110 protein-coding genes, 1 tRNA gene, 1 other RNA gene, 1 pseudogene and 2 riboswitches (2 of these 115 only partly in view) are annotated in these 115,343 nt (G+C 42.2%); of the genes and pseudogenes, 20 read left to right on the top strand and 93 right to left on the bottom strand.

Annotation, left to right across the window (positions count from 1 at the left end; genetic code table 11):
- Positions 1 to 60, bottom strand: the start of a protein-coding gene (locus IQ19_RS05650; RefSeq protein WP_144540849.1) for a DUF4352 domain-containing protein. It extends 576 nt beyond the left edge of the window; 60 of the gene's 636 nt are visible here — the first part of the coding sequence; its start codon is at positions 58 to 60; the stop codon falls past the left edge of the window.
- A 64-nt stretch (positions 61 to 124) separates the two neighbouring features.
- Positions 125 to 1,501 (bottom strand): alkaline phosphatase, encoded by a 1,377-nt coding sequence (locus IQ19_RS05645; protein ID WP_144540846.1) that lies wholly within the window; start codon positions 1,499 to 1,501, stop codon positions 125 to 127.
- 184 nt (positions 1,502 to 1,685) lie between these two features.
- Between IQ19_RS05645 and IQ19_RS05640 the strand changes: the two genes are divergently transcribed.
- Complete coding sequence (locus tag IQ19_RS05640) at positions 1,686 to 2,225, top strand: flavodoxin family protein (RefSeq protein ID WP_144540843.1); 540 nt, start codon at positions 1,686 to 1,688, stop codon at positions 2,223 to 2,225.
- Between the two features lie 98 nt (positions 2,226 to 2,323).
- Entirely contained in the window at positions 2,324 to 3,259 is a 936-nt protein-coding gene (locus tag IQ19_RS05635; protein ID WP_144540840.1) for an NADP-dependent oxidoreductase, read from the top strand.
- A 13-nt stretch (positions 3,260 to 3,272) separates the two neighbouring features.
- On the opposite strand, the gene IQ19_RS05630 is transcribed toward IQ19_RS05635, so the two are convergent.
- From IQ19_RS05630 to secG, 6 genes are all read right to left on the bottom strand, one after another.
- Entirely contained in the window at positions 3,273 to 3,710 is a 438-nt protein-coding gene (locus tag IQ19_RS05630) for a hypothetical protein (protein ID WP_144540837.1), read from the bottom strand.
- Between the two features lie 263 nt (positions 3,711 to 3,973).
- Positions 3,974 to 4,333, bottom strand: a transfer-messenger RNA (tmRNA) gene (gene ssrA, locus IQ19_RS05625).
- 215 nt (positions 4,334 to 4,548) lie between these two features.
- Positions 4,549 to 5,016: an SsrA-binding protein SmpB gene (gene smpB / locus IQ19_RS05620; protein ID WP_144540833.1), complete on the bottom strand. Its 468-nt coding sequence runs from the start codon at positions 5,014 to 5,016 to the stop codon at positions 4,549 to 4,551.
- 189 nt (positions 5,017 to 5,205) lie between these two features.
- Positions 5,206 to 7,530 (bottom strand): ribonuclease R, encoded by a 2,325-nt coding sequence (gene rnr, locus IQ19_RS05615; RefSeq protein ID WP_144540831.1) that lies wholly within the window; start codon positions 7,528 to 7,530, stop codon positions 5,206 to 5,208.
- A 37-nt stretch (positions 7,531 to 7,567) separates the two neighbouring features.
- Entirely contained in the window at positions 7,568 to 8,314 is a 747-nt protein-coding gene (locus IQ19_RS05610) for an alpha/beta hydrolase (protein WP_144540828.1), read from the bottom strand.
- Between the two features lie 405 nt (positions 8,315 to 8,719).
- Positions 8,720 to 8,953 (bottom strand): preprotein translocase subunit SecG, encoded by a 234-nt coding sequence (gene secG / locus IQ19_RS05605; RefSeq protein WP_144540825.1) that lies wholly within the window; start codon positions 8,951 to 8,953, stop codon positions 8,720 to 8,722.
- 154 nt (positions 8,954 to 9,107) lie between these two features.
- On the opposite strand from secG, the gene IQ19_RS05600 reads away from it, so the two are divergent.
- Positions 9,108 to 10,097: a nuclease-related domain-containing protein gene (locus tag IQ19_RS05600; RefSeq protein ID WP_158638742.1), complete on the top strand. Its 990-nt coding sequence runs from the start codon at positions 9,108 to 9,110 to the stop codon at positions 10,095 to 10,097.
- A gap of 164 nt (positions 10,098 to 10,261) precedes the next feature.
- On the opposite strand, the gene eno is transcribed toward IQ19_RS05600, so the two are convergent.
- The 9 genes from eno to IQ19_RS05555 all read right to left on the bottom strand — a co-directional run bounded on the left by eno (position 10,262) and on the right by IQ19_RS05555 (position 20,014).
- Complete coding sequence (eno, locus tag IQ19_RS05595) at positions 10,262 to 11,557, bottom strand: phosphopyruvate hydratase (protein ID WP_144540819.1); 1,296 nt, start codon at positions 11,555 to 11,557, stop codon at positions 10,262 to 10,264.
- A 65-nt stretch (positions 11,558 to 11,622) separates the two neighbouring features.
- Positions 11,623 to 13,158, bottom strand: coding sequence for a 2,3-bisphosphoglycerate-independent phosphoglycerate mutase (gene gpmI, locus IQ19_RS05590; RefSeq protein ID WP_144540816.1), 1,536 nt, complete (start codon positions 13,156 to 13,158; stop codon positions 11,623 to 11,625).
- Entirely contained in the window at positions 13,151 to 13,912 is a 762-nt protein-coding gene (tpiA, locus tag IQ19_RS05585; protein ID WP_144540813.1) for a triose-phosphate isomerase, read from the bottom strand. The genes gpmI and tpiA overlap by 8 nt, the downstream gene beginning before the upstream one ends.
- Before the next feature lie 78 nt (positions 13,913 to 13,990).
- Positions 13,991 to 15,175 (bottom strand): phosphoglycerate kinase, encoded by a 1,185-nt coding sequence (locus IQ19_RS05580; protein ID WP_144540810.1) that lies wholly within the window; start codon positions 15,173 to 15,175, stop codon positions 13,991 to 13,993.
- 519 nt (positions 15,176 to 15,694) lie between these two features.
- On the bottom strand, positions 15,695 to 16,702 hold the full coding sequence (gene gap, locus IQ19_RS05575) for a type I glyceraldehyde-3-phosphate dehydrogenase (RefSeq protein WP_144540807.1): 1,008 nt from the start codon (positions 16,700 to 16,702) through the stop codon (positions 15,695 to 15,697).
- Between the two features lie 46 nt (positions 16,703 to 16,748).
- Positions 16,749 to 17,771, bottom strand: coding sequence for a sugar-binding transcriptional regulator (locus tag IQ19_RS05570; protein WP_144540804.1), 1,023 nt, complete (start codon positions 17,769 to 17,771; stop codon positions 16,749 to 16,751).
- Between the two features lie 135 nt (positions 17,772 to 17,906).
- A complete protein-coding gene (locus IQ19_RS05565) occupies positions 17,907 to 18,155 on the bottom strand; it encodes a glutaredoxin family protein (RefSeq protein WP_144540800.1) in 249 nt (82 codons plus the stop codon).
- Positions 18,156 to 18,172: 17 nt separating this feature from the next.
- The gene (gene rpoN / locus IQ19_RS05560; RefSeq protein WP_144540798.1) at positions 18,173 to 19,504 is read right to left on the bottom strand and encodes an RNA polymerase factor sigma-54; all 1,332 of its coding nucleotides are present in this window, start codon (positions 19,502 to 19,504) and stop codon (positions 18,173 to 18,175) included.
- Between the two features lie 438 nt (positions 19,505 to 19,942).
- Positions 19,943 to 20,014, bottom strand: a tRNA-Arg gene (locus IQ19_RS05555).
- A 531-nt stretch (positions 20,015 to 20,545) separates the two neighbouring features.
- Between IQ19_RS05555 and clpP the strand changes: the two genes are divergently transcribed.
- Positions 20,546 to 21,151: an ATP-dependent Clp endopeptidase proteolytic subunit ClpP gene (clpP, locus tag IQ19_RS05550; protein WP_110064622.1), complete on the top strand. Its 606-nt coding sequence runs from the start codon at positions 20,546 to 20,548 to the stop codon at positions 21,149 to 21,151.
- Positions 21,152 to 21,190: 39 nt separating this feature from the next.
- Here clpP and IQ19_RS05545 read toward each other — a convergent pair whose 3' ends face one another.
- The 22 genes from IQ19_RS05545 to hprK all read right to left on the bottom strand — a co-directional run bounded on the left by IQ19_RS05545 (position 21,191) and on the right by hprK (position 41,133).
- Positions 21,191 to 21,448 (bottom strand): HPr family phosphocarrier protein, encoded by a 258-nt coding sequence (locus IQ19_RS05545; RefSeq protein ID WP_144540796.1) that lies wholly within the window; start codon positions 21,446 to 21,448, stop codon positions 21,191 to 21,193.
- A 27-nt stretch (positions 21,449 to 21,475) separates the two neighbouring features.
- Positions 21,476 to 22,426 carry a DNA-binding protein WhiA gene (gene whiA / locus IQ19_RS05540; RefSeq protein ID WP_144540793.1) on the bottom strand — a complete coding sequence of 317 codons (951 nt, stop codon included), beginning with the start codon at positions 22,424 to 22,426 and terminating at the stop codon, positions 21,476 to 21,478.
- Between the two features lie 114 nt (positions 22,427 to 22,540).
- Complete coding sequence (locus IQ19_RS05535; RefSeq protein ID WP_144540790.1) at positions 22,541 to 23,518, bottom strand: gluconeogenesis factor YvcK family protein; 978 nt, start codon at positions 23,516 to 23,518, stop codon at positions 22,541 to 22,543.
- Positions 23,515 to 24,408 carry an RNase adapter RapZ gene (gene rapZ / locus IQ19_RS05530; RefSeq protein ID WP_144540787.1) on the bottom strand — a complete coding sequence of 298 codons (894 nt, stop codon included), beginning with the start codon at positions 24,406 to 24,408 and terminating at the stop codon, positions 23,515 to 23,517. Before rapZ ends, IQ19_RS05535 begins: the two co-directional genes overlap by 4 nt.
- Before the next feature lie 26 nt (positions 24,409 to 24,434).
- Entirely contained in the window at positions 24,435 to 24,893 is a 459-nt protein-coding gene (locus IQ19_RS05525; protein ID WP_026582041.1) for an NUDIX hydrolase, read from the bottom strand.
- 884 nt (positions 24,894 to 25,777) lie between these two features.
- Positions 25,778 to 26,728, bottom strand: coding sequence for a thioredoxin-disulfide reductase (gene trxB, locus IQ19_RS05520; RefSeq protein ID WP_144540784.1), 951 nt, complete (start codon positions 26,726 to 26,728; stop codon positions 25,778 to 25,780).
- Positions 26,729 to 26,870: 142 nt separating this feature from the next.
- Positions 26,871 to 28,370: a tetratricopeptide repeat protein gene (locus tag IQ19_RS05515; RefSeq protein ID WP_144540781.1), complete on the bottom strand. Its 1,500-nt coding sequence runs from the start codon at positions 28,368 to 28,370 to the stop codon at positions 26,871 to 26,873.
- Positions 28,371 to 28,517: 147 nt separating this feature from the next.
- A complete protein-coding gene (locus tag IQ19_RS05510; protein WP_144540778.1) occupies positions 28,518 to 28,958 on the bottom strand; it encodes a hypothetical protein in 441 nt (146 codons plus the stop codon).
- Positions 28,959 to 29,081: 123 nt separating this feature from the next.
- Entirely contained in the window at positions 29,082 to 29,522 is a 441-nt protein-coding gene (locus tag IQ19_RS05505) for a nuclease-related domain-containing protein (protein ID WP_144540775.1), read from the bottom strand.
- Between the two features lie 227 nt (positions 29,523 to 29,749).
- On the bottom strand, positions 29,750 to 30,406 hold the full coding sequence (gene hisIE, locus IQ19_RS05500; protein ID WP_144540772.1) for a bifunctional phosphoribosyl-AMP cyclohydrolase/phosphoribosyl-ATP diphosphatase HisIE: 657 nt from the start codon (positions 30,404 to 30,406) through the stop codon (positions 29,750 to 29,752).
- Positions 30,403 to 31,161, bottom strand: a complete 759-nt coding sequence (gene hisF, locus IQ19_RS05495) for an imidazole glycerol phosphate synthase subunit HisF (protein ID WP_144540769.1) — start codon at positions 31,159 to 31,161, stop codon at positions 30,403 to 30,405. Before hisF ends, hisIE begins: the two co-directional genes overlap by 4 nt.
- Positions 31,162 to 31,893, bottom strand: coding sequence for a 1-(5-phosphoribosyl)-5-[(5-phosphoribosylamino)methylideneamino]imidazole-4-carboxamide isomerase (gene hisA / locus IQ19_RS05490; protein WP_144540766.1), 732 nt, complete (start codon positions 31,891 to 31,893; stop codon positions 31,162 to 31,164).
- Positions 31,890 to 32,528: an imidazole glycerol phosphate synthase subunit HisH gene (hisH, locus tag IQ19_RS05485; protein WP_144540763.1), complete on the bottom strand. Its 639-nt coding sequence runs from the start codon at positions 32,526 to 32,528 to the stop codon at positions 31,890 to 31,892. The genes hisA and hisH overlap by 4 nt, the downstream gene beginning before the upstream one ends.
- Positions 32,529 to 33,116 (bottom strand): imidazoleglycerol-phosphate dehydratase HisB, encoded by a 588-nt coding sequence (gene hisB / locus IQ19_RS05480; RefSeq protein WP_110064608.1) that lies wholly within the window; start codon positions 33,114 to 33,116, stop codon positions 32,529 to 32,531.
- Positions 33,117 to 33,131: 15 nt separating this feature from the next.
- Positions 33,132 to 34,403: a histidinol dehydrogenase gene (gene hisD / locus IQ19_RS05475; protein WP_144540760.1), complete on the bottom strand. Its 1,272-nt coding sequence runs from the start codon at positions 34,401 to 34,403 to the stop codon at positions 33,132 to 33,134.
- Positions 34,404 to 34,418: 15 nt separating this feature from the next.
- Positions 34,419 to 35,063, bottom strand: coding sequence for an ATP phosphoribosyltransferase (hisG, locus tag IQ19_RS05470; protein WP_144540757.1), 645 nt, complete (start codon positions 35,061 to 35,063; stop codon positions 34,419 to 34,421).
- Positions 35,060 to 36,244 (bottom strand): ATP phosphoribosyltransferase regulatory subunit, encoded by a 1,185-nt coding sequence (locus IQ19_RS05465; RefSeq protein WP_144540754.1) that lies wholly within the window; start codon positions 36,242 to 36,244, stop codon positions 35,060 to 35,062. Before IQ19_RS05465 ends, hisG begins: the two co-directional genes overlap by 4 nt.
- Positions 36,245 to 36,833: 589 nt before the next feature.
- Positions 36,834 to 37,385, bottom strand: coding sequence for an acyltransferase (locus IQ19_RS05460; protein WP_144540751.1), 552 nt, complete (start codon positions 37,383 to 37,385; stop codon positions 36,834 to 36,836).
- Complete coding sequence (gene ppaX / locus IQ19_RS05455; protein WP_144540748.1) at positions 37,382 to 38,029, bottom strand: pyrophosphatase PpaX; 648 nt, start codon at positions 38,027 to 38,029, stop codon at positions 37,382 to 37,384. Before ppaX ends, IQ19_RS05460 begins: the two co-directional genes overlap by 4 nt.
- Entirely contained in the window at positions 38,019 to 38,966 is a 948-nt protein-coding gene (locus IQ19_RS05450) for a nucleoside recognition domain-containing protein (RefSeq protein WP_144540745.1), read from the bottom strand. The genes ppaX and IQ19_RS05450 overlap by 11 nt, the downstream gene beginning before the upstream one ends.
- 27 nt (positions 38,967 to 38,993) lie before the next feature.
- Positions 38,994 to 39,809 (bottom strand): prolipoprotein diacylglyceryl transferase, encoded by an 816-nt coding sequence (lgt, locus tag IQ19_RS05445; protein ID WP_144540742.1) that lies wholly within the window; start codon positions 39,807 to 39,809, stop codon positions 38,994 to 38,996.
- A gap of 388 nt (positions 39,810 to 40,197) precedes the next feature.
- The gene (gene hprK, locus IQ19_RS05440) at positions 40,198 to 41,133 is read right to left on the bottom strand and encodes an HPr(Ser) kinase/phosphatase (protein ID WP_144540739.1); all 936 of its coding nucleotides are present in this window, start codon (positions 41,131 to 41,133) and stop codon (positions 40,198 to 40,200) included.
- A 563-nt stretch (positions 41,134 to 41,696) separates the two neighbouring features.
- Here hprK and IQ19_RS05435 point away from each other — a divergent pair.
- The 7 genes from IQ19_RS05435 to IQ19_RS05395 all read left to right on the top strand — a co-directional run bounded on the left by IQ19_RS05435 (position 41,697) and on the right by IQ19_RS05395 (position 49,530).
- A complete protein-coding gene (locus IQ19_RS05435; RefSeq protein ID WP_144540736.1) occupies positions 41,697 to 43,076 on the top strand; it encodes a PTS transporter subunit EIIC in 1,380 nt (459 codons plus the stop codon).
- A 338-nt stretch (positions 43,077 to 43,414) separates the two neighbouring features.
- Entirely contained in the window at positions 43,415 to 44,485 is a 1,071-nt protein-coding gene (locus tag IQ19_RS05425) for a DUF871 domain-containing protein (RefSeq protein ID WP_144541156.1), read from the top strand.
- Positions 44,485 to 45,390: an N-acetylmuramic acid 6-phosphate etherase gene (gene murQ, locus IQ19_RS05420; protein WP_144541154.1), complete on the top strand. Its 906-nt coding sequence runs from the start codon at positions 44,485 to 44,487 to the stop codon at positions 45,388 to 45,390. Before IQ19_RS05425 ends, murQ begins: the two co-directional genes overlap by 1 nt.
- 295 nt (positions 45,391 to 45,685) lie before the next feature.
- Positions 45,686 to 46,876 (top strand): N-acetylglucosamine-6-phosphate deacetylase, encoded by a 1,191-nt coding sequence (nagA, locus tag IQ19_RS05415; RefSeq protein ID WP_144540730.1) that lies wholly within the window; start codon positions 45,686 to 45,688, stop codon positions 46,874 to 46,876.
- On the top strand, positions 46,873 to 47,607 hold the full coding sequence (gene nagB / locus IQ19_RS05410) for a glucosamine-6-phosphate deaminase (protein WP_144540727.1): 735 nt from the start codon (positions 46,873 to 46,875) through the stop codon (positions 47,605 to 47,607). The genes nagA and nagB overlap by 4 nt, the downstream gene beginning before the upstream one ends.
- 402 nt (positions 47,608 to 48,009) lie before the next feature.
- Complete coding sequence (locus IQ19_RS05400; RefSeq protein ID WP_144540724.1) at positions 48,010 to 48,741, top strand: GntR family transcriptional regulator; 732 nt, start codon at positions 48,010 to 48,012, stop codon at positions 48,739 to 48,741.
- Between the two features lie 120 nt (positions 48,742 to 48,861).
- On the top strand, positions 48,862 to 49,530 hold the full coding sequence (locus tag IQ19_RS05395; RefSeq protein WP_144540721.1) for an N-acetylmuramoyl-L-alanine amidase: 669 nt from the start codon (positions 48,862 to 48,864) through the stop codon (positions 49,528 to 49,530).
- A gap of 339 nt (positions 49,531 to 49,869) precedes the next feature.
- On the opposite strand, the gene IQ19_RS05390 is transcribed toward IQ19_RS05395, so the two are convergent.
- From IQ19_RS05390 to IQ19_RS05305, 18 genes are all read right to left on the bottom strand, one after another.
- Positions 49,870 to 50,229, bottom strand: coding sequence for a phage holin family protein (locus tag IQ19_RS05390; RefSeq protein WP_144540718.1), 360 nt, complete (start codon positions 50,227 to 50,229; stop codon positions 49,870 to 49,872).
- 3 nt (positions 50,230 to 50,232) lie between these two features.
- Positions 50,233 to 50,424 carry a PspC domain-containing protein gene (locus IQ19_RS05385; protein ID WP_144540716.1) on the bottom strand — a complete coding sequence of 64 codons (192 nt, stop codon included), beginning with the start codon at positions 50,422 to 50,424 and terminating at the stop codon, positions 50,233 to 50,235.
- 49 nt (positions 50,425 to 50,473) lie between these two features.
- Positions 50,474 to 51,583, bottom strand: a complete 1,110-nt coding sequence (locus IQ19_RS05380; protein WP_144540712.1) for a DUF4097 family beta strand repeat-containing protein — start codon at positions 51,581 to 51,583, stop codon at positions 50,474 to 50,476.
- A gap of 27 nt (positions 51,584 to 51,610) precedes the next feature.
- Positions 51,611 to 51,925 carry a magnetosome magnetite crystal formation protein family gene (locus IQ19_RS05375; RefSeq protein ID WP_144540709.1) on the bottom strand — a complete coding sequence of 105 codons (315 nt, stop codon included), beginning with the start codon at positions 51,923 to 51,925 and terminating at the stop codon, positions 51,611 to 51,613.
- A 233-nt stretch (positions 51,926 to 52,158) separates the two neighbouring features.
- The gene (locus tag IQ19_RS05370; protein WP_110064589.1) at positions 52,159 to 52,503 is read right to left on the bottom strand and encodes a hypothetical protein; all 345 of its coding nucleotides are present in this window, start codon (positions 52,501 to 52,503) and stop codon (positions 52,159 to 52,161) included.
- A 128-nt stretch (positions 52,504 to 52,631) separates the two neighbouring features.
- The gene (locus tag IQ19_RS05365; protein ID WP_144540706.1) at positions 52,632 to 53,348 is read right to left on the bottom strand and encodes a DUF459 domain-containing protein; all 717 of its coding nucleotides are present in this window, start codon (positions 53,346 to 53,348) and stop codon (positions 52,632 to 52,634) included.
- A gap of 599 nt (positions 53,349 to 53,947) precedes the next feature.
- The gene (gene uvrA, locus IQ19_RS05360; RefSeq protein WP_144540703.1) at positions 53,948 to 56,824 is read right to left on the bottom strand and encodes an excinuclease ABC subunit UvrA; all 2,877 of its coding nucleotides are present in this window, start codon (positions 56,822 to 56,824) and stop codon (positions 53,948 to 53,950) included.
- Between the two features lie 7 nt (positions 56,825 to 56,831).
- Positions 56,832 to 58,811, bottom strand: a complete 1,980-nt coding sequence (uvrB, locus tag IQ19_RS05355) for an excinuclease ABC subunit UvrB (protein ID WP_144540699.1) — start codon at positions 58,809 to 58,811, stop codon at positions 56,832 to 56,834.
- Between the two features lie 770 nt (positions 58,812 to 59,581).
- Positions 59,582 to 60,946, bottom strand: coding sequence for an aspartate aminotransferase family protein (locus IQ19_RS05350; protein ID WP_144540696.1), 1,365 nt, complete (start codon positions 60,944 to 60,946; stop codon positions 59,582 to 59,584).
- A gap of 83 nt (positions 60,947 to 61,029) precedes the next feature.
- Complete coding sequence (locus IQ19_RS05345) at positions 61,030 to 61,569, bottom strand: chromate transporter (RefSeq protein WP_144540693.1); 540 nt, start codon at positions 61,567 to 61,569, stop codon at positions 61,030 to 61,032.
- Positions 61,566 to 62,222 carry a chromate transporter gene (locus tag IQ19_RS05340; RefSeq protein WP_277875278.1) on the bottom strand — a complete coding sequence of 219 codons (657 nt, stop codon included), beginning with the start codon at positions 62,220 to 62,222 and terminating at the stop codon, positions 61,566 to 61,568. The genes IQ19_RS05345 and IQ19_RS05340 overlap by 4 nt, the downstream gene beginning before the upstream one ends.
- Before the next feature lie 282 nt (positions 62,223 to 62,504).
- Entirely contained in the window at positions 62,505 to 64,115 is a 1,611-nt protein-coding gene (locus IQ19_RS05335) for a gamma-glutamyltransferase family protein (RefSeq protein WP_144540690.1), read from the bottom strand.
- A gap of 208 nt (positions 64,116 to 64,323) precedes the next feature.
- The gene (locus tag IQ19_RS05330; RefSeq protein WP_144540687.1) at positions 64,324 to 65,859 is read right to left on the bottom strand and encodes a tripartite tricarboxylate transporter permease; all 1,536 of its coding nucleotides are present in this window, start codon (positions 65,857 to 65,859) and stop codon (positions 64,324 to 64,326) included.
- A 19-nt stretch (positions 65,860 to 65,878) separates the two neighbouring features.
- On the bottom strand, positions 65,879 to 66,343 hold the full coding sequence (locus IQ19_RS05325; protein WP_144540684.1) for a tripartite tricarboxylate transporter TctB family protein: 465 nt from the start codon (positions 66,341 to 66,343) through the stop codon (positions 65,879 to 65,881).
- Positions 66,344 to 66,477: 134 nt separating this feature from the next.
- On the bottom strand, positions 66,478 to 67,503 hold the full coding sequence (locus tag IQ19_RS05320) for a Bug family tripartite tricarboxylate transporter substrate binding protein (RefSeq protein ID WP_199749380.1): 1,026 nt from the start codon (positions 67,501 to 67,503) through the stop codon (positions 66,478 to 66,480).
- A gap of 474 nt (positions 67,504 to 67,977) precedes the next feature.
- A complete protein-coding gene (locus IQ19_RS05315) occupies positions 67,978 to 69,162 on the bottom strand; it encodes a SulP family inorganic anion transporter (protein ID WP_277875289.1) in 1,185 nt (394 codons plus the stop codon).
- A gap of 695 nt (positions 69,163 to 69,857) precedes the next feature.
- Positions 69,858 to 70,307, bottom strand: coding sequence for an Lrp/AsnC family transcriptional regulator (locus tag IQ19_RS05310; protein WP_144540678.1), 450 nt, complete (start codon positions 70,305 to 70,307; stop codon positions 69,858 to 69,860).
- Between the two features lie 235 nt (positions 70,308 to 70,542).
- Positions 70,543 to 70,776, bottom strand: a complete 234-nt coding sequence (locus IQ19_RS05305; protein ID WP_144540675.1) for a CsbA family protein — start codon at positions 70,774 to 70,776, stop codon at positions 70,543 to 70,545.
- Positions 70,777 to 70,962: 186 nt separating this feature from the next.
- Here IQ19_RS05305 and IQ19_RS05300 point away from each other — a divergent pair, with 186 nt between their 5' ends.
- On the top strand, positions 70,963 to 71,238 hold the full coding sequence (locus tag IQ19_RS05300) for an alpha/beta-type small acid-soluble spore protein (protein WP_144540672.1): 276 nt from the start codon (positions 70,963 to 70,965) through the stop codon (positions 71,236 to 71,238).
- Positions 71,239 to 71,311: 73 nt separating this feature from the next.
- Here IQ19_RS05300 and IQ19_RS05295 read toward each other — a convergent pair whose 3' ends face one another.
- From IQ19_RS05295 to IQ19_RS05275, 5 genes are all read right to left on the bottom strand, one after another.
- The gene (locus IQ19_RS05295; protein WP_144540669.1) at positions 71,312 to 72,529 is read right to left on the bottom strand and encodes a M20 family metallopeptidase; all 1,218 of its coding nucleotides are present in this window, start codon (positions 72,527 to 72,529) and stop codon (positions 71,312 to 71,314) included.
- Positions 72,530 to 72,574: 45 nt separating this feature from the next.
- Entirely contained in the window at positions 72,575 to 73,405 is an 831-nt protein-coding gene (locus IQ19_RS05290; RefSeq protein WP_144540666.1) for a MetQ/NlpA family ABC transporter substrate-binding protein, read from the bottom strand.
- A gap of 20 nt (positions 73,406 to 73,425) precedes the next feature.
- Positions 73,426 to 74,076: a methionine ABC transporter permease gene (locus IQ19_RS05285; protein ID WP_144540663.1), complete on the bottom strand. Its 651-nt coding sequence runs from the start codon at positions 74,074 to 74,076 to the stop codon at positions 73,426 to 73,428.
- Positions 74,066 to 75,097: a methionine ABC transporter ATP-binding protein gene (locus tag IQ19_RS05280; RefSeq protein ID WP_144540660.1), complete on the bottom strand. Its 1,032-nt coding sequence runs from the start codon at positions 75,095 to 75,097 to the stop codon at positions 74,066 to 74,068. Before IQ19_RS05280 ends, IQ19_RS05285 begins: the two co-directional genes overlap by 11 nt.
- Positions 75,098 to 75,215: 118 nt before the next feature.
- A riboswitch (SAM riboswitch) is annotated at positions 75,216 to 75,316 on the bottom strand.
- A 112-nt stretch (positions 75,317 to 75,428) separates the two neighbouring features.
- A riboswitch (SAM riboswitch) is annotated at positions 75,429 to 75,527 on the bottom strand.
- 64 nt (positions 75,528 to 75,591) lie between these two features.
- Entirely contained in the window at positions 75,592 to 76,503 is a 912-nt protein-coding gene (locus tag IQ19_RS05275; protein WP_144540657.1) for a DMT family transporter, read from the bottom strand.
- A 133-nt stretch (positions 76,504 to 76,636) separates the two neighbouring features.
- On the opposite strand from IQ19_RS05275, the gene pdxR reads away from it, so the two are divergent.
- Positions 76,637 to 78,061: a MocR-like pyridoxine biosynthesis transcription factor PdxR gene (gene pdxR / locus IQ19_RS05270; RefSeq protein ID WP_144540654.1), complete on the top strand. Its 1,425-nt coding sequence runs from the start codon at positions 76,637 to 76,639 to the stop codon at positions 78,059 to 78,061.
- Between the two features lie 133 nt (positions 78,062 to 78,194).
- Complete coding sequence (locus IQ19_RS05265; RefSeq protein WP_144540651.1) at positions 78,195 to 79,610, top strand: PAS domain-containing sensor histidine kinase; 1,416 nt, start codon at positions 78,195 to 78,197, stop codon at positions 79,608 to 79,610.
- Positions 79,611 to 79,720: 110 nt separating this feature from the next.
- Here IQ19_RS05265 and IQ19_RS05260 read toward each other — a convergent pair whose 3' ends face one another.
- From IQ19_RS05260 to IQ19_RS05200, 13 genes are all read right to left on the bottom strand, one after another.
- On the bottom strand, positions 79,721 to 80,476 hold the full coding sequence (locus IQ19_RS05260) for an NRDE family protein (protein ID WP_144540648.1): 756 nt from the start codon (positions 80,474 to 80,476) through the stop codon (positions 79,721 to 79,723).
- Positions 80,477 to 81,060: 584 nt separating this feature from the next.
- On the bottom strand, positions 81,061 to 82,161 hold the full coding sequence (locus tag IQ19_RS05255) for an AI-2E family transporter (protein WP_144540645.1): 1,101 nt from the start codon (positions 82,159 to 82,161) through the stop codon (positions 81,061 to 81,063).
- Between the two features lie 171 nt (positions 82,162 to 82,332).
- Complete coding sequence (locus IQ19_RS05250) at positions 82,333 to 82,875, bottom strand: general stress protein (protein WP_144540642.1); 543 nt, start codon at positions 82,873 to 82,875, stop codon at positions 82,333 to 82,335.
- Positions 82,876 to 83,365: 490 nt separating this feature from the next.
- Positions 83,366 to 83,989 carry a trimeric intracellular cation channel family protein gene (locus IQ19_RS05245; protein ID WP_144540639.1) on the bottom strand — a complete coding sequence of 208 codons (624 nt, stop codon included), beginning with the start codon at positions 83,987 to 83,989 and terminating at the stop codon, positions 83,366 to 83,368.
- A gap of 117 nt (positions 83,990 to 84,106) precedes the next feature.
- Complete coding sequence (locus IQ19_RS05240) at positions 84,107 to 85,294, bottom strand: amidohydrolase (protein WP_144540636.1); 1,188 nt, start codon at positions 85,292 to 85,294, stop codon at positions 84,107 to 84,109.
- A gap of 69 nt (positions 85,295 to 85,363) precedes the next feature.
- Positions 85,364 to 86,788, bottom strand: coding sequence for an MFS transporter (locus IQ19_RS05235; protein ID WP_144540633.1), 1,425 nt, complete (start codon positions 86,786 to 86,788; stop codon positions 85,364 to 85,366).
- A gap of 437 nt (positions 86,789 to 87,225) precedes the next feature.
- Positions 87,226 to 89,565, bottom strand: a complete 2,340-nt coding sequence (locus IQ19_RS05230) for an AraC family transcriptional regulator (protein ID WP_144540630.1) — start codon at positions 89,563 to 89,565, stop codon at positions 87,226 to 87,228.
- A gap of 469 nt (positions 89,566 to 90,034) precedes the next feature.
- On the bottom strand, positions 90,035 to 90,484 hold the full coding sequence (locus IQ19_RS05225) for an SgcJ/EcaC family oxidoreductase (protein ID WP_144540627.1): 450 nt from the start codon (positions 90,482 to 90,484) through the stop codon (positions 90,035 to 90,037).
- Positions 90,485 to 90,776: 292 nt separating this feature from the next.
- A complete protein-coding gene (locus tag IQ19_RS05220; RefSeq protein ID WP_144540624.1) occupies positions 90,777 to 91,082 on the bottom strand; it encodes a luciferase domain-containing protein in 306 nt (101 codons plus the stop codon).
- A 75-nt stretch (positions 91,083 to 91,157) separates the two neighbouring features.
- Complete coding sequence (locus IQ19_RS05215) at positions 91,158 to 91,772, bottom strand: FMN-dependent NADH-azoreductase (protein ID WP_144540621.1); 615 nt, start codon at positions 91,770 to 91,772, stop codon at positions 91,158 to 91,160.
- 50 nt (positions 91,773 to 91,822) lie between these two features.
- Positions 91,823 to 93,199, bottom strand: a complete 1,377-nt coding sequence (locus IQ19_RS05210) for an MFS transporter (protein ID WP_144540618.1) — start codon at positions 93,197 to 93,199, stop codon at positions 91,823 to 91,825.
- Positions 93,200 to 93,284: 85 nt separating this feature from the next.
- The gene (locus IQ19_RS05205; protein WP_144540614.1) at positions 93,285 to 93,875 is read right to left on the bottom strand and encodes a TetR/AcrR family transcriptional regulator; all 591 of its coding nucleotides are present in this window, start codon (positions 93,873 to 93,875) and stop codon (positions 93,285 to 93,287) included.
- Between the two features lie 378 nt (positions 93,876 to 94,253).
- Positions 94,254 to 94,622 (bottom strand): VOC family protein, encoded by a 369-nt coding sequence (locus tag IQ19_RS05200; protein ID WP_144540611.1) that lies wholly within the window; start codon positions 94,620 to 94,622, stop codon positions 94,254 to 94,256.
- On the opposite strand from IQ19_RS05200, the gene IQ19_RS05195 reads away from it, so the two are divergent.
- The 3 genes from IQ19_RS05195 (at position 94,591) to IQ19_RS05185 (ending at position 96,325) form a co-directional block, all read left to right on the top strand.
- Positions 94,591 to 94,998: a S8 family serine peptidase gene (locus IQ19_RS05195; RefSeq protein WP_242020904.1), complete on the top strand. Its 408-nt coding sequence runs from the start codon at positions 94,591 to 94,593 to the stop codon at positions 94,996 to 94,998. The genes IQ19_RS05200 and IQ19_RS05195 overlap by 32 nt on opposite strands.
- A 61-nt stretch (positions 94,999 to 95,059) precedes the next feature.
- Positions 95,060 to 95,491, top strand: a complete 432-nt coding sequence (locus tag IQ19_RS05190) for a hypothetical protein (RefSeq protein ID WP_144540605.1) — start codon at positions 95,060 to 95,062, stop codon at positions 95,489 to 95,491.
- A gap of 93 nt (positions 95,492 to 95,584) precedes the next feature.
- Complete coding sequence (locus IQ19_RS05185) at positions 95,585 to 96,325, top strand: DUF6094 domain-containing protein (RefSeq protein ID WP_144540602.1); 741 nt, start codon at positions 95,585 to 95,587, stop codon at positions 96,323 to 96,325.
- Positions 96,326 to 96,395: 70 nt separating this feature from the next.
- Here IQ19_RS05185 and IQ19_RS05180 read toward each other — a convergent pair whose 3' ends face one another.
- The 5 genes and pseudogenes from IQ19_RS05180 to IQ19_RS05165 all read right to left on the bottom strand — a co-directional run bounded on the left by IQ19_RS05180 (position 96,396) and on the right by IQ19_RS05165 (position 99,315).
- Positions 96,396 to 96,638 carry a hypothetical protein gene (locus IQ19_RS05180; protein ID WP_144540598.1) on the bottom strand — a complete coding sequence of 81 codons (243 nt, stop codon included), beginning with the start codon at positions 96,636 to 96,638 and terminating at the stop codon, positions 96,396 to 96,398.
- Positions 96,639 to 96,703: 65 nt separating this feature from the next.
- Positions 96,704 to 96,979 (bottom strand): WapI family immunity protein, encoded by a 276-nt coding sequence (locus tag IQ19_RS29265; protein ID WP_422386969.1) that lies wholly within the window; start codon positions 96,977 to 96,979, stop codon positions 96,704 to 96,706.
- Between the two features lie 493 nt (positions 96,980 to 97,472).
- A pseudogene (locus IQ19_RS05175) lies at positions 97,473 to 97,781 on the bottom strand (YnfA family protein).
- A 246-nt stretch (positions 97,782 to 98,027) separates the two neighbouring features.
- Positions 98,028 to 98,441, bottom strand: a complete 414-nt coding sequence (locus IQ19_RS05170) for a nuclear transport factor 2 family protein (RefSeq protein WP_144540595.1) — start codon at positions 98,439 to 98,441, stop codon at positions 98,028 to 98,030.
- A 331-nt stretch (positions 98,442 to 98,772) separates the two neighbouring features.
- Positions 98,773 to 99,315 carry an NADPH-dependent FMN reductase gene (locus IQ19_RS05165; RefSeq protein ID WP_242020903.1) on the bottom strand — a complete coding sequence of 181 codons (543 nt, stop codon included), beginning with the start codon at positions 99,313 to 99,315 and terminating at the stop codon, positions 98,773 to 98,775.
- A gap of 497 nt (positions 99,316 to 99,812) precedes the next feature.
- Between IQ19_RS05165 and IQ19_RS28020 the strand changes: the two genes are divergently transcribed.
- Complete coding sequence (locus IQ19_RS28020) at positions 99,813 to 99,962, top strand: hypothetical protein (protein WP_199749379.1); 150 nt, start codon at positions 99,813 to 99,815, stop codon at positions 99,960 to 99,962.
- Between the two features lie 755 nt (positions 99,963 to 100,717).
- Here IQ19_RS28020 and IQ19_RS05155 read toward each other — a convergent pair.
- Both IQ19_RS05155 and IQ19_RS05150 read right to left on the bottom strand, forming a co-directional pair.
- Entirely contained in the window at positions 100,718 to 101,911 is a 1,194-nt protein-coding gene (locus IQ19_RS05155; protein WP_144540587.1) for a PDZ domain-containing protein, read from the bottom strand.
- Between the two features lie 236 nt (positions 101,912 to 102,147).
- Positions 102,148 to 103,599, bottom strand: coding sequence for a S41 family peptidase (locus IQ19_RS05150; RefSeq protein WP_144540584.1), 1,452 nt, complete (start codon positions 103,597 to 103,599; stop codon positions 102,148 to 102,150).
- A 433-nt stretch (positions 103,600 to 104,032) separates the two neighbouring features.
- Between IQ19_RS05150 and IQ19_RS05145 the strand changes: the two genes are divergently transcribed.
- Positions 104,033 to 104,317: a manganese catalase family protein gene (locus tag IQ19_RS05145; RefSeq protein ID WP_144540581.1), complete on the top strand. Its 285-nt coding sequence runs from the start codon at positions 104,033 to 104,035 to the stop codon at positions 104,315 to 104,317.
- Positions 104,318 to 104,413: 96 nt separating this feature from the next.
- On the opposite strand, the gene IQ19_RS05140 is transcribed toward IQ19_RS05145, so the two are convergent.
- From IQ19_RS05140 to IQ19_RS05120, 5 genes are all read right to left on the bottom strand, one after another.
- Complete coding sequence (locus tag IQ19_RS05140) at positions 104,414 to 105,742, bottom strand: murein hydrolase activator EnvC family protein (protein ID WP_144540578.1); 1,329 nt, start codon at positions 105,740 to 105,742, stop codon at positions 104,414 to 104,416.
- A 157-nt stretch (positions 105,743 to 105,899) separates the two neighbouring features.
- The gene (gene ftsX / locus IQ19_RS05135) at positions 105,900 to 106,793 is read right to left on the bottom strand and encodes a permease-like cell division protein FtsX (protein ID WP_144540574.1); all 894 of its coding nucleotides are present in this window, start codon (positions 106,791 to 106,793) and stop codon (positions 105,900 to 105,902) included.
- Complete coding sequence (ftsE, locus tag IQ19_RS05130; protein ID WP_144540571.1) at positions 106,783 to 107,469, bottom strand: cell division ATP-binding protein FtsE; 687 nt, start codon at positions 107,467 to 107,469, stop codon at positions 106,783 to 106,785. Before ftsE ends, ftsX begins: the two co-directional genes overlap by 11 nt.
- A gap of 435 nt (positions 107,470 to 107,904) precedes the next feature.
- Positions 107,905 to 108,255 carry a cytochrome c551 gene (cccB, locus tag IQ19_RS05125; RefSeq protein WP_144540568.1) on the bottom strand — a complete coding sequence of 117 codons (351 nt, stop codon included), beginning with the start codon at positions 108,253 to 108,255 and terminating at the stop codon, positions 107,905 to 107,907.
- Positions 108,256 to 108,307: 52 nt separating this feature from the next.
- Complete coding sequence (locus IQ19_RS05120) at positions 108,308 to 109,174, bottom strand: YitT family protein (RefSeq protein ID WP_144540564.1); 867 nt, start codon at positions 109,172 to 109,174, stop codon at positions 108,308 to 108,310.
- Positions 109,175 to 109,518: 344 nt separating this feature from the next.
- Here IQ19_RS05120 and IQ19_RS05115 point away from each other — a divergent pair, with 344 nt between their 5' ends.
- Complete coding sequence (locus IQ19_RS05115; protein ID WP_144540561.1) at positions 109,519 to 110,016, top strand: hypothetical protein; 498 nt, start codon at positions 109,519 to 109,521, stop codon at positions 110,014 to 110,016.
- 618 nt (positions 110,017 to 110,634) lie between these two features.
- Here the strand turns inward: IQ19_RS05115 and larE are convergent.
- The 6 genes from larE to IQ19_RS05085 form a co-directional block, all read right to left on the bottom strand.
- Positions 110,635 to 111,462, bottom strand: a complete 828-nt coding sequence (gene larE / locus IQ19_RS05110) for an ATP-dependent sacrificial sulfur transferase LarE (protein WP_144540557.1) — start codon at positions 111,460 to 111,462, stop codon at positions 110,635 to 110,637.
- Positions 111,463 to 111,509: 47 nt separating this feature from the next.
- Positions 111,510 to 112,139 (bottom strand): bifunctional 4-hydroxy-2-oxoglutarate aldolase/2-dehydro-3-deoxy-phosphogluconate aldolase, encoded by a 630-nt coding sequence (locus IQ19_RS05105; protein ID WP_144540554.1) that lies wholly within the window; start codon positions 112,137 to 112,139, stop codon positions 111,510 to 111,512.
- 15 nt (positions 112,140 to 112,154) lie between these two features.
- Complete coding sequence (locus IQ19_RS05100; protein WP_144540552.1) at positions 112,155 to 113,111, bottom strand: sugar kinase; 957 nt, start codon at positions 113,109 to 113,111, stop codon at positions 112,155 to 112,157.
- Positions 113,112 to 113,137: 26 nt separating this feature from the next.
- Positions 113,138 to 114,001 carry a fumarylacetoacetate hydrolase family protein gene (locus IQ19_RS05095; protein WP_144540549.1) on the bottom strand — a complete coding sequence of 288 codons (864 nt, stop codon included), beginning with the start codon at positions 113,999 to 114,001 and terminating at the stop codon, positions 113,138 to 113,140.
- 18 nt (positions 114,002 to 114,019) lie between these two features.
- Positions 114,020 to 114,979, bottom strand: coding sequence for a C-terminal binding protein (locus IQ19_RS05090; RefSeq protein WP_144540544.1), 960 nt, complete (start codon positions 114,977 to 114,979; stop codon positions 114,020 to 114,022).
- Between the two features lie 69 nt (positions 114,980 to 115,048).
- Positions 115,049 to 115,343: the 3' end of a U32 family peptidase gene (locus IQ19_RS05085; RefSeq protein WP_144540541.1), read on the bottom strand. The gene runs 653 nt beyond the window's last position; only the last 295 of its 948 coding nucleotides appear in the window; its start codon lies beyond the right edge, outside the window; the stop codon is at positions 115,049 to 115,051.

Genomic DNA, 115,343 nt, shown 5'->3' with positions numbered 1-115,343 from the left:
GCTTGAGCAGCCCAATAGAACGATAGATAAAAGAGCAATCATTGTTATTAGTTTTTTCATGATGATCCCCCTTCATTAGTTGTAAAGTTCCCGCTGCTCTACGAAAGCAGCGGGAGAATAAAAATTATTTATCTTCAACCTTTACATCGGTCTTCAATAATTCAAAAATTAATTTGGCCTGGTCAGTATTTTCGATTTGTCCTGCAAAGCGTTCACTTGAAGGGCCAAATGCGTAAACAGGTACGTCTTCACCAGTATGGCCGCCTGTTGTCCAGCCAGTATGGGAGCGCTTGTTGAAGATTTCTTCAATGGCATTATCAATATCCGTTGCTTTTTTTGTTTCGGCTGCTTTTTTAACAGATTGGATCTCTTCTGATGTTAATTCAAGATCGATATATTGCTTCAGTGTATCCTCAACACTTGCACCACCGGCAATTTCTTGTGCCATAAAATCAGGTGTACGCTTAGCCGCTTTAATCGGCTCACCGAACCAATTGTAGATGCCGTCAGAACCGATGGAGTAGCCGCCGGTTGAGTGGTCAGCAGTTGCGACAACAAGGGTATGCTTGTCCTTTTTCGCAAAGTCGATTGCTGCTTTGAATGCTTTTTCAAAGTCTTCCATTTCGCTCATTGCTCCAACGATGTCATTATCGTGTCCAGCCCAGTCTACCTGGCTGCCTTCTACCATTAGGAAGAAACCGTCTTGATCCTTGTTCAAACGCTCGATTGCAGATGCAGTCATTTCTTCAAGTGAAGGAATGTCTTCTGTGCGGTCAATCATCTTTGGCAGGCCGCGCTCCGCAAATAAGCCAAGAACCTGTTCATTGTTATCCGCTAATAACTGCTCGCGGTCTGTTACATAGCTGAATCCATCTTTTTTAAACTCTTCTGTAAGGTTTCTGTCATTGCGGACAAATAAATCGGTTCCGCCGCCAAGAAGAACGTCTACCTTATGGTCGCCATTGATCAGTTCATCATAGTAATCATCAGCAATGGCATTCATATTCTTGCGGCTTTCGTCATGTGCGCCGAATGAAGCGGGAGTCGCATGTGTAATTTCAGAAGTGGCAACAAGGCCTGTCGCTTTTCCTTGTTCCTTCGCCGCTTCCAAAACGGTTTTTACTTCAGAGCCATCATTGTCTACTGCAATTGCATTGTTATAAGTTTTAATCCCTGCAGACATCGCTGTTGCTGCTGATGCTGAGTCTGTTACATTTTGTTCCGGGTCCTCCGGGTAAGTCATTTGCTGGCCGACCAGATACTTATCCAGCTCCGTACGCTCCACAAATTTTGTACTAGGGTCGTCTTTCAAATAGCGGTATGCAGACGTATAAGATACGCCCATTCCATCACCGATAAGGAAAATAACATTCTTGATCTCTCTATGATCTGCCTTCCCTTGTGCTTCTGTTTGCTGAACTGTTCCGATCAGCCCGCCAAACGCTACGGCAGAAGCAGCCAGAACAGGAAGTGCTTTTTTTGTTAATTTCTTAAATGTCATTCTATTAACCTCCTGTTTTTCAACTTACAAATTAAAGTATAGGGAGGGAGTGTTAATGGAATATTAATAGAGTGTAAAAATCATATAACCCCTATGTAAAGATCCGGATCTTTTTTTTTGCTTTCATAAAATATTTTGTGTAAAATCCATAAACAAACTTTAGTTTTTAAGGAGAGAATTCTAAATGAAAGTATTGGCTCTGCTCGGCAGTACACGTGAAAACGGCAACTCGGAATATTTAGCGAAAAAGATTACAGAAAATACGGATCATACGCTTGTAAAACTGGCAGACATGCATATCGAACCCATCGTAGATAAGAGGCATGCCAAGGAAGGCTTTTCACCAGTTGATGATGATTATGAGGAGTTAATACAGCACATGTTGACACATGATGTTTTTGTGTTTGCCACGCCTTTATATTGGTATGGCATGAGCGGCCCGATGAAGGATTTTTTTGATCGATGGTCCCAGTATTTAAGGGATGAGCGATTTAATCTGAAAGAAGAACTGGCAAAGAAGAAAGCATATGTGGTGATCACTGGAGGAAGCAGTGCCAAAGTGAAAGGATTGCCGCTTGTCCAGCAATTTCAGTACATATTTGATTTTGTCGGGATGGAATATGCGGACTATATCATAGGAAGCGGAGTAAAGCCGGGAGAGGTAAAGGAAGACACTCTCGCTTTAGCAAAAGCAGAACAATGGAATAAGTTATTTTTAAAATAAAGCAAATCTCTGCCTCCCTTCTCACAGATAGCAAAGCTGATTATCGGGTACCTTAATGCGGTAAAGGATTCAGTACAACGGACAAGGGAGGAGATAAAATGAAAGCCATTATTATTGAACAATATGGCACTGCAGAGGAGTTAAAAGAGCGTAAAGTGCCGATGCCTGAAATGAAGGATAATCAGGTGCTGGTTGAAATGCATGCCACTTCGATCAACCCGATTGATTGGAAGCTTCGGGCTGGATATTTAAAAAACATGCTTCCATTCGAATTCCCGATTATTTTGGGATGGGATGCCGCGGGGGTTATAACCGAGGTTGGGGATAAGGTGACTTCTTTTAAAAAGGGTGACCGTGTTTTTGCCCGCCCTGATACGACTGCTCACGGTACATACGCGGAATATGTTGCTGTGGATGAAAAACTTCTGGCGAAGATGCCTGAGAATGCAAGCTTTGAAGAAGCGGCTTCCATTCCCCTTGCAGGCCTGACAGCATGGCAATGCCTTGTTGATTTTTCCGAGATCAAATCGGGGGATAAAGTCCTTATCCATGCAGGTGCGGGCGGAGTTGGCAGCCTTGCCATTCAAATAGCCAAAAGCTTTGGTGCTCATGTTGCTTCAACTGCCAGCGGAAAAAATAAAGAATTCCTGAAGTCGCTTGGCGTTGACCATTTTATTAATTATCGTGAGGAAGATTTTGAACAGGTACTGGATCATTATGATATCGTTGTTGATACAATGGGCGGAGAGATTCAAAAGAAAAGTATGAATGTGTTGAAAAAAGGCGGAAAGCTTGTTTCCATTGTCTCTCCTCCTGATGAAAATCTCGCTAAGGATAAGGATATCAAAGCAGGCTTCCTCTGGCTTGAGCCAAACGGCAAACAGCTTTCCCAGCTTGGCGAAATGATCGAGAAGGGGAAATTAAAGCCGCTAGTCGGCCATACCTTTCCTTTTACCGAACAAGGATTAAAGGAAGCACATGAGCTAAGTGAATCGCATCATGCAAAAGGGAAAATCGCTATTAAAATTAAATAAAACCAAGGGCCGTCTAGCGTGACGGTCCCTTTTTTATGAAAAATAACGTCAAAATCCATCCATATAACAGATGGCCGAGCAGCCAGAAGGAAAGAGCCGAAACAGAAGTTAATTCAGGGGTGCGATCTGATAAGACGGTTGTTGGGTAAAGCAGGACGCCTATTAAGAAGGAGATGAAAATCGTCCGGAATATAATTTGCTTTTGTGTCCATTGATATTTTTTTATGATAGAAAAAAGGGCGGCCGCTACGATGACAGAGATGATTAAATGGAGTAAAAACTCCAGAGGCTCTGGGAAGCTAAACTCCTTCAGAAGTGGGATATAATCAACATTCAGCAATAAAACATAGACTTTTACTTCCGTAATTACTTCTATAATTTTAAGGAATAAGCCTAGAAAAATACCGGACATACCGCCTGCGATGATTCCTTTGGCTAATTTTTCACCCATGTTTGTTCGTCCCTCCACAAAGAAGACCTTGATAAAGATCAATTTTATAATTCCATTTAATTTGATGAAAGGGTTGGATATGATTTTAGACTTCAAATCATTATTAGACCGCTTTTTATGTAGTTTTTTTAGCGCCTGGCGGCTGCAGATCAAATAAGGCTGGGTCTTCTAAAGAATATAAAAAAGGCGTGACATCTAAAGAAGGTGTCACACCTTAGTAAATGAATTATGTTTTGAAAAGTAAAAACCACCAAATATGTATTTGGTGGAGACGGAGGGAGTCGAACCCTCGTCCAGAAATATCGGCACTTAAGCTTCTACGAGTGTAGTCGATATATTCGCGTTTCGCTGGTCCTTATGCCTATCGACGGGCGTCCGGCCAGCTAGCCTGGTTGTTCTCTTCCTTCATCCTCAGACGGTGGAATCCGGCGTAGCCCACTAAGAGTGAGTCCGCTACCCTACCACATGGGCGATGGAGGGGCGAACCGCTAAAGGCCTATTAGGCAGCTAAAGCGAAGTTGTTTTGTTGTTTGCCAGTTATAGGCTTTGACGTTTTAACGAGGCCGATCCCCTCGACTCGCAACCTAAGCTCGAACTATCCCTGTCGAATCCGTAGCGTCCCCATGATAGAAATGCGTAAGGCGCCCGTTTATCGGCTTATGACCTCGAGCCGATGGTGCCTGGAGCTGGACAGCTTACGATAGGTCTGCGCCGAATCTCATTCTGCACGCTGACGTTCGGAAAAGCTCGAAATAGATGAGCTAAAGATTGTGTCACTTGCTGTGACAATTACTATTATAACACATTGAGCTTGTTTTTCAATTGTAAGGTTCTGGATTTACATTTTCTGCCTTTCACGAAAAGCACGCTCCACTTCACGCTTGGCTTCTTTTTTCTTCAGATCCTCTCGTTTGTCATATTTCTTTTTACCCTTTGCAAGGCCTAATAAAACTTTTGCATAGCCGTTTTTCAGATACATTTTTAATGGTACAAGCGAATAGCCAATTTCTTTTGAATCGCCGATCAGCTTGTTGATTTCTTTTCTGTGAAGAAGCAGCTTTCTTGTCCGGAGCGGATCATGGTTATAGCGGTTCCCCTGCTCATATGGGCTGACATGCATGCCGAATAGATAGATTTCGTTGTTTTGAATCCTTGCATATGAATCCTTTAGGTTAACCTTGCCGGCGCGGATTGATTTAATCTCTGTTCCCTGGAGAACAATGCCCGCTTCGTAAGTTTCTTCTATTGAGTAGTCATGATATGCTTTTTTATTTTGCGCAACCAGTTTGCCAGTACCTTTTGGCATGATGAATCCCCCTTTGCTCCTCTTTCCTGTCTGAAATAGTTATCTTTATATTAAAATTGTCGGCAGGAAAAATGCAGCATCCGCTCATTAACGGTCCCTCTATTATAGCAAATTTCCCGGATCCTCTCAATGATGAACCCTGCCGGGATGGGAAAGGAGAGCCCTTTAAAAAGGCCCTCCATTTTCGCTTTACCGCTTCTTTTTCTTCCTCTTTGCTTTTGGTGCATTTTCGTAATGCTTTTTCTCTTTTTTCTTTCTAGGTCCGCCTGAACTGTTTCCTCTGCCCTGGTCAGACTTTCCTTTGCGCGGCTTTTTCTCGGTGCTGCCTGTTTTGAAGACCTTCGGCGCATCTCTTGGTTCCCTTCTGCGGGTTCCCTTCATGCCGACGATTTCAAAATCGATGGAGCGTTCATCTTTGTTAACATTGACCACACGGACAGTGATCTCGTCTCCAATCCGGAATACATTGCCTGTGCGCTCGCCAATCATGGCCATCTGCCGCTCGTCATAGCGGTAATAGTCATCTGTCATGTAGCTGACATGGATCAGACCTTCAATTGTATTTGGAAGCTCGACGAACATTCCAAAGTTCGTTACGGAGCTGATAATACCGTCGTATTCCTGGCCAATTTTATCAGCCATATATTCCGCTTTCTTCAGCTCATCCGTTTCACGCTCAGCTTCAACCGCACGCCGCTCCATATTGGATGAATGCTCTGCAATATCCGGAAGTGAAGCGTTCCATTTTTCCCTGGTCGCCTGATCCAGCTTTCCTTCAATTAAATACGTGCGGATTAAACGATGGACAATTAAATCCGGATAACGGCGAATTGGCGATGTGAAGTGTGTGTAAAACTCTGTTGATAGCCCGAAGTGTCCCAGGCTCTCTTCATAATATTTGGCCTGCTGCATGGAACGCAGCATAACCGTTGATATTACCATTTCTTCTGGCTTGCCCTGGACTTCTTCAATGATTTCCTGAAGGGCGCGCGGATGAACAGAATTGGCTGTTCCCTTTACGATATAGCCGAAGTTTGTGATAAACTCGAAAAATCTTCTTAGCTTATCTTCTTTCGGATCTTCATGGATCCGGTAAATGAACGGTACGTCCATCCAGTGGAAATGCTCAGCAACCGCTTCATTCGCCGCCAGCATGAACTCTTCAATAAGGCGTTCTGCAATCGAGCGTTCACGCAGTGCGACATCTGTCGGATTTCCTTCTTCATCCACAATCACTTTTGCTTCTTTGAAGTCAAAATCAATAGCTCCGCGGTTCATTCTCTTTTTACGTAAAATCAGAGAAAGCTCCTTCATCAGCTGGAACATTGGCACAAGAGATTCGTACCTGTTGATAAGTTCTTCATCTTCGTCTTCCAGAATCTTATTAACATCTGAATAAGTCATTCGCTCAGTTGTTTTAATTACACTCTGGAAAATTTCATGTTTCACAACTTCCCCGTCCGATGTAATTTCCATCTCACATGAAAGAGTGAGGCGATCCACTTTCGGGTTCAAGGAGCAAATGCCATTAGAAAGGCGATGAGGAATCATCGGGATAACCCGATCTACTAAATAAACACTCGTTGCCCTATCTACTGCTTCCCGGTCAATCGGCGAATCCTCGCGTACATAATACGTAACATCGGCAATATGGACGCCAAGCTTGTAATTTCCGTTATCAAGCTTTTTAACCATAACGGCATCGTCAAGGTCTTTCGCATCGGCACCGTCAATAGTTACAATGACTTCATTTCTTAAGTCACGGCGGTTTTCAAGCTCACTGGGATCAATCGTATCCGGCGTCTCTTCGGCCTGCTTAAGCACTTCTTCCGGAAACTCAAGCGGAAGGCCATGCTTGTGGATAACAGACAGAATATCCACACCTGGGTCATTTTTATGCCCAAGGATGTCGATAACTTCTCCTTCTGCACTTTTGCGCCCTTCCGGATAAGTGGTCAATTTTACAACGACCTTATGCCCTTCCACAGCACCCTTTGATGCTGCTTTCGGGATAAAAATGTCGCTGGCAAACTTTTTATCATCTGGAATGACAAAGCCAAAATGCTTGCTTTCCGTATACGTTCCGACAATTTGTGTAACACCGCGCTCCAGGATACGGACAATTGTACCTTCTCTTCGCTGCCCTGAGCTTTCTGATGTAACCCGAGCAAGAACTGTATCGCCGTTCAGCGCATTATTTGTTTCATTCGGCGGGATAAAAATATCATCCATCCCCGGCTCTTCCGGGATCACAAAGGCGAATCCCTTTGCATGTCCAGAAAGCCTGCCGCGGATGAGATTCATTTTTTCCGGCAAGCCGTAGCGGTTGCTTCGGGTTCTAACCACAAGCCCTTTCTCTTCCATTACAACAAGCGCTTTGACGAAATCCTTGAATCCGGTTGAATCCTCGATTCCGAATGCAGCTTCTAGCTCCTGCACCGTCAAAGGCTTATAAGCCTCATCCTTCATATAATGGAGCAGCTTGTCGATCAGCTGTTGAATATTATTTTCCATTTCATCATCCCTCCTTAAGGAGATTTTGTCTTTTCTTTTATTCTTCCCAATCCAGCTTTTCTAAAAACTGATAAACATCTTCTTCGAGCTGATTACGTTCTTTATCCAGCGTAATGACATGGCCGGACTCCTCATACCACTTCAGCTGTTTTAAATCATTTTCGACTTCATTAAAAATGATATTGGCGCTGTCCGTGTTGATCATATGGTCATGACGCGCCTGAACGACAAACGTCGGCGAATAGATCATATCCACATGATTGCGTACATCCGCTATCAGTTCCTGGAGGGCTTTCAGCGTTTTCATTGGCGTTTTTTCAAATTCCGCCATTTCCTGTTCAATCTGCTCAGATGACTTTCCTTCCAGTCTTTTATATTCTCTTGCGTAGCTCAGAATTCCTTTATACATGACCTCTTCGCTCTTTATGTACATAGGTGCGCACATCGGAATGATACCCTTTATAGGTACAGTGTAACCCAATTTAAGGGAAAATACGCCGCCAAGGGAAAGACCTGCAACTGCAATCTCCTTATGCCCCTTGTTTTTTAAAAACTCATACCCTTCCATGACGTCCTTCCACCAATCTTCCGGCCCTGTGTGGACAAGCTCCTCCGGTGGAACGCCATGGCCTTTAAATAGCGGCGCATGGCAGGTATAGCCCTTTGTTTCAAGGAACCTTCCCATCATTCTCACATCCGCAGTATTACCTGTAAAACCGTGCAGCAGCAGGACTGCCCTTTTTCCATTTCCAAACGTAAACGGCTTTGGCGCTACAATCTTCATATTTCAAACTCCTTTTACCTATATAATTCCTATAATTTTCATAATCAAACGTTTGATTGAAACTGCATTCCTTATTTTTAGCAAACAAAGAAGCAACATGCTAATAAAAAGCTTTATATGTAAAATAAAACTGGTTTTGCCTGATCCGGACACCACATTCTTATAAAAATGGCTGTGTTAAACGCTCAATGTTGATTTTTAGCACCCTGTTGATTGGAGCGGAAGGTGCGAGACTCCTGCGGGAGAAGCGTGTCAGCGGGAGACCCCGCAGACGCGAATGCGTCGAAGAGGCTCCCGGACCGCCCGCGGTTCGCTGAGTGCCTGGAGCGGAAATCAACAGGCAAGTTTAACAGAGCCATAAAAATAAAAAGCCTGACCTTTTGAAAGGCCAGGCGCTGAGTTCATCTATACTGCGAAAAAAGATACCAAAACCGTAAGGATAAAGAACAAAACAGATAGAATAATCGTAGCACGGTGTAGAATCAAATCAAGACCGCGTGCTTTTTGTTTTCCAAAAAGCTGTTCAGCTCCCCCGGAAATCGCACCGGAAAGACCTGCACTTTTACCAGACTGAAGGAGTACAACTACGATAAGTGCAATCGAAACAATCACTAAAAGAGTAATCAATAATGTATGCATGAAGCCACCTCCTGAAAACGTACACTCACATTATTCTTAATTTATCACATTTTGGTAGTATAAACAATAAGATTTTGGCAGGCCTGTTTTGATAGAAGGACTTTTATAGTAATGAAGAGAAATTAGAAAAGAATACATGAAAGGATTGATGCATGTGACATTAAATAAGCGTACATCTCCTGATTTTATCCAAAGCCTACAAGCGCTGCTGAGAAGGCTGCCAGGCAACCATCCAAAAAGGGCATTAATTGAGAAGGATTTGGCAAAACGAAAGGCTGGTTACCGTGGAGAAGAAGCCGTGGAATATTTTATAAAAAGTTTAACTGAGTTCACTGTTATTCATGATATTCGACTTTACAGCGGAACGGAATTCTTTCAAATTGATACGTTGCTCCTCTCTCCCAGCTTTATCCTCATTCTCGAAATTAAAAATATTTCGGGCACCATTTTTTTTGACCCTACCTTTAATCAGCTTATCCAAACCAAGCAGGATAATGAAAAAGGATTCCTAGATCCACTCATACAAGCCAGAAGGCAGCAAAAGGAACTTACTAAATGGCTCATTGATTTAAAGGTAAATATACCGATTGAGTATTTGGTCGTCATTAGTAATCCTTCTACCGTAATAAAAACTTCATCTTATCATAAAAATGCATTAGATAGAGTGCTTCACGCCAGTCATATACTTAAAAGGATAGATAAACTGAAAGTGAAATATCCCGAAGAGAAATTAACAGCTAAAGAAATTAGGAAAGTAAGCAAGACTATTGTAAAAAAACATAACCCGGCTAATTACAGTGTTTTAAAATACTATGATCTGCAAGAGAAAGACATTATTACTGGCATCCAATGTCACTCATGCAGCAAATTTACTGTGGAAAGGGTACGCGGCACCTGGAAATGCGCCGCATGCAATACTGTTGATAAAGAAGCACATATAAAAACCCTCCAAGATTACTTCTATTTGATTGATTCTTCTATTACCAATCACCAATTCCGGAGTTTCACCTACTTATCTTCCTCCAATATTGCAAAAAAGCTGCTGACAGGGATGAAACTTCCCTATTCAGGTTCATTTAAGAACCGAACCTATCATTTATCTAGAGAGTTATTCGAAAAATTTAATTTTACCGGCCGAAAATGAGCATTTACCGGCCAATTCTTCCTATTTACCGGCCAAAATCAGTAAAATACCGGCCAAACTGGCCCATTTACCGGCCAACTATTAATTTTGGATGCTGCGCACCAGCAATATTATCTGTTAAAAAAGCAGCCGCCCCATCCGGGACAGCTGCTCACCAAGCAAGATTACTTGCTCAAGTTATAGAAAGATTTTAACCCATCGTATACAGCTAATTCGCCAAGCTCGTCTTCAATGCGAAGAAGCTGGTTGTATTTAGCGATACGGTCTGTACGGGACATGGAACCAGTTTTGATCTGGCCAGCGTTTGTTGCAACGGCGATGTCAGCGATTGTAGCGTCTTCAGTTTCACCAGAACGGTGAGATACAACTGCTGTGTAGCCAGCGCGCTTCGCCATTTCGATTGCTTCAAAGGTTTCAGTTAATGTACCGATTTGATTTACTTTGATTAAAATTGAGTTGCCTACGCCCTGCTCGATCCCTTGAGCAAGCTTCTTCGTGTTTGTAACGAATAGGTCGTCACCAACCAGCTGAACTTTGCCGCCGATGCGCTCAGTTAATAGCTTGTGGCCTTCCCAGTCGTTTTCGTCAAGACCATCTTCAATTGAGATGATTGGGAACTCGTTAACAAGCTCTTCATAGAAGTTAACCATATCTTCAGAAGTTAACCCTGTACGTCCTTCACCTGCAAGATCGTATTTACCAGTTTCTTTGTTGTAGAACTCAGAAGAAGCAACGTCCATTGCAAGGTAGATGTCTTTACCAGCTTCGTAGCCAGCGTTAGAGATCGCTTCGATGATTACTTCTAGTGCTTCACGGTTTGAACCAAGGTTTGGAGCGAATCCGCCTTCGTCACCTACAGCTGTGTTCAAGCCTTTTCCAGATAATACTTTTTTCAAGGAATGGAATACTTCAGCACCCATGCGGATCGCTTCTTTGAATGTAGGAGCTCCAACAGGCATGATCATGAATTCCTGGAAGTCTACGTTATTATCAGCGTGAGATCCGCCGTTGATGATGTTCATCATTGGTGTTGGAAGCTGCTTCGCGTTGAAGCCTCCAAGGTAACGGTATAAAGGAAGTCCTACAGACTCAGCAGCTGCATGTGCACAAGCCATAGACACGCCAAGGATTGCGTTTGCACCTAGCTTGCCTTTGTTTTCAGTTCCGTCTAATTCGATCATTGTGCGGTCGATGCCAACCTGGTCTGTTACATCCAAGCCGATAACAGCATCTGCAATTAGGTTGTTCACGTTGTCTACCGCTTTTTGCACACCTTTTCCAAGGTAACGGGACTTGTCGCCGTCACGAAGTTCTACCGCTTCATATTCACCAGTAGAAGCTCCAGATGGAACCATTGCGCGGCCGAAAAAGCCTGATTCTGTTAAAACTTCAACTTCAACTGTTGGGTTACCGCGGGAATCTAATACTTCACGAGCATAAACATGTTGGATAAATGGCATATCAATTCTCTCCTTTTATATAAAAAAATGGTTTTCGACAAGATTCGGGTGGTACCTGGTACCGATTATTTTTTCAATAGAGTTGTTCCAGTCATTTCAACCGGCTTTTCTAGACCGAGCAGGTCGAGCACGGTTGGGGCGAGGTCTCCAAGGATTCCGTCTGTGCGGAGTTCTGCGCCGTCTTGTGTGACGATGACTGGTACTGGGTTTGTGGTATGGGCGGTCATTGGGCTGCCTTCCAAAGTAACAACTTCGTCGGCATTTCCGTGGTCGGCTGTAATAATAGCCTTTCCGCCTTTTTCAATAAGCAAGTCGACAATTTTGCCTAAGCACTCGTCAACTGTTTCTACCGCTTTGATGGTTGGCTCAAGCATACCTGAGTGGCCGACCATGTCCGGGTTGGCAAAGTTAAGGATGATCGCATCGAATTTGTCTGCTTCTATTTCCTTCAGCAACGCGTCCGTTACTTCATAAGCACTCATTTCAGGCTTAAGGTCATAGGTAGCTACCTTCGGTGAATCGATCAGAACCCGCTCTTCACCAGGGAATTTCTCTTCACGTCCGCCGCTCATAAAAAACGTAACATGAGGATACTTTTCTGTTTCCGCAATGCGGAGCTGAGTTTTATTATTTTGCGCTAAAACCTCACCTAAAGTGTTATCCAGGTTTGTCGGTTTAAACGCGACATATCCATCTACCGTTTCACTGAAATGGGTTAAGCACACAAAGAATAAATTCTCAGGATGCCCTGGCCCTCTATCAAATGAACGGAAGTCTTTATTAGTAAATGTATTCGAAATCTGAATGGCCCGGTCCGGACGGAAGTTATAGAAAATAACCGCGTCATTGTTTTTAATCGTTGCAACCGGTGCGCCATCTTCTTTTGTTATGACAGATGGAATCACGAACTCATCAAAGATTCCATTTTTATAGTTATCTTCAACTAAATCCAAAGGATCGCTGTATGAAGGACCATTGCCATAAACCATGGAACGGTATGACTTCTCAACACGCTCCCAGCGCTTGTCGCGGTCCATGGAGTAATACCGGCCGGAAATCGTCGCAAATTCACCGACTCCGTATTCCTTCATTTTTTCCTGTGCTTCTTTAATGAAGCCTTGAGCTGTTTTCGGTCCAACGTCACGTCCATCCAAAAAGCCATGGACATAGACATTCTTTACACCTTCTTCAGCTGCCAAACGAAGCAACGCATATAAGTGCTGAATATGGCTATGAACGCCCCCATCTGATAGAAGTCCCATCAAATGAAGATCTGTACCATTTTTTTTCGCATGGTCAATCGCAGAAAGGAAGGTTTCGTTTTTCTCAAACTGTCCTTCGCGGATCGCCACGTTCACTCTTGTTAAGCTTTGATAAACAATCCGGCCTGCGCCGATGTTTAGGTGGCCTACTTCAGAGTTTCCCATTTGCCCTTCTGGAAGCCCTACCGCTTCGCCGCTCGCTGTTAGGGTTGCATTCGGGTAGGTATTCCAAAAACGTTCGAAGTTTGGCTTCTTTGCCTGGGCAACGGCATTACCCATCCGCTCGCCCCGCAATGCGAAACCGTCTAAGATGATTAATGCAACTGGAGATTTACTCATTCTTGCCTGCCTCCAATAATTGAAGGAAATCTTTAGGCTCAAGGCTTGCTCCGCCTACAAGAGCGCCATCAATATCAGGCTGGCCCATATATTCTTTGATGTTGGCAGGCTTTACGCTGCCGCCGTACTGAATGCGGACCGCATCTGCAGCATCCTGTGAAAATTGCTTCGCAACAACAGAGCGGATATGGGAACATACTTCATTGGCATCTTCAGATGTAGAAGATTTGCCAGTTCCGATAGCCCAGATTGGCTCATAAGCGATCACAGTTTGCTTCACCTGGTCTTCCGTTAAGCCATTAAGTGCTTTTTCAACCTGAGAGCCAACAAGCTCCTTTGTTTCGCCGTTTTCACGCTGTTCAAGCGATTCGCCGACACATACGATTGGAGTTAAGTTATATTTGAAAGCAGCCAACGTCTTTTTGTTTACTGCCTCATCTGTTTCATTGAACATTTCACGGCGCTCCGAATGGCCGAGAATGACATATTTAACGCCAAGGTCTTCAAGTGCTACCGGGCTGATTTCACCTGTAAAAGCACCGCTTTCCTCGAAGTGCATGTTTTGCGCGCCGATTTCGACATCATAATCCTTCGCGCTTTCAACCAGGCGCTCCAAGAATAGTGCAGGTGCACATACGACTGTATCAACCTGCTCTTTCCCCGGTACTAAGCCATTGATTTCTTCAAGAAAGACTTTCGCTTCCGGAAGTGTTTTATGCATTTTCCAGTTTCCTGCGATAATTGGTTTACGCATGTTGCACATCCTTTCCTGCTTTTATTATTGTGAATTACCGGGGCTGAAGACAATCATCTTCGCCCTCTGCAATAAAAATTATTTATCGTTTAAAGCTACGACACCAGGAAGAGCTTTCCCTTCCATGAACTCAAGAGAAGCGCCGCCGCCTGTAGAGATATGGCTCATCCGGTCAGCAAGGTGGAATTTTTCAACCGCTGCTGCAGAGTCGCCGCCGCCGATGACTGAATATGTATCGTTTGCTTCTGCTAAAGCCTCAGCCACAGCTCTTGTTCCGTTCGCGAATTTCTTCAATTCGAATACACCCATTGGCCCGTTCCAGATAACCAGCTTGGAATTCTGGATAACATCGCTGTAAATTTCAGCTGTTTTCGGTCCAATATCAAGTGCTTCCCAATCAGCCGGAATCTCTTCAATTGCAACTGTCTTAATATTGGCTTCCTCAGAAAAATCGTCTGCAACAATCGCATCTACAGGCATGTAAAAGTTCACGCCTTTTTCTTCTGCTTTTTGCATAAATGTTTTGGCTAAGTCGATTTTATCTTCCTCCAATAGTGATTTTCCGATTTCATGGCCTTTTGCTTTTACAAATGTATAAGCCAGTCCGCCGCCAATGATCAGGTTGTCTACCTTTTCAAGAAGGTTTTCGATTACGCCGATCTTATCTTTAACCTTTGCACCGCCGATAATGGCTGTAAATGGACGCTCCGGATTTGAAAGAGCTTTGCCAAGTACATCAAGCTCTTTTTCCATTAATAGTCCTGATACAGCAGGCAGATGGTGTGCAATTCCTTCAGTGGAAGCATGGGCACGATGTGCAGCTCCGAATGCATCGTTCACATAAACGTCTGCCAATTCGGCAAAAGCCTTGGCTAGTTCAGAATCATTTTTCTCTTCACCAGGATAGAAACGCACGTTTTCAAGAAGGAGGACATCTCCTTCACCCAGCGTTTCAATCATCGCTTTTACAGAATCGCCGTAAGCTTCATCCGCTTTTTTCACATCTTTGCCAAGAAGCTCGGACAAACGCTTGGCCACAGGTGTTAAACGCAGCTCTTCAACAACTGAACCTTTTGGACGTCCCAAATGGCTCGCTAAAATAACTTTAGCGCCCTGTTTAGTCAAATACTCAATCGTTGGAATAGCAGCTCGGATACGAGTTTCGTCTGTTACCTGGCCATCCTTCATCGGTACGTTGAAATCAACGCGGCAAAAAACCCGTTTACCTTTTAACTCCACATCTTTTACGCTTTTTTTGTTCATAGCAAAAGGACCTCCTTACTAGAAAAGCGGAAGCGCCTTGCCCAAGAGGTACGCAGACTAAAAGCGCCACGTCTGTGGCAACGTCTGCATGAACCGCATCCCTGCGGTCCTCAAGCATAAGACGAGCGCTTCTGAAGGCGTTCTTTGCCTTCAGAAGCGATTGCTCGAAAAGTGAGGCGACTGTTTAGGGACGACAAGCATAAGACGATTTCCGCAGGAAGGTGCTTTATCCTTCTGGAGGAAATCGGCTTATGCTCTCGAGTCCCTAGGAGCCGCAACTAGCCAAGCTTATGACTCGAGCCCCTAGGCGCTGGAGCTTGACACCATCCTAGTCAATTTTTTTTACTTTTTGCTTTAAAACAAAAGGGAGAGGGAATGTTTCCCTGCTCCCCTTTTACCCATATCCATTATAGACGTTCGCGATTTTAATATCCAACAAGATGAGCATTTTATTGAAAGAAAAATTTATCTTGTGAACTCTTCGCAAAAGGAATCTTTTTGGTAAAGAAATTTTATAAATTAAAGTCCTTTTTGAGCGATATAGTCAACGAGGTCAACTACACGGTTTGAGTAACCAGTTTCGTTGTCATACCAAGAGATAACTTTTACCATGTTGCCTTCCATAACCATTGTAGAAAGAGCATCAATTGTAGAAGATGCAGGGTTTCCGTTGTAGTCGCCAGATACTAATGGCTCTTCGCTGTATGCAAGGATGCCTTTTAGGTCGCCTTCAGCAGCTGCTTTAAGAGCGCTGTTTACTTCTTCAACAGTTACGTCTTTATCAAGCTCAGCAACAAGGTCAACAAGAGAAACATTTGGAGTTGGAACGCGCATAGCTCCACCGTTCAATTTGCCTTTTAGTTCAGGCAATACTAGAGATACTGCTTTTGCAGCTCCAGTAGTTGTTGGGATGATGTTTTCTGCTGCTGCACGTGCACGGCGGTAGTCTTTGTGCGGCAAATCAAGGATTTGCTGGTCATTTGTGTATGAGTGAACAGTTGTCATCATACCGCGCTTGATTCCAAAGTTGTCGTTCAATACTTTGGCAAATGGAGCCAAGCAGTTTGTCGTACAAGAAGCGTTAGAAATTACATGGTGGTTTGCAGCATCATATTTCTCATGGTTAACACCCATAACAACTGTGATATCTTCGTCAGATGCAGGAGCTGAGATGATAACTTTTTTCGCACCAGCTTCAAGGTGTTTCGCAGCGTCAGCACGCTTTGTGAAACGGCCAGTAGATTCTACTACTACTTCTACGCCAAGATCTCCCCAGCCTAATTGAGCAGGATCCCGCTCAGCAATAACCTTTACCTTTTGACCGCCAACAACTAGGTAGTCACCGTCAACCTTAACTTCTTCTTCTAATTTACCATGTACAGAATCATACTTTAAAAGGTGTGCAAGCATGTTTGCATCTGTAAGATCGTTTACTGCTACAACCTCTACATTAGGGTTTTTAAGAGCTGCACGGAATACAACACGCCCGATTCTTCCAAATCCGTTAATACCAACTTTAACTGCCATTATTATTTCCTCCTTAAAAAGGTAGATTTTATATTTGAAAAGGGGATTACCCTTTTAACAACTGTTTTGCGGCACCTTCGTCTGTTACTAAAATGGTTGAAGATGGTGCACGTTTCATGTAGGCTGTAATGGCTTTTGCCTTTGAGGAGCCGCCAGCCACAGCAATGACATGTTTAATATGGGATAAGTCATCCAGCTGAAGGCCGATCGTTTGAACCTTATGTACAACCTCGCCGCCTTCGTTAAAGTAATAGCCAAATGCTTCGCCTACTGCTTCAGCCTGTTTAATTTTTTCAAAATCTTTATCACTGGTTTTACGGCGTTCCGCCATTGTTATAGCGTCTCCGATCCCATGTAAAACCATGCTTGCAGATTTAATTTGGGTGATGACTTCCTTGATGTTTGGTTCTTTGATAATGCTTTCGTACATTTCCTTGCTCACTTGGTCCGGAACATAAAGGACCTTGTGGCTGGAATCTGTATGATCTGCCATTTTTGCACATATGGTATTTGCCTGATTCTTTACATCTTCGCCAATTCCGCCTCTGGCAGGGACAAATAGCCAATCCCGGTCGGCAAGGTCTGGAGTCAGCATTTCTGCGACGGCAGCCATTGTGGAACCGCCAGTAACTGCGATGATATTTTTTCCTTGAAGCCTGGATTTCATACACAAAGCGGTCGCTCTTCCAAGCTCCTGCTTTACCCATGGAGACTCATCGCTGTCGCCAGAAACAATGATTGCCTGGCGGATGCCAAGTTTTCTTGATAAATCTTGTTCCATTATGGCTATACCCGATATCTCCCTCATTATTCCCTCGAGGCCTTCAAGCAATTCTTTCCCATCGGAAGTAAGGCTCATGCCTGTACTGGATATGCGAATCAGATTCTGATCTTTCAAAAATTCAACTTCGCTTCTCAGCACTCTTTCCGTCAAGCCCAGGCTTACCGCCAGGCTTCTTCTTCCAACCGGCTCCATCATTCCTATGTAGTGAAGGATGTGGTACCGCTTTTGCATAACCGCAAGCAGATCAGGCAATAATCTTTTTTGAATATCAATTAGTGAGTACATCGGATGGCTCCTTCATCATACGTGGTCATTTTTCGTCCCGCATAGACATATTATGTCCCACTTACCGTAAAAAAAATCACCCTTGCTTCAAAATCAATAATAGCAGGAGTGATTGGTGAATTCAACTGATAAAACTCAGTTTTTTTCTGTAAGCGCTTCACTTATGGTAATTGTGTCAATATGCCCAAATTGCACTTCTTCCCCATTCATTTCAACGACTGGAATCATCAAGCCGTATTTTTCTGTCAGTTCATCGCTCTCATCAATATCCCGTTCAATTAAAGTAAAATGGTGTTCTTTCTTTAATTCTACTAGTACATCCTTTGCTTTATCGCATAGCGGGCATCTGCTTCGCGTATATAGCACGATCTCTGGCTGGTTCAAAGTGATAATCTCCTTTATCAATCATACCTTTTCCGTTTTGATGAAGATGGGATGCCGAGCTGGTCACGATATTTCGCGATCGTCCTTCTGCTGACAACCATTCCTTCCTTTTCTTTCAGAAGCTTTACCAGTTCCTGATCGGATAAAGGCTTTTGCTTATTTTCCCCTTCAATCATTTTACTAATAATCGTCTTCACTTGCTGTGATGATGTATTTTCATCGGAAGTCGTTTTAATCGTGCTTGAGAAGAACGATCTGAGCTCATACGTTCCGTATGCTGTTTGCGCATATTTTTCCCGGACTGCACGGCTTACGGTCGATTCATGGATATCAAGCTCATCCGAAATCTCCTTCATCGTCATCGGTTTCAAATATGCCGGCCCCTTTATAAAAAAGTCCTGCTGTTTTTCAACGATTTTCAGGGTAACATTGGTGAGCGTCTCTTTTCTTTGTTCTATGCTCCTCACGATCCAATGATAATCCTGCTGCTTCTCCTGGAGGAAGCGGCTTACATTTCGATCTCCAGCAGCAGAAAAACGTTTGTAATAATCGTTATTAAAACTGATCTTCGGAAGGGCTTCGTCAAAAACGCTGACTGAAAAAGATTCACCATCCCATTTTATTATTACGTCTGGCGTAATATATGCGGACTTTTCATTTTGAAAGGATGATGCCGGCCTTGGGTTCATGGTCTGGACTAGATCGAAAACCTCCTGGATTTCCTTCAGCTCCACGCCCAGCTGCTTCGCGATCTCCTTCCACTTCTTTTCCGCAAAAAGGGTGAAATATTCATCCATAATAGCTTCTGCCAGCTCGTTTCTTTCTGGCATTCTTTTTAGCTGTAACGAAAGACATTCCTGCAGGTTTCTGGCCCCTACACCGGCAGGATCCAGTTCCTGTACCATTTCCAGCATACGTTCGGCTTCCTCTGCCGATATTCTGAACGATGAAGCAACGGCGTTAAGCTCCGCCCGGAAGTAACCGTTTTCATCAAGGCTTTCAATAAGGCGTTCGATTACCTTTTTTTCGGCAGCGGTTAGCTTGAAGTGCAGCTGTGACTTTAAGTGCTCATCCAGCAGCATCGTTTTTCCGCAGCCAATTTGCTCAATCCAGTTTATTTTATCTTTTTCAACCTTTTTTCTCGTCGGTTTCACACGGTCATAACGGGGATCCATCGATTGGACGTGACCTGATTCTACTTTTAAAAGGGGATTTTCAAGTGCTTTATTTTCGAGGAAAGATGAGAGCTCCTGCGTGCTGTATTGCAAAAGGGCAATCGCCTGCGTTAGCTCCTGTGTCATTGCTAATTTCATTGTCTGCTGCTGCCATAACCCAGCTTTCAAATTCATCGTACATTCCCCCTGTCCCCATTTTACAATATTCGCGGTAAATGTTGTATGGAAATATCTTTCCACCAAGGCAAAAAAAACGTGCTGGCACATGCTCCGCTCAATCATTCTGAATACTTCACCATATGCATGCCGGAGGGAAAAATATTCTTTTTTTCGGATAAAATGCAGATTTTTAGCGATTTTTTTAATTTCTTTATTGAAGATGGCTAATTTGCAGCGTTGGCTGATAGTTATCCAATCTTTTGGGTGAAAACAGGGATAAATATGCGGATAAGATTTTTATGTGCGGATAGGAATTTTTTCAAATTCAGTTGGATCCGATTTTTGTCGAGTGGGATGGTTCCAATTTATATACTGATAGAGTCAGTTTTCAGGTAACGACATTTTCCCTAAAATAAAAACCCCCTGTCCATATCAGACAAGGAGTTTTGGCAGCGCCCTCGGCAGGAATCGAACCCACATCTCAAGAACCGGAATCTTACGTGCTATCCGTTGCACCACGAGGGCAGATATTTTAATAGCGGGCTGACTAAGCGCTCAGCCGTTACGATAACTAATTATATGATATGTTCCTTAACTTTGCAAGCATACTTTTTGTTTAAAAATTGGAACAATGGGTATCATGGAATGGGATAGGACAATAAGAAAAGCGCTAGTGCCTTGGTCACGAAGGTACGCAGACTAAGAGTGCCACGTCCTGTGGCAACGTCTGCATGACCCACATCCTGTGGGCCTCAAGCATAAGACGATCCTCCCGGGAAGGTGTTCTTTACCTTTCTGGGCGGAGCGGCTTGTGACCTCGAGGGGGTAGGCGCTGGAGCTGGACAGTTCTCGGAGTTCAGTAATTTAACTTTCTGATCTTTCAAAGAAAATGATGTCGAACGAATTAGCCCGGCTTCCTATGCGATTTGTTTGACCTTAATTGACCATCAGTGTATCATGGTAGTACATACAGAAGTATTAAATTTTTCTTCACTTGGAAGAACATGCTTGTTCACATTGTATGTTGAACCCTTATTTTAAAGGAGGAATTGGAAAATGAACTTAATCCCTACAGTTATTGAACAAACAAACCGCGGGGAGCGCGCTTATGATATTTACTCCCGCCTTTTAAAAGACCGCATTATTATGCTGGGAAGCGCGATCGATGACAATGTGGCGAACTCCATTGTAGCCCAGTTGTTATTCCTTGAAGCTGAAAACCCAGAGAAAGACATTTCCATTTACATTAATAGCCCTGGCGGAAGCATCACAGCTGGTATGGCTATTTATGATACTATGCAATTCATCAAGCCAAAGGTACAGACAATCTGTATCGGTATGGCTGCATCTATGGGTGCTTTCTTGCTTGCAGCAGGTGAAAAAGGCAAGCGTTTCGCCCTTCCGAACAGTGAAGTCATGATTCACCAGCCACTTGGCGGTGCGCAGGGACAGGCGACAGAAATCGAAATCGCTGCAAAACGCATTCTTTTTCTTCGCGAAAAGCTGAACACCATTCTTTCAGAGCGTACAGGACAGCCGCTTGAAGTCATCGCAAGAGACACTGACCGCGACAACTTCATGACAGCTGAAAGAGCGCTGGAATACGGCCTGGTTGACCAGATTATTACCCGCAACTCTTTAGAAGATAAAAAAGATAAGTAAGATAAAAAAACAACTCGCATCTTCCCGATGCGAGTTGTTTTAGTTTTCCTTCTGAATGTATTTTGCCAGCTCTTCGATCGCTTCGGCTTCGTCATTTCCTTCTGCTCTTAAGGTAACCACAGACCCGGAGCTGACAGCGAGGCTCATAAGTCCCATGATGCTTTTCGCATTTACCTTTTTGCCGTCCTTTTCAAGGAAGATATCGGATGAGAACCGATTTGCCTCCTGAACGAATAATGCTGCCGGACGTGCCTGCAATCCTGTTTTAAGCTTAACTTCAACCTGTTTTTCCGCCATGTTTATCTCCTCCCTGCTGACTCCTTGTTAATGATGTGAAATGGTTTCTCCTGCTCGGAGTTTATCAGCTATTTCATCTATTTTTCTTAATCGGTGATTGATGCCCGATTTGCTAATATTTCCGCCTGAGACCATTTCCCCAAGCTCTTTCAATGTGACATCCTGATAAGCCACCCTCAATTCGGCGATCTCCCTTAGCTTGTCAGGCAGAATCTGCAGCCCGACTGTTTGGTCGATGAACCGGATGTTTTCAACCTGGCGGAGCGCTGCACCGATGGTTTTGTTTAAGTTCGCTGTTTCACAATTTACTAGACGGTTAACCGAATTACGCATATCCCGGACAATCCGGATATCCTCAAAGCGAAGCAGTGCAGAGTGAGCACCGATAATGTTCAGGAATTCGGTTATTTTTTCAGCTTCCTTCAGATACGTGATAAATCCTTTTTTCCGTTCGAGCGTTTTGCTGTTCAGCCCGAACGTATTCATTAATTCGCAGAGAGCATCATTATGCTCCTTATAAAGCGAAGCAATTTCAAGATGATAGGATGAGGTCTCTGGATTGTTAACAGATCCCCCGGCAAGGAATGCGCCGCGCAGATAAGAACGCTTACAACATTTCTTTTTAATAAGCTCATTGGAAATATCGTGTGTAAAAACGAATCCCTCGCTTAAAATTTTCAGGTCATCAAGAATCATGCTTGCCTCTTCATTCAATCTGACAATATAAACATTGTTCTTTTTCAATCTCATTTTCTTGCGGACAAGCAGCTCAACCTGAACTTGATAGTTCTTTTTAATTAATGTATAAATCCTTCTTGCAATTGCCGCATTTTCCGTCTGAATATCCACGATCAATTTCCTATTGGAAAAAGAGAGTGATCCATTCATCCTGATGAGCGCGGATAATTCCGCTTTTCCACAGCAATCTTTTATTTCCAGGTTCGTCAATTCCTTTTTCGTTTCCGAAGCGAAAGACATCCCTTCACCCCCTATCTGCAAAGATAAAAATGTTCTTTAGAAATAGTATTCTATCCTGGGCAAACGTATGCACAGTTTATATATCACCTGCATTAGCCCTTGCACACATATATATTACGCGTTAAAGCGCTTATTGGTTTCATCTAAAAGCAAATTATAAAGCATTTGGGCAACTTCTTTTGTATCATGCCTGATGATTCCATTTTCATGGCTGACAATCTCGCCGTGCATAATTTCAAGGCCCAATTCAGTAAGCGCAGCCGTGTCATAAACAACAGGTTTAGACATTTCTTCGCTGTACCGTTCCTGAATATGCGGAGGAATCTCCTCATTATTCACGAGAATCGTATTGATAAAAGCGCAGCTCATATGGTCATATAATGCTTTAACATGGTCACTGGCTGTATAGTCAAGAGTTTCCCCTGCTTGTGTCATTAAATTACAAATATATACCTTTTTCGCTTTCGAATGGCAAACCTCGCTGCCGAGCTTAGGCACAAGCAGGTTTGGAAGAATGCTTGTGTATAAGCTGCCAGGCCCGATAATAATCATATCAGCCTGTCTGATCGCCTGCAGTGTTTCAGGCAAGGCTCTAATATTTTTCGGCGTTAAAAACACCCGTTTAATTTTTTTCCCGGAGTACGGGATTTTCGATTCACCTGAAACGATTGTCCGATCTTCCATTTCTGCATGCAGCACAACACTTTGATTGGCAGCCGGCAGAACCTTTCCCCGCACATTTAAAACCTTGCTCATTTCCTGAATGGCATGGACAAAGTTCCCAGTAATCGAAGTCATCGCTGCAAGGATCAGGTTACCGAGCGAATGGCCTGATAACTCATTGGACGTTGCAAAGCGATGCTGAAACATTTCCTCGATCAGCGGCTCCACATCCGAAAGAGCTGCCAGCACATTCCGGATATCCCCCGGCGGCGGGATATGAAGGTCATTTCTTAATCTTCCTGAGCTGCCGCCATCATCGGCTACTGTTACTATCGCAGTAATATCAACAGGATGCTTTTTCAATCCTCTCAATAGAACGGGCAATCCTGTTCCGCCCCCGATGATGACAATTCTTGGCTGTCTGTTCATTTGGCGTTTTCCTTTCTCCTCTCGATGTCACGATGAGTGATTGCCGTATGGTAGTCCTTCTTAAAATGATTGGCAATGTATTCTGCCAGTGCGACCGAACGGTGCTGGCCCCCGGTACAGCCAATCGCCACAACAAGCTGGGCCTTTCCTTCCCTTTTATAATGAGGGAGCATGAAGCTCAGCAGCTCTGTAACCTTCTCGAGGAATTTACTTGTTTCCGTCCATTTCAGCACATAGCTGGAAACCTCTTCGTCCAAACCGGTTTTTGGCCTCATATGTTCGATATAATGAGGATTCGGCAGGAAACGCACATCAAATACAAGATCAGCGTCAATCGGTATTCCATGCTTAAAGCCAAATGACATCACATTGACAGTAAAGATCGTCTTTCTATTTAATGAAAATTCCGTAAGAATTTTTTCACGCAATTCTCTCGGCTTCATTTGGGAAGTGTTATAAATAAGCTGGGCCCTTCCTTTTAATTCCTCCAGCAGCTCCCGCTCAAGCTTAATGCCTTCAAGGGGCAAACCGGATGGAGCAAGGGGATGTGATCGTCTTGTTTCTTTATATCTTCTTACCAATGTCGAATCATCCGCGTCCAGGAAAAGAATTTGCGGAGTAACCCATGAGGTCTCCGATAACTCATCCAAAGCCTTAAACAAATGATCGAAAAATTCGCGCCCCCGCAAATCCATCACCAAGGCTACCTTATTCATCTTATTCCCTGATTCCTTCATCAGTTCAAGAAACTTCGGCAGCAGTGTCGGCGGCAAATTATCGACACAGAAGAAGCCCAGATCTTCGAAACTTTGAATGGCTACCGTCTTTCCGGCCCCTGACATTCCCGTAATAATGACCATTTGAGTATCATTCACAGCACCCGTACTCATTCTATTTCCCCCTGTTATGACAAAATTCAGCTAGGATCCAGCCTGTAACTGATCAATTCAAAGTCTGGCGTATAGGTAAACGTTCCATAAATCATGCCCTGGCCGTGAATCATATATTCCAATATATGAGAATCACCGGCAGCCATCGGCAAATTCTTTATCTCCGAAAACGGATGCCAGCGAAGCTTGCCTTCCTCAGACTCATCCACATTTAAACCATCGGAGGCTGTAGCCAGGAACGTAAACATCATCCATTCCTGTACGACCTTATCGCCATCCTTCATGATAAAAGTAAAAATCCCTTTAATATTGGGATTGCGCAGATAGATGCCTGTCTCTTCCCTGAACTCACGGATGCACGAGTCCCTTACTGATTCGCCCGGCTCCATTTTTCCGCCCGGCGCCACCCACCAGCCTCGTCTGGGCTTTTGCAAAAGCAATACTTGATCATCTTTTAATAACACACAGTTCGTGACTCGCTGCAACACTATTCACCTCTATTTAATCCGAATCATTCCGTTAACTGCTTTTGCACGGAATCGCTTTATGTAAAAGCTGGCTAACGCTTTTCTTTATTCCTTTCATTATACTATTTTTGTCTTACAGCCACAATGAATACAGATTTCCAAAAAAACTTAACCGGATAATTTATAAGTGCTTTAAACGGGGGTGTGGTTTTTAGAATAGGCTGTGTTAAGCTCAATAGTGTTTTTAGCACCCAGCTGATTGGAGCGGAAGGCGCAAACTCCTCGAAAATGCATTCGCATTCCCTTCGTGTGGTGTTTTTTCGGTGAAGCCTATTCAAAGTCCTGCGGGAGACACCACAGGCTTAATGCTTGAGGAGCGTCGGACCGCCCGCGACAGCTTGAGTGCCTGGAGCGGAAAATCAACAGGCCTAACAAAGCCTTAAAATAAAAGGCTGTTTTCGCAAACTTTGTTGTTTTTAACAAGTAGTGGTGAGTGGTTGATTTCCACTTCAGGATGCTCAGCGAACCGCAGGGCGGGCGGTGAGCCTCCTCGGCGCACAGCACGTCCCACTCCTCCCGCTGGAGTCTCGCACCTTACGCTACAATCAACCAACCTTATTTATCAATGTTTTTATTCACAAATCTATTTAAAAACAACAATCTTTTAGAAAAGAGCCAAATAAAAAAAAGAGCACAGGCCAAGTGCCTGTGCTTTACAAAGGATTATATCTTTAAAGGGGGTCAATTTCTATTCCTATATTACCCGATAATTATTTCACCCAGGTTACAGGAGAATTAAAACAACATGACTTTTTGTTAATCTTTGCAACTAGTGGCTAAATTTCCTAATAAAAAAACTGCATGCAGTCCTTTTGGACTATATGCAGCTTTATAGATTATTTTTAGCTTTTAGCCTTTAAGCTTTCCATTAGTTCCTCAACGTAGTGCTGGGCACTTTGCGCAGCGATACTTCCATCGCCAGTTGCCGTTACGATTTGGCGCAGGGATTTTTCACGGATGTCGCCGGCAGCAAAAATGCCTTCCACTTTCGTTTCCATACGCTCATTTGTTTCAATATAGCCATCGCCGTTTGTAATGCCAAGGCTTGCAAACGGCTTGGATAAAGGAACCATTCCGATATAAATGAAAATACCGTCTGCCTTGAATTCGCTTTCTTCGCCTGTTTCAGTAGACACTAGTGTTACGCTGCCCACTTTGCCATCCTTGTCGTTGACTTCTTTAACAGTTGTATTCCAGATGAAGTCAATTTTTTCATTATCAAATGCACGCTGCTGCAGGATAGCCTGTGCACGAAGCTCGTCACGTCTGTGAACGATTGTCACCTTTGAGGCGAAACGTGTTAAATAAACGCCTTCCTCAACAGCAGAGTCCCCGCCGCCGACTACGACAAGCTCTTTGCCTTTAAAGAAAGCTCCATCACAGACCGCACAATAAGACACACCGCGTCCGCCTAGCTCTTTTTCACCAGGAATGCCAAGCTTTTTGTACTCGGCACCAGTTGAAATAATCACGGAACGGGCTTTGTATTGCTTGGACCCGGCAATAATTGTTTTATACTCTTCGCCGTCAATCACTTCTTTAATATCGCCATAAGCGTATTCAGCGCCAAACTTTTTCGCATGGTCAAACATTTTTGTAGATAAATCCGGCCCTAAAATATGGCCAAAGCCAGGATAGTTTTCAACTTCTTCTGTGTTCGCCATTTGTCCGCCTGGAACACCGCGCTCAAGCATTAATGTAGAAAGATTTGCACGGGATGTATAGACAGCAGCTGTCATTCCGGCCGGGCCTGCACCAGCGATAATGACATCATAAATTTTTTCTTCACTCACAACGATTCACTCCTTCAGTAATCAGCTCTCCTGTAATATCCGTAAAGGTTTTTATATAAAAAGTCCTTTATTACGCATACTATAGTATGACCTTCTTACTGCTATCCTATAAAATCCAAGAGCGTTTCGTCCAAAAATCTGCTCACTGAAGGCGGTCGTTCACAGATTTCACATATTTGCCCATCGTCGAAGCAGAAATACCATATCTGCCAGCAATTTTGGATTGTGAAACCTTTTCGTTTCGCAATTTATGCCACACATATTCAATCGCTGCAGCCCATGCTTTTTTGTTCTTTATACTCTGCTGGTTGTTTGTCATTTCCACAAAGATGGTAAACCACATTAAATATAAGCCAGCTTCCACTGTACCGATTGGATGATAGTTTTCGTATAGAAGCTCGGCTGTTTCATGTGCAGCCTGCACCCCGCTCGGTGTTTCCTGCTCTGTTTTAACAAATAAGAGATAATCCTTTTCCATTTGTGTAAACTTGCTATTCTGGACAATTGCGTCTGATGCCAAAACGTCATTTTTTCTGCTGGAAACCGAAGTTAGGAAAAGTCCGAATAACCGCTCCTCGATATAATCGCTTTCCAGCTTTTTTAGAATGGAAGAATAGTAATCTTCAAAACCGCTATTCGTCACTTTTTCATCATTCCAAGGTTCAAAGCCCACCTTCTCCGGATTGATTTCAATTGCTTTCTTCCATGCAGTTTTCGCCAGTTCTTCCCTGCCGGTAAAAAAAGCAGAGTAAGACAGCCAGTAATAGAATGGACCGTCCCCTTCAAAACCTTTCTTCTGAAGCTTGCGCAGCCATGAAAAAGCAGCTTCGTACTCGCCTGTTAAAGCAAAAGTCGCACCAAGCTTAAACTGATGTTCAATCGAAAGCGGCTTTATTTTTTTCAGTGCCTCTTTTAACAAACGCACCTGCCTGAAATCCCGCTCGTAAAAGGCGAAAACAAGTTTATTGCAAAGAGCATGAAGATTGCCCGGGTTTTCCTCAAGAACCTTCTCGAGAATATCGGAGGCCTTTTGGACTTCTCCCAGGTAAAAATACGCCAATGCCAGGTTGTTATATGCGGACCAATACTCCGGATATTCATTGATAACCAAATTCAGGATTTCAACCGCTTTTGGAAAATGCCCGGACTCAAGCAATTCCCGTGCGTGCTCCTGCTTCGTAATTAAATCATCCTGCTCATACAGGTCCTCATCCAAATCCTCCGCCTCAAGCGTCAGCAAATCCAATAGATCCTCTGTATCTTCCGTAAACTCTCCGTCCCGATCCAAATCAAGATACGTATTCGCATGCTGATAAGCATCCTTAAAAAGACCCAAATGAGCATAATTGTTTGCAAGGAAATAATGGCACTCCACCATATCCTCATCAAGCTCCTCCAGAATCATATGAAGCAAACGATTAGATTCCTGATGCTCGCCCATCTCAGAATGGACAATCGCCAGCTGGCAAACAATCATCGGTTCACCCGGCTCAAGCTGCATTGCGCGCATTAAGTATTTCTTCGCTTTATGAAAATCCCTGCGATGGTACGCCTTAATTCCTTTGGAAAAATAGTACTCACCTGTCGGGATAAATGACAGTAACTTTCCTTTTTGGTGTCTAGCTTTAGAGTCTTTGCTCATGAAATCCTCCATTAATGTTAGTAACTAAAGTAGTATATCATATGAACGAGCCTGCGGAGAAGGGATGAAATGACAATAGTATTTCCAGCTGGATTTTTTTATTGGAAATCTTAGCGCTGTTATGTTTTAAAGGGTTATTGCATCAGTTTAATACAGCTGGATATCCAATTCGGCAAAGTCCTGATAGCTGGGCGGGGGAAGATAGCGGCGGCCTTTGCCTGTGCCGGTTTGCGGGAGATTGAGGGATTCTAATATTCTCCTGGATATGTGAGGAGATGGGAGATGAAGAAACTCGCGAAATTGTTTATTGAAAACAGGAACACCATTATTTAATAAAAAAAGGTCCGCAACAGTTTTAAAATGTGCATTAGAACTTAATAGTCTGCATGCTTCACATAGCCAGCTGCCATCCCGTCTTTCCATAGGCTTTGCAATACAAACCGGACATAGAACGCCTGTTAAAATTTCGTCCATTGATATTTTATAAAATTTTAATATATCAATGGACTCAGGGGTGTGTTCTTTTAAAATACTTTTAGAAACCTTCTTTAGCGTCTTGATATCAAGCTGTTTTTCTTTGTAGGACATACTTACTTTATCAATTTTGCTTATTAGATATTGGGAATGAATAATTTTTTGGTTAATTTGAGAATTTCCTGGAGAGGTTCGGAGGATAGTAGATGGTTTGCTAATAACAATGAAGAATTCAACCTAGAGATTAAATCCTCGTTTTGATAGCCACTTTTTAAGTTCTTCCGCTTGTAGATTAGCCTGCTCAATGGGATGAGGATAACCTCTTTCTTCGCCATTTAAAGTGGTTTGAATCATTTGATTAAACTGAGGATCAAAAAATAATGTACCTGAAAAGTTTTTCACTTCTAAAATAAGGGCGAATTTCGCAGAAAGTATTAAAGTGTCAATTTGAAAGAAATACTTCCCGTTCGTGAGGCGAATCCCATGAAAAATCATATATTCATTTTCCGAGAGTTTGCTTAAATGAAAATCCAAAGCTGCTTCCCCTCGATAACCAGCCCACCGTCTTGCTAGATCTTCCTCAATTTTAGCTCGCACCTTATGATTTTTAGGCATCCTTCTTAAAAGTGCGTCATTCTTTTGAATCCTAATTGGAATTGTACGTTTTTTAATTATCAAAAGCACCACTCCCTAGTCATTTTAAGAAAATATTCGATTAATTCATACTACCCTCCTGCTTTTAATAAAGAGAATTTTACTTACCTAGCACGTTTTGAGTTTTTCCTAGCATGTTTTTTATTTTATCTAACACGTTTAAAGGTTTATCTAGCATGTTTCAAAATTTATCTAACATCTCACACAATTAAAGGCAACTCGACCAATGTATTATAAAAAACCGCCCTCCCTTATTCGGAGGCCGGTTCAGATTTCTTATCGTGCCGTTTATTTAATACTCTTAATACCTCATTAAAAGGCAGGTCCTGTTCGCGCAAGAGTACCATTAAGTGATAGATCAAGTCGGCTGATTCCCATTTTAGTTCTTCCTTATCGCGGTTTTTCGCCGCGATGATGACTTCTGCTGATTCTTCGCCGACTTTTTTCAGGATTTTATCGACGCCTTTTTCAAAGAGGTAAGTCGTATAAGCTCCTTCAGGACGGGTCTTTTCGCGTTCTTCGATAACTTTTTCAAGTGTATAAAGGATTTCATAAGCAGCCAGGTCCGCAGCAAATCCGCCAGCTGCTTTCCCGTACACTCTTTCCTCAAAGCAGCTTTCTGTTCCTTTATGGCAGGCTGGCCCTGCTGGTTCGACCAGTACCACAATGGCGTCCTGGTCGCAATCAAGCTTCATTTCAATGATTCTCTGGGTGTTTCCGCTTGTTGCCCCTTTGTGCCAAAGCTCATTGCGGGAACGGCTGAAGAACCAGGTTTCGCCTGTTTCCACTGATTTTAAAAGAGATTCCCGATTCATATAAGCCAATGTTAAAACTTCTTTTGTATTCGCATTTTGCACAACGGCAGGGATTAGTCCCTTTTCATCAAACTTCACACTTTCGATCTTCATCGGACAACCACCCCTTTTTCCTTCATGTACGCTTTCACTTCTTCAACAGACGTTTCTTTATAGTGAAAAATCGATGCTGCCAGCGCGGCATCTGCTTTTCCGTCGATAAATGCTTCCGCAAAATGATCGGCATTGCCGGCACCGCCGGATGCGATAACCGGAACCGAAACAGCTTCACTGACTGCTTTCGTAAGCTTAATATCGAAGCCTTTTTTCTCGCCGTCTGAATCCATGCTTGTCAGCAAAATTTCTCCGGCTCCCCGTTCTGCAGCTTCCCGTGCCCAGGCAATGACTTCAAGTTCAGTTGGCGTCCGTCCGCCATGTGTGTAAACACGCCACGAGCCTAGCTCTTCATCATATTTCGCGTCAATGGCAACGACGATGCACTGGGATCCGAAGAAGTTCGCACCTTCTGTGATCAAATCGGGATTGTTTACAGCTGCTGTATTTAACGAAACCTTGTCCGCTCCTGCACGCAAGATCCGCTTCATATCTTCCAAGGCGTTGATTCCGCCGCCAACTGTAAACGGAATCGCCAGTTCCGAGGCAACGGCCTTGACAACCTCAACCATCGTCTTCCGTCCTTCATGAGAAGCGGAAATATCGAGGAATACAAGCTCGTCAGCACCCTGCTCATCGTAAAAGCGGGCAAGTTCAACCGGATCACCGGCATCGCGAAGCTGAACAAACTGAATTCCTTTTACAACACGGCCGTCTTTAACATCCAGGCAAGGAACAATTCTTTTTGTCAGCATTTATTCCTTCACCTCTTTCAGGGCTTCCGCTACTGTAAAGCGTCCTTCGTAAATGGCCTTTCCAACGATTGCACCAACAACACCTTCAGAAGCGAACTCTCTTAATTGAGCTAGATCGGCAAGCTGACTGACACCACCGGAAGCGATGACGTTTTTGCCTGTTTCTTTTGAGAGGAGGCGAACCGCTTCAACGTTTGGTCCGGATAGCATCCCATCTGTTGCGATATCGGTAAAAATAAAGGTTTCAGCACCTGCATCGGCAAATCTTTTTCCCAGATCAACTGCCTTTACTTCAGAGGTTTCGAGCCACCCATGTGTTGCAACATAGCCATTTTTCGCATCAAGCCCGACAGCAATGGCCTTTCCGTACTTCCTGATCATTTCGATTGCAAACTCAGGGTTGGAAACAGCGATGCTTCCGATAATCACACGGGTAACACCATTTTCAAGATAGTGCAGGATGTCCTGTTCGGTACGGACTCCGCCGCCGATTTGGACAGAAATGCCAAGCTTTCGAGCTGCCTGGATCACATACTCATCGTTTACTCGTTTGCCGTCCTTTGCGCCGTCAAGGTCTACCATATGAATCCACTCCGCACCTTCATCGGCAAACTTTCTTGCCATATCAAAAGGGGAGTCACCGTAAACCGTTTCCTTGTCATAGTCCCCCTGCAGCAGCCGGACGCATTTGCCGCCTCTCATATCGATTGCCGGATAAATGGCAAAACTCATTTCACAGACATCCTTTCTTCAACAAGCTCGGTAAAATTGCGCAGCAGCGACATACCGAGCCAACTGCTTTTTTCAGGGTGGAATTGCATTCCGAAAACATTTCCTCTTCCGACAACTGCCGGTACTTCTACATCATACAAGCTTCTGCTGATGACAACTTCTTTATCATCTGTATCCACAAAATAGGAGTGGACGAAATAAACATAATCTTCTTCAAGCCCTTTTAAAATTGGAGAGCTATGTAAGAAGTCAAGGCGATTCCAGCCCATATGAGGAACCTTATACGTTTCGCCTTCTGCTGTTACTCCAGGAAATTTTCTTACATGTCCAGGCAAGAGCTGCAAACCTTCTGTCAGCCCATTTTCTTCGCTATCCTCAAACAAAAGCTGCATCCCGAGGCAAATACCCAGCAGCGGCTTTCCTGTTTCTGCATACTCTTTTACCAGATCAGCAAGGCCTGTAGAATTTAAGATAGACATTGCATCTTTAAAGGAGCCGACTCCCGGCAAAATCAATCCATCGGCCTTCATCAGCTCATCTTTATTTTCAGATAAAAAATAAGGCACTTCCAAGCGTTCGAGCGCTTTGCTGACGCTAAAAAGATTCCCCATTCCATAATCAATGATGCCGATCATTTACAACATCCCTTTCGTTGATGGAACTCCCTTAATCCGCGGGTCAATAGTCGTCGCTTCATCAAGAGCACGAGCGAGCGCTTTAAAAATCGCTTCAATAATGTGGTGTGTATTTTGTCCGTAGTGGACGATCACATGCAGGTTCATTCTTGCTTCAAGTGCAAGCTTCCAGAGGAATTCATGCACAAGCTCCGTATCAAACGTGCCTACTTTTTGGCTTGGAAACTCTGCGCGCATTTCCAAATGCGGACGGTTGCTAAGGTCAACCACAACTTGAGCTAATGCTTCGTCCATTGGAACAAAAGCGTTCCCATAGCGCTTGATGCCTTTTTTATCACCTAAAGCATCCTTTAGCACTTGTCCCAGGCAAATGCCGATGTCTTCTGTCGTATGGTGGTCATCCACATCTGTGTCGCCATTGGCAACGATGTTCAAATCAAATTGACCGTGCTTGGCGAACAGGTCAAGCATATGCGTCATAAATGGCACGCCTGTTTCCAGGTCACTTTTGCCTTCCCCATCTATGTTTAAGGAAAGTGAGATATTTGTTTCATTTGTTTTACGGGAAATTTCTGCAGTTCTGGCCATGATTATTCCTCCAGCTTATTTTCTTAGTCTTGTTTCAATGGACCGGGCATGGGCTTCAAGCCCTTCTAGACGCGCAAATGCCGCAATTTTTTCGCCATTGCTTTTTAAAGCTTTTTCACTATATAAAAGAATACTTGATTTCTTTTGAAAATCCTCCACGTTTAGCGGACTTGAAAAACGTGCGGTTCCGTTGGTTGGCAGGACGTGATTCGGGCCTGCAAAATAATCGCCGACCGGTTCAGGGCTGAATCTTCCAAGGAAAATCGCACCTGCGTGCCGGATCTGTCCGAGAAGCTCCATCGGATTCTCTGTCAAAATTTCAAGGTGTTCCGGAGCGAGATTGTTAACCGTTTCAATTGCCTCATCCATGCTTTCAGTCACATAGATGGCGCCATAATTCTCAATAGACTGAGCGGCAATTTCCCGGCGCGGCAGCAAAGCAAGCTGGCGTTTAACTTCTGCTGAAACTGCTTCTGCCAAAGTTGCCGATGGTGTAACGAGCACAGTGCTTGCCATCGGGTCATGTTCGGCCTGTGATAAAAGATCTGCCGCCACCTCATCTGGCTGTGCCGTTTCATCTGCAAGAATAGCAATTTCGCTTGGACCTGCGATCATATCAATATCCACATCACCAAAAACTTCACGCTTGGCAAGTGCTACAAAAATATTTCCTGGGCCAGTGATTTTATCGACTGGAGCAACCGTTTCAGTTCCATACGCAAGGGCAGCAATCGCCTGGGCGCCGCCGACTTTATAAATTTCTTCCGCTCCTGCGATGTGCGCTGCTGCCAGAACCGCCGGAGGCAGCTTGCCGGTCTTTTTATCAGGAGGCGAAGTAATCACAATCCGTTTGACGCCCGCCACCTTTGCCGGAATCACATTCATGAGGACGGATGACGGATATGCCGCCGTTCCGCCTGGCACATACAACCCAACCGAATCAAGCGGTGTAATCTTTTGTCCTAGGACTGTGCCATTTTCCTCGGTTGTCATCCAGGATGGGCGCAGCTGTTTTTCATGGAAGGACTTAATGTTATCAGCAGCTTCCTTAATGATCTCGAGGATTTCTTCATCTACCTGGCCGTAGGCTTCTTCGATCTCAGCCTGTGTCACGGCGAAATCATCAAGGGATATGCCATCGAATTTCTCCGTATATTCGATTAACGCCTGGTCTCCATTTTGGCGGACAGTTTCAATGACCCCTTTTACAATTGCCCGCTGTTCTTCCGTTCCATTATCAACAGACCGTTTTATCGAAACCTGGTCATTTAATTTTAAAATTTTCATAGGGCTCTACATCCTTTAAGAACGAATTTCTTCTCCTGAAATAACTTCTGTCAGCCGTCCGACAAGCTCGCTGATTCGTTCGTCCTTCATGCGGTAGCTGACAGGATTTACAATAAGCCTTGAGGTAATGCCTACGATTGTTTCGTATTCAACAAGTCCGTTCTCTTTTAAAGTACGGCCTGTTGATACAATATCTACGATCCGATCTGCAAGCCCGATCATTGGAGCCAGCTCAATGGAGCCGTTCAGCTTAATGATTTCAACTTGCTCTCCCTGCTCGCGGAAATAGGCTGCTGCAATATGCGGATATTTCGTCGCGATTTTAGGAGCAACATCGTTAAGCTTTGTGTTTGGCAGGCCAGCAACCGCAAGATAGCAGGCACTGATTTTTAAATCAAGCAGTTCGTAAACATCACGTTCTTCTTCAAGCATAACGTCCTTCCCGGCAATTCCGAGGTCGGCAACGCCGTGCTCTACATAAGTTGGAACATCCATCGGTTTTGCAAGAATAAACCTGAATTTCTCTTCCGGCACATCGATAATCAGCTTACGCGAATCATCAAATTCAGGAGGCAATTGAAAGCCTGCCTGTCGCAGCAATTCTGCAGCTTCTTCAAAAATACGGCCCTTCGGCATCGCAATTGTTAAAACATCACTCATTTTACGCTCTCCTTTCCAGCTTTTCCGACTAAAAAGGTAATATCCTCAAACTGGTTCGTGCAGGCATCCAAATCCTTCACACCGCTGATATCCTGGAGGACGACATTCTTTCCGGAGGAGCGCTGTTCCTTCGCAAGCTGGAACGCTTCTTTGCGACGCTCCGGGCTATATAAAATGCAATACACAGGTTCAGCTGCTTTATTATCTTCAAGCGCTTCAAGAAGACGGTCCAGCCTGATCGCAAATCCGGTAGCTCCTGTGTCTTTCCCGAATTTTTGCAGCAGAAGGTCATATCGCCCGCCGTTTCCAATTGGGAAACCGACGTTTCCGGCATAGACTTCAAAAAGAATACCCGTGTAATAGCTCATATGGCTGACAAGCGTTATATCAAATTTGACTGTATCCTCCTGGCCGTAATCAAGCATGATTCCCCATAGCTGCTGCAGCTCGGCAAGCGCCTTTTTGCCTGTACCGTTTTCGAGGAGGCTGTAAGCCATCTCAATAACCTCTTCTCCGCCCCTTAATTTAAGGAAGTCAAGAAGCCTTTGTTTATCAATTGATGAAAGGGCCAGGCCCTTTACATGTTCCCTATACCCTACATAATTCTTTTCATATAAAAATCTAGTTAAGTTTTCGACTCTTTCTTCTGTTCCTAGAATCTGCTGGAAGAATTCCCGCACAAAACCGATATGGCCGACAGAAAGCTGGAAGTTCTGGAGTCCTGTTTCTTTTAAGGAAGAAATCATCAGTGCCATTCCTTCTCCATCTGCACTAATTGTACCGTCGCCAATACATTCAACGCCGATCTGTTCAAATTCGGCCGGGCGTCCGCCCTCTCGCTGCTGGGCGCGGTAAACATTCGCGGAATAGGCCAGCCTGATGGGCAGCTCATCTTTTAACAAACGTGAAGCCGCAACTCGTGCGATTGGCGCCGTCATGTCCGGGCGCAGGACAAGTGTATGGCCCTGCTGGTCAAGAAGCTTGAACAGCTGCTGATCAAGAATCGCAGACGCCGCTCCCACTGTTTCGTAGTATTCAAGCGCAGGTGTTTCAATGAATTGGTAGCCCCAGCGCCTCATTTCTTCTTGAATGGATGACCTGACTGCAGCTTTTCTTTCATACAAATCAGGCAATGTATCTCTCATGCCCAATGGCTTTTCAAACATAAATAACTGGCTCAAAATGATTCACCTCTATGACTAAAAAATTCCGAATCCTTTAGTTCGCTAATATGGTAGCAAATTGAAGTTATATGTAGTTTAACGTGGTTCTTTTGTGACGTCAACCAATAGACTGAAGAAAAATAGGGTCCGGCATAAAAAAGGCCCCTTTTTAGTTTGAAAAAGGAGCTTTTGCTTTAGTTTGTGCTTTTATATGGGAGGTTATTTGAGCCGATAGAGTTTTTTTGCGGTTTGAATATGCAGCTTGATGCTGGGATCATATTCGCTGATTGGTCCTGCTGGTTTATTAAGTATGTTTGGCGACTTGTCTAGCGAGTTTTCGGTTTTTACCAAACTTACCTAGCATCTTTATAAATTCATTTAATTTAGCTGGCAATTTGAGGCTTCTGAAGACCGATATGCGGCACTTTTTAAATATATGAACCGATTGGGCGAATTTACGTGCAACTTTTAAAATATATGAACCACTTTCCGTGTTTTTTGCGTCACTTTTCGAATTTATGTGCCACTCCTTGATCTGATGCGGTTTTGGATCTCCCCGCCAGCGTCCTGATCACAGCTTTTCCGTATAGAAAAAAAACCCGCCAGCCTAAGCCAGCGGAGCCTTCTCCTCATTAACCCCATATATCGGATCGTCCGCCCAGCGTGCGGCGAGTTCTTCCTTTGTGTAGATAATCCGCATCGGGTTGCCGCCAACGAAGACTCCTGCGGGTACATCCTTGTGGACGAGCGTTCCCGCGGATACGATGGCTCCGTCACCAATCGTGACACCCGGCAAAATCGTCGAATTGGCGCCGATCATGACTTCGCTGCCAATTTCGATTCGGCCGAGACGGTACTCTTTGATCAGGTACTCATGTGCCAGAATCGTTGTGTTATAGCCGATGACCGTGTTGCGGCCGACACTGATTTTTTCCGGAAACATGACATCCAGCATGACCATGAGCGCGAATGACGTTTGGTCCCCGACCTTCATGCGCAGGAATGTCCGGTAAAGCCAATTCTTCATGCCCAGGAATGGCGTATAGCGCGCCAGCTGGATTACGACGAAGTTTTTGACGACCTTCCAGAATGGAACGGTTTTATACACATGCCAGAGAGAATTGCCGCCCTCGACGGGGTAACGTTCCGTTTTTCTCATTGCTCTTCTGCCTCAAGGATATCAAGCAGGTCAGCCATGTTGTCGAGCATATAATCAGGTTCAAAGCGGGCCAGAAACTCGTGGCCTTTTGCTGTCCAGGCAACCCCAGCCGTTTTCGTGCCGGCGTTTTTTCCGCCTTCAATGTCATGGGAGTTATCGCCGACCATGATTGCTTCTTCCGGCTTTGCATCCAATAAATTCAATGCTTTTAAAATGGGCTCCGGATCCGGCTTCGGCTTTTCAACATGATCAAGCGTGACAACCACATCAAAAAATTGATCAAGATTTGTCAGCTTTAAGCCCTTTTCTACTACATTGGAAACCTTGGTTGTTACGATGCCCAGCTTGTAGCCGGATTCTTTTAAAGCACGTACTGTTTCGAATACGCCTTCAAACTCCTTCACAAGGACATCGTGATTTTTAATATTGTACTCCCGGTAAACAGCGATCATTTCTTCCACTTTCTCCGGGTTGATCGATTCGAATGTCTCATGAAGAGTGGGCCCCATAAACGGGAGGACATCCTCACGCTGATAGCGTTCCGGGTAATACTGCCCCAGCGTATGCAAAAATGAAGAAATAATTAATTCATTTGTATCGATTAATGTTCCGTCTAAATCAAATAAAATAGTGTTAATACTCATATGTTGCTTCCTTTCTTTTTGCCAGATCAGCACGGTTCCAAATCATTGCGACCACCAATGTCAGCACAATTGCTACCCCCAGGCGGATGAGCAGGAGCGGCAGGATTGGAATCCCCAGAGGAATAAAGATCAGCGTATCCTCCACAACAGCGTGGCAGGCCACGAGGAAAACAAATGCGATCGTTACATCTTTTTTGCTGACACCATCCTCCTGAACAGCCTGGATCATGACGCCCGCCCCGTAGGCGAGACCAATCAGCAATCCAGCCGCCAAAGTGGTTGACGTATTTTCTTTCATACCCAGCGCCCTTGTGACAGGCGCCATCCATTTTGAAAAAACAGCGAGCCATTGTTTGTCTTTTAAAATTTGAATCGCCACCATAAGCGGTATAACAATTATGGCAAGCTGGAAAATTCCCAGCAGTGCTGTTTGCAGTGCATCCATTATGATGGGAAAGAATCCGGATACCTGCTCTTCTTTTGCGGGGATAAATCCGTACTTAGCCGTTTCCGAACCGCCATGCCACACAAGATTAATGACAATAGCACTTAAGAACGCAAGGCCAAATCTTACGGCGAGAATAACCCACAGCTTGACGCCGACTTTAAGGGCAACACCTGACTCAATCAGCATATTATGCGAAAAAGACAGCATCACTGCGATAATAAAAACTTCTTTTACCGTGAGATCAAGTGTTAAAATCGCCCCGATCCCGGCATACAAATTCAAAAAGTTCCCCAAAACAAGCGGTATGGCTGCATCCCCTGACAGCCCAATCAGATTCATAAGAGGCGTGATCAGCTTTATAACCCATGGAAGCACTGGCGTATGCTGCAGCATCGCCACAATCAGCGTAACCGGAAAAATGACTTTTCCAAGCGTCCATGTTGTCTTTAAGCCGACCATCAGCCCCCGTTTCGATGATTCAACCAGCATCTCTTTTCTCCCTTGTTCGTTATATTTTTATGCTTTATCTAAATAGCGGGCGTCTGCCAAACCTGTTTTTCTTCTATAGAAAATGAGGGCAAGCGCTCCGATAATAAGAGCAATTGAAATCGTCTGCGCGATTCTAAATGTGTCGGTAAGCATCAAGCTGTCTGTCCGCAATCCTTCTACGAAGAAACGGCCGATGGAATACCAGATCACATACGTGAGGAAAAGCTCCCCGCGGCGCAAATTGGCTCTTCTTAATAATATAAGGATGATAAACCCAATTATATTCCAAATCGATTCATATAAAAACGTCGGATGATAATAAGCACCGTTAATGTACATTTGGTTAATAATGAATTCAGGCAGGTACATATTTTCCAAAAAGGCGCGGCTGACCTCCCCGCCGTGTGCTTCCTGATTCATAAAATTGCCCCAGCGTCCGATTGCCTGCCCTAAAATAATGCTTGGCGCCGCAACATCAGCAAGCTGCCAGAAGGAAATCTTCTTTTTCTTGGCAAAAATATACGCGGTGATGACCGCCCCTATCAAGGCCCCATGTATCGCAATTCCGCCATTCCATATTTTTATAATCTCCCCAGGGTTCTGTGAGTAAAAGTCCCATTGAAATATAACATAATAAATCCGAGCTGAAATAATGGCAATGGGAATGGCCCAAAGCATTAAATCCGCAAAAATATCCTTGGGGAGTCCCCTTCTCTCCCCTTCCCTCATTGCAATAATGAGAGCCAACGCAATGCCGATACCGATAATAAGGCCATACCAATGGACTTGGATCGGTCCAAGGGAAATGGCGATCGGATCAAGCGGCTGTATATTGTTTTCCATAATCACTTCTCCTTCTCTAGAAAAGCGCAAGGCGACCGTTTATCGGCGACAAGCCGGCATGAAGGTTGTTCTTTAACCTTTGTGACGGATTGGCTTATGACCTCGAGCCGATGGCGCCTGGAGCTAGACAGTTATCTAAGTTCAAAAATTTAAATTCTATTATTGCAAGAAAAGCGCAAGCGCCTTCGGAACAAGCAAAATCCCTTGTTCCTGCGAAGATTCCCCAACGAAGCTTTCCTTGGTGGTCACCCCCGTCCCCTCGAGGGGGTAGGCGCTGGAGCTAGACAGTTATCCAAGTTTTGGTCCCTCTATTTATTAAGCCGAAGCCCCTGTCAGAATGCCGTTTTATCAGACTTCAATCAAACGTTTGATTGAAATAAAAGCAAACTTAACGATCCTCATGGTCACCGTCTTCAATAACATCAGACAAGCGGTTGGTAAACTGTTCGGCTGCATTCATGCCCATTCGTTTTAAGCGGAAGTTCATGGCCGCAACCTCAATGATAACAGCAAGGTTACGCCCTGGGCGGACCGGAATCGTCAGCTTCGTGATTTCCGTGTCAATGATTTTCATTTTTTCTTCATCAAGTCCAAGACGGTCGTACTGTTTTTTCGGATCCCATAGCTCCAGATTCATGACGATGGAGATTTTTTTATAGCTGCGGACTGCACCTGCTCCAAATAAGGTCATGACATTGATGATGCCAAGCCCGCGGATTTCAAGCAAATGCTCGATTAGTTCAGGCGAGTTTCCGACAAGATAATCTTCATCCTCCTGCCTGATTTCCACGCAATCATCTGCTACGAGACGATGTCCCCGCTTCACGAGCTCAAGCGCGGTTTCACTTTTACCAACACCGCTTTTACCGGTAATCAGCACCCCTACTCCATATATATCGACTAGAACGCCATGGACTGCAGTTGTTGGTGCAAGCTTGCTTTCAAGAAAATTGGTCAGCAAACTGGAAAAACGGGTTGTTTTTTGCTTGGAGCGAAGAAGCGGGACAGATTCGCGCTCAGCCGCTTCAATCAATTCTTCTGGAATATCAAGGCCCCTTGTAATAATAATGCCCGGCGTAATATCCGTACATAAACGTTCCAGGCGGCTTTCCCGGTCTGTATCGTTTAATTTTTCCGCAAAGGTTAGCTCCGTTTTCCCCAGCAGCTGAACCCTTTCTCCCGGGTAGTAATCAAAATAGCCCGCCATCTCAATGCCCGGCCGTGAAATATCACTCGTCGTAATCGGACGGTCAATGCCTTCCTCCCCGGCAATCAGCTCAAGACCAAATTTTTCTATTATATCTTTTGTGCGAACTTTTACCAAAATAAGCTCCTCCTTTATGCTGGCACTCCTCAGATGAAATTGTTTTATGTCCTATAATAAGTTCTTTATCGCAGATTAACGGACAGTAAAATTCTCTTTTTTTAAATAGCAGAGAATATATCATATCCTTTTCCGTGAATTAACTGTCCGTAAAGGCCCGGAATAGAACTCAGGCTAAAACCGCGACGTCCTGTCGCAACGCCTGAGTGACCCGCATCATGCGGGCCTCTACTAACCGTCAGCCAAAAACAGGCTGACGGAAGTTTCACTTTATTTTAGCACTTTTTAACGCAGAACCAAATTTCTGATAGCGAATTTTACAAAAGTTTAAGGATGTTATGGGCCCTTTTGCTTAATCGGCAACGGAATGGACAATTTTTCACATGGGACAGCGTATAGTTATGGTAAGATCGGCAAGAAATCTTTAACAATATAAAAATATGAATAAATGGTATAGACAACTATACTGTTAGTTGGTAATATTAGTATGTAAGCGAATTCATTTACTTTTTATCTATTTCTTGCACTTGTTTCCTATTTTTTAAAAGAGGGGGAAAAAGCTCATGCGTAAAGAAGAACGTTTGGCGAAAGAGATTACGGATCAGTTGGGCGGTACCGGCAATATCGCGGAACTGGCGTCCTGCATGACCCGGCTTCGTGTAAAACCGGTTGATGCAAGCAAGGTCAGCCTCGAAGGCATCAAGGATATTGACGGAGTTATGGGCGTTGTTGAAGCAGAAACACTGCAAATCATTCTTGGGCCTGGAATTGTCACTAAGGTAGCTGACGAGGTTTCAAAAATGACGGGGATGAATGTTGCGTCTGTGGATGATGACGAAGAAATTGACACTTCATTGGAAGGACTGGCTGCACGCACAAAAGCTGGACTCAATGAGAAAAATGCCACTCCATTCAAATTATTTTTAAGAAAAATTGCCAGTATCTTCATTCCGCTGATTCCGGCGATTGTTGCATCCGGTTTGGTCGCGGGGATTACAAACGTAGTAATCCGCTCCGGCGCTGATCCGGAATCAACTTTAGTTCAGATGCTTAGCTTAATTGGCTGGGGATTATTCAGTTACCTGGGTGTGTTCGTGGGTATTAACACAGCGAAGGAATTTGGCGGATCTCCTGCTCTTGGTGGTGCGGCCGGTATCCTGTTAATCAACCCGGGCCTTGCGAATATTACTCTTTTCGGTGAAGCACTTGTTCCTGGGCGAGGCGGATTAATTGGCGTCATGCTGGCAGCTGCTCTAATCGCCTTTTTAGAAAAAAGAATTCGGAAAGTGGTTCCATCAGCTGTCGATATTATCGTAACACCTACTCTTGCTTTGTTAATCACAGGCTTTGCAACATTCTTTATCCTCCAGCCTGTTGGCGGATTCCTGTCAGATATCATTACAAAAGGATTGCTTGGCATTCTTGATATTGGCGGCGTCCTTGCCGGATTAGTACTTGCCGGAACATTCCTTCCGCTTGTTGTAACCGGCTTGCACCAAGGTTTAACACCGGTTCATATGGAATTAATCAATACAATCGGCGACGACCCGCTTCTGCCAATCCTTGCAATGGGCGGCGCAGGCCAGGTAGGTGCAGCATTTGCCATCTATTTCAAAACAAAGAATGCCCGTCTGAAAAAAGTCATCAAAGGCGGTCTTCCAGTTGGAATCCTCGGCATCGGCGAACCGCTGATCTTCGGGGTTACCCTTCCATTGGGACGCCCGTTCTTAACAGCATGTCTAGGAGCTGCTGTTGGCGGAGCCTTCCAGGCGTTCTTTAAAATTGCGACGATTGCGATCGGGGTTTCCGGCATACCTCTTGCCTTCCTCGTTCACACACATCAAATAGTATTGTACCTAATCGGTTTATTAATCGCCTATGCATTCGGCTTCCTCTTCACATGGATGTTCGGATTCAAAGAAGAAATGGCTAAGAATATTTAAAACAAAGGTTCTGTTATAGCTTATTGTTGTTTTTTAGCACCCTGTTGAATGGAGCGGAAGGCACTAATCCCGCGAAAATGCATTCGCATTTCCTTCGTGCGGTGTTTATACAAGGAAGCTTATTCAAAGTCCTGCGGGAGTACGGATCAAAGGGAGACCCCGCAGGAGCAAAGCGACGAGGAGCGTCGGACCGCCTGCTGTTCGCTGAGTGCCTCGTGCTGAAATCAACAGGCAAATTTAACAGAGCCAAAACAAATAAAGAAGGAGGAGCGATTCCTCCTTCTTTATTTATGAGGGCATATTTTTTAAAAATTCGGACTTAAATTGAGGTGAGCATGATGCTTGGAATATCAGTCTATTTATCAGAAGAACGGCAGGAACAAAATGCGAAATGGATTGAGAAAGCAGCTTCTTTTGGATTAAAATCTATCTTCACTTCCCTCCATATTCCTGAAGACGACCACAGTTCTTATAAGCATTTGCTGCAGGAGCTCGGCGATCTGGCCAATCAGCATAATATGGAGCTGCTGGCGGATGTCTCTCCGCAATCCTTAAGCCACTTGGGCTTGAAGTGGGAATCGATCGATACCCTTCTTGACTGGGGCCTCGCTGGCATTCGGGCTGATTACGGCTTTTCTTCTGCTCAAATTGTTGAACTCTCGAAAAAAATGAAACTTGGAATAAATGCGAGCACCATTTCGGCAGAGGAGCTGCAAGAGTGGCTCGATCTTGGCTTAAACGCCAGCAATGTAGAGGCCTGGCATAACTTTTACCCGCGCCCTGAAACGGGTTTGGATAAAGATTTTTTAATCAAAAGAAACCAATTTCTAAAAGGCATGGGTATTACGACGATGGCGTTTGTTCCCGGTGATGGCGAACTGCGCGGACCTGTTTTCTCAGGATTGCCGACTTTGGAAAAACATCGGGGCTTCTCCCCTGCTGCGGCAGCTGCTGAATTAATGAACAGCTGTTATACGGATAAAGTATTAATCGGTGACCATTCGGTAAATGATGAGACATTGATGCAATTAACCAAAATTGCCGAGGGTGTGATTCCTCTTCGCATCGAGACTCTTGGCGGGCAGCACCATGAGGACCTTTTTAAACAAATCCATACAAACCGCATGGATCCTGCCCGGGATGTGGTCCGATCAGTGGAATCAAGATCATATGCCCAGCAGGGACAAAATAAACTGGAACCTGCTAACCAGGTGGAACGTAATAAAGGCATGGTGACGGTTGATAATGTGTTATACGGACGCTATGCAGGCGAAATGCAAATCACTCTGGCAAACCTTCCTCAGGATGCGCGCGTCAATGTGATTGCCAGAGTCATAGAGGAAGACCTTCCTCTTTTGGATGAAATCAAAGCGGGAACGAAATTTCAATTAATGGTGAGGGATCAATGATGAATATTACGAAGCTGAACACTGAGCAGCGAAATCCGAAAACAATGGAAATCGATTTAATGACAACTGAAGAAATTATTACGATCATTAACCAGGAGGATACGATTGTTCCCAACGCAATCGCCAGGGAAATTCCCCATATTGTAAAAGTGGTGGATGAGATTGTGGACAGCTTTAAAAAAGGCGGCCGCCTCATTTATGTGGGTGCCGGCACTTCCGGAAGGCTTGGCATTATTGATGCTTCCGAATGTCCCCCAACCTATGGAACCGATCCTGAAATGGTTGTCGGCATTATCGCCGGCGGAAAGGAAGCGATGACCGAAGCAATTGAAGGGGCTGAAGATGACAGCACGCAAGGCCGCCAGGATGTTATGAATATCAATCTGACGGAAAATGATGTCCTTGTCGGAATCGCAGCAAGCGGACGTACTCCATACACAATCGGAGCGCTTCAATACGGAAACGAAGTCGGAGCTGTTACTGTTTCGGTTGCCTGTACAAAAGATTCCGAGATGGAGAAAATCTCAAGATATACGATTGCGCCGATCACGGGTCCGGAAGTGGTAACAGGTTCCACACGCATGAAAGCAGGAACTGCGCAAAAGCTGGTATTGAACATGCTTACGACAGCGTCTATGGTCAAGCTCGGAAAAGTGTACGGCAATCTGATGGTAGACGTGCAAATGACCAATGAAAAGCTGTTCAAACGTGCGGAAAATATCGTCAAAATGGCAACAGGCGCATCCGATGAGGAAGCCAAAGCCGCTCTGCTTGAGCAAAAGCATAATACGAAGGCTGCTATCCTGCAAGTTTTAACCGGATTAAAAGCCGAAGCAGCGGCGGAGCTTTTGGAAAAACATAATGGCTATTTGCGGGAAGCGATTGCGGAATTTCATTCGAAATAGGATAGAATCTTGATTTTCAGCAGTGTTTTCTGCAGCAGAATGACTATGGCAGAGCGAAATGGAATCGGCATTTTCAAGTTATCCGCGATACTTTTGATTTAACCGCGAAACCAATAAAAAAGGATGGAAAGCCACATTAATTTGGTGCTCTCTATCCTTTTTCATTTTAGTTGTATAGACCAAATATAAGCAAGTGTATATTTATATCAACTGGTATAGACATCTTTATGTAAACCTTTTATAATAGAGGTATACTCATAACCCTATACTAAGACTTGAACGGAGATGAAGCAAGATGAGCCGTCTTCTTATAAAAAATGCCAAAATTATTCTAGAAAACGACCTTCTAAATAACGGTTTTATTTTAATAGAAAATGAAACAATCATAAAAGTGGGAAGCATGGATGAGATTCCTGCTATTGATCAGGATACAGAAATCATGGAACTTCCCCCGGAACAGACGATCAGCCCGGGATTTATTGATGTCCATATTCACGGGGCAGGCGGAGCGGATACGATGGATGCAACGCAGGAAGCTCTCACGACAATGGCCAGCGTACTCCCGGCAGAAGGAACAACCAGCTTTCTGGCTACCACCATCACCCAGGAAAAAGAAAAGATAGAGGCAGCGCTGTCTAATGCAGCCCTCTATCAAAAAGAGCAAAACACGCCAGGCAAAGCGGAGATCATCGGTATCCATCTTGAAGGACCGTTTATTAATGAAAAAAGAGGCGGAGCCCAGCCGAGGAACCATATTCTCGAACCTGATATTCAGCTTTTTAAACGCTGGCAGGAAGCTGCAAACCATACAATCAAACTTATTACGCTGGCGCCTGAAAAAGCGAACGGCTACGAGTTTATCCGCTATTTAAGTAATAATGGCGTCGTTGCCTCGATCGGCCATAGCGATGCTATTTTTACCGAAATGGAGGAAGCCGTTAAAGCAGGCGCCACGCACGTGACCCACCTTTTTAACGGCATGAGAGGCTTGCATCACCGGGAGCCAGGCGTTGCAGGGGCTGCCCTATTATTCAAAGAGCTGATCGTAGAAATGATCGCAGACGGCATTCACGTCCGGCCGGAAATGATCAAGCTCGCTCTTAACGCCAAAGGTCATGATGGGATGATCTTGATTACTGACTCGATGAGAGCCAAATGCCTGAAAAATGGCCATTATGATCTTGGCGGACAGGATGTCACCGTTGAAAATGGCCAGGCCTTGCTTGCTGATGGCACACTGGCTGGCAGCATTTTAAAAATGAAAGATTCTATTAAGAATATGATTGAGTTTACAGATATCACTTTATTGGAAGCCGTCCGCCTAGCCAGCAGCAATCCGGCCAAACAGATGAACATCTACGACCGGAAAGGCAGCATCTCGGAAGGAAAGGATGCTGACCTGGTAATCCTCGATAAAAATCTCGAGGTGGCTATGACCTTTTGCAGAGGTATAAAGGCTTTTGAACGTGGGGTGAAGTCTTCTTGAAGATTATTCGAACAGCCCATTATGAGGATTTGAGCCATAAAGCGGCACAGCTGATGATCGAAAAAATACGTTCCAATCCAGATATGACTTTAGGGCTGGCAACCGGCAGTACGCCAAAAGGAGTTTACGCTGAGCTGATTAAAGATCACCTTGAAAACGGCACCTCCTATGAAAAAATTACAACAATTAATTTGGATGAATATATCGGTCTGCCTTCTTCCGACCCTAATAGCTATCGATATTTTATGAACAGCGAGCTTTTTAATCATCTTAATATTCCGCTCGAAAACACGAACCTGCCCAATGGGACGGCGGACGATATTAACCAGGAATGCATGCGTTATGAACAGCTGATTAAAGATCTTGTAGATATTGATCTGCAGCTGCTGGGCATCGGCCGAAACGGGCATATTGGTTTCAACGAGCCAGGCACTTCTTTTAAAAGCCGGACGCATGTCGTCAAGCTTGCGGAAAGCACACGAAAAGCAAACGCACGATTTTTCGAATCGACCGATGAGGTTCCCACCCATGCGATTACAATGGGCATCGCCTCCATCCTTGATAGCAGAGAAATCGTTTTGCTCGCATCAGGCACAGCTAAGGCAGAAGCGATCAGACGCTTAGTAAACGGAGAACCTGATGAGCAGTTTCCTGCATCGGCTCTGAAGCTTCATCCCAATGTGACGATCATTGCTGATGAAGAAGCACTCCGTTTGGTGCAGGATTATTAGGACAACTCTTTGTTAAAACATATTTAGTAAACGGAGAACCTGATGAGCAGTTTCCTGCCTCGGCTCTGAAGCTTCATCCCAATGTGACGATCATTGCTGATGAAGAAGCACTCCGTTTGGTGCAGGATTATTAGGACAACTCTTTGTTAAAACATATTGTTGATTTTCGCACCCTGCTGATTGGAGTGGAAGGGGCGAGATCCTCGAAAATGCATTCGCATTTTCTTCGTGCGGTGTTCATTCGAGGATGCAGGTTCAACGTCCAGCGGGAAGTGCGTGTCGAAGGGAGACCCCGCAGGCGCGAATGCGCCGAGGAGGCTCCCGGCCCGCCCGCGGAAAGCGAGTCCGGAGATCAACAGGCAAATTAACAGAGCTGAAGACAAAGCGATAGGAGAATTTCCAATGATCGATAAACAATCACCTATTCCGATTTACCATCAATTAGAGGAGTATATTAAACACTTAATTGAGAACGGAATTTTAAAGCCTGATGAAGCGATTCCGTCTGAACGGGAGTACGCCGAGCAGTACCAGATCAGCCGCATGACTGTCAGGCAGGCCTTGAACAATCTGGTGAACGATGGTTTTTTGTACAGGCAAAAAGGCCGGGGAACCTTCGTCAATAAGCAGAAGGTTGAACAGAAGCTGCAGGGTTTGACCAGTTTTACAGAGGATATGAAGGAACGGGGCATGGTGCCAAGCAGCCGCCTGATCTCCTTTGAAATTATCCCAGCTGAACCGCAGCTTGCACGTAAGCTTGGCATTAAAGAAAATACGCCTGTTTATGAAATTAAGCGGGTGCGCCTGGCTGATAACCTGCCAATGGCTCTCGAAACCACCTACCTCCCTGCCAATCTGGTAAAAGGGCTGACTGAAGAAATCATCAACAAGTCATTATATCAATATATTGAGGAAAAATTGGCGCTGACGATCAGCGAAGCGACCCAGCAAATTGAAGCTTCCATTGCAAAAGAAACAGAGGTAAAGCATCTGCAAGTCGATACAGGCTCCCCTGTTCTTCTGATTGTCAGAACTTCATTTTTACAGGATGGCACGCCTTTTGAGCTTGTAAAATCAGCATACCGTGCCGATCGGTATAAGTTTGTCCATACGATGCAGCGCGCATCTAAATAGGGGAAGACCCATGGGGGTTTTCTCCTTTTTTTATTTAGCCATGTCCTTTCAAAGGGTTTGTCCATATTATATAAGTGAATACATTTATAAAAAAAATTGGTTTAGAAAGGAGCGATAAAAATGAAAATTATGCTGGACGCCGGGCATGGATACGGCACTTCCGGAAAAAGAAGTCCCGATGGCATACGGGAATATGAGTTTAACCGATCTGTAGCAAGCCTTGCTAAGGAGCTGCTGGAAAACTATCAAAATGTGACTGTTTACTTTGCCCATTCGGATGAGCGGGATGTACCTTCGTCAGAAAGGACTGACCTAGCAAACATGCTAAATGCAGACTGCTTTGTGTCTATCCATGCCAATGCCTATGGAACCGGCGGCTGGAACAGTGTCGGCGGTATCGAGACATATGTTTACCCTTCCAGGCCGCAGGAAGCTCTGGAATTGGCGCAAAAAATACAACGGAATTTAATTCAATTAACCGGCTTGCGCGACCGCGGAGTAAAAACGGCCGACTTCCATGTCCTCCGAGAAACGAAAATGACCGCCGTCCTTGTGGAATGCGGGTTTATGACAAACAAAGGAGAAGCCGCACTTCTCCGCACACCTGTCTATCGAAAACGATGCGCCCAAGCCATTGCAAAAGCTGTTGCTGAACAATATGGCTTAAAAAGAAAATCAGAAGGACCCAAACAATATAAAGTGCAGGTTACTTTTGAGGAAAGACAAGAAGCTGAAAAACTCGCAGGGAATTTGCGGAATGATGGCTATAATGCGATTATCATTGAATAGGAAAAAGCCAGCACGTGAGGTGTGCTGGCTTTTTTAGGATGGGAACATCATGTTCCGGGTTTGTTTCGATTATTTTCTAGCATGTACCGGCAATTATCTAACATGCTTTTGATATTATGAAGCCTGTTTCAATATTTACATAGCATGTTTCGAATTCATCTAATATCTTATACATTTCCCCGCTTTTCAGCGGTTTGTAGATGTATTTTTAACTCATTTTTAAATGATATACGGTATTTCATTGATTTTGCGTGCAACTTCTGAAATTTATGAACCACTTTTTCTGTTTTCCGTGCAACTTTTTAATTTTATGTGCAACTTCCCATTCTTACGCGGTTTTCATTTTTCCTTCGCTGGCTCTAATACTGTTTTTTGAATAACCAGGTTGACGATCGACATAATGACAGACACTAGGATCGCTGTTCCAAAACCGGCAATTTCAAAGGAATCGCCCATGAAACCATCTGTGATCATTAATGTGACGGCATTAATGACGAATAGAAATAGGCCGAGCGTTAATACTGTGACCGGCAATGTCAATATAATCAGGATTGGCTTCACAAGGATATTTAAAATTGAAAGCATGAAGCTGGCCCCGATAGCAGCGCCAAACCCGGACAGGTAAAATGAATCCTCAAAGAAGCCGGCAATGGCAACAAAGAGGATGGCGTTAATTAAAATGCCTATAATCCATCTCATCAATTACACCTCTTCGTTCGGCAGCACAAACACCAATAGTGCATAAATCAAAGCCATTGGAAATACTCCTGTCGTAAAGAGCAGGACTATGAATATGACCCTCGTTATCGTTGGGTCAATACCGATCGATTTAGAAAGGCCGCCTAGCACACCGGCCACTTTTCTATTGCTTCGTGAGCGCACAAGCTTATTCATAAAGCTTCCCTCCTATCATAAAAGCGCAAGCATCCAGACGGCTGAAAAATTACCAGGCTGACGATCTTTTTAACGTAATCGCCCCTGTTTTCGAATCAGCCAATAGCTTAACTCCGCTATCCGCTTCTTTTACAGACTTAAAGCGTATCATTTTTTGAATCACTTCGCTCTTTTCTTCTATTACTTCAATACCCTCAATGTCTACATGAAAACCGCCCAGATTGGTCCTTAGCTCTCCGCTGACAGCCGCAAAATCGGGTACAAACAGGTCAATGCTTCCTGTTGCCGCTTTTGCCTCAATCCGTTCACAGCGTTCATTTTCAGCCTTACAGGTCACATTGCCATTAAAGGATTGCAGCTCAGCCTTTATAAAGTCCCCCTCCGCTAAAATCGCACCATTAAGCGTTTCCGCTTCAAGACTATCGATTCGGCTTCTTTGAATGGAAATCTGCCCGTTTGCTGTTTCTGCTTCAACATATTTACTGTCTAAATCACTGACGGTAATTTTTCCGTTGGCGGTTTTTGCTTTAAAGTTTTCCACTGATAAGTTTTGACTTTCAATCGGTCCATTAAACATGCGAATTTTCACATTTCCATATTCCGCCTTCGGAATATAGATCACAGCATTTAGTTTCATCCACTTTTGCTGGGTGGAGAAACGGAGCTTTTGCCCTTCAATGGCAAAAATAACATCCTTCAGGAAATTCTTGCGTGCTTCGTCCTGGGTATCTACCCGATAAACCTTCGCATGGCATTCTACACGGACATCGCTTTGCTCCCACGGTACGACCCTGACTGTTCCGTTCGCCACATCAATATCCATATCCTTCAAGTATGTGTCAGCATGCTGAAAAATATGCGAGATCTCAACGCTTTTGCCAAAATTGAAATCAAGGTCAAAGTCCTTCACTTTCTTTAGAGCAGAATCAACGAAATCAATAATTTTTTCTTTGGCACCTTGCTGCTTCGTACTATACGGATCTTCTTTCTTTGCTTCTTCAAACTTCACATCATCCGAAAGTTCCTTAATCAGTTCTTCCTGCTTTTGTTCCATCGTCTGGTGTGATTTTTCAAGCTGCTCTAAAAGCGTCAAAGCCTCATCAACTGTCAGCTTGCCTTCCTCCACCATTTTCAGTATGCGTTTCCGTTCCTCTTTCATTTCGGCTCCTCCTCATTTATCTGTTTGCTACTCTTCTATAAGAACTTTTACCCCTTTAATAATATTCCAGATAAGTACAATTAAACTTAAAATGATTGTGATCGCGACAGCCGCCATAAAAAATACCGGGATATCCTGGCCATTAACTGTAAACTGAGTCACTGCCGCAAAAATAATAAACGGAACAGGAACCAGCGGAATCAGATGCGATAAAAAAGCACTCTTCGCATGCCGCTTTACTTCCTGATCGCCTGTTGCAAAAAACACAATTAGCGGAAATATAAATCCTGCGAACATAATACTGAAATAGCTTAACGCGGATAGGACCTTTCTCGTTTCCATTGTCTTCAGCTCCTTTTTACTCTAATACGAATATGGAGCAGGTAAGGTTTCGTTTTCATGAACCCAAATGGAGTTTCCTCTTCTCACTTTCATTATAGGAAACCACAGGAGTATTTACCTCTGTTTTTGCAAAAATACATCTGCAGGCTTAGGCTTCAATGGCCAATAGGCGTAGAGTTTTCTGCCAACGACAAAAACCGCCTTTCTGCAAAGACGGTTTTATCCATTGAAGCTTATTTGTAGGCTGCCGCCAGATCGGTTCTCGGCGCTTCCTTTCGTTTCACTTCATCAATCTTGTTCACAAACATTTGGAACACTTTTCTTTTTTCATCCAAATCACGTATGTACTCTTTCAGTTCATTATACTTTTCTTCAAAAGGCTTATGATACATTTCACGGATATTATCAATAATCTCTTCGTTTACTGTCGATTGAATAACCTGCTTCGTAATTCCATATTTATAGGAATAAACCTTCAGCTCTTTTTTCACATCTTCGTACTCATTATTGATCTGGTCCAAAACCTCTGAAATATCTTCTTTCCATTCATCTAATGACTTCGCTAAATAGTCCTCCATAATGACCTCCCCGTATGGTCTAAAGTCTCTCTTGTTACAATTATAACTCAGCTTGTTTACATGCTTTTTGCTAGAACATTACATTGTCTTATCAAAGAAGAGAATGAGAAGGCCATTTTTAAAGGAAGTTATTTAAACGAGTATTCGTTCAGGATCTTTTCAGCGATTAACTCATACCCTTTTCCGTTTGGATGGAGTGAATCAGAGAAATACTGCTTCTTGTTTTTTCCTTTGAATAACTCATTGGTAGAAATATAGGTGATGTTTTCATCTTGCTCTGCTGTATTCTGAATTGACTGGTTCCAATGATCAATGTATTTTTCAATTTTATCGCCATCCGGATATGGATTGTAAAGCCCCAGCAGAATAATAGGCGCGTCATTATTGGCCGTTTCCAGCGTTTCAAGAATTCCATTAAGTTTATCCTCGTACACATCCTTGGCTTCAACGAGTTTTTCATGGTGAAGCGGATACAAATCTCCGCCATTGCTCTTCAGTAAATCATTCGTCCCTATATAAACGATGAACAGATCCGCTTCTTTAATATCCTGCGCCACTTTTGGCTTGAGCATCTGCTTTAATACATCCGATGATTTATAGCCGTATACACCGTAATTCTTTATTTCGTAATTCTTATCTGGATTAGCCCGGCTTAGCTTACTTTGGAGCCTGCCGATATAACCCTCTTTTGTTTTATCTCCATAACCGTAGGTAAGCGAATCGCCAAAAGCCACAATCATCTTGCCGCTGTCCGCTTTTTTCTCTTCCCCGAAAAAGGTAACTGAAAGATAGACGGCTAACCCCAGTATGAGAACTCCTGCTAATAGATAGATTGCTTTTCTCATATATGTGTATTCCTTTCTTGGTTGTGTCTTGCTGAAGTAAGTGATGGTATTCTATGATATTCGTTTACCGGTCTGTTTTCCTTATTTTCATATTGGAATTATTGAAATATTGAAAGAACGCGAAGTGACCGATATATTGAAATTCTGACCGATAAATTGTGTAAAGTGACCGATAAACTTCGATTCTGGCCGATAAAACTGGATTCTGACCGATAAATTGAAAATGTGACCGGTTCTAATTTGAAATGACCGATAAACTACGAAACAGTAACCTTGTATCCGGTTTTTACATAGTTGAATGGCTCCTGACAGACATTTCTCCTTCAGGTAGAACTTCTTCGATTTATAAATTTAACTTATTCGCTAATTCCATGAATTTGTTCGTGAGTTTTCTGGATTTGTTCGCTAAATCCATAGCATTATTCGCAAGTTTTAATCGTTTCTTCACTAAAAATCATGATTTATTCGCTAAGTTCACAATTTAAGACTTATGATTGGTGCAGAGTGGTTTAGCTCATTTTCTTTACCCTGGTTTTTGTAAAAGTAATCTTTCCTCATAAAAAAAGAAGCAGCACCCGATCGGCACTGCTTCCCCCATATTAAGCGTTTGTCACGCCTTCTTTTTCTTCAATTTGCTGTTTCATTCTGAGGCGGTCTCTCTCCAATATTGGTTTGAGGTATTTGCCTGTATAGGATTCCGGAACTTCGGCAATTTTTTCAGGGGTTCCGGTTGCTAAAATGGTTCCGCCTTTGTCTCCGCCTTCAGGTCCAAGGTCGACGATATAGTCGGCAGCCTTGATGACATCCAGATTATGTTCGATGACCAGCACGGTGTCTCCATTTTCTACAAGACGCTGCAGGACGACAAGCAACCTTGAAATATCATCTACATGCAGGCCGGTTGTCGGCTCATCAAGGATATAAAGTGAACGGCCAGTTGAGCGTCGATGCAGCTCAGAGGCGAGTTTAACACGCTGCGCTTCCCCGCCGGACAAGGTTGTCGCCGGCTGTCCCAATGTGATGTAGCCAAGGCCAACATCAAAAATGGTTTGCAGCTTGCGGCGGATTTTAGGGATGTTCTCGAAGAATTCCAAGGCATCCTCAACAGTCATTGCAAGAACATCCGAAATGTTTTTCCCTTTGTATTTCACTTCAAGGGTCTCCCTGTTATAACGCTTGCCATGGCAGACTTCACATGGCACATACACGTCAGGCAGGAAGTGCATTTCGATTTTGATGATACCATCTCCGCGGCAGGCTTCACAGCGCCCGCCTTTTACATTAAAGCTGAAACGCCCTTTTTTATAACCGCGAACCTTTGCTTCGTTTGTTGAAGCGAAAACATCTCGGATATCGTCAAATACTCCCGTGTAAGTGGCCGGATTGGAACGCGGTGTCCGCCCGATCGGCGACTGATCTATATCAATTACCTTCTCGAGATGCTCAACACCTTTTATTTCTTTATGCTCACCCGGCTTCGTTTTTGCTTTATGAAGCTTTTGTGCAAGGCTCTTGTGAAGTATTTCATTGATTAATGTGCTCTTTCCGGAACCAGACACGCCTGTCACAGAAATAAAGGAACCTAGCGGGAACTTGACGTTCACATTCTTAAGGTTGTTTTCTTTGGCTCCTTTAATTTCGATAAAGCGGCCGTCATTCTTCCGGCGCTCAATTGGCAGCGGAATGAATTTTTTCCCGGAAAGATATAACCCTGTCAGGGAGTTAGGGTCATCCATTACCTCCTGAGGCGTCCCCTCTGAAACGATTTCGCCGCCATGAACGCCGGCCCCTGGGCCAACATCGATCAAATAGTCGGCAGCGATCATCGTATCCTCATCATGCTCTACAACAATCAATGTATTGCCGATGTCCCGCATATTTTTCAGCGTATCAATCAAACGGTCATTATCACGCTGATGCAAGCCAATAGATGGCTCGTCCAGAATATAAAGGACACCAGTCAACCGCGAGCCAATCTGAGTGGCCAAGCGGATCCGCTGTGCCTCTCCCCCGGATAAAGTTCCGGCTGCACGGCTCAATGTCAGGTAATCAAGGCCGACATTAATAAGGAAGCCAAGACGTTCTTTAATCTCACGGAAAATTAGATTGGCAATCTTCATTTCTTTTTCAGAAAGAGCCAGGTCTTCGAAAAAGCTGAATGCTTCTTCGATTGAAAAAGCCGTCACATGGCCGATATGCTTTCCGGACACCAGCACTGCAAGGCTTTCCGTCTTTAATCGGTAACCTTTACATGAAGGGCACGGATGCTGCGCCATATATTTTTCCATTTGCTCACGGATATAATCCGAGCTCGTTTCCTTATAGCGGCGCTCTACATTGCGGATTACGCCTTCAAAGCGGATATAGTTTTCCCTCACCTGGCCAAAATCGTTTTCATAACGGAAATAGATATTGTCTTTGCTTGATCCATATAAAACCTTCTCAAGTAAGTGTTCAGGGATATCCTTAACAGGAATATCCATATCAATTCCATAGTGATTGCAGACAGCCTCCAATAGCTGAGGATAGTATTGGGAGCTTGTCGGTTCCCAAGGTGCAATCGCATTTTGCTTTAAAGATAGCTCCTTATTTGGGATAACAAGGTCTACATCCACTTCAAGCTTTGAACCGAGCCCATCACACTCCGGACAGGCGCCGAACGGGCTGTTGAATGAGAACATTCTTGGCTCCAGTTCGCCGATTGAAAAGCCGCAATGCGGACAGGCATGGTTTGCGCTGAATAACAGCTCTTCCTCGCCGATCACATCGACAAGCACCCTGCCATTGCCAAGGTTTAGCGCTGTTTCCATTGAATCAGCGAGACGCGGAGCTACACCTTCTTTTACCACAATTCGGTCTATTACTACTTCAATAGAGTGTTTTTTATTTTTCTCCAGCTCAATCTCTTCTCCAAGATCCATCATTTCTCCGTCAACACGGACGCGGACAAAGCCCTGCTTTTTAATGTCCTCAAGCACCTTTACATGGGTGCCTTTTCTGCCTGATACTAGCGGAGCCATGACCTGGAGCTTTGTTCTTTCCGGGTATTCCATAATCCTGTCCACCATTTGTTCAATGGTCTGCGAGGAGATTTCGATATTATGGATCGGACATGTCGGGCGCCCAACCCGTGCGAATAATAATCGCAGATAATCATAGATTTCTGTCACCGTTCCCACTGTGGAACGCGGATTTCGGCTTGTTGTTTTTTGGTCAATTGAAATCGCAGGAGACAGCCCTTCAATCGCATCAACATCAGGCTTATCCATTTGCCCAAGGAACTGGCGTGCATATGCTGATAATGATTCAACATAGCGGCGCTGCCCTTCAGCATAAATCGTATCAAAAGCCAAGGAAGACTTTCCAGAACCGGAAAGCCCTGTCAGTACTACAAGCTTATCTCTCGGAATGGTGACATCGATATTTTTTAAATTATGGGCTCTGGCACCCTTTACAATCAGCTTATCCATCGCCATTTCTACGTCATCCTTCCGCTTTTAACTCTAATAGTAAATCACGAAGCTCGGCAGCCCTTTCGAAATTGAGGGCTTTTGCCGCTTCCTTCATTTCCTTTTCCATATCGCCGATCAGTTTCTCGCGCTCTTTTTTGTTCAGCTTGCCGAGCTTGGCTGACGGCTGGTATTCTTCCTGCTCTTCCGCCGCATGGGTTGCACGGATTGAGTCGCGGATATCCTTTTGTATAGTCATTGGCGTTATGCCGTGCTTTTCATTGTATTCTTCCTGAATGGAACGGCGCCGCTTTGTTTCACTGATGGCTTTTTCCATGCTATCAGTAATCCGGTCGGCATACATAATGACATGGCCATTTGAATTACGCGCAGCCCGCCCAATTGTCTGGATGAGAGAACGTTCGGAACGGAGGAAGCCTTCTTTATCAGCATCCAAAATGGTAACAAGAGATACCTCCGGGATATCCAGCCCTTCTCTTAAAAGGTTGATTCCGACAAGGACATCGTATTTTCCAAGCCGCAGCTCACGGATAATCTCAATCCGCTCAAGCGTCTTAACCTCTGAATGCAGATATTGGACCTTAATGCCGATTTCCTTCAAATAATCAGTTAAGTCCTCTGACATCTTCTTCGTCAAGGTTGTAACCAGTACGCGTTCATTTTTCTGGATCCGCTCCTGGATTTCGCCAATCAGGTCATCGATTTGCCCTTCAATTGGGCGGACATCAATGGTTGGATCAAGCAGTCCGGTTGGGCGAATAATCTGCTCGATCATTTCCGGAGTGTGCTCAAGCTCATACGGACCTGGTGTCGCAGAAACAAAGACAGCCTGGCTCACATGCTTTTCAAACTCGGCGAAAGTTAGCGGGCGGTTATCCATGGCAGACGGCAAACGGAAGCCGTGGTCCACCAGCACAGACTTTCTGGCCTGGTCACCATTATACATGCCCCGGATTTGCGGAAGAGTCACGTGCGACTCATCAATCACAATCAGGAAGTCTTCCGGAAAATAATCCAGCAGCGTATACGGTGTTGAACCAGGCGGCCTTAACGTCAGGTGCCGCGAGTAGTTTTCAATGCCGGAACAGAAGCCCATTTCCCTCATCATTTCAAGGTCATAGCGGGTCCGCTGCTCCAGACGCTGTGCTTCAAGCAGTTTATCATTCTCTCTTAATTCAACAAGTCGTTCTTCCAGTTCCTTTTCAATATTTTGAATCGCAATCCGCATTTTTTCTTCACGTGTTACGAAGTGGGAGGCTGGGAAAATGGCGACATGATCGCGTTCTCCGATTATCTCGCCTGTCAGGGCATCCACTTCACGGATCCGATCAATTTCATCTCCGAAAAACTCGACACGAATACAGTGCTCATCCCGTGATGCAGGGAAAATTTCAACTACATCCCCGCGCACCCGGAAGGTTCCGCGCTGGAAATCAATATCGTTGCGCTCATATTGGATATCTACAAGCCTGTGAAGAAGCTGATTCCTTTCGATCTCCATGCCCGTTCTGAGAGATAGTACCATCTCACGGTATTCCTCTGGTGAACCCAAGCCATATATACAGGAAACACTGGCAATAATGATGACATCGTTCCTCTCAAATAAGGAAGAAGTAGCCGAGTGGCGAAGCTTATCAATTTCATCATTTATACTCGCGTCTTTTTCAATAAAGGTATCGGTTTGTGGCACATACGCCTCCGGCTGATAATAGTCATAGTAGCTGACAAAATACTCTACAGCATTATTTGGAAAAAAGTCTTTAAACTCGCTGTACAGCTGGCCGGCGAGCGTCTTGTTGTGGGCAATCACAAGCGTTGGCTTGTTTACTTCTTTGATCACATTTGAAATCGTGAAGGTTTTTCCTGTACCTGTTGCTCCCAGAAGCGTCTGGTGCTTCTTGCCGGAATTTATTCCTTCAACAATTTTTTTTATGGCCCCCGGCTGGTCGCCCTGCGGGGAATACTTCGAGACTAATTCGAATTGGTCCTTCACCTAAAAGCCTCCCGTTCAAAAAATATCCTATATCTATTTATTAACACAAATCAGCAAATTAAATGAATGAAGGCCGGGATGCTGCTGATTTGTCAGTTTTTTACTCAAAACTCATATCATCATTCTACCACAAAGTGCCTAAAACAAACCAATAATATGCGAACGGATATTCGTTTTTTTTATTTTTATTAAGGCTGTATTAAAGCTCAATGTTGAATTTAGCACCCTGTTGATTGGAGTGGAAGGGGCGTGATCCTCGAAAATGCACACTCATTTCCTTCGTGCGGTGTTCATTCAGGGAAGCTGATTCAGTGTCCTGCGGGAGTGCGGATCAAAGGCGCCGAGGAGGCTCCGCCCACGGTTTGCTGAGCGCCTGGAGCGGAAATCAACAGGCAAATTTAACAAAGCCTTTATCAATAAAGTATTGCTTGGGAAATATGGCGAAAAAGGCTGGGGAGTGTCGAAGAATAGTTAATCAAACGTTTGATTAACTTTTGTAAATATTTAAATTCTATTATTTAGCCGATCAATGAATATTAATAAACATTGATCAGCTAAATTAAAAGTGTCGGCCAAAATGCCCTTTGGAAGGTACTTTATCAAATTTTTTTCTTCCACTCTAAATACAATCCCTTTAGACTTACTTTTGATAATATAAAAAGCCTGTAGATGAAGTCTAGACCATAGACTTTATCTACAAGCTGAGAGATTGACCATAAATTCTATTTTTTTTAAACTTTTAAGTTAATCATAAGATTAATTGATAACTTTTATAAGTGATGCGCTTTAAGTACTTTCTTGAGTAATGAAACAATAAATGTAAAATCCTCATCTGTACAGGATAAAGGGGGTGACAGTGTTAGAATATTATTATACCCGTCAACCGTGTCTCCGTTTTTGCCGATAATCAGCCCGTTAGCCTTACACTCACTGATTATTGATCCAATATATGAAGGTGGAGCAGGTTCTTTGGAATCTTTATCCTTCACAAGTTCGATCCCCATTAAGAAACCGATTGAACGAATATCTCCTACGTTTGGATGGCTATTTAGGTCTTCCATTTCCTTCGCAAGCCTTTCTCCTAGCGTTCTAGAACGTTCTGTCAGGTTCTCTTTTTCCATTAATTCAAGATTTGCTAACGCCACTGCGCAGGATACAGGGTTTCCGCCAAATGTATTAACATGACGGAAATGGCCGTATTCTGATGAAGTTTTAAACTTTTCATAGATACTTTTCTTAACGGCTGTTGCAGAAAGAGGCATGTATCCACTGGTGATCCCTTTTGCCATTGTAACGATATCAGGTTTAATCCCAAAGTTTTGGAAACCAAACTTTTTTCCAGTCCGTCCGAATCCGCAAATAACTTCATCAATTATAAGCAAAACGCCGTATTTATTACAAATTTCTTCAATTTTTTTCATATAGAGTTGATGGGGGATGATAATTCCGCCACCTGTAATAACAGGTTCCATTATAACTCCGGCAATGGTTTCCTTTCCTTCCCAGATAATTTTTTGTTCGATATCCTGTGCACAATGCAGATTAAATTCTTCAATTGATTGGCCTTCAGGACGACGATAGCTGTCGGGTGGCCGGACATGCAGAAAGCCCGATACAAGGGGTTCATATTTATATTTTCGCTGGGACTGACCGGTTGCGGACAAGGCACCCATCGAGCTGCCGTGATACGCCCGATAACGGGAGATAAATTTGTATCTGTCCGGCTCTCCGTTCTGTCCATGGTATTGGCGTGTTATTTTAAAGGCGACTTCATTCGCATCAGACCCGCTGTTTGAGAAGAAGATAACATAATCATCATCAAGCCATTCATTTAATTTTTCAGCCAGCAGGATGGCTGGTTCATGACTTTGAGTTAACGGATAGAAGGACATTTTTTTTATCTGTTCATATGCAGCCTGTGCCATCTCTTCTCTTCCATAGCCGGCATTCACACACCATAAGCCCGACATAGCATCCAGATATTTATTTCCTTTATTGTCTGTTATCCAGGCACCATCGGCCTTAGAAACCACCATCGAATCTGCTTTTGCGTTATATGGTGAAATATGGTGCCACAAATATTTGCGATCCTTCTCTGAAAGGGTCTTGCTACTTATATTTGTTATTGTTTCCATAGTTTCCCTCCACAGCAATATACTTGTATTTCCTTTTAATTGCGCTGTCACAAGCTGAATGCTCTATTAAAAGATCCTTTATCCTATATTATTCCGCCTAAAAAGACTGCTCCATAACCTAGGGCACCTATTATAACTAAGGCCGGGTGGACTTTTAATTTTTCAAGCAATAAATAGCCGGCCGCTATTAAAAAAAAGGTCTGAAAAAGCCCAGCCCCTGTATAAGAACTTACGAAAAACTCGTAGGCCATAACACCAAGCAGCATTGCAATTGTCGGACGGATCAGCTTTGTCATTCGTTGTACCTTTGATGAATCTTTAAACTTAAAAAGAATACTTAATAGCACAATCATTAAAATGAGCGATGGAGCTACTGTTGCGAAGACACCTATAAAGGCCCCTAATATTCCAGCCTGTTGAAAGCCGATATATCCGGCCATTTTCGTTGCTATCGGACCTGGTAACGCATTTCCCATTGCAAGAAGTTCACTAAATTCGTTAATCGACATCCATCCGTAACGGTTAACTACTTCATTTTCTATAAGCGGAATTGATGCAGGGCCGCCACCATACCCAAGAATACCAGGTATGAAAAATGCAATAAAAATACTCCAATAGATCAAGAGACCCCCTGCCTTTCCTCAACCTTTATTTCATCATCTTTATCTTTCTTTAAAAGGGCGGAAACCAATAAAACAAAAATTAAAATTCCCGGATGAATGTTTAGTAATTCAATTAAGACGACGCTGATCACGGCAAGTCCTATACTTCCTCCCCAGCCGATTCCTTCTTTTGATTTTTTAAAAAACTCCCAAGTTAATACGGCAAGCATAACACCAACAATCGGCACTACTGCTTGTGTCATTCCAGCCACCCATGGCTGGTCCTTAAATGTAGACAAGGAGGTGAGCAAAATGATCATTAATATTATAGTTGGAACAACGGTAGCTAAGACCGCATTTATCAGTCCTGTTATCCCCCCTACTTTATATCCAATATAACCCGCCATTTTCGTAGCAATTGGCCCCGGCAAAGTATTGCCAAGGGCAAGCGTATCTCCAAACTCATCATCTGACATCCATTTATATCGTTCAACAACTTCCTTATGAACAAGTGGAATAGAGGAAGGACCCCCACCATACCCTAACATCCCTACTTTAAAAAAAGCCCAAGCAAGTTTAAATTGATTATGTAAAGCTGTTTTTCCGTCTGATTCTTTAGCCGAAGCTATTTCCGGTGACTCTTTTCCGCCTTCAGAACCTTTCTCCATTAGCATACGGCACCCGTCCCGGCCACACCTTTACTTTTTGCCAGGCAATTAAGGGAAACACATGCCGTTAATAGCTTTAAAGCTGAAAGGTAATAAAGTTGATCCCATTTCACTGTATGCACCCCTTTTTCATTAAATAAAAAAGTGTTCCTGACTTCATTTCCTTCTATTTGTTAACGAACTACCGAATCAGAACTAAATTGGCAATAGCCACCACCTTGAATTTTCTTTGGCCAGGTAAAATTAGTTTATGGTGTTTAGATGGTTAAACAAAGATGGCTGGTTTTTTTACCAGCCAAGAACTATCCCATCTGTCCGAGATTCTGAACCTCCTGACAGTACTCCTGTCTTAGGATTTCTGACTATTATCTGTCCTCTTCCAAAACTAAGACTGTCTACTCTTTTTACGATTTGATGTCCTTTGCGAACCAGCGCCTGAGCAATATGATCAGGGAAATGAGGTTCAACCTCTACTGTTTTGCCATTCACCCATTTCCATCGCGGAGCATCTAAAGCTGCTTGCGGGTTCAAATGAAAATCGATCATATTCATGATAACCTGCACATGGCCCTGGGGCTGCATAAAACCTCCCATTACACCAAAAGGGCCAACTGGCTGACCATCTTTTGTCAAAAAGCCAGGAATAATTGTGTGATATGTCTTTTTCCCTGGCTCCAGACAATTATAATGGTCTTCTTCCAGCTTAAAAGACAATCCGCGGTTTTGTAGGCTAATGCCTGTTTCAGGAACAACCACCCCTGATCCGAACCCTTTAAAATTACTCTGAATATATGAAATCATATTGCCATCCTCATCAGCTGCAGCTAAATAAACCGTTCCGCCAGCTAGAGGATCCCCCGGCTCTGGAAACATCGCCTCTTCAGTGATTAGACTTCTACGTACCTCAGCATAAGATTCGGATAATAACTGTTTAACAGAAACACCCATTTTGTCTATTTCGGTAATATATTTAAAACCATCCACATATGCCAGTTTCATTGCTTCAATTTGTTTATGATAAGTGTCAATCGAACCCCCATCACCCATATCAAAGCTATTTAATATATTTAAAGCCATTAGCGCAATCATCCCAGAACCATTTGGGGGAATTTCCCATACATCATACCCCCTATATTTTACATTTATTGGATTAACCCATTCAGGGCTATAGGAATAAAGATCTTCTTTCCTTATGAATCCTCCGTTCTGTCTAGAAAATTGATCAATTTTTTCAGCTAATTCTCCTCTATAAAAGGATTCTGCATTTGTTTCCGCAATGGATCTTAATGTACTTGCATGATGCGGGGAATTCCATATTTCTCCCGGTTTAGGGGATCTCCCTTCTGGTGCAAACACCTCAAACCAGTGTTTGAATTCTTCACCTTCTTCCTTAGAATAGGTTGCATAAGCCTCTTCCCATAACTGACTAATAACAGGTGATATCGGATACCCTTTTTCTGCATACTCAATGGCAGGCTGCAGGGTTTGCTTTAAGGAAAGCTTGCCAAAACGTTCAGATAATGCTGCCCAGGCTGACGGTGCACCCGGGACTGTAACAGGTATCATACCGTGCTGCGGCATCTCTTCATATCCTAGTTTTTTAACTTCCTCAATTGAAATACCTTTTGGTGATGGTCCGCTGGCGTTTAATCCATGAAGTTCCCCTTTCACCCAGACGATAGCAAAAGCATCTCCTCCAATTCCGTTCGAAGTTGGTTCTACTACTGTTAAGGCCGCCGCTGTTGCAATAGCAGCATCAATGGCATTTCCCCCTTGCTTAAGAATGTCAAGGCCTGCTTGAGAAGCCAATGGCTGTGAGGCTGCAACCATTCCCCTGCTGCCAAAAACAGTCATTCTTTTAGATGAGGAAGGATTATATAAAGAATCAAAGTTTAGCATTTTATAATTCTCCTTATTTATTAATTTATATAGATATAGTTCCTATTGAGTGAATCAATTTTTTATCGAAACCTTTTAATTGCACAATGAAAGAATACTTAACACTAAATTGTAATTAATAAAAATAATAATAGGGATGCTCTAGTTTCCTTCTATTAATATTTTTATCGCTTTCGGTTTACGCAGAGACATTGCGAGCTATACTTGTTTAAGATATCTTTTGATCTGTCTCATCTCCGACTATGCCCCCACCCTCTGTTTGTGCAGCCCTTTTATTTTGCTTTATGGAAACAATAATGGAGAGTAATGCAAAAACAAAAAATAACAAAGATAGCGGTCTTGTAAAAAATGTTAACCAGCTTGAGTCTAATTCCAAGGCCCGGAATATTTGATTCTCAAGGTTATGTCCAAGTACTACCCCTAAAATTAAAGGGGTTAAAGGCACTTTAGCTTTCGATAGAAAATAGCCAATAAGCCCGAATCCAAAAAGGACCCAAATATCAAAAACAGTATTATTTAACGCAAACGCACCGACTGCACACAGCATCAGTACTATCGGAACCAATATAGCTTGTGGCACCAATGATATTTTGGCAAACACCCTGATTAATAAGAACTGCGCCGCAAGCATGATAACCGCACTTACAAGGAGACCTACATAAATAGCCCCTATAAGTACTGGATGCTCTGAAAACATTAACGGACCAGGTGTGATACCGTGTAAAATTAACACACCCATCATAATAGCCATAACCAGATCACCAGGAATCCCCAAGGCAAGAGTTGGGATAAAGGCACCGCCCGCTACGGCATTATTGGCAGTTTCAGACGCAATAATTCCATCTGGAATACCCTTCCCGTACTTCTCAGGATGTTTTGAAAACTTTTTGGATTGATCATAGCTCACAAAATTAGCAACAGATCCGCCTGTTCCTGGAAGAGCTCCAATAATACTTCCGATCATAGCTGAACGGAAAGTGTTCATTTTTTGCGACCATAAATCCTTTCCAATTTGACGGTATGGAATATGAACATTCATATCTGGTTCTTTTGTATTCTTTTCTTTTTCTTTATTCAGTTTCTGAACATTATCCATCAGCTGCGCAAATGCAAAAATCCCAATCATAACGGGAAGCATTTCAAAACCTGCTGAAAACTCATTGATCCCAAAGTCGAAACGCAAATTCCCGCTGCGGTCAAGTCCAATGGTTGCAATAAATAACCCGAATCCTGCCGCAATTAACCCTTTGATCATAGCTCCGTTTGAAAGACTGGCAACCAGTGTAAGGGTAAAAACTATCATTGCTGTAATTTCCCAAGGGCGAAAGTTAAGACTAAACTTTGCGATTAAAGGACCGAATATTACCAGTACACCTACACTAATGATGGTTCCAATAAAAGATGCAAGCACACCAACTCCCAAAGCCCGTCCAGGTTCTCCTTTTTGAGCCATTGGATAGCCATCATAAACCGTTGTAATGGAGGAAGGCGTTCCCGGAATTCCAAGCATGACACCTGAGATTAAGCCCCCCGAGTAACCCCCAACAAAGATCCCGACCATAAGGGATAAACCATTAATAGGATCCATCGCAAACGTAAATGGAAAAGCAACCAAAATGGCCATCGTGATAGTAAATCCAGGGATACAGCCTCCGACAATTCCAAAAATGACACCGATTGTAATTAGAACCAAGGTCCAAAGATTTAATACTTCACCTAGCGCTTGAATAAAAAACTCTCCCATAATTTACCCCCTTCCTCATTTATGGCAACCAAACATTTAATCCATAATTAAAGATCACAAATACCGACATTGTTGTTATGACAGTCACCGAAACATTTAATAGTAATTTCTTTTTCCTTTTAACACCCATTAGAATAGCCTGCGAGATAAATAGATAAAGAGCGGTAGCAATAATGAAACCAGCTATAGGAAGAATAAAAACGTAAACAAAAAATGCGATAAACAAAAAAATAATTTTATTGTATTCGGTCCAAAAAGATTTAAGATCTTTTATATTTTTTTCCGAGGTACTTGGTTTCTTATTTCTAAATGAATTAATAAATAGCAGTACAGCTAGAGCACCCATTATTGCAAGCAAAATTCTAGGATAAAAAGCAGAGCCGTATACTTGCCAGCTAGACTTTTCCGCAATCTGCATTGATTCTACATACATTATGACGATAAAAATTCCTACTGCTAAAGCAAGAGAACGATCCTTTGTCATTTCTATCACCCCTCATTCAATGTCGTACGGTTACTGTGTACGATATGGAACTAAGATGAGTTCAAGATTTAATTCATTCATTCATTTATTTATTTATTTGAACTCATCATTACTCCCATTCGGCAATATATCAATTACTTTTTAAAATCGAGTCCTTCTGCAATTTCTTTTAGTTTAGCTTCTTGCTTATCAAGAAAATCCTTGTATTCTGTATGAGGAATAAAACTTGTAATAGATCCTAATTCATCGTTGATTTTATTTTTAACTTCATCACTTTCAAGGGCCTTTTTAAAAGCTTCCTCAATGATGACAATATGCTCTTCTGGAGTTCCTTTCGGTGCAAAAATTCCACGGTTTGTAGCATTTTCAATGTTAATTCCCTGTTCGATAAGAGTAGGGGTATCAGGCAATAAATCCAGTCTTTCATTATGTGCTATACCAGCAGGAATAAGGGACCCATCCTCATAGAATCCTTTTCCGGACGGGATATTTAACATAGAGAAATCTACTTCGTTTGCATATAAAGCTGCAACTTCATCTCCTGTTCCCGGATAACCAACAAAGCGGATCTCATCAGTAGAAATTCCGGTTTCAGCCAAAAATTGCGCCATGAAAAAATGACTGGTTGAACCTGGAATCATACTTATCTTCGCTTTTCCCGGGTTTGCTTTCACATATTCAACAAACTCTGCTGCGGTTTTGATACCCGACTTTGAATTGGTAGAAGGGATGTTAATCGTCTTTGTCAATAATGAAATCGGCTCAAAAGCGTCAAAGGAAAAATCAGAAGAGCCAGATAAGTGGGACGTTGCAATAGTGTCGTGACTTCCTAAGATTGTATATCCATCCGGTTTAGCATCTTTTACATGACGAGCCCCGAGCGTCGCCCCTGCCCCTTCCATATTAACCGGAACAACAGGCTGCCCAAGATGCTTTTCAGCTTCTTTAGCAACTAAACGGAAAATGACATCTGTTGCCCCTCCCGGTCCATATGGAATAATAAGTTTAATTGGCTTTTTAGGAAAATCAGACTTGGCCGATTCACTTGGTTTTTCACCAGTATTCGAATCCGCTTTAGTTGAAGTGCTATTCGATGATCCACAAGCTGCCAAACTAAAAACAAGGAATATTGCGACTATTAACACTAAAAATTTTTTCACTTAAAAAGCCCCCTCTTTTATAAAAATAAATTTGAAAATATTGCGAATCAACTAAAAGAATATGTCATCAAACGGAAAACCTCTATACTCACAAGAATAAATCACCCCCCTATTATTTCTGATAAGAATGACTGCAATTCACTTACACTTGTTAACCAAAAACCTTTTTTTACATTCACTAAATATTAAACATTTCACCTTTTACTTAACAAGTGTACCAAAGCTTGGTTATATTATCAATTATAATTCTGAAAATTTTAAATATTCATTATTGCGTAAGGACGAATATTACATTATCACGTTATATTGACTTACATTGGGCATTTTTAAAAATTTTAAAGATTTATGGGATAAAACCTTACACTTCTTTTACCTTTATTTTTTTGTTAAAATGATTTCCCGCAAAAAGAAAAAAGACCTCAATCCAGTTTGGAGTGGCCTTTAAATACATTATTTTCAACTCTTATATGCAGTTTAATAAAGTGCTTTTCTGATCTGGGAAAGAAGAATCGAGAATATAATCCCTATTAATAACCCCCAAAAAATATCCAGCATTAATGTTGATATAAACGTTGAGAGAAAAATAAACAGCTCACCAGGTGCATGATTAAGGGAATATTGCTTGAATTTCACAAGGCTTGAAACAGCAACCATAATAATAGCAGCCAGCGATGCCTTCGGTAAAAAATAAAAAAGTGGTGTCAAATAGAGAAGTGAAATTATAATAAAAGAAGCAGTCAGAAGGAGTGCAAGCCTGCTTTTTGCGCCTGACTGATAATTGACCGCTGTTCTTGAAAGAGCTCCCGCTACTGGTATTGATCCAGTAAATGAACTAGCGATGTTTGCGAGTCCCAATCCAAGTAACTCTTTGTTTGTGTTGATCGGTTCCTTTTCTCTATTATTAAATGATTTAACAACTGCATAGGATTCGAGAAAAGAGATGAATGCGATGATAAGAGCAGTAGGAAACAATAACTGAATTGTATAAAGTGACGGTAAATTAATCTTTAGTTTGGGCAACCCTTTTGGTATTTCTCCAACGATGTCCACACCCATTTTGTGCACATCAAAAACACCGACTAAAAAAATAGAAACAAGAACAACAAGTAGTGGACCGGGTGATCGGGGGGTACACTTCTTTAAAAGGACCAATATAAAAACACTTACTAAGCCTATTGTCAGGGTGTAAGGGTTTACTTGCGGAAGTTTAACTATTACTTCCATTACATATTGGAAAAAATTTTGATACTCAGGCAGCGAAATTCCCATTATTGACTTAAGTTGATTTACAATTATAATAATGGCTGCAGCAGATATAAATCCATTAATAACGCTAGGTGATATAAAATCAAAAAAGTCCCCAACTTTAAAAAAACTCATTATTAAATGAATAAATCCAACCATTAATCCAAGCAGTATAATCAGTTCTACAAAATGAGCAGAGCCCGGCTCAGTGATGCCGGAAATACCAGAAAAAGCTATAAGGGAAACAATAGAAACAGGGCCAACCGATAAAAACTTAGAACTTCCAAATAGTGTATATACTATAAGCGGAAGAGTCCCGGCATACAATCCTAATTGAACCGGTACACCTGCAATAATTGCGTAAGCCATACTTTGAGGGATAAATAAAACCGCTACAATAATACCTGCAGATATATCGCCAGATAAATAAGATTTCTTGTAATTAACACACTTTTTCGATTCAGTGATTAAACTAATAAATATCTAACCTCCATTCTATTTCAATAGGTACAAGCAACTTATCGTCTTATTTGTATGACTTCTTCTAAATAAAAATGTTACTTTCAATACCTAATGTTATTGGGTTATTTTTTTGAGTAAAAAAAAAACGCTAGGTATAAGGTTATTCCTACTTTAATACCTAGCACTTAAAATTGAGTAGTAAATGGGGCACATGCGAGAATTTTAATAAAAAGCTGTGTTAAAGCTTATTGTTGATTTTAGCACCCTGTTTATTGGAGTGGAAGGTGCTAATCCCGCGAAAATGCTTTCGCATTTCCTTTGTGCGGAGTCTTTTCCTGGATGCTTATTCAATGTCCTGCGGGAGAAGCGTCTCAACGGGAGACCCCACAGGTGAGAATGCACCGAGGAGGCTCCAGGACCGCCCGCGGTTCGCTGAGTACCTCGTGCTGAAAGCAAATTTAACAGCGCCTAAAAAAAGGAAATCGAAGAAAAGGAAAACCCGATTCGAGGGTGGAGGTTAGCCTGTTATAAAGGAAGGTGGTGTAAATATTTTTTAATCTGGATGAAGTTCAAAAGATTAAAAATAACTCTAAGATGAATATTGACCGAGGAGGAAGCAGCCGCCCCGGTATGTAGAGTCTGAATTTTTATAATTTCAAACCGGTTCTACTCTTAAAGCGCCTTAATAAAATATGGCTCTCTACTCTGGTAATCCCTTCTAACCCATATAACTCCTTATTAATAAAGGATTCCAGACTTGGAAAATCATTTACCAGAACATGCATATGCAATGTACTCGGTCCTGTCATTTGATAACAGCTGGCAACTTGTGGATTGTTCGCTAATGTCTCGGCGACTTTAACTAAATGTGCGGGCTCACAATCCACCTCGAAAAACGCAGAAACACTTTTACCTACTGAATCAGAATTAATAACAACACTAAATTTTTCAATGATTCCTTTTTGAATCATTTGATTCACACGCTCCCTGACAGCAACACGGGAAATTCCTAGTTCTTTTCCAATGTCTACATAAGACATTCTTCCATTATCGGAAAGCAGCTCAAGAATTGTTTTATCAACCTGATCAATTTTCATCTTTTCACCACTCAAAACGAAATTATATAAACTCATTTTATTACTTTTGTAAATACATCACAACGCTAATAACTGCACCTCAGGAAGCAGACATCTAGCCATCATTTTATCAATCAATCGTTTGATTGAAGAATATGTCCAAAGTTATTACCTGATTATTTGAGTGTCTCTTTTCCCGCAGGTAATACGAGAAATGTCTCTTAAGAATGTCTTTTAAAAATCTATTCACTTATTTCTAAACACTTTTTCTAGAACTTGGCCTCATTTTTTGGGCGTACCAGAAGCCGGCGGTCAGTGAAAGCGCATCTGCCACAATAAGCCCTAGTGTATCTGTATATCCTTTATAAACGGAAGCTGCAATGAGTCCCACTGTCAACACAAGGCCAACCACACGATTGTAGCTCACTCTTGTAAAAAGCAATACAAGCAGACCGGGAAGCAACAGGGCTAACAGGTATTTTAATGCCAATTGATTACACCTTCTTTTCAGATTTGTTCACAAAACGTTCAAGGTCATTGTCTTAACAATAGAATAGCTTTTCAAAACGTTATGTACAAGTCTTTTCTTATTTAATATGCGTTTTCATCATAAGGGGTAAATCCGTCAAATCGGCACATAATAAGGAAAAAGAATATCGAGAAGGAGGAATGCAGAATGGCAAGAAGAAAGCGCCGGCCCCTTGTGCCGGAATCCAGGGCAGCACTGGACCAACTGAAAAATCAAGTAATGGCAAACCAGGGATACCAGGTTGACCGGGAAAATCCCGATGGTGTGAAATATGAAGTAGCTGAGGAAGTTGGCGTGCCTTTGCAGCATGGATATAATGGCCGTTTGACTTCCAAGCAGGCTGGAACTGTTGGCGGTAAAATTGGCGGTAACATGGTGAAGGAGCTTGTACGTATGGCACAGGAGCGGATGAAGGATAAATAAGACTTAATCCGTACAATACAAAAACTACTGAGTAAAAAAGCTATCCTGCTCCAATCAGGATAGCTTTTAACAATTACTTCTTTTTTTCTGCTGCTTTCCGCTCACGAAATTCTTCCTTTATGGAATCAAGCAGAGTGGAATTAGTCACTAGCTGCAAGGCAGTTAAAGCAAGGCCCTTTGCACCTTTTATTAAAGCTTCATCGCCTTTAGCGGAAGCTGCCGCTTCCCGGAAAGGAACCGTGTGGGCGACAAGATCATCGGCACCTACTTTAATATAAGGATGGATGGCCGGGACTACTTGGCTGATATTCCCAGCATCCGTTGAACCGATCCCATCTCTTCCCCCTGCCACGACAGTCTCACCCAGCTCTTCTATGACTTCTTTAAATACATGATCATAGCGCTTATTTAATAGAAGGTTATCGACTTCATTTTGAAAAGCGATAACATTCAGTTTGGCGCCGGTTGCCAGAGCAGCACCTTCAGCAACTGCTTTAACCTTTTTTGTTACCTCATTCAACCCGGTTCTAGTTGAAGCACGGATAAAAAATCTCGCTTTTGCATATTCAGGGATAATGTTTGGCGCATCTCCGCCATGTGTGATAATCCCATGAATCCGAACATCATCCTTCAACTGCTGGCGAAGAGCGTTAATTCCATTGAAAAGCTGAATAACAGCATCCAGGGCATTAATCCCTTCTTCCGGGGAAGCAGCCGCATGGGCTGGCTTGCCGATAAACTCAAAATCAAGCGGATCGACAGCAAGGGAAGAACTGGTCAGCCTCGTATGATTGGATGGGTGTACCATCAGAGCAGCATCAATGCCTTCGAGCAAACCATGCTTGACAAAGCTTCCCTTCGCACTTCCATTTGGTCCCCCTTCTTCAGCAGGTGTCCCCAGAACAACCGCTTCTCCCCCGGTTTCATCCATTACCTTACTTAAAGCAATGGCGGCTGCCACACTTGTGGTTCCAATTATATTATGACCGCATCCGTGCCCAAGGCCTGGAAGGGCATCGTACTCTGCAAGGAAAGCGATGGACGGGCCTGGCTTGCCTGATTTTTTCCGAGCAAGAAATGCTGTTTCATGTCCAGCCACTCCACGCTCAACTTCAAAACCTTCTTTTTCAAGGATGCCGGAAAGCAATCCTGAGGCAAAAAACTCCTCATTCCCTATTTCGGGATTTTCATGAATTTGGTGGCTTGCTGAAAGATATCGTTCTTTATTAGACTCTACATTTCTTTTGATTGCTTCCTTTAGTTCAGATAATGCTTTTACAGGTGCCGTCATCGTAATTCCTCCTTCAGATTTTTTTTAAAGAAAGCTGATCAGAACTTACCAGCCGATGTCACTTAAAGGAATAAAGGTAGGAATCATGCTTCCTTTGTATTCTTCATTAATAAACTCAGCTACATCATCTTCCTGGTAAAGTTCTGCAATTTTTTTAAGGGTTTCGTTATCTTTGTCTTCTGTTCTTACGGCAATAATGTTTACATAAGGTGTAGCCGTTTCATTTTCATGGTAAATGGAATCCTCTGTTGGATTGAAGCCTGCATCAACTGCAATTCCGTTATTGATAATGGAAGCCGCTACATCCGGAAGCGCACGCGGTGTTTGTGCTGCTACCATTTCTACGATTTCGATGTTCTTTGGATTTTCAACGATTTTATCAAGATCAAGGTTTCCGTCATAGTCTTCTGAAAGCTTGATAAGTCCTGCTTCCTCCAACAAAAGAAGAGCTCTTCCGCCGTTTGAAGCGTCATTTGGAATGGCGATTTTGCCGCCTTCAGGAATTTCCTCTGGTGATTTAACTTTTTCTGAATAAAGGCCCATTGGCGCTAATACAGTTGTCGCGATTGGTGAAAGGTCCATATTGTGTTCTTCGATGAATGTGTCAAAATAAGCGACTGTCTGAAATGCATTTGCTTCAAGATCTCCTTCTGCAAGGGCTACGTTTGGCTGAACATAGTCAGAGAACGTAACTACTTCTATTTCAATGCCTTCTTTTTCAGCCTTTTCTGATATAAAATCCCAGATGCGTGTATCGGATCCGCTGACACCAAGCTTAATTTTCTTTGTTTCTTCCTCTCCGCCAGATGCGCTTGAGCATGCAGCAGTGAATACCGCCAATGTTAGAATAATGAATGATAATAATAATTTTTTCATGATGAATGTTTCCTCCTAGGTTATCTTCTTCTGATTTTTTTGGATAAAATATTTCCGAATGACTGCAAGCCTTGAACCATTACAACTAAAATGGCTACTGTAATTAACATGACTGTTGTATCAAAACGCTGATAGCCATAAGTAATGGCAAGGTCGCCAAGACCCCCGCCTCCGACTGCTCCAGCCATTGCGGACGCCCCGACAAGTCCGATTGTCGCGATTGTAAAACCTAATACAAGCGAGCTAAGTGCTTCCGGGATCAGAAATTTAAAAATAATTTGCCCGGGTGTAGCTCCCATTGCTTCTGCCGCTTCAATGACTCCTGGATCTACTTCCAGCAATGAATTTTCTATTAATCTTGCAATATAGGGCCCTGCATAAAAGACAAGGGGAACGACCGCAGCTGCTGTTCCAATGGATGTTCCCACAATCAGCCTCGTGATTGGAATGATCGCTACCATCAAAATAATGAATGGAACGGATCGGAAAATATTAATAATGCTGTTTATTACATTAAAAACTGCGAGATTCTCCAGCAAATGCCCTTTTCTTGTGACGACAAGCAAGATCCCAAGCGGCAGTCCGATAACAGCAGAGAATAGCAGCGAGAAGGCTACCATTTGAATGGTTTCGATTAATGCCTCAATAATTTTCTCCTGATTAACTAGCACGTGATGTCACTTCCTTTATTGAAACTTTTTCCCGGCTGATATACTGAATCGCACGGCTGATTTCACTGTCTGTACCCTGGAACTCAACAATCAGATTTCCAAACGGCGTTCCCTGCAGTTCGGTAATATTTCCAAAAAGAACGTTGAAATCAATATCGAACTTTTTCGCAACCTGCGAGAGAAGCGGCTGCCCTGCAGATCGGCCGACGAAGTTGATCTTGAATATCTTTTGAAGACCTTTCTGATTCTCAATAACCTCATTGATAGATTCTGGTATTTGATCATTCATAACCGTGCTGACGAAGTTTTTAGCCGTCTGTGTTTTTGGTGATGAAAAGACATCAAACACCGTTCCTTCTTCAATGATTTTCCCAGCCTCTATGACAGCGACCCGGTCGCAAATTTCTCTGATGACGCCCATTTCATGAGTAATAATGAGAATCGTGATGTTGTATTCTTTGTTAATCTTCTTAAGAAGCTGCAAAATGGAGCTGGTTGTCTGCGGATCAAGTGCAGATGTGGCTTCATCACATAACAGGATGGAAGGCTGTGTAGCCAGCGCTCTTGCAATTCCGATCCGTTGCTTCTGCCCGCCTGATAGCTGATCCGGATAGTTATTGGCTTTGTCCGCCAGGCCCACGAAATCCAATAGTTCATGTACCCGCTTCTTAATTTCCTCCTTAGGAACCTTTGCCAATAGTAGCGGCATCGCGACATTGGCAAATACCGTTTTGGAATTTAAGAGATTAAAATGCTGGAAAACCATTCCGATATTTCTTTTCACTTCACGGATTTCCTTCACCGATAAAGCAGTCAGATCATGTCCGCCTACAATGACCTTTCCTGATGTCGGCTTTTCCAGCCAATTCACACAGCGGATCAAAGAACTTTTGCCTGCACCGCTAAAACCGATTACGCCAAAAATCTCTCCCTTATTAATCTTTAAATCTATCCCATTCAAAGCGGCAACTTGCTGTCCTCCGCTCTCATAAACCTTTTTCAAGTTCTGAAACTCAATCATCTTGCCTCTCTCCTTTTCCGGTACCTGGTACTCTCTTTATCTATTATTCCAATGCGAAAACTAAGAATTATATCCTAAAAATTCCCTCTTCTCTTCAGAAGAGGTTTTTTTGTTCCTCTCCTTATCTTTCAAGCTTCGCTTGCTGGAGTTGGCACAGTGCATACTTGCCTGCTGCCGAAGCTTCATAGGGCGAGGTCCCTCAGCTTCTCTTGATAAGAATTATTCATATGTATATGAATACTATCTCAAACTTTTAAAATAATTATTACTCCGGATAAAATAAAAACCCTCTTCTTAAGAAAGAAGAGGGCAGCATTTATCAATGGTCCTCTTCTTATCTTTCAAGCCGCGCTTGCTGGATTTGGCACGGTACACAATGTCCGCTGCCGAGGTGTCATAGGGCCAGTCCCTCAACCTCTCTTGATAAGAAGAATTTTTATATTCGGTTATTAATATGTTATTACTTTAGCATGATGAAGAAAGGGTGTCAATCGTTATTTTGAAACTTTATTTCTTTCTAATTCTCGATCAATTATCTTCACTTTTTCCTTTTTGTGGATGACAAGCACTCCGATAAGTGCGATTACACCGCCAGCAATTGACAGGAATGCAGGGGTCTCTCCAAGCCATATCCATGCGATAACAAACGCTAGAGCTGGTGTGAGATACAAAGAGCTTGTTGCTTCGGAAGCCCCTCCCTTTGAAGCGAGAAATGCCAGCGCAATATAAGGAATGACCGTTGGAAAAAGTCCAAGATAGACGACACTGAGAGTAGATTCAGTTGAAGCCTTTAGGATTTCCCCTCCCAGTCCTGGAAGATAAATCATCATAAAGATTGTTCCTGCCCAAATTGTGAATGTTGTGAATTCAAGGAATCCGTATTTGTTAAAATACTTGGTCTGAAAAACGAAATAGACACTTTCCGAAACGGAAGCGAGCAAGACGAACAAAATTCCCGTTTGGATTTCGAAACGATCTCCCGTTCCAATCGAAATGATGGCTACCCCGGCAAAGCTTATGGCGGAACCCAACCATCTAACCCCGCCAAAACGTTCGCCTAAAAAAAGCGCAGCCAAGGCAGCTGAAAAGATCGGAGTCAGCGATACGATTAAACTTGCCGGTCCGGCGCTGACTGTTTGTTCCCCAATATTAAGAGCTGTATGATAAACAGTAAAACCAAGAAATCCGAGTATAAAAATAGCAGGAAGATCTCTAACATCAGGAAGGCGCATTCTTGTTACCAATGCAAAGACTGCCAAAGCAGCAGAGCCAATCAAGAGCCTTAACAGGGCAAGATGCTCCGGCGAGTATGATTGCAGCCCCGCCCGGATCGCCGGGAATGCAGAAGCCCAGAGCAATAAAATGGAAATGTGGGCTCCGATAATTATTAGCTTTCTAGCATTCACTTCCATCCCCCCTCCGCCAAATTTACCAGCCATTGTTTGTGTTGCTTTTCATGATAGTCAATAACTGCTACAATGTCCTCAACCAATGAGAAATGAATTTTACCAGCCAATTTCAATAAAGGCGGTTATAAAGATGAATTCAGAACGAGTGCCAAAGTATCAGCAAATTGTCGAGAGTATTAAAGAAAAGATCTCCAACGGCGAGTGGCCAATCGGAAGCAAAATTCCGAGCCAGCGGAAACTTGCAGAAGAGTTTGGAGTAAATAGAAGTACAATTATTACAGCGATTGAAGAGCTTGCTGCAGACGGATTAATAGAAGGAAAAACAGGCGTTGGCACAAGAGTCATCAATAATACGTGGACCTTGCTCGCCGCCAGACAGCCGACCAATTGGAATGAATATGTTCACACAGGCGTTCATAAACCAAGTGAGCAAATCGTCCAGGAGATTAACGAAACTGAATCTGACCCCACTTTTATCCAGCTGAGCAAAGGGGAGCTGTCACCGGAGATATTTCCGATCGAAACCATGAAAGACGTGCTTAAGGAAGCAGCAGAGGAATTGGGTGTGCTCGGCTATGAGGAACCAAAGGGATATCGGCCCTTGCGGCAGGCGGTCAGCGATTATTTAGCAGCGGCGGGAATCAATCTCTCCCCTTCCTCCATTCTCATTGTTTCAGGATGCTTGCAGGCCCTGCAGCTTGTCTCATTAGGCCTTTTGCAAAGAGGGTCACCTGTTTTTCTCGAAAAGCCTTCCTACTTATACTCTCTTCAGCTTTTCCGTTCAGCCGGCATGGACTTAAAAGGGCTGCCAATGGATGGGGAAGGCGTTTTGCCGGAGAGTATTTCTCTTAAGAAATACGAGAAAGGGAAATCAATTTTGTATACGATTCCCTGCTATCATAATCCTACCGGGATTTTAATGTCTGAGAAAAGGCGGCAGGAACTGCTCCATGCCTGCGGGAGAGAACAGCTTCCAATCGTTGAAGATGATATTTATCGCGAACTGTGGCTTGATAATCCTCCTCCTCCCCCTCTAAAAGCGATGGACAAAAACGGGCAGGTGCTATATATGGGGAGCTTATCGAAAACCTTAAGCCCTGGATTGCGGATCGGCTGGGTAGCAGCTCCTGAACCGGTCATTGATCGATTAGCCGATCTTAAAATGCAAACCGACTACGGCTCGAGCTCGCTTTCGCAAAGGGTTGCCGCCAAATGGCTGTCGAGCGGTCTTTATCAGAAGCATATGGAAACAGTCCGAGAGCAGCTGAGAAACCGGCGCAGGGCAGCCCTGGAATCAATGGACACTCACTTATCCGGTCTGGCGGAATGGAACTGTCCTGAAGGCGGGTTTTTCATCTGGCTTAAGGTTCCGTCGGATATTCCGATCCGAACACTGTACGGGCAGGCTTTTTCAAAAAAAGTACTGATGAATCCTGGAAGTATATACAGTGACGGCCCTAACCGCTACATACGGATTTCTTATGCGTATGCTCCTTTGGAGGCACTGAAAGAAGGTATTCGTATCCTAGGAGCGCAAATTAGAAGTTTTCTATGAAAAAGGTACCTAATCCGGTATCTTTTTTTATTTTGACAAGACTATTAAGGTGAAATTTATCCTATATGTCAAACAGAATAAGTCATGTATAATAATGGAAAAGTGCCATTTTTCAAAAAGGAGGGATGAAAAAATGATCATGACAGAAAACCACGCAGATCTGTTCGCAGATAAGGTAGAAGCGAGGAATTTGCAGCTGGCCATTCAGCACTCAAGCGATATAATTGCGCGAGTTACAAAAGAGGGAATTGCTTTATATGTCTCTCCTTCCTGTTTCCGGATGCTTGGCTATACCCAGCAGGAGTTTTATAAAAGCAGCCTTTATACATATTGCCACCCAAATGACCGGGATGTTTTGCGAGAGGCTTTTGCAGAGCTTGATTTGCTTACCCATAAACGGGTAACCTTTCGCTTCAGGCATCATGAGGGTCATTATTTATGGCTGGAAGCGAATTTTTCCGTTATTAATGAAGATAAGGAAATGATAGGCATTATCAGAGATATGACCCAAAGAATTATCATGGAAGAGGAGATTCTTGAAACACAGGAAAAGTACCGTTTTCTTGTTGAGTATTCTAAAGATACGATCGGAATGGTGACGCAAAAAGGCATTTGGACTTATATCAATAATGAAGGCAAGAAGCTCTTTGGATTCACCAGCAGCAAAGAAATGATCGGCACATCCCTCCACGACTATACTCCCTCTTCCGAACATTCCACCCTGGATGACTTTTTACAAACAAAACAAAGTGTGAATTTCGAGCTGAACTTGATCCGGACAGATAGCCAAACGAGGAAAGCCGAAGTCCAGCTGATTCCGACCACTTTTAAAAATAGAAAGGTTTATCAGATTATTATTAAGGACGTGACAGGCCAGAAGAAGACCGAAGAAAAACTGCAAAATGCGGAAAAGCTTTCGGTTGTAGGCCAGCTGGCAGCCGGAATCGCCCATGAAATACGCAATCCGCTGACAGCGATAAAAGGCTTTACACAGCTTTTAAATGAAGAAAGGCAGGGCGATTTTGCAGATGTCATCCTTACTGAACTGGAACGAATTGAAGATATCGTAAACGATTTGCTCGTACTCGCCAAACCGCAAATTACCGAAATGGAAGAAACCAACCTGGTTACGGTCGTTAAAAGTGTCATTACTCTTCTAAATAGCCAGGCGGTTATGGGAAATATTATGATAGAATTCACTCAAACACAGTCCAGTTTCAATGTGAAATGCGAGAAGGATAAAATCAAGCAGGTATTAATTAATATTATTAAGAACTCCATTGAAGCGATGCCTATGGGCGGAAAAATAAACGTTGATATCCGGCAGGACAATAATTTTGTCATCATCAGCGTTGAAGATGAAGGGATTGGCATCCCTGAAGAGCGCCTTGCCAAATTGGGAGAACCCTTTTACAGCACGAAGGAAAAAGGGACAGGCCTGGGCATTATGATTTGTAAAAAGATTATTAAAAATCATGGCGGAAACCTTTATATTCACAGCAAGGAAAATGAAGGGACGACCGTGAGGATTACGCTGCCGCTTGTATAATCGTCACGGCAAATAGAAACCAGTGCCGAGCTGGCTTTCTTGAAGGACAATATCCGCTCAATCAGCTGAAGAAAAGTCCTTCATATGCGGCTTGAAGGACAAAGTCCAGTTTAGTATCTGATCATAAATTCCTGCTCTTCCTGGCTGCCGCCAACATGCACCCGTTCTTTGTAAAAAATTTCATTCTCTGACATCAGCATAACCGTTGTGCTTCTTGTTCCATAGCCTTCACTTTTAATAAACATGGGTGACAGAATTCGTTCCCACTCCAGGGAAACGCCTGTTTTCGGTAGGAGTTCGTCAGGTGCGGGATCGGCATTTTGCAAAAGGGAGAAAAGCTGATCGGTTAAGCTCTCATCAGAGGACTCTGCTAATTCAGCAAGACCCTCCTTCCCTCTTTTCACCTTCGGCCACTCAGTGTTCAGCACATGATTGCTGACTCCGTATATCCCCGGCCCCAGCTTCTCCATTTTGTCTTCAACATTTGAGTAATAGTAAAGCTCATCCGCGTTCCCGGCAAGCAGATTATAGCCGGGATACCGCTGGCGGTTAGCAGCTGCTTTCTTCATAAATTCTTCAGGCTGGCCATTGCCTTTTAAAAAGCCAGCTACAAGCTCTCCTCTTGACCGCTTCCCTTCTGTTATTTCTTTTGGATCACGATAATTAGTCAAGGCAGCGAACCTTCCACCCTTCGTCACACCCATCCAGGTGCCCATTTTGCTTAAATCCCGTCCTGCCAGGATATTCGGATGATCTTCCCAGAAATGTGCCGGTGCGGTTGGACGCTCGTAAAACTCATCCCGATTGGCTGCAACCACCAGCTTGTACTTTGGATGCATTTGGTAGGCAAATAGAATTAAACACATGAACTGATCACTGCTTTCGTTTGTTTTATTGCTTTTATTGTACCTTTTGGGAAGGGAAGAGTAAAAAGGCGGAATTGGATAGGAACAACCTCTTATAAAAGCTAGGAGAATTGTGTTAGATGTTAGGTAAATTTAGCAATATGCTAGATAAAATTGAAAACATGTTAGATAAACTCTGGTTTATGCTAGGTAAATTCAGAAAGATGTTAGATAAATCGTTAATTATTCCAACTAAATGATCAAAAAGATTCTCCCTGAATAAACATACTCCCCCGCATGAAAAATAGAGGGTGTCCCAAAATTTGCACCCTGTTGATTGGAGCGGAAGGGGCGAGATCCTTGAAAATGCATCCGCATTTCCTTCGTGCGGTGTTGATTCAAGGATGCTTATTCAAAGTCCTGCGGGAGAAGCGAGTCAGCGGGAGACCCCGCAGGTGCGAATGCACCGAGGAGGCTCCCGGACCGCCCGCGTTCGCTGAGTCCCTGGAGCGGAAATCAACAGGCCAAATTTTAAAGAGCTATTGCCTTACCAAAAGAGGGTGTCCAAAAGCAATACTTTTGGGACACCCTCTTCCAAATTTTATTTAAGTAACTGCCTCTTCCTTCGCTGTCTTCCTCGCCTTTAAGAATCGGACGGTATTTAAAACAATCGTTTTTGTAACAGCGTAGGTTGGGATCGCTAAGATCATGCCGAGAATTCCAGCTAAATTGCCCGCTACCAGCAACAGGATAATGATGGTGGCTGGATGTGTGTTCAAGGTTTTTCCCAGAATAAGCGGGGAAAGTACATTTCCTTCAATCTGCTGTGCAATGACGATGACCACCACAACGAGCAATGCCTTCGTCGGCGATTCGAAAAGCGCAACGATAACCGCAGGTGCTCCGCCGAGAAACGGCCCGACATAAGGGATGATATTGGTGATCGCCACAATAAGCGCCATAACGAGCGCGTACGGCAGGTCAATGATTAAGTAACCGATGAAAGACAATGTCCCAACAAACAAAGCGACTGTAATCTGGCCTTGGATGTAGGAAGAAAGCGTCTCAGCCGTTTCTTTTAAAGTCTTAACACCCTCTGCCCTGTAAGAGGTTGGGATAAACTTTGAAACGGCTGCAGGAAATTTATCACCGTCTTTAAACATGTAAAACAGCAGGAATGGCACTGTCACAATGGTGATCGCAATATTTGTAACCAAGCTGACGATCCCAGCGACCCCTTCCGTTACACGGCTTGGCAGCGTATTGGCGTATTCCATGATCCGTGCTTCGATTTCTTCAATTGATATGTAATCCTGTGCCATAAACCATCTGAACTGCTCAGTATTTGCCATCGAGTTAATAAACTCTCTGGTTGTACGGGCATATCCAGGCAGATCATTGAATAATTCTGTCACCTGCCTGCTGATAAGCGGAGCCAGGTTTCCAATGACCAGAACCACAAGCCCAATGACAGCTGCATATATGATTAAAATGGCAGCCGTCCTTGGAACCTTGTACCGCTGCAGCAATTTTACAAGCGGATTTAATAAAAAATACAAAAATCCTGAAATAATGATCGGAAAAAACAATGTTGATACAAAAATACCGACCGGTTCAAACAGGAAGGAAATTTTTGTTGATACATAGATGATCGTTAAAATGATCAGTAATTGCAAAGTCCAGTACTGCAGTTTTTTCTTGGCCACAATGTCACCTTTTTTCCTTGTATTGGTTAAATAAAGAATACCATATTCAAGTTGAATTCTACTATTGCGAGGTTAGTTTCTATATGTCCTATACGTACAGCTTTTCTAAAAGGTTTCAGAAATAGACTAAAAAAGGCATCCCTATTGGAAGGAATGCCCTTACTCGCTTTTTTATCGAGCAGTATACATATGTGTGTTTAAGGAACGGTTATCCGTAAAGGTCGTCTGCACTCTTTCGCGCTGTTCTTCGTCAACCTCGACCAGTAAGAGGATATGGCCTTCTTTCACAAATTTTTCATACTCTTTCGCGTCATTTTCCGGTATGCCCGCTCCAGTCAGTGCACCGACAATGCCGCCGCCCGTTGCTCCGATAGCAGCTCCGCTTAATGTTGTCGCAAGCGGGCCAGCTGCAGCAAGAACACCAATTCCAGGGATACTGAGTAATCCAATCTCTGCAATCAGGCCGGCAATTCCGCCTAAAACCCCGCCTGTGCCAGCTCCTATACCGGCGCCTTTTCCAGCGTTTGCTCCACGATTTGACCCTTCGTCCATCACATCAACATCTGTGCGGTCCTCAATTTCTTCCAATTCATCGTCATTTTTAGCTAATACCGAAATATCATGAGGGTTAAACCCGCTCTCTTTTAATCTCTCAATCGCACGTACTGCTTCTTCAGAATCTCTAAATACTCCGCCTACAATTGTTTTTTTCATTGTTAATTCCTCCTTTGCTTAGTTCAATAGGAGTACGATTTTTTGCTACATATAATCCATACCCGTCAGATATTGAGGTAAACATCCGGGGTCGGGTACAGAAAAGGGAGCTGCAACAGCAGCCCCTTATATAGCTTTTAAAATCAAATCTTAATTTTCATAAACTTCCGGAATAAGAAGTAGTTAAAAACAAATTTTTTTCATTATTTATTTTCATTATTTAACGGAATAATATCTTTTTTAATTAAATCGACTATAATTATTCCAGAATTAAGCGGAAAAGTGTTCAGCCGATCTTCAATAAGCGCACCCGATTGTTGAAGATGCAAAATAAAGACAAAGATCTGTATTCTGGATAGACTTTATTTCCATTATTCTTTATAGCCCTGTATCCATATATCTTTTTTATTATTTCTTTTGTATAGATAAAGCAAGGGCAAAAAATATCTCATAACATACTCATATGCTGCATTGCAAATCTAGGATTTTTTTATCTATCCAAACTTCTTTTATTATCATTTTGAATGTTGTGTGGTAAATTCCATTTAAAGTAGACTGATAATAACCTAAAGAAAACGATTACGATTAAGAGTAAAATTGTGGAATAGGGACCACGTATCAAATCTAAACCAATGGTAAAACCTGCAAATGCTGCCCATAAGGCATAAATTTCTGAACGAAAAATCATTGGTTTTCGACCTGCAAATACATCTCGTATCATCCCGCCACCTGCTCCTGTCATGGTAGCTGCTATGATTACGGCAATAAATGGAGCATCAATCGAAACTGCATAGTTTGCACCTTGAATAGCGAATGCCGCCAAACCAAAAGCATCGAAAAATACCACCCACTTTTTTAAATGGTCAATCCATTTATTCGGCAAGATAAAAACAATGGTCATAGCAAAAAAAGCAATTTCAAATAAATAATCTTGCTTCCAAATATTTTCAATAGGTATTCCAATTAATAGGTTACGAACAAGACCTCCTCCGAATGCTGTCGTAAACCCTAAAACGTAAATTCCTACTATATCATAATCCTCTTCCCTTGCGATAAGGGCACCACTTATAGCGAAAGCAAGGGTGCCAATGATGTTAAGAACTTCCCATGTCAAAGCGCCCCCACCTTTCTCTAATGGTCCCATTTATTGTCATAAGTCAAAAATTCAACCGTAATAACCGAAGCAAGTGGGCATCTATACCATACCTTACAGACAATTCTATTCTTTTTCCTAATCTAACTCATAATAACCGCACACAACATATCCCACTGCCTTTGCTGCCACAAGAAGGGCATCTTCATCGATATCAAATTTAGGATTATGATTAAAATAAGGTTTTTCTACTCCTTTAGGTGTACACGCAATGTAAAAGAAGCAGGAAGGGAATTTTTCAGCATAATAAGCAAAGTCTTCAGATGGCGGCATTGCTGGAAATTCCTTTACTTCTTTAATATCTTTATCATTTGCATTCTTGAGAAACTCAGCAACCTTTGCTGTTACTGCAGGATCATTATATAAAGGTGGATAATCATTCGTATAGGTTAGATCACATGTTACACCAAATTCTTCTTCAAGTCCTTTTACAAGACGTTTAACTTCTTTTTCAATGGTTGCTTTTGTTTCAACAGTCATATAACGGATATCACCTTCAAGCTCTACACTGTCTTTAATGACATTGAATGTTCCTTTTCCATCAAAAGAACCAATCGTAATCACACCAATATCAAAAGGACTTAATCGGCGGCTAATAATCGATTGAACGGCTGTAACAAAATGAGCACCAGCCACAATGGCATCATTCGCTAGATGTGGTGAGGAGCCATGCCCGCCTCTACCATGAATTTTTAATTTCATATAAGCCCTGCCGTTAAAGGAAAATCCAGCGTGATATCCAACAACTCCTGCTGGGGCCATTGGCAACAGGTGGATGCCAAATATATTATCTAAATCGTCAAGTATGCCGGAGTCTACAATACTTTTTGCCCCGCCTGGCGGAACTTCTTCCGCATGCTGATGAATAATTTTGATTGTACCAGGAATTTCATCTTTTAATTGAATGAGGCAATCCGCTAAGACTAACAAGTAGGCTGTATGGCCATCATGACCACACGCATGCATAACACCTTCATTTTTTGATTTAAAGGATACATCCGTTTCTTCAACGATGGGAAGCGCATCAAAATCAGCACGAATACCAATGTTTTTTCCAGGCTTTCCACCTTTAATGGTCACGATAATTCCGTATCCATTGCCTACATTCGATTGAACTTCTACGTCCTTTCCTTTATAAAAATCGATAATATATTGAGCTGTCTTTTCTTCTTTAAAAGAAAGCTCAGGATTTTTGTGCAGATGCCTGCGAATATCAATCATTTCATCTTTACGGGATTCTAGCATTTCCATTAATTTACTTCTCATAATCTCTTCACCCTTCATTATTTTTCGAAAACGCCACTTAATGTGGCGTTTTACACTTCCAACTGCTAATTATTCTGCAATAGGGTGCCGGTTGCTGCCAGCCGGTTTAGAAGCATTAGATGTTTTACCGGCATCTCCTGGCACCATAAAGATGATAGATAATATGGAAAGTATACCGAATATAACGTTTACGATAATACCTATTGAAGCCGCTGTTTCAAGATTTCCATTCGCTGCGATTGCACCGTAAACAGCTGCAGAAATCGCGACGCCGAATGCACTGCCAAGTGAGCTTGCCATTTTATAAACTCCAGCTGCTTCACCGACTTTATCAGCAGGAGCATTAGATACAGATGTATCTGTCGATGGAGTAGCATATATTCCAAGTCCAAGACCAAATAGGGCAAATCCAATGAAGACGATGATCGTATAAGTAAGGTCAGGTAAGAAGGTTAAGCCCATCATCGCCACACCTACTGTCGTAATTAGGGCACCCCAAATCATTGGTGATTTGGCGCCTACTTTTTGTAATATTTTCTCTCCGACACGAATCATCGCAAGCACTGCTACTAAATAACCAAGTGATAGCATACCTGATTGGAATGAATTAAATCCACGACCTACCTGTACATACGTATTGGCTACAACTAGTGTACCAGCAATCGCATTCAGCAAGAAATTGGAAATAGTCGCACCAGTATAAGGCTTATTTTTAAATACAGCAAAGTCAATCAGTACAATATCTTTACTTTTTTCAACTTTAATGAAAACAATCATCCCTATGATCGTGACAGCCAATAAGCCGATTGTAAGCGGGCTTGTCCATCCTAAATCTGAACCGTAATTAATAAATACATTCAAAGCAATCATTGTGATGATAAAAATAACTAAGCCGCTGTAATCGAATTTAAAAGCACCTGTTGATTTTTGTTTACTTTCTGGTGTTTCTTTCAGCAGAAACATACCAATTATTGCAAAGATGATAGAAAAGATAAAAATCCATCTCCACCCCATAGTTGTCGCGATTGCACCGCCGGCAAAAGAGGCAATCCCCGAACCGCCCCATGAACCGATGGACCAGTAACTTAGTGCACGCTGGCGATCTTTCCCTTCGAAATAAGCTTTCATTAATGCAATGGTTGAGGGCATAATACATGCAGCTGAAAGCCCTTGAATGATACGTCCAATAATTAATAATGCTGACCCTTGAGCTAGAACTAGGCAAAGTGAACCAACAATACTTAAAATAAAGCCGATGTATGCAATCTTTTTTCTCCCAATTTTATCGGCAAGTCCACCAGCAGCAACGATAAACATTCCTGAGAACAAAGCCGTTAAACTAATGGCAATGTTCACCGTTCCAAGTGAAATGCCCAAATCTTCTTGAACAGCTGGAACCACATTGACCATTGCTTGTGCAAATAGCCAGAATGTAATAACACCAAACACAATTCCTGTGATCATTTTATCTGTACCTTTATAACTTGTTTCCATGACTAAAACCTCCTGATCATTCAATAAAACCAACTGGAATATTCTTCAATATTATTGTGTTCTTCTTGTTAAATAATTTATGGCTAATACAAAAAGAATAAAATTGCAGGGTTTAACAGGTGAAACCATGAGATGGGGATCTTACTGACTGCTATTGCTGGATAAACTTCCATATCGTCTTTTTTCATTTGCCTTCCTCCTGAAGCTGCATATGGCCATCTAACTGTTTTCCACAAGTTAATTGTAAGACAGCTATCTAAAAATAGTGAGTCATTATTTGTCCATATTCCTCTTATAAAAAGTAAAATATTTCACTAATGTTGATTAACATCAAAAAAAGCAGGTTAATACTTTACTTAGCAGTCATAACCATACAAAAAAATTTTTCCACAAAAATGCAAAAAAGCCATTGAAGCCTCCTCGCAACAATGACTTTTTCATATAATCGCTTTTCTAATATCAAAAAAATGAATCGCATTAACCGTTAAATAGGAATAAAAAGACCATTCACTAGCAATCGTTTCATCAAATATCTCTAAATCCGGATGGCTTGATCTATTGATGTAATCAATAATTTCCCAATCTATTCCATGCCTGCTGTTTAAATTCCACCATTTCGTATATAAAGCACCGTGATCTTTATCAAAAATATGTTTCCGAATCTGATATTCTCCTGCTTCAAGGCCAGTAATTTTCACTAGAATCTCTTTATTTAGCTTTTGAAGAAAAGCTTCCTCAATGGAATAGTAAGGATTTACAGTATTACAATTCATAAGCACTAATTGATAGCCTCGATCATTTTGTGTCATTAAATAATCTGACCCTTGAGCAATTACAGTCCCATTCAGTCTATTAGCAAACATCATTGCAAAATATGCTGGCCGTTTCCCACTGAAATAATGAAATAATTCCAAGCCCTCAATACGAATTCTCTGACCTTTTTCTCCGCCTTCATGCAATGCAGTGTTAATCCAAAAGCCAATAGATTCCACTTCATTCATTACATCCAGAACACTTTTCAACACTAATGCAGCACGAAAAAAAAGTCCATTGGTAAAGCGTGTGTTTCCAGAAAGTGTGTTCCATGAAATCAGATGAAGCGGCTTCTCAATATGTTGCTTTTTAAGATATGATTTAATTTTTGCCGTTTTTTCTTTCAAATAATCTTTAGCCATGAAAAAGCGGTCATCACTCAATTCCTGAAAATCAATGATGTCATTCTGGTTGGAATGATAGCCAATAAAATCTATATGATTGCCTTCTGTTAACAGCCATTTATGAGGATCATTGGTTTTCTCCTCTTTAAAGGAGAATGGTAAAAACACACCTACATGAATGCCTGGGACAAGTTTTTTTAGTAAATGATACATTTTTAAATACACGCGTTTTAGTTCCATTGCTTCAGCAGCGGTATAATAGGGTTCATAAAAAAGAAAGTGCCATTTATTTAAATAGGATGCTCCGTATACTTGTAAACAATGCTTCATAAAACCATAAAGCTTTTGGAAATAATATTCTTCATTCTTGGAAATTTCTTGATATTCAATCCTGATAAAAAGAGAAAGTCCATTCTTTTTCATAAAATTCAAGGCAACATCTGATTTAAAGTAAGGTGAACTTGTTGCAATTTCTTCATCTGTTTCAATATCTGCTGTAATCGTTTCTCCACTTAATAAATGGCTAATTCCTACATAACTTAGACGCATTTCTTCTTTTGCCATCAGCACTTGGGATCTTACATCTTCTTTTAGCAGCTCTTTTAATTCTCTAATGATTAATACATGGTCAGGGCGGTATATTTTTCCTTTGATTGATTTTGAAACATTTAGCTGTAATTCTTCAAAACGTGACTCCGTATTACTATATGATTGATCATGTTTGGTTAGTACGGTTCCCAATTTAGCTAAAATTTCAGGTGAATTGATTAATGTTTCAGTATCTTCAATAGGAAAGCTTTGAAACGAATCAATCGGTTCTTTTGAATGTTTCTCACGGTAAACATGAGGTGTAACTCCGTACATTTCTTTAAAAAGACCCGTAAAGGACTTTGTATTCGCAAATCCATTTTTCATTGAAATTTGTGAAATCGTATCATTTGTATATAGTAAATCTTTCACACTATGCTTTAACCTGATGTTCATTAAAAAACGACTAAACCCCATTCCCATCTTCTGCTTAAAATACCGAGATAAATAACCTGTTGATAGATAGAATTTCTTTGCCATATCTTCTAAAGTAATAACTTGATGATAATTCCTTTCCATATACTCCACCATTTTTGTGAGTCGAAAATCATTTGTATCAATACTTTCAATGGCGGTTCCTTTTTGCTTAAACCGGCGAATCAGGATTAACAATATTTCACATATGTATCCCTGCATTTCAATTTGATAGCTCTCATCTCTTCTGCTATATGTAATCATTAATTCAACAAGCAATTTTCTCATTTTATCGAGCATTATTTCTCTGCCCATTTCTATTTCTTGAGAAAAGCAATCAAACCTGCTGTTTCGATATTCTGAATAGTATTGATCCATAAATGAATCTGAAATATTTAACACTAACACACTATTTGTTTGATTTCCTTGTGCTTGAAAAAGTTGGTTTCGATTAATGAGAAGCAAATCTTGTTCTTTTAATACATAAAAACGACTATCTATCTCAATCGTTAATTCCCCATCAATAACAAAGATAAATTGTAATCCTTGATTAACTCTTGGAGATAAGAATTGAATTTTCTTCAAAGAAATTTGAAAATCAGTCAATGGTTCATCCATCTAATCACCTCATGTTATTTTCTACCGAGAAGCCAAATATATCATTGCTGACTTTCTTAACAAGATTATATTGTTATAACGAAAAAATAAGTGTTAAATCATAAGTCTTTTACACGTGGATAAATTTCATAAAACTTTATAGCACAAATTTCAATATTTTAAATGGATTTTCACTTTATTTCTACTTTGCGTTAATAAAAAAGGAAACGCAGTCCCACTTTTCTTAACATTCTATTTTTAATACACTTTAATACCTATCATCAATCATTAATCAAACTTTATTATAAATTATCACACTTTATAAGAAACAGCACTTGCTCCATTAAATGGCCCTTTTCATGAAGAAAGACACCTTCCTTATTTCAGAAAAGCGCCCGATTGTGGAACAAGCACTAATAAAGAGCTTAAATACAAATAATTGTCTTTGTTAAACGGTTATAGTCCCAGATCACTTGGATCATGTTTCGAATTATGAATTAACTGGAGGAGTTTCTTGGATAAATGTATTCTGTCCTGCGGTGACCTGCCATGTTCCCTGTTCTTTGACCATCACATAAATAGCGAGACTGCACTGCCCGTTTTCTATCACTTTCCCTTCAGAGGTCGTAGGATATTGGCGAATATGTGCAATAGCTACATCTGGGCGCACAAATTTAATGCTTTCAACCTTGTAAAGAGCATATGAGTTGCTGAGTGGTCCGGCTAAGAGAATTTTGTGCGTTTCATTGATTTGCTCCCAACCTGATAGCTGGGTGCCGAAAACATTGACCCAGGTAGCATTTTGAGTGAAGTGACTATCTAATTTATCTGCATCATGTTGATTAAATGCTACCTCCATATTGGTGATTGTTTGGTGGATTACATCGATTTCTTGTTGCCGTTCCTCTCTTGAGTTATGAACATCAAAATCTTTAGTCATATTTATTTATCCTCCTGATTTAAGATTATAAGGATTAAAAATCATCAATTGTTAATTTGATATCTTTAGTTTATTAATTTAATGGAATTGTTACATCCAACAATGGCTGCATCTTCTTTCATTCTAAAGTATGATTATATCCATTGTTCAACAATACAGCTTGATAAGCCTTATTCAATTAAATGGCCCTATTCATAAAAAAAGACGCTGTACTTATTCCAGAAAAGCGCCCGCTTGCAGAATAACCATAAGATAAGAATAAGTTTCAGAAGTGGCTCCTAAAATAATAAGCTCACTTTTTAGTGATTCTGTCATATTGCATTTTGAACAACTTTAATAAATGAGGAATATCTTGCTCCCCTTTGATCCAAAAACTTACCCAGCCCGAATTGGGAAGTACATGATGTGGGTCCGCTAGTCTTGCTTGAATGAGTTCATCTCTAACCAATTTAGGAAAAGGAAAGTCAGCAAGGTTTTCTCCATGCAAATGACCTAATTCTTTATTTTTATAGCGAAATTCCACTCCTCCAAACCGATGTGGATGCTCGCTAACACCATTCCAGCTAAGAAGCTCCTGTCTTAATGATTCAAGTATCATTCGCCTCACCCTTTCTTAAAAATGTTTATCTACAATTCGTTTTGAATTGATATATCGTACTGAATTAAACAAATGTCAAAATGTTTTCGCAGCTTGAGCTGCTTTTCGAAGACCTTCCTCAATAATAGTTTCACTTTGATCAGGAAATTGATTGTGCCCTTCAATAACTACCGTTGTAATGTCTGTAATACCAAAAACGTTCAAATGATTCTTAACAAAACTTACAGCCATTTCAGAAGAATCCCCTTCTGCGTATACCCCGCCTCTTGCGTTCAATAAAGCCACTTTCTTATCAGGTAATAGACCCACTAAGCCTTCAGCTGTATACTTAAATGTTTTACGCGGGTGATGCATATAATCCAGATAGGAGTGTAGAACGGCAGGAACTGTTAAGTTCCAAAGTGGAAAAGCAATGATCAATTTATCAGTTGCGATAAACTGTTCTAGATACCTAGTAACAATATCTTGTATCGTCTTCTCTTCCGGTGTGAGTTCCATTCCCTGAGATGTTTTGAAATTTCCACTAATCATAACATCACCTAAATATGGCAATGTTTCTTTATACAAATCGAGTTCAATCACCGAATCATTTGGATGTGATGCTCTATAGCTTTCCAAAAATGCATCATACAAATTCCCAGTAACAGATCCTTGACGATTGTTCGCTTTAACAAATAAAGTTGTTGTCATTTTAATCTCCTCCAAATATGAGTAATAGTGAAACTTAATCTAAACTAACTTTAGCCTTCAAACTGGATGCTTTTTCTCTTTGCTCTGCCAAACTGAAAATAGTAAAATAACAGAATGCCTACATGTAAAGCAGTAAGAACGAGAAATATATTGCTGTAAATGATACCGTTTGGATAGATATTTGCAGGGTTCCAATGGTCATTGGAGCCAAGGTCCACCACCTTACCGTAAATCCCTGAAGCCATTCCCCCTGCGATGAAATTTAGCATTGATAAAAGTCCCATTCCCACTCCAGCCTGTTCCTTTGGCAAAGTCATTGAGACTGAATTGGACATCGCAATCACCATAAAGGTTTGCCCCACATTACCGAAAATCAAAAAGATAGCAATGAATACGGGAGATATTCCAGTAAAAGTTGAAAGCAAAATAAAACATGTCAATAACAATCCAGATGCAACAAAGTAGAGATAAGAATTCCCTTTTAAATCAGCAAGTTTACCACCTTTTCTCCCAAGTATTGCTGAGGCTGCTGCAGCAGGAACCATCGCAAAACCGATCCAGCTAGGTGACAACTGATGTACATGAGCCAAAAGCAATGGACTTAGAAAATAAAGGGAAAAACCAATTCCGCTGATTAGAAAAGTTATTATAAGTCTGAGAGCATAGCTCTTATTTGTAAAAAGTCCAGGTTGAACAAACGGATCTGAAACGGAACGAATTCGTGCTATGAATAGCGCTAAAGCGAGTAATCCGCCAATAGTAAACCACCACGTTCCACTTGTAACACCTAAAAGAAGCAAAGTCACTGTAGTCGCAAGCAAACCGCCTCCAACCCAGTCAAGTTTTCCGGGATCTCCCTTCTCTTCCCCCAAATTTTTACGATAAAAGGGCAACGTAATTAAAATGAAGAGAGGGATACAGAATAACCAGCGCCAATGCGCAACACTTACAATTAATGCAGAAATAACTGGACCAAGAGCACTGCCAAGAGCCAAACCTACGAACGCAGTACCCATTGCTGAACCTCTCTGCTCAGGAGGAAAGTAGCGCAATGGAATAATCATAGCTGTTGCTGGGATAGCAGCAGCTCCTACTGCCTGCAAGCACCTTCCGACAAGCACCATCCAGAAAGTTTGGGAGGCGAAGCCAAACAGTGAACCGACAGCAAAAAATATCAATCCAAATGTTAGCAAATTTTTAAGCTTATATCGGTCTGCCAGCTTCCCGTAAATGACCGTTCCTATCCCGTAAATTAAAGCATACGATGAAGTGACCCAGCTCACCTGAGCAGTAGTAAGATCAAAAGCTTTACTAATTTCGGGAAGTACGAAGTTAAACATCAATACGCTCATTGCTGAAAGGACAAGTGTGAACATCACAATACGCATTAATTTTTCTCCTGTTTGTTGAGATACTTCCTTTTCCATTCTCCAGAACCACCCTTCAATTAAATCTTATTTAACAAAGATGAATTGTCTGTCTGTACTGACTGTCATAATGTTGGTAGAAAAACTAGGGAGTTAAAGCCCTAGTGAATGTTTGCACACTCTCCATTATAAATGTCTCTAAAGACACGTTTGGAAAGTTATCATTGGAATCTAGGTTGTTCATAAAAGCGCCGAAATTAAGCATCATGAACGACAACGCCTGTAACTCTGGGTTTGTTCGAATCAGCTTTCCTTTTTCGTACATTGTCATAAAGTAATTAGTCAAAATCTCCAGTAATTGTCGAGGGTGTTTTTGTGTTCTTTCTCTAAACCCGGGTAGATTACCTTCCTCCTTGATGCTGATCATAATCATTTTCCGGTTACGATTCATAATTTCATGATATGTTCGACTGATCAGGAACAAATCTGTTTGCAAATCCCATAAGAGCTTCTCGTTAAAAAGTTTTGTTATCTCTTCAGCATAATGAAAACGGTCAAACGCCGTTTCGAGAAGATTTTGTTTGCTTCCAAATCGGCGAAACAGCGTTTTTTCACTCAAACCTGCCAAAGTAGCGATTTCCTGGGTAGATACACCATTGTAACCTTTCTCCGCTATTAGATCGATGGCTGCTAACAGCAGCTTATCATCGTTGCTTAAATTATTACTCCAGCTCATACTCTCATCCTCCCCACCGACAGTCAGTAATGACTGTCATTCGATTGTATTTTATTCCATCCGTTATAAATTTGTCAAGATAAATTTCACCTTTAGTACTAATAAAATGATGGAGCGACTGAAAAATGTTGCCATGAAATAAAGTTTGATCAAAAACACCCGTATTTTAGGGTAAATAAAAGAATCCATTTTGAAAAAAAGATTTATCAAGACCTAAATCATAAGAAGTCATAAAAAATAAAGATCGATATATATTAGACATGACTAATATATATCGATCTTTGACGTTTTCCCACAATCGCGCCCTATTGTTGAAGATCGAATAACGATGTAAAAGCTTCACAGCTGTTTCTATAAAATCACCCTAATATTGAATAATTAAGGTGCAACAAGTTCAACTTTAATTCTATCCGGGTCTTCAAAGAAAACTGCATAATGATCGTCTCCCCCCGCAAATGGATGCTGGTTTGTATAAAGAACGTTTATTCCGTTATCTTTTAATTTCATAGTCATATCATCGACGTGTTCTCGTGAATCTGCGTGAAATGCTAAATGATTTAAACCTACTCGACATCTATGATATGGAACGTCAAGAAACCGTTCTTCTGTTTGTACAAAAACAATATAAGTATCTCCTATTTTCCAACTTTGTCCACTTTCCCATTCTTGGAAAAGATTATACCCTAATTCTTCAAGAAACCAGCTCCAAATAATTGTGATTGTAGCCGCAAGCGGAAATGAGAACACTCATGTCGGCTGGCCAGCTGCTTATGATGAAGTTATTGCCGTTGGTGCCGTTGACCAGACATTAGGACGCGCCGGATTCTCTAACTTCGGTAAAGAGCTTGATATTGCCGCTCCTGGTGTGGATACTTACTCAACATATCCTATTAGCAAGTATGCAAAGCTTTCTGGTACTTCAATGGCAACACCGATGGTAGCTGGAGTCGTTGCGTTGGTTCAGGCATACACTCGTAAGACTGGTGTAAAGGCAACACCGGAAGTCATCATGAATATGATTAAACAGCGTTACGTTGACCTTGGCGATATGGGTAGTGACGCAATGTTCGGTAACGGACTGGTCAATATCTACAAGCTGATCAAAGGACAGAGCGTTCGATAATCAAAAGATAAGTCTCCTTCGGGGGGCTTATTTTTTTTATATATAAGAAGGAGTGAAAAGGATGTATATTGATTATGAAATACGAAAGAGAGTGGAACAAGAAAGACAACGTATTATTGAACTTTTAAAAGGAAAAGGGATTACCCAACATTCAGATGGCGTAAGAATAGAAGAATTACCCCTTTTGCCATTAAATTTAATGGAGAATAAGTTGGTAATGACTTTAATGGAAAATGATTTATTAGAAGATATAAAAGTAAGAATAGGTTGTTCAGTTAAAGATTATTTTGCGGGAAAAGGCGATACAGTGCTTGCCTCTTGGAGTATTGAATGGATCGGTTTTACTGTAGGAAGTCCATATAAAATAAAAGGCATAAGCCCATCAAAAAATTTAATAATAGAAAATGATAATGGAAAAACGTTACAGTATGATCCTGTGCATTTCTCGCCAGTTATTAATGCCCATTCCGGATTAAAGAAGCAGGTTCAATAAAAACCCTTTATTTATTAATTTTATATGTACATTCCCCAATGAGGTCAGATAAAAATACTATAATAGGAAATTGATAAATATGGAGTGGTTAGCTTGCATCATCAACCAATTAGAGCATGGGCGTTACTTTCTGACATAACTAAGGGCAAGGCAACTATTTACGATTTGGCTGCAGAACTTAGACGGCTAGGTTTAAACTTTTCATATTCGGAATTACTGGAGAAAACGCGACCAAAAATTAATTCACGTATTGTCCAAAGAGGTGGATACTATCCAACCCCATTAAAGGAATTGCAATTGATTTTGCCACATCTGGCCGTAAATGCATCAGAGGTCACACCATTCATAAACGCATATGATCCATGCTGCGGAGAAGGGGAAGCCATTCATTGCCTTGGAGAACACATTAAAACCAAGACGAAGGCAGAGGTCACTACATTTGGTGTCGAATTGGAGAGAACTCGATGTGAAACAGCAGCCACTGTATTAAAACATGTCGTAAACGATGGATACGAAACGGTAAGGACGGAAGCGAAATATGGCGTCATGTGGTTGAACCCGCCATACGACGATGTTTTTAAGGAAAGAACAGAGCTTGTATTTTTAAAAACATTGTCTAGCACATCCAAGAATGTCCTGCAACAGGGTGCTTTGCTGATGTTCTGCATTCCGCAGCATGTCCTAAACGACTGCGCGCCTATCCTGGGCAGCCGGTTTAAGGATGTGAAGGTTTATCGCTTCACCGATGACAATTTCCCAGTCTATGACCAGGTTGTGGTTTTTGCGTATTTCAAAAAGCCAACCTATCAGGAACAAAGGGAAACCATCGAATAACTGAGTAGCTTCTATTAGCTGGTTTAGTATAATAAGAATAAAGCTGCCTTTATTGGCAGCGGGATCCACATCAGAATACATCAACAATCTTGATTAAATCCCATACTTCCTTTATTAGTTTCCCATCAAAGTTAACTTTTCGAAGTAAATCTTCAACATCTTCTCCTATGATTTCACTTGCAGAATCATCGAACTTCCAAAACATAAAGTGACCTGTTCCACAACCGATATAATAATTTTCTTCTCTATAAATAAAGTGAATTTCTCTTCCCATCTTTAAATCTTCAAGAAATTCTTCAAAGCTGTAATCCATTAAACTTAAACTCCTTTATTGAACTCTAGTTCAGCTATACTGACCCTAAATCGAAAAAAATGAATTTAAATCTTTTGGGGAAACCTGGTCAGAATTTTCTTTAATCCTTTTATAAACTGATCTACATATGTTAAATCTGTTTTGAATTCAAACTGGAGTTCTGATCCCCATCCAACAGGGTATTGTACAAACCCACCTATCCCAACATTTTTCATTGAATCCAAACTAAAGGTCAACTTAAAATAGGGCTCAGTAGGTTCAATTATTACTTCTTTTTTGTGTAAAGCTGAGAAAGAGCGTAATTCCTGAAGAAAGAAATTTATTAAGCGTCCCTCAAAAATAACTTCATCAATTTCAGCTTTAAATGCGGGAATGGTTAGAGTGATTTAATTTCTATGCCAGTCTCCATCATCTACGTTATCTGCTTGAGGATAAGCATAATTGTAACTACAAATTTTGAAAGAAGACATTCCATCTTGTGAACGTAATTCTGCAAATGGAAAATGCGAAAAATAATCATACTTTATAGAAATTCCTACCTTCCAAGCTACAGGATATTTCCAACCTTAAAAAGTTTATATATTAATATTCCACATAAGAGAGTAGTTTCCTTGTTCAACTAAACTCCTTAGCTTAAGGACATTTCTTTATCACCTTTTCCATGTACAATGACTGAATGTATTTGGCAATTAAAAAATGTCTGTTTATGGCAGTATGTTTTTTGAATGTAAAAAGCCCAAAATATACATAAAATGAATGAAAACTTGCATATTTTTGGCTTATTTATAACTTGGGATATTGAAGAAAAGCGCTCGATTGTTGAAGATGGTTTTTTTATTGGCGTGGTGCAAATAACATTACGGATACTCCAGCTAAGCAGATGCCAGCACCTACCCAATCATATAAATCAGGTGTTTTTTTATCAATTCCCCATCCCCATAAAACAGATAAAACTATAAATACTCCACCGTATGCAGCGTAAATTCTTCCGAATGATGGAAAGGTTTGAAATGTGGCAATAACACCGTATAAGGTTTACGCTATTCCTCCACCTATTCCCCAATAATATGGCTTACCTTCTCTTAACCATATCAAATAACCTCCACCAATTTCAGCCAATCCTGCAAGGATAAACAAAACTATTGGTTAAATAATTTAAACCACTTCCTATAACGGCATTGTATATAACAAATTATACCTTATTCTTATTGCATTAACCTTCCCGGTTCTTTAAGTACATAATTTCACAATCTCATTTAAAATTTAGCATAAAGTAATTTTTTTAAAGGAGTTGTTCCACAATCTGGCCCAATACATGAAAAGGCGCGTTCCTGAATAAACGCGCCCGATAGCGGAAGATCGAAGGTAAAATCCTATTTAATCTGTGTTTTACCGATACCGACGTCTAGACTCTTGAATTGGATAGTCATTTGCACTCATGTCCCTACGCTTCATTAGACCCTCATCGTCGAATTCCCAGTGTTCATTTCCGTGTGTTCTCATCCATTGATCGCTTTCAGCATCCCGCCATTCGTATTCAAAACGAACAGATATACGATTTTCCGTGTAACACCATAGCTCCTTCATCAAACGATAATCAAGTTCCTTATCCCATTTTCGCCTAAGAAATTCCTTAATAGCTTCTCTACCCTTAAAGAATTCGGTTCGATTTCTCCATTGTGAATCAGGGGTATAAGCTTGAGCTACAATTTCAGGATCTTTAGTGTTCCATGCATTTTCTGCTGCTTTCACCTTTGCAAGAGCGGTCTCATGAGTGAAAGGTGGTTTGATGGATTTTGACACTTTATATCTACTCCTTTTAAATTAACTATTTACAATAGCAGCTAATGGTTAGTATAAAGGTTTTTAAATACCTATAAATAGGTTATAATGTGGTTCATTTCAGTTACTAATCGAAACCATCAGGAGGAAAAATAAATGTCAGAGAATGAAATTTTCCCATTTATCATTAGATCCTGTAAATACAGAAAGAAGAAGAATTTCGACTCTCTGTTATAAACTTTTCCATTGATACATTTGGAAAATTCATATCGGAAACTAAGTTGTTCATAAATGCACCAAAGTTCATCATAAGGAGGGAGAATGCTCACCTTTCACCTATATATAGTAGTTTTTATCGTAAAGTTTTTAATGCACCGCTCCACGCAATAGTTTGATCTAACATTGCATTTACATTATCAAGGTGTAATTCAGCTGGCTTAAATGTCCTGAAGTTTTCAAAGTCTGTAAATAATGATAAAGTCGGATGTACACGAACGTCCGCTACTAGTAATTCGCCTAAGATTCCACGTAGATGTTCAGCTGCACGGGCTCCACCCGTTGAACCATAGCTTACAATCCCCGCTGCCTTATTGTTCCATTCATTTCGAGCTGAATCAAGTGCATTTTTTAATGCTCCTGTAATGCTGTGGTTGTATTCTTGCACAATAAACACGAATCCATCTAAGCTAGAAATTTTTTCTGACCAATCTATTAATCCTGGTTCTTTACCAGTACCTTCTCCTACAAATGGCAATTTAAAGTCTGCTATATCTACAATTTCATAATTTGCATCCCCTCTTCTATCAGCAATTTCTTTTATCCAATTTCCTACTTGTGGACTTACACGTCCTTGACGCGTGCTCCCTAAGATAATTCCGATGTTTAATTTTTTCACTGTTTTTACCTCCTCATTAATTGATCCACCAAATCCCATCCAAAGTTGAATATTCTATTCTACCTACGGTCAAGTATCACTCCTGTGATACAAGCATTACATGAATGGGGAGTATCACATGTAAAACATATGATCAAGCTATATAGAGCAGAACTATTAAAAGTGAACTAGCTGAGAATTAAGTGTATTGAACTAAAGTGCTGTTGGTTTATAAAAAGCTTGATTAAAAGTACCTCTAATAACATTAATTTTTCAAATATAAAAGAGCCTGCTTTGAAAAAAGATTGATCAAAACAGGCTCTTAATATATTATGTGAGGGCGATTTTTATAAAAAAAGAGTTTGACTATTTTCTGTCTGTGTTGTTCAACAAGTGCGCCCGATTCTTGAATATACTAAAACGTAATGTTTGCCCTACTGTGCAACATAATTAATAAAAAAATTAATTTGTAATATTTTTTGATTTACTACTAATCCTAACTTTTGGAGGTGACAAAAATGAAAAAACAAGAAAAATCAAAAGATATTGGCCAAAAAGCCGATTCAATGAATCCTGTGAATCAGGGGTTAAACTTAGTTGCTCAAGTAGTCAATAATGCTACCGGTATTGACAAGGGGAACGATGGTAAAATCAATAAAAATGATTAAAATTGAACGCCTTTTGGGCGTTTTTCTACCAGGGACAATTCCTTGTTTAAAAATTGCACCCTGTTATTTTAAGTGTAATTATTTACAATTTTACTGCTACAATAAAAACGCCCTTCCAAGTACGAAGGGAGTTTTCTGTGTTATTTAACTTGTTCAATGAAATAAAATTGGAAATTTTCTATTAATTAACATTCAAAAAACTAAAGAAAAAGTATAGAAAAGAAGAAGTAGCATTTCTTCTTCCCCCTAAAAATATACAGTTTTTAAGCAAGAGTTATATTCTTTGTTACGCAACTTGCTTGAAAATTATCATTAATTGTAAGGATACCTTGAACAATGAATGGTACTCTAAGCACTAGGTTTTTAGTTTCAAAATCGAAGTCAGCTTTAAAATCACACTCCCCACACTCAACAGTTGAAGAGATAAGTGCACCAGTGGAAACGTTATAGATAACGGTTAAACAAACTGGTTGAAATAAATCTGATCGAACACACGGCATTCTATTTCACCCCTTTATTAGTTAATACATTAATAGGAAATGCAAAATGGACAGGCTTGGTAAGGGCAAATGGGGAAAAATAACAAAATGTGTAAATGTCAGGTTTATTCAATTAAATGGCCCGTTTGTGGAATAAGAAAAAAACAAAAAAGCTCACCAAATCGGTAAGCTTTTTTTGCTTAATATTTTTCTATTCCGCTATGAACAGAATCCGGATTTTGAATGAATTCCAGTTAATTATGAAAAATGACAAAATCAAACCGCTTCGCTATCCCACTTTTTCTCATCCTGCACAAACAGCAGTCCGAGCTCGTGGTGGTCACCTTCGTAAAGAGCCCGCTGAACGAAGCGGATTTGGCCGTTTACGTCGATGACTTCAAGCTTGCAGTGCGCCCCGTTCTTTTGCAGCGCTTTATAGAATCCTTTTTCATCCTGAATTTTCACGCCGTTTACTTTTGTGACGATTTCACCAACCTGAAGAGCCATTTTATCCGCGGGCGAGTCCGGCACAACTCCAAGAACCATGATACCCTGATTGCGTTTGGAAAAATAAAATGGTGCATGGTCCTCTGACATACGCTGGCGAAGGGATATAAATTCTCGTCCGATAATCGCCAGTGCTACAACCCCGACGGCTGCAAGCGGATACCAGTAACCGGCCGCTGACAGCAGCAAAAGCAGCATGCCGAACACAATAATCCTTTGGCCAAGAAGCTTGACCGCTTCCTTAGGAAGGGTTCCCTGGATTCGCTGATAAAAGCCGATAGCGAACGGCGCCAGGAACAGCGAATAGGAACTTCCGCCAATCTCGAAAACCGGCCACCATTCCAAGTGCACCTGCAATGCTTGTCCTGGAATGAGCAGAAAAACAGGCACCATCCATATTCTTTTTGCCTCATGGATGCCGATCGTTTGCCCGCGCTTGCTTTTTACCAGTTTTGGAGATGTTCCTTTCCGGCCATTCTTTAAGATTAGGAAACCCTCAACGATTACGAGCAAGGCAAGGAGAATGGCAATGGCTGGAAAGATCGACTCTTCTGTATTTGTCACCGATTTTGCGAATGATGGCAAAGGCCATTGTTGTTCAATGGCAAACATCGTCGCAAAAAAGGCGAACCCCAGTGTATAAACCGGCGCCATCCATCTCACTTTTGTCGTGAAGCTCCATAGGAAGGTGAGGGCAGCTGTAAAGACAATCGTTTCCATTGGGATGACCAATCCCGCCCCGACCACAACGATTGAAAGCACCATACCGGCCAGTAGCCCAAGCGGGATGAGCTGCCTCAGTTCAAAATAGGCATTCTCCGCCCTGACCGAAAAGTTTTTCCGCTCCCGCTTCACACGGAAAACTCCCAGGTATGCCGCCACAAAAAAGAGAAAATAAAACACCGGATTTAATAGCAGCTTCCCCGTTCCTTTCAAAAACTCAAAAACCCACTCCTCAACCAAACTTGCCACCAGCCTCTATAATAGAATTTCACAAGAAATTATGTATCAACCAGACAGATCTATTACTCTATATTCTACCAAACCCCCCACCCAAAGCCTATCACAAACTCACCCAAAAACAAAAATAGCAGAAGGAAAAATCCTCCTGCTTAAAAACGGGTACCAGGTACCTAGAACAGTTATATGAAACGATTAATGGAAATTCGACAAAATTCGGGTGGTACCTGGTACCATAACTATTTCGCGATATACCTCAGTGCGGTTTGCAGCTGGAGGTCGTTTTGTTCTTTTTTCATTTCTTCGATGGCGGTTTGTTCAAGGGCAGATGCTGTTTTCTTGTCGATTTTGCCGGTTGGTTCCAGTCCTTTTTGCTGTTGGAAGGCTTTGACGGCAATGGCTGTCGATTCACTGAAATAGCCATCTTTGCGGCCTGGTGCGTATCCCAGTCCCTCCAGGATTTCCTGTGCATTTTTCACTATTTCGTTATTCATATCCATCGTTAAAGGCTTTTCCACCTGCAGCGGGTGTGTGTGATAGATGTCAGGCTGTTTGACCTCCAAGGTTGGATTAATGCCTTCTTTATGGATCCAGTTTCCATCCGGTGTCAGCCATTTAAATAATGTAAGTTTTATATTGCTGCCGTCGCCCATCGGCACAGGCTGCTGGACGGTTCCTTTTCCAAAGGTATTTTCCCCGATTAATGTATATCCTTGGGCTTCCTTCAAAGCACCGGCAAGAATTTCCGATGCTGATGCACTGCCTTTATCGACTAATACAGCGATTGGATAGTCTTTTGCCTTCTCCAGTGTAGAGAAATATCTCATCTTCTCCCCGTTTCGCTTCTCAATTTGCAGATAAGGCTTTTCGGAAGTCACCAGTTCTTTAAGGATTTCCTGCACAGATGAGAGCAGGCCGCCCGGATTTCCGCGCACATCAATGACGAGTCCCTCAATACCATCCTTCTCCATCTCCTTCAACTGCTTCGCAAATTCCTTGGAGGTGTCTTCTGAAAAAGAGGTAATTTCCGTATAGCCAACCTTTTTGCCGCCCTGGTTTTTGATTTCAGAGTATACTGTGATTTGAGGAATCTCGTCCCTTTTGACCTCGACAGTTAATGGCTCCTTTAACCCTTGCCGGGCGATTTCAAGCTTTACTTTCGTTCCTTTTTCCCCTCGTATTTTCATCGTAGCTTTATATAAGTCCAATCCCTCTACACTTTCGCCATCCACTTTTAAAATTTCATCCTTAGGTTTTATGCCCGCTTTTTCAGCAGGCGAGTCTTTGAAAGGAGAAACAATGATGATTTTGCCATCCACCATGCTCACTTCCGCCCCAATGCCTTCAAAAGAGGATTCCAGCGTATCGCTAAATTGCTTCGCCGTTTCTTCATCCATATACACCGAATAAGGATCATCAAGTGTTGCGAGCATTCCCTGAATGGCCCCCTCAACGAGCTGCTTCTCTTCCACCTTTTCTACATAGCTTTTTAAAATAAGCTGGTAAGCTGTCTCAACTTTCTCTATTTTCTCTTCATCTATCGGTGCATTATTTTCAGCTGAATCTATTAACTGGTTTTCGGCTCCTTCATTTGGGTTTTCCTTTGCCAGCCACTGCATACCCGCATACGTACCGCCAGCTCCTGTTAGCAATGAACCTGTCATTAGCAGGGCTATCCATTTTCTGCTCATCCCCATCTTCCTTTCCGGCTGCATTTTGTATATATTCAGAGCCTTAGAGCGTTAATTCTGCTGTTATCGGCTATCTTCCTGCGGAATTTTAAATAAATTAAACTAAGGTCAGCATCTTTCGGTCTCCCTTTTCAAGGTTTTTAAGCCAGCATTTAATTTTATGCATCACTTTTGCACTTTTCTGCTTCACTTTTTGTTTTTATGCATCAATTTCCTTCGTTTATGTGCCACTTTTTCATTTTATGCGTCACTCCTTGATCTAAAGGCATTCTGTTGCCCGTAGAAAACTGGCCTCTTATAAACAAAAAACACCCCGCAAAGGAAAGCGGGATGTCTTTGCTCATTCCATCCTATGTTGGGAATGGACGAGTTATGATTTCTTTTAGCAGTTTGGTAAAAGCACTTCATTTCTAGAAACGAATATATTGATCGTATGCTTCAAAACCAGTGGCTTGCAGCCATTAAAGAACTCGATGTACAAGAAGGAAAAACAGTTCTAAGCATATTCTCGAAAGAGCTCGAAAAAGAAGAGTTTTCCTATGTATTTATGAATCTATCAAGAGGGGAAGAAAGCAGCCAGGGCTGCTGGGCTTCAGGCCGCAGCATGGACGGCCAGGGGACATTCCAGTACCTGCAGGAAGTTCCGCCATTTGCTTCTGCACCAAAATTAAAACCTGCCCCGCCTTATATTCATGATGCGCCGCCAAATGTTAAATAAAACCTTCCGAAATAACAGGATTTTAATAGGATTAAAGTCCCTCTATACGGGTAAAAGAAAAGTGGAAGAAGCTAAGCTCCTTCCACTTTTTACTTTTTATAGAGGCACGATGCCAACTGGGTTAATGGCATTTGTTTTGCCTGCATTCCAAGAACCTTTATGAAGCTCAAAGTGTAAATGCTGGCCATAAGATTGTCCAGTGTTACCCATGATACCGATTTGCTGGCCTTTTGATACCGTCGCACCAGAACCAACAGAGCGGCTTCTCATATGTGCATAAACAGTCGTGTAAGTTTGTCCGCCAACAGAGTGGGCAATGAAAATAGCATTTCCGTAACTGCTGGAGTAATATGAACGGATAACAACACCGTCAGCAGCTGCTACGATCGGAACCGTTCCGCCTGCAGCAATATCCACACCATAGTGTTCACCTAGTGAACGGCTTCCAAATCCGGAAGAAAGCCGTCCGGCAGCTGGCCTTGTCCAAGCTCCACCTGATACAGCTGGGGCTGGAGAGGAAACCTGTGCAGTGCTTTCACTTGAAGAGCTGCTTTTTGCAGAAGAAGAACTCTTCTTTTTAGCTGCTTCCTGGGCTGCACGCTGTCTTGCAAGTTCTGCTTGTCTTGCTGCTTCAGCCTGTCTTGCTTGTTCAAGCTTGATTGCTTTTTGAAGTGCTGCTTCCTGGGCTGCAAGGATTTCTTTTTCTTCCGCAAGCTCCATCTTTGCAGCGTGCATATGCTCTTCCTCTTTCTTTAAAGAAGCCAATAATTTATCTTTTTCAGCTTTTTGTGCGTTTAAGCTCTTTTTCATATTTTCAAGCTCGGCGCGCATTGTCTCTAAAGAAGCCAGTTCTTCTTTTACCTGAGCCTGTTTTTGTTCCAATTCATCTTTATCAGCCTGATGCTGCTGAAGGATGTCCTGGTCTGCTTCCACAATAGTAGCAACTGCACCTACGCGTTCAATGAAATCCCCGAAGCTCTGCGCTCCCATTAAAACATCAACATAGCTAACCATTCCGCCAGTTTCCTGGTAGTTGCGGGCCCGGTCTTTTAATAGTTCATTGCGCTTCTTAATACGTTCTTTTAAGACTTTGATTTCGCCTTCAAGTTTTTTAATTTCCTCTTTTGTGGCTGAGATTTCTTTATTCTTTTCTTCAATTTTAGCTAAGGCATCGCTGATCGCCTTATCCAGGCGCTCAATTTCGCTTTCTACTGATTTTTGCTCGCCTTGGATTTCATTAATTTTCTTATCTGTACTATTAATCTCTGATTCTATGCCAGAGCGTTGTTGATTAATCTTATTTTTTTGGCTGTTTAACTCATTTAATTTATTCGCCGCAACCGCCGTGTCAGCTGGCAGTCCGACAGTAATGCTGCCAAACCCCAAAATGGCAGCTAATGATAATGTGATAATGGATTTCTTCAATTTTCCGATTTCTCCTTTCAATGAACACCATATGTACAGGTCAATCGTTCAACTTTTCACCGTTATTTATGAAACATTTCTCTCTAGTAAATCGTCTATTATTATAAGGCTTGAAGGTGCCTGAAAAGGTTTCCCCCCGCAGGCCCTTCAAAGCTGGCTACACTTTAAGGAATTTCCGCACTGACATTAAGCTTCCCCATACACCAATTAGCGCACCCATTAGGATAAGCAGGCCGGAAACCTGGTAAACAAACGGGTTGAATTCCAGCAGTCTGATAAAATGCCCCTCAAGCTTTGGAGCCAAGTAGTCATATGCATAATAATAGGCTGTCGCAACAAGCCCGATTGGAATAATGGATCCAAGCAGCCCAAGCCATAATCCTTCAAGGAAGAATGGCCATCTGATAAAGGCATTGGTTGCTCCTACCAATCTCATAATCTCGATTTCTCTTCTTCGCGACATAATGGTAATTTTAATGGTGTTTGAAATCAGGAACATCGCTGTGAATAGCAGGCCGACTATCAGCACCAGTCCAACGTTTCGGCTGGCATTAATAAAGTTGAAGAGTTTTTCAACTTGTCCCTGTCCGTATTTCACTTTTGATGTATACTCCATTTTTTCAATTTGCTTTGCTGCTGTCATTGTGTCTGTCGGGTTTTTCGTCTTTACGATAAATACATCGTTCAACGGATTATCCTGTTCGAACAGTTTGAAGGCTTCCCCTTCTTCACCAAGGCTGTCTATCAGATTATCAAGCTCTTTTTCCTTAGTTGAGTATTCGACTGTTTTGACCTCGGGTATTCCTTCGATTTTTTGCCGTAAAACTTGCTGATCCTGCTCATTTGCAGCAACATCGATGTGAACGCGGATTTCCACGTCCTCTTCAATGGTCGTCGCCACCTTGTTGAGATTCATCATAATGACGAAAAATACGCCAACCAAAATAAGGGTTACTGTTACCGCACTTGCCGAAGCGAATGTCATCCATCCATTACGGCCAAGGCTTTTAAAACTTTCGCGAAAGTGCCGGCGCAAGGTTCTAGCTTTCATAGCCGTAATCACCTCTTTGCTCGTCACGTACGATCCGGCCGCCTTCAATCGCAATAACGCGGTTTTTAATCGTATTAACAATTTCTTTATTATGAGTTGCCATGACCACAGTCGTTCCTCTCGTGTTGATTTCCTCGAAGATGTTCATGATTTCCCATGAAGTATCCGGGTCAAGGTTACCTGTAGGCTCGTCCGCTATCACGACCTTTGGAGCATTAACAATTGATCTCGCGATGGATACACGCTGCTGCTCACCGCCTGATAATTCGGTCGGAAGCATCCGTGCTTTATGCTTTAAATTTACAAGCTCCAGTGTTTCCATAACTTGCTTTTTTATCGTTTTGGGCTGTTCTTCTATTACTTCAAGAGCAAAAGCTACATTTTCATATACAGTTAATGTAGGCAAAAGTTTAAAGTCCTGGAAGACTACGCCGATTTTTCTTCGTAAAAGTGGAACTTTTGTACTTCTCAAAGTAGCAAGGTTCACTCCATCTATCGTTATCGTCCCGCTGGAGGGCTTTTCTTCCCGGTACATCATCTTAATAAAAGTCGATTTACCGGCTCCGCTTGGGCCTACAACGTACACAAACTCCCCCTGCTTGATATGGACGTCAATGCCGCTTGCAGCGGTAACGCCATTCGGGTACCTCTTATATACGTCTTTCATTTCAATCATATATATCACCTAGTATCTAGTGTGTATTAAGAATTAAAGAGATTCCTCTTTTCGCTAAAAAACGACATCCTTTCGACATGGAGGATGACACAGTATTTGTAAATACTCCCTTTTCAGCCATCTAAAATTCTCACACAACCCATTATAACATCATAGTTTGTCAAAATAACGGAAAAAATTATTACAGTTTCTTTTCAAGCCTGTATTTTTTGTTACTTTTTACCTGTATTTCATTTATATACTAGTCAATTATTCTCCCATTCGACGATTTTTCCCTTCTTTCTTCTTATATAAAATTGGTTTATGGAGTTGTCCGTCGTATTTTGCAGATTTTTTTTGCTTGAATTTTAAGATAAGTGTAAAAATAGGGCAAATAAAAAACGTCCTGCTGGTTACAGAACGTTTTCATTCCGGACTTGTTGTCCTATATTCTAATTATTTCTTGCCTGCCAGCCAAGCAGCTACCTGGGAAGCTTCTTCACCTTGAAGTAAGCCTGCAGGCATAGCACCTTTACCGTTGGCGATTGTGTTTTCAATGTCCTCTTGGGAAAGGTTTGCACCGATTTTATCAAGGGCAGGGCCTACACCGCCTTCAAGATTTGCACCGTGGCAGCTTGAACACTTCTGTTCATAAAGCTTTTGAGCATCTCCGGCGTCAGCTGTTGTTGTTTCACCGCCGCCATTTGTTGCAGTGTCCTGTTCTTCACCTGCTTCGTCTCCACCGCCGCCGCAAGCAGCCAAAACAAGTGAAGTACCCATTAGTAATGCTAGTAGCTTCTTTTTCACCAATAATTCCCCCTCAGGAAAAAATACTAAGTACAGCTATATTATACCAAGCCTATTCCCTTTTGAAACCCTCGCCCAATACCTCGGAAGCATCCGCAACAATGATAAATGCTGTAGGATCAATGGTTTGAACCAGTTGTTTCAATTTTGTGAACTCTGTCTGATCCACAACACACATAAGGACAGGACGTTCATGGTCGGTATATCCGCCGTATGCTGATAGTTTTGTCACACCTCGGTCAATTTTATTCAAAATCCCTTCGCGAACTTCTGTTTGTTTTTCCGTAATGATCAATGCCATCTTCGTCCGGCTGAATCCAAGCTGCACTAAATCAATGGTTTTGCTGGTGACATACAAGGCAATCAATGCATACAATCCTTGTTCAATGTCAAAAATAATCGCTGCCGACAGAACAATCAGTCCATCGATAAGCGCTACACAGGTACCGAGCGATAAGCCAGTATATTTATTTATAATCTGTGCGGCAAGGTCTGTCCCGCCTGTTGATGCTTTACCCCTGAAAACGATTCCTAAACCAAGGCCCACACCGATTCCGCCGAAAAGGGAAGCCAATAAAGGATCACGCGTCCAGGCTTCAAAGTCCTTTGTTAAAAAGACGACAAACGGCAGAAAAATGGTTCCGGCAAGCGTTTTGGCCCCAAATTGCTTTCCGAGTAATAGGACTCCCGCTATAAAGAGCGGTATATTAAACGCCCACTGCACATATGCTGGCTCCCAGCCAGCAACCGCATCAAGAATTGTACTGATCCCGCTTACTCCCCCTGACGCAATCCGGTTTGGCAGCAAGAATACATTGAAAGCTATCGCCACAGCTCCTGATCCTATTAAAACGAATAAATACTCCAGCGCCCTTTCCGCCTTTGTACTATATGTATAAGCTCTTTTTTTCTTTCCCATCCTCTTCTCCCTCCGGTGACTTAATCTTTGCGGGTAATTTTGAAGGGGCAAGCGGAATCCATATGATCGCTCGTCCCATATTTACGTTTCATGCGATACCGTTTACTGGTACATCTTCCATTTTTACTGTCAGTGAGTATAGCACGGAGTTTTTACTGTGTAAATGCCAATGAACTGCCGTATTAAAGGACTAATGCAAGCTGTTTCTCATAATTATTTTTAGGATGTGAAAGGATTTCTCTTTTTATCAATATTAGTCCTTTCGGAGTATGTTTTTTCGGCTATGGAAAACAGCATGATTTCCCATAACGTGTGATATAATGTCGAAAAAGGAGGTGAAAAAAATGGAGAAAATTCTTAATGAAATTTTAAGTACCTTAAAAGAACATTCAAAAAGATTTGATTCAATTGATGAAAGATTCGTTTCAATTGACGAAGGGTTTAATTCTATTGGCGGAGATCTATCTGATGTAAAAATAAGGCTTGGTAATGTTGAGGACAAATTAGTTAGTTTTGATGACAAATTAGTCAGTGTTGAGGACAGATTAGGCACTGTTGATGACAGATTAGGCACTGTTGATGGCAAATTAGTCAGTGTTGAGGACAGATTAGGCAGTGTTGATGACAGAGTAAGGGCGCTTTCTGAACAAATCGACAACAATGCAGCCGAATTTAGAAGCCATTTTAAGCACATCGAAACAAAGTTAGAACAGCATGAAGAAACCTTTCATTTTATTTCTGATACTTTAATAGGTACGAAAATTGATATTGACCACCTCAGCAAAAAGAGCGGATTGCATGATACAGAAATTAATCAGCTCAAGAAGCGAATCCACTCCTAGCAACATTCCACTCAAGCAAATAGCTTAATTCCATAAAAATAAAAAAGCATTTGCCGACTCTAGCGTCAGAAATGCTTTTTTTAACGAAAAAAGACAGTATTTCTTTGAAAATTTCATTTTTCTTATTGGCTCTGTTAAAGCTTATTGTTGTTTTTAGCACCCTGTTGATTGGAGCGGAAGGCACGAACTCCTCGAAAATGCATTCGCATTTTCTTCGTGCGGTGTTTATTCGAGGATGCTTATTCAACGTCCTGCGGGAGTGCGGATCAAAGGGAGACCTCGCAGGAGCAAAGCGACGAGGAGCGTCGGACCGCCCGCGGAAAGGGAGTGCCTCGTGCTGAAATCAACAGGCAAATTTAACAGAGCATTCTTATTAAAAAACTCCATTTTCTTCAATAATATATCTGCCGGATCATTTTAACAGGCTAGCATGTGCCCTCTGCCTTGATTTTCATATCTTATTTCTTAATTATCATCAACTTTGATCATTTTATCATCAACTTTGATCATTTTATCATCAACTTCCCTGATATATCGATAACTCGCCCGTTTTATCGTCAACTTTTCGATTATATCGTCAACTAGGTTCATACGAGAGATATATAGAAGAAAGAACCTTTACTTCGCCGCCGATGATTGCAGCATTTGATTCATGCTGCCGCTCTTATACCCCGTTAAGTCCAAAGCCACATATTTAAAGCCAAGCTGTTTCAGCTCTTCAGAAACTTGTTCATGATAGTTAAGGAGATTTGCCATATCCTGTGGATCTACTTCTATTCTGGCAATTTCATTGTGAACCCGTACTCTTACCTGCTTAATGCCAAAGCTTTTTATAAATTGCTCAGCCTGGTCCACTTTCTTTAATTTTTCAATGGTGATTTTTTCACCATAGGCAATTCTGGAGGATAGGCAGGCTAGCGAAGGTTTATCCCAAGTATCAAGCCCAAGCTCCTTGGACCGGATACGAATATCTTCCTTTGTTAAATCCGCTTCCGCAAGCGGTCCCCTTACGTTTTTTTCCATAGCAGCTTTCACACCTGGCCGATGTTCACCTAAATCATCTTTAATAAGGCCAAATGTCAAATTCTTGTAGCCTTGCTCGATCATAATAGGATAAAGCTCATCAAACAGCCCTTTTTTACAGTAGTAGCATCTGTTCGAATCATTTACGGCATAGCCGGGGATGGAAAGCTCCGACATTTTTATAACTTGGTGCGGTGCATTTAATGCCTTGGCAATTCGAATCGTTTCCTCCAGTTCAGAGCGAGGGAAAGACTCGGAATCGGCAGTAATAGCCAAAACATTCTCTTCTCCTAATGTATCCAATGCCACCTTTAATAAATAGGTACTGTCCACACCTCCGGAAAAGGCAATGATGACGCTTTCCATATCTGATAAAATCTTTTTCAGCTGCTGCTCTTTTTCTAAACTGAGGTGTATGTCCACAGATCGTATCCTCCTTTATAATAAGGCCATGAGCCATTTTCCCAGGCTCAATGTCCCGCCAAAGCAGAAAATTGCTTTGCCTTTTCAGTCAGGTTCAAATAATCTTCATTAGAATTAAGATTCTTCGCATTTACCAGTGAACCGCCCACACCGGCAGCAATAGCCCCTGCTTTCAAATAGTCCTGGATATTTTCTGCGCTTATGCCGCCTGTAGGCATTAATGGGATATGGGGAAGTGGTCCTTGCAGATTTTTAAAGTAAGGAACGCCCATTACATTGGCTGGAAACACTTTGATAATATCCCCGCCATGTTCATATGCAGTCAGAATTTCTGTCGGTGTGAGGGCGCCAGGAATGCTGAGGACACCGTAGCGTTTTGCCATTTTAATCGTCTCGGCATTAACGGTTGGCGAAAAAATAAACTCTGCTCCGGACATAATCACTGCGCGTGCTGTTTCAGGGTCCAGAACCGTACCTGCCCCAACAATGACCTCATTTCCAAACTCTTCTTTCACTTTTTCGATTAGCGTGCACACCTTTGGCGTTTCAACCGTAATTTCAAATGTGCTAACACCTCCTGCCTGCAGCGCGTGTGCAATGGGCAAAATTTGATCGGGCTGCGCACCGCGAATAACTGCAACAATTTTGCGCTTCTTTAATTCTTCTAACCTGTTCACTGATTCTCCTCCTTTTTATCTCGTCACATCGTCCAAGCCGCCGTTAATAAAGGATGCAAGATCAGATCGATTCGGCAAACCTTCTGCATCGCCATTCACCATGGTTACCATTGCACCCATCGCATTACCCCTTAGTACCGCTTCATCCAGCGGCAATCCGTCCAGCAGCCCTGAAAGTACGCCAGCCGCAAATGCATCGCCAGCCCCGACTGGATCGACTACCCGCTCAACAGGAAAGCCCGGAATTTTCGTCAATGGGACGGACTGGGAAGAAACCAGTGCTCCTTCTTTACCCAGTTTCATAATGACTGTTTCAATTCCGAGAGCATGAAATTTTTCAACATATTCCTCCGGTGAACAAGCGCCAAATAAAAATTCCGCTTCGGAAATGCCAGGAAGGACAATATCGCTTTCCGAGGCATATTTTTTTAAAAAATAGCGCGCCTCTTCTTCATCCTTCCAAATTTTCAAGCGGAGATTTGGATCAAAAACAATTTTCGTTCCATTTCCTTTGGCAATGCTGATTGCTTTTTCAAGCATTTCCCGGCAGCTTACACTAAGTCCTGGCGTTATCCCTGTAATATGAAGATATTCAGCATCTGAAACGGAGTCATCCTGCAGCCATTCAGCACTCATTTTGCTGGCAGCAGAGTCTTTTCTATAGTAATAGACACGCGTATCATTCAAGCGCCTGAACTCTTTAAAAAACACGCCGGTCGGTGCCGTTTGATCGCGTGTTACATAGGAAACATCCACTCCTTCACCGCGGATAAATGATTGCATCGCATCGCCGAACTCATCCTCCCCAAGACGGCTGATCCATCTTGAGCGGTGGCCGAGGCGGCTTAATCCAATTGCTACATTGGATTCTGCTCCGCCAAACTTCATCGAAAAGGAATGGGCATGACGGAGCATGCCCTCTTCATTCGGCGTAAATAGAGCCATCGTTTCTCCGATTGTTACAACATCCATGCCTATCAGCCTCTTTCTTCTGGTAGTCAGCCTTTCACGTAATTGGAAAGCGTTCCGATTTTCTCAATGGTAATACTCATTCTGTCCCCATCCTTCAGCCACAACTTCGGGCTTCTGCCCATTCCGACTCCTGGAGGAGTGCCAGTTGCAATTAAATCGCCAGGTCTAAGCGTCATTGACTGTGATAAGAATGAAATGATTTGCGGAATGGTAAATATTAAGTTATTTGTATTCGAATCCTGCATAATCTCCCCATTGAGTTCAAGCGAGATTGAGAGGTTGTGAGGATCCCCTGCTTCGTCCTTTGTCACGATCACCGGCCCGGTCGGGGCAAATGTGTCTGCTGTCTTGCCGCGGGACCACTGTCCATCTTTAAATTGCAAATCACGGGCGCTAATGTCATTCATAATCGTATAGCCAAAAACATAATCGTTTGCATCTTCTTCAGATACATGCTTTGCTTCTTTGCCTATTACAATAGCAAGCTCCGCTTCAAAGTCGACCTCATTGGAATTGATGGGAATTTCCACAGCGTCATGATGGCCGACAATGGCATTTGCATATTTTGAAAAGATCACCGGTGAAGCAGGCGGCTCCATTCCGGTTTCCCTGCAATGGTCAATATAATTCAAGCCGACACAAATGATTTTTTCCGGTGATGGAATCGGCGGAAGAATCTTCACATCAGAGATTGGAAAAACGGCATCATCATTGTCACGCTGCTCAATTAAACTTTCAGCAAGCGGCAGCAGCTCTTCGCTTTTTTCTATAAAGGTTTTCACACACAGCGGAAATCGATTTCCGCCCAGTAAGGTTAAACTGATGGCGCTCTCTTCCTGCACAACGCCAATATGCGGCTGTGAATGGACGGAAAAAGCAGCTATTTTCATAAGCACTCACACCCTTTCTTAAGTTAATGCGTAAGGTGTTTTTTCACCTTTTAAAACCTGAACGATATTTTTTGCAGCTTTTTGGCGAAGCTCGATCATCGCTTCCTCAGAATACCAGGCACTGTGCGGAGTAATGATGACATTGTCCATGTTGAGAAGCGGGCTATCTAGGCTAATCGGCTCTTCTTCTGTTACATCGAGAGCTGCACCGGCAATGATTCCTTTTTCGAGCGCTGCTATAAGTGCCTTTTCATCTATAATCGGACCGCGGGCAGTGTTAATGATCACGGCATTTTTCTTCATTTGCCTGAAACGTTCTTCATTTAATAGATGGAAGGTATCTTTAATAAGCGGGACATGAACCGATAAATAATCTGCTTCCCGTATGATTTCATCAAGCTCCATTTTTTGCACCCCGGCAGCAGCCATATCTTCTGCTGAAACAAATGGGTCATAAGCTGCCGTTTTAAAGCCTAGAGGCTTCACCTTTTCAATAAACCTGCGTGGAATGCGGCCAAATCCGAGAACCCCTACTGTCTGCTCGTTAAAGCGATGAATCGGTACACATGCTTTGAAGTCCCAGTTACCTTTTTTCACTTCATTATTCAATAGAGTCACTTTGCGGGCCCATGATAATAAAAGTGCCAGTGCATGGTTCGAAACCTCTTCCATTCCATAATCAGGTACATTGGCAACCGTAATTCCTTTTGCATTCGCGGCATCCAGATCAATCGTGTTGACACCCACACCGTAGCGGGAAATAACCTTGGTATTTTCAAGGGATTCAATGACACGGCGTGATATAGGTGCATATTGATTTAAAATGGCATCTTTATTTTTAGCCTGCTCCACAACCTCAGCTTCTGTTTTGCATTGCGCTTTGATGAATTCAATGTCAAGGCCGCTTTCCGCAAACACGTCTTCTTCATATTTCAGATTCTCAAATTCATAGTCTGTTAACAGTACTTTAAAAGCCATCCTATTTCACTCCTAATATAATAGTAAGAAATCCCTGGAACGGCATGATACCGCTTCAGGGATCTATTGTTATTTAGCTAACGTTTTTTCGACTTTCGGAATTCCGAGCCCTTTCGCGCCAAGCTCTGAAGTTTTTGCTTCCGGATAGTAGCGTTCAATCATTTGAATGCCAATGGAAGCGCGGCGGACACGTTCTTTCACAAGGGAGATATTTGTGCTTTCCCATTGTTTTCCTGAAGGATAAACATCCGGATGATTTCGAAGGCCGAATTTAATATAAACGGGAGCGAGCACCCGAATGATTTCCGGGATCTCATAGTAGCGCAGGAATCCGCCGAAATTATCAGGAACCTCTACATACAAA

The organism is Cytobacillus oceanisediminis, from assembly GCF_007830235.1.
In the GTDB taxonomy this organism is placed as follows: domain Bacteria; phylum Bacillota; class Bacilli; order Bacillales; family Cytobacillaceae; genus Cytobacillus; species Cytobacillus oceanisediminis.
This window is presented reverse-complemented; position numbering and strand designations above follow the sequence as displayed.

Coding starts and splice junctions, on each gene's coding strand:
- IQ19_RS05645 (WP_144540846.1), bottom strand. CDS start 1,501: ATGACATTTAAGAAATTAACAAAAAAAGCACTTCCTGTTCTGGCTGCT.
- IQ19_RS05640 (WP_144540843.1), top strand. CDS start 1,686: ATGAAAGTATTGGCTCTGCTCGGCAGTACACGTGAAAACGGCAACTCG.
- IQ19_RS05635 (WP_144540840.1), top strand. CDS start 2,324: ATGAAAGCCATTATTATTGAACAATATGGCACTGCAGAGGAGTTAAAA.
- IQ19_RS05630 (WP_144540837.1), bottom strand. CDS start 3,710: ATGGGTGAAAAATTAGCCAAAGGAATCATCGCAGGCGGTATGTCCGGT.
- smpB (WP_144540833.1), bottom strand. CDS start 5,016: ATGCCAAAAGGTACTGGCAAACTGGTTGCGCAAAATAAAAAAGCATAT.
- rnr (WP_144540831.1), bottom strand. CDS start 7,530: ATGGAAAATAATATTCAACAGCTGATCGACAAGCTGCTCCATTATATG.
- IQ19_RS05610 (WP_144540828.1), bottom strand. CDS start 8,314: ATGAAGATTGTAGCGCCAAAGCCGTTTACGTTTGGAAATGGAAAAAGG.
- secG (WP_144540825.1), bottom strand. CDS start 8,953: ATGCATACATTATTGATTACTCTTTTAGTGATTGTTTCGATTGCACTT.
- eno (WP_144540819.1), bottom strand. CDS start 11,557: ATGCCATTTATCCAACATGTTTATGCTCGTGAAGTATTAGATTCCCGC.
- gpmI (WP_144540816.1), bottom strand. CDS start 13,158: ATGAGTAAATCTCCAGTTGCATTAATCATCTTAGACGGTTTCGCATTG.
- tpiA (WP_144540813.1), bottom strand. CDS start 13,912: ATGCGTAAACCAATTATCGCAGGAAACTGGAAAATGCATAAAACACTT.
- IQ19_RS05580 (WP_144540810.1), bottom strand. CDS start 15,175: ATGAACAAAAAAAGCGTAAAAGATGTGGAGTTAAAAGGTAAACGGGTT.
- gap (WP_144540807.1), bottom strand. CDS start 16,702: ATGGCAGTTAAAGTTGGTATTAACGGATTTGGAAGAATCGGGCGTGTT.
- IQ19_RS05570 (WP_144540804.1), bottom strand. CDS start 17,771: ATGTACTCACTAATTGATATTCAAAAAAGATTATTGCCTGATCTGCTT.
- rpoN (WP_144540798.1), bottom strand. CDS start 19,504: ATGAATTTGAAAGCTGGGTTATGGCAGCAGCAGACAATGAAATTAGCA.
- clpP (WP_110064622.1), top strand. CDS start 20,546: ATGAACTTAATCCCTACAGTTATTGAACAAACAAACCGCGGGGAGCGC.
- IQ19_RS05545 (WP_144540796.1), bottom strand. CDS start 21,448: ATGGCGGAAAAACAGGTTGAAGTTAAGCTTAAAACAGGATTGCAGGCA.
- whiA (WP_144540793.1), bottom strand. CDS start 22,426: ATGTCTTTCGCTTCGGAAACGAAAAAGGAATTGACGAACCTGGAAATA.
- IQ19_RS05535 (WP_144540790.1), bottom strand. CDS start 23,518: ATGAACAGACAGCCAAGAATTGTCATCATCGGGGGCGGAACAGGATTG.
- rapZ (WP_144540787.1), bottom strand. CDS start 24,408: ATGAGTACGGGTGCTGTGAATGATACTCAAATGGTCATTATTACGGGA.
- IQ19_RS05515 (WP_144540781.1), bottom strand. CDS start 28,370: ATGAGCAAAGACTCTAAAGCTAGACACCAAAAAGGAAAGTTACTGTCA.
- IQ19_RS05510 (WP_144540778.1), bottom strand. CDS start 28,958: ATGTCCTACAAAGAAAAACAGCTTGATATCAAGACGCTAAAGAAGGTT.
- hisIE (WP_144540772.1), bottom strand. CDS start 30,406: ATGAAGATCGAAAGTGTGAAGTTTGATGAAAAGGGACTAATCCCTGCC.
- hisF (WP_144540769.1), bottom strand. CDS start 31,161: ATGCTGACAAAAAGAATTGTTCCTTGCCTGGATGTTAAAGACGGCCGT.
- hisA (WP_144540766.1), bottom strand. CDS start 31,893: ATGAGTTTTGCCATTTATCCGGCAATCGATATGAGAGGCGGCAAATGC.
- hisH (WP_144540763.1), bottom strand. CDS start 32,528: ATGATCGGCATCATTGATTATGGAATGGGGAATCTTTTTAGCGTCAGC.
- hisB (WP_110064608.1), bottom strand. CDS start 33,116: ATGGCCAGAACTGCAGAAATTTCCCGTAAAACAAATGAAACAAATATC.
- hisD (WP_144540760.1), bottom strand. CDS start 34,403: ATGAAAATTTTAAAATTAAATGACCAGGTTTCGATAAAACGGTCTGTT.
- hisG (WP_144540757.1), bottom strand. CDS start 35,063: ATGAGTGATGTTTTAACAATTGCGATGCCGAAGGGCCGTATTTTTGAA.
- IQ19_RS05460 (WP_144540751.1), bottom strand. CDS start 37,385: ATGAGAAAAACGGAACGTTACCCCGTCGAGGGCGGCAATTCTCTCTGG.
- ppaX (WP_144540748.1), bottom strand. CDS start 38,029: ATGAGTATTAACACTATTTTATTTGATTTAGACGGAACATTAATCGAT.
- IQ19_RS05450 (WP_144540745.1), bottom strand. CDS start 38,966: ATGCTGGTTGAATCATCGAAACGGGGGCTGATGGTCGGCTTAAAGACA.
- lgt (WP_144540742.1), bottom strand. CDS start 39,809: ATGGAAAACAATATACAGCCGCTTGATCCGATCGCCATTTCCCTTGGA.
- IQ19_RS05435 (WP_144540736.1), top strand. CDS start 41,697: ATGCGTAAAGAAGAACGTTTGGCGAAAGAGATTACGGATCAGTTGGGC.
- IQ19_RS05425 (WP_144541156.1), top strand. CDS start 43,415: ATGCTTGGAATATCAGTCTATTTATCAGAAGAACGGCAGGAACAAAAT.
- murQ (WP_144541154.1), top strand. CDS start 44,485: ATGAATATTACGAAGCTGAACACTGAGCAGCGAAATCCGAAAACAATG.
- nagA (WP_144540730.1), top strand. CDS start 45,686: ATGAGCCGTCTTCTTATAAAAAATGCCAAAATTATTCTAGAAAACGAC.
- IQ19_RS05400 (WP_144540724.1), top strand. CDS start 48,010: ATGATCGATAAACAATCACCTATTCCGATTTACCATCAATTAGAGGAG.
- IQ19_RS05395 (WP_144540721.1), top strand. CDS start 48,862: ATGAAAATTATGCTGGACGCCGGGCATGGATACGGCACTTCCGGAAAA.
- IQ19_RS05390 (WP_144540718.1), bottom strand. CDS start 50,229: ATGAGATGGATTATAGGCATTTTAATTAACGCCATCCTCTTTGTTGCC.
- IQ19_RS05385 (WP_144540716.1), bottom strand. CDS start 50,424: ATGAATAAGCTTGTGCGCTCACGAAGCAATAGAAAAGTGGCCGGTGTG.
- IQ19_RS05380 (WP_144540712.1), bottom strand. CDS start 51,583: ATGAAAGAGGAACGGAAACGCATACTGAAAATGGTGGAGGAAGGCAAG.
- IQ19_RS05375 (WP_144540709.1), bottom strand. CDS start 51,925: ATGGAAACGAGAAAGGTCCTATCCGCGTTAAGCTATTTCAGTATTATG.
- IQ19_RS05370 (WP_110064589.1), bottom strand. CDS start 52,503: ATGGAGGACTATTTAGCGAAGTCATTAGATGAATGGAAAGAAGATATT.
- IQ19_RS05365 (WP_144540706.1), bottom strand. CDS start 53,348: ATGAGAAAAGCAATCTATCTATTAGCAGGAGTTCTCATACTGGGGTTA.
- uvrA (WP_144540703.1), bottom strand. CDS start 56,824: ATGGCGATGGATAAGCTGATTGTAAAGGGTGCCAGAGCCCATAATTTA.
- IQ19_RS05350 (WP_144540696.1), bottom strand. CDS start 60,946: ATGGAAACAATAACAAATATAAGTAGCAAGACCCTTTCAGAGAAGGAT.
- IQ19_RS05340 (WP_277875278.1), bottom strand. CDS start 62,222: ATGCTAATGGAGAAAGGTTCTGAAGGCGGAAAAGAGTCACCGGAAATA.
- IQ19_RS05335 (WP_144540690.1), bottom strand. CDS start 64,115: ATGCTAAACTTTGATTCTTTATATAATCCTTCCTCATCTAAAAGAATG.
- IQ19_RS05330 (WP_144540687.1), bottom strand. CDS start 65,859: ATGGGAGAGTTTTTTATTCAAGCGCTAGGTGAAGTATTAAATCTTTGG.
- IQ19_RS05325 (WP_144540684.1), bottom strand. CDS start 66,343: ATGACAAAGGATCGTTCTCTTGCTTTAGCAGTAGGAATTTTTATCGTC.
- IQ19_RS05310 (WP_144540678.1), bottom strand. CDS start 70,307: ATGAAAATTGATCAGGTTGATAAAACAATTCTTGAGCTGCTTTCCGAT.
- IQ19_RS05300 (WP_144540672.1), top strand. CDS start 70,963: ATGGCAAGAAGAAAGCGCCGGCCCCTTGTGCCGGAATCCAGGGCAGCA.
- IQ19_RS05295 (WP_144540669.1), bottom strand. CDS start 72,529: ATGACGGCACCTGTAAAAGCATTATCTGAACTAAAGGAAGCAATCAAA.
- IQ19_RS05290 (WP_144540666.1), bottom strand. CDS start 73,405: ATGAAAAAATTATTATTATCATTCATTATTCTAACATTGGCGGTATTC.
- IQ19_RS05280 (WP_144540660.1), bottom strand. CDS start 75,097: ATGATTGAGTTTCAGAACTTGAAAAAGGTTTATGAGAGCGGAGGACAG.
- pdxR (WP_144540654.1), top strand. CDS start 76,637: ATGAATTCAGAACGAGTGCCAAAGTATCAGCAAATTGTCGAGAGTATT.
- IQ19_RS05265 (WP_144540651.1), top strand. CDS start 78,195: ATGATCATGACAGAAAACCACGCAGATCTGTTCGCAGATAAGGTAGAA.
- IQ19_RS05260 (WP_144540648.1), bottom strand. CDS start 80,476: ATGTGTTTAATTCTATTTGCCTACCAAATGCATCCAAAGTACAAGCTG.
- IQ19_RS05250 (WP_144540642.1), bottom strand. CDS start 82,875: ATGAAAAAAACAATTGTAGGCGGAGTATTTAGAGATTCTGAAGAAGCA.
- IQ19_RS05240 (WP_144540636.1), bottom strand. CDS start 85,294: ATGAGAAGTAAATTAATGGAAATGCTAGAATCCCGTAAAGATGAAATG.
- IQ19_RS05235 (WP_144540633.1), bottom strand. CDS start 86,788: ATGGAAACAAGTTATAAAGGTACAGATAAAATGATCACAGGAATTGTG.
- IQ19_RS05230 (WP_144540630.1), bottom strand. CDS start 89,565: ATGGATGAACCATTGACTGATTTTCAAATTTCTTTGAAGAAAATTCAA.
- IQ19_RS05225 (WP_144540627.1), bottom strand. CDS start 90,484: ATGACTAAAGATTTTGATGTTCATAACTCAAGAGAGGAACGGCAACAA.
- IQ19_RS05220 (WP_144540624.1), bottom strand. CDS start 91,082: ATGATACTTGAATCATTAAGACAGGAGCTTCTTAGCTGGAATGGTGTT.
- IQ19_RS05215 (WP_144540621.1), bottom strand. CDS start 91,772: ATGACAACAACTTTATTTGTTAAAGCGAACAATCGTCAAGGATCTGTT.
- IQ19_RS05210 (WP_144540618.1), bottom strand. CDS start 93,199: ATGGAAAAGGAAGTATCTCAACAAACAGGAGAAAAATTAATGCGTATT.
- IQ19_RS05205 (WP_144540614.1), bottom strand. CDS start 93,875: ATGAGCTGGAGTAATAATTTAAGCAACGATGATAAGCTGCTGTTAGCA.
- IQ19_RS05190 (WP_144540605.1), top strand. CDS start 95,060: ATGTATATTGATTATGAAATACGAAAGAGAGTGGAACAAGAAAGACAA.
- IQ19_RS05180 (WP_144540598.1), bottom strand. CDS start 96,638: ATGGATTACAGCTTTGAAGAATTTCTTGAAGATTTAAAGATGGGAAGA.
- IQ19_RS28020 (WP_199749379.1), top strand. CDS start 99,813: ATGAAAAAACAAGAAAAATCAAAAGATATTGGCCAAAAAGCCGATTCA.
- IQ19_RS05150 (WP_144540584.1), bottom strand. CDS start 103,599: ATGAGCAGAAAATGGATAGCCCTGCTAATGACAGGTTCATTGCTAACA.
- IQ19_RS05145 (WP_144540581.1), top strand. CDS start 104,033: ATGCTTCAAAACCAGTGGCTTGCAGCCATTAAAGAACTCGATGTACAA.
- ftsX (WP_144540574.1), bottom strand. CDS start 106,793: ATGAAAGCTAGAACCTTGCGCCGGCACTTTCGCGAAAGTTTTAAAAGC.
- ftsE (WP_144540571.1), bottom strand. CDS start 107,469: ATGATTGAAATGAAAGACGTATATAAGAGGTACCCGAATGGCGTTACC.
- IQ19_RS05120 (WP_144540564.1), bottom strand. CDS start 109,174: ATGGGAAAGAAAAAAAGAGCTTATACATATAGTACAAAGGCGGAAAGG.
- IQ19_RS05115 (WP_144540561.1), top strand. CDS start 109,519: ATGGAGAAAATTCTTAATGAAATTTTAAGTACCTTAAAAGAACATTCA.
- IQ19_RS05100 (WP_144540552.1), bottom strand. CDS start 113,111: ATGGATGTTGTAACAATCGGAGAAACGATGGCTCTATTTACGCCGAAT.
- IQ19_RS05095 (WP_144540549.1), bottom strand. CDS start 114,001: ATGAAAATAGCTGCTTTTTCCGTCCATTCACAGCCGCATATTGGCGTT.
- IQ19_RS05090 (WP_144540544.1), bottom strand. CDS start 114,979: ATGGCTTTTAAAGTACTGTTAACAGACTATGAATTTGAGAATCTGAAA.